The sequence below is a fragment of the Gardnerella sp. KA01002 genome, from assembly GCF_049244015.1.
Taxonomy (GTDB): domain Bacteria; phylum Actinomycetota; class Actinomycetes; order Actinomycetales; family Bifidobacteriaceae; genus Bifidobacterium; species Bifidobacterium vaginale.
In genome coordinates this window covers 173,014-288,356 of the sequence record NZ_CP058365.1, presented here as the reverse complement: position 1 = coordinate 288,356, position 115,343 = coordinate 173,014, and the positions used below count along the sequence as shown (strand labels likewise).

The 115,343-nt window shown below is 43.1% G+C and carries 91 protein-coding genes and 2 tRNA genes (2 of these 93 only partly in view); 25 read left to right on the top strand and 68 right to left on the bottom strand.

Annotated features, from left to right (window positions below; all coding sequences use genetic code 11):
- Window positions 1-431, bottom strand: the 5' portion of a protein-coding gene (locus tag HXT60_RS01080) for an NAD-dependent epimerase/dehydratase family protein (RefSeq protein WP_004112142.1). Its footprint begins 412 nt before the window's first position; the window shows 431 of its 843 coding nt (coding positions 1-431); its start codon is at window positions 429-431; its stop codon lies beyond the left edge, outside the window.
- Window positions 432-734: 303 nt separating this feature from the next.
- On the opposite strand from HXT60_RS01080, the gene HXT60_RS01075 reads away from it, so the two are divergent.
- The 5 genes from HXT60_RS01075 (at window position 735) to rfbA (ending at window position 5,969) form a co-directional block, all read left to right on the top strand.
- A complete protein-coding gene (locus HXT60_RS01075; protein ID WP_004112141.1) occupies window positions 735-1,598 on the top strand; it encodes an ABC transporter permease in 864 nt (287 codons plus the stop codon).
- A gap of 152 nt (window positions 1,599-1,750) precedes the next feature.
- On the top strand, window positions 1,751-2,422 hold the full coding sequence (locus HXT60_RS01070) for an ABC transporter ATP-binding protein (RefSeq protein ID WP_373271522.1): 672 nt from the start codon (window positions 1,751-1,753) through the stop codon (window positions 2,420-2,422).
- Between the two features lie 57 nt (window positions 2,423-2,479).
- Window positions 2,480-3,514, top strand: a complete 1,035-nt coding sequence (gene rfbB, locus HXT60_RS01065; protein ID WP_004112128.1) for a dTDP-glucose 4,6-dehydratase — start codon at window positions 2,480-2,482, stop codon at window positions 3,512-3,514.
- 98 nt (window positions 3,515-3,612) lie between these two features.
- Window positions 3,613-5,055: a sugar nucleotide-binding protein gene (locus HXT60_RS01060; protein ID WP_421791204.1), complete on the top strand. Its 1,443-nt coding sequence runs from the start codon at window positions 3,613-3,615 to the stop codon at window positions 5,053-5,055.
- Window positions 5,056-5,069: 14 nt separating this feature from the next.
- Entirely contained in the window at window positions 5,070-5,969 is a 900-nt protein-coding gene (rfbA, locus tag HXT60_RS01055; protein ID WP_004112125.1) for a glucose-1-phosphate thymidylyltransferase RfbA, read from the top strand.
- A 57-nt stretch (window positions 5,970-6,026) separates the two neighbouring features.
- On the opposite strand, the gene HXT60_RS01050 is transcribed toward rfbA, so the two are convergent.
- The 3 genes from HXT60_RS01050 to HXT60_RS01040 form a co-directional block, all read right to left on the bottom strand.
- Window positions 6,027-6,719, bottom strand: coding sequence for a non-canonical purine NTP pyrophosphatase (locus HXT60_RS01050; protein ID WP_065189489.1), 693 nt, complete (start codon window positions 6,717-6,719; stop codon window positions 6,027-6,029).
- A gap of 54 nt (window positions 6,720-6,773) precedes the next feature.
- Entirely contained in the window at window positions 6,774-7,538 is a 765-nt protein-coding gene (gene rph, locus HXT60_RS01045) for a ribonuclease PH (RefSeq protein ID WP_065189694.1), read from the bottom strand.
- A gap of 86 nt (window positions 7,539-7,624) precedes the next feature.
- Window positions 7,625-9,658 carry an ABC-F family ATP-binding cassette domain-containing protein gene (locus HXT60_RS01040; protein WP_065189693.1) on the bottom strand — a complete coding sequence of 678 codons (2,034 nt, stop codon included), beginning with the start codon at window positions 9,656-9,658 and terminating at the stop codon, window positions 7,625-7,627.
- 209 nt (window positions 9,659-9,867) lie between these two features.
- Between HXT60_RS01040 and HXT60_RS01035 the strand changes: the two genes are divergently transcribed.
- Window positions 9,868-11,022 carry a quinone-dependent dihydroorotate dehydrogenase gene (locus HXT60_RS01035; RefSeq protein ID WP_004112115.1) on the top strand — a complete coding sequence of 385 codons (1,155 nt, stop codon included), beginning with the start codon at window positions 9,868-9,870 and terminating at the stop codon, window positions 11,020-11,022.
- Between the two features lie 117 nt (window positions 11,023-11,139).
- On the opposite strand, the gene HXT60_RS01030 is transcribed toward HXT60_RS01035, so the two are convergent.
- From HXT60_RS01030 to HXT60_RS01010, 5 genes are all read right to left on the bottom strand, one after another.
- The gene (locus HXT60_RS01030; RefSeq protein WP_116439869.1) at window positions 11,140-13,524 is read right to left on the bottom strand and encodes a transglycosylase domain-containing protein; all 2,385 of its coding nucleotides are present in this window, start codon (window positions 13,522-13,524) and stop codon (window positions 11,140-11,142) included.
- Between the two features lie 52 nt (window positions 13,525-13,576).
- Entirely contained in the window at window positions 13,577-14,296 is a 720-nt protein-coding gene (locus HXT60_RS01025; protein ID WP_004112109.1) for a Crp/Fnr family transcriptional regulator, read from the bottom strand.
- 30 nt (window positions 14,297-14,326) lie between these two features.
- Complete coding sequence (locus HXT60_RS01020) at window positions 14,327-16,828, bottom strand: S9 family peptidase (protein WP_421791200.1); 2,502 nt, start codon at window positions 16,826-16,828, stop codon at window positions 14,327-14,329.
- A gap of 68 nt (window positions 16,829-16,896) precedes the next feature.
- Window positions 16,897-18,216, bottom strand: a complete 1,320-nt coding sequence (locus HXT60_RS01015) for a phosphatase domain-containing protein (RefSeq protein ID WP_421791198.1) — start codon at window positions 18,214-18,216, stop codon at window positions 16,897-16,899.
- 64 nt (window positions 18,217-18,280) lie between these two features.
- Entirely contained in the window at window positions 18,281-19,870 is a 1,590-nt protein-coding gene (locus tag HXT60_RS01010; RefSeq protein WP_032834287.1) for a L,D-transpeptidase, read from the bottom strand.
- A gap of 257 nt (window positions 19,871-20,127) precedes the next feature.
- Between HXT60_RS01010 and HXT60_RS01005 the strand changes: the two genes are divergently transcribed.
- The 4 genes from HXT60_RS01005 to rpiA all read left to right on the top strand — a co-directional run bounded on the left by HXT60_RS01005 (window position 20,128) and on the right by rpiA (window position 24,876).
- Window positions 20,128-21,261, top strand: coding sequence for a diacylglycerol/lipid kinase family protein (locus HXT60_RS01005; RefSeq protein ID WP_421791196.1), 1,134 nt, complete (start codon window positions 20,128-20,130; stop codon window positions 21,259-21,261).
- A 30-nt stretch (window positions 21,262-21,291) separates the two neighbouring features.
- A complete protein-coding gene (gene pgm, locus HXT60_RS01000) occupies window positions 21,292-22,965 on the top strand; it encodes a phosphoglucomutase (alpha-D-glucose-1,6-bisphosphate-dependent) (RefSeq protein ID WP_004112076.1) in 1,674 nt (557 codons plus the stop codon).
- Between the two features lie 34 nt (window positions 22,966-22,999).
- Window positions 23,000-24,061 carry a ribonuclease H family protein gene (locus HXT60_RS00995; RefSeq protein ID WP_102720594.1) on the top strand — a complete coding sequence of 354 codons (1,062 nt, stop codon included), beginning with the start codon at window positions 23,000-23,002 and terminating at the stop codon, window positions 24,059-24,061.
- Between the two features lie 116 nt (window positions 24,062-24,177).
- Entirely contained in the window at window positions 24,178-24,876 is a 699-nt protein-coding gene (rpiA, locus tag HXT60_RS00990; RefSeq protein ID WP_004112071.1) for a ribose-5-phosphate isomerase RpiA, read from the top strand.
- A 194-nt stretch (window positions 24,877-25,070) separates the two neighbouring features.
- On the opposite strand, the gene HXT60_RS00985 is transcribed toward rpiA, so the two are convergent.
- Together HXT60_RS00985 and HXT60_RS00980 are read right to left on the bottom strand one after the other, a co-directional pair.
- Window positions 25,071-25,160 (bottom strand): 30S ribosomal protein bS22, encoded by a 90-nt coding sequence (locus HXT60_RS00985; RefSeq protein ID WP_004268639.1) that lies wholly within the window; start codon window positions 25,158-25,160, stop codon window positions 25,071-25,073.
- Between the two features lie 126 nt (window positions 25,161-25,286).
- Window positions 25,287-25,916, bottom strand: coding sequence for a hypothetical protein (locus tag HXT60_RS00980; RefSeq protein ID WP_004112066.1), 630 nt, complete (start codon window positions 25,914-25,916; stop codon window positions 25,287-25,289).
- Window positions 25,917-26,009: 93 nt separating this feature from the next.
- On the opposite strand from HXT60_RS00980, the gene radA reads away from it, so the two are divergent.
- The 4 genes from radA (at window position 26,010) to HXT60_RS00960 (ending at window position 31,144) form a co-directional block, all read left to right on the top strand.
- Window positions 26,010-27,455 (top strand): DNA repair protein RadA, encoded by a 1,446-nt coding sequence (gene radA / locus HXT60_RS00975; RefSeq protein ID WP_119675386.1) that lies wholly within the window; start codon window positions 26,010-26,012, stop codon window positions 27,453-27,455.
- A gap of 34 nt (window positions 27,456-27,489) precedes the next feature.
- A complete protein-coding gene (locus HXT60_RS00970) occupies window positions 27,490-29,004 on the top strand; it encodes an adenosylhomocysteinase (protein ID WP_285059352.1) in 1,515 nt (504 codons plus the stop codon).
- Window positions 29,005-29,096: 92 nt separating this feature from the next.
- Window positions 29,097-30,518 (top strand): amidohydrolase family protein, encoded by a 1,422-nt coding sequence (locus tag HXT60_RS00965; RefSeq protein WP_004116990.1) that lies wholly within the window; start codon window positions 29,097-29,099, stop codon window positions 30,516-30,518.
- A 77-nt stretch (window positions 30,519-30,595) separates the two neighbouring features.
- A complete protein-coding gene (locus tag HXT60_RS00960; protein WP_004575034.1) occupies window positions 30,596-31,144 on the top strand; it encodes a cupin domain-containing protein in 549 nt (182 codons plus the stop codon).
- A 12-nt stretch (window positions 31,145-31,156) separates the two neighbouring features.
- On the opposite strand, the gene HXT60_RS00955 is transcribed toward HXT60_RS00960, so the two are convergent.
- On the bottom strand, window positions 31,157-32,047 hold the full coding sequence (locus HXT60_RS00955) for a 5'-methylthioadenosine/S-adenosylhomocysteine nucleosidase (protein WP_004575065.1): 891 nt from the start codon (window positions 32,045-32,047) through the stop codon (window positions 31,157-31,159).
- A gap of 266 nt (window positions 32,048-32,313) precedes the next feature.
- Between HXT60_RS00955 and HXT60_RS00950 the strand changes: the two genes are divergently transcribed.
- From HXT60_RS00950 to HXT60_RS00940, 3 genes are all read left to right on the top strand, one after another.
- On the top strand, window positions 32,314-33,183 hold the full coding sequence (locus tag HXT60_RS00950; RefSeq protein WP_048730885.1) for an ABC transporter substrate-binding protein: 870 nt from the start codon (window positions 32,314-32,316) through the stop codon (window positions 33,181-33,183).
- A gap of 153 nt (window positions 33,184-33,336) precedes the next feature.
- The gene (locus HXT60_RS00945) at window positions 33,337-34,230 is read left to right on the top strand and encodes an amino acid ABC transporter permease (protein ID WP_421791191.1); all 894 of its coding nucleotides are present in this window, start codon (window positions 33,337-33,339) and stop codon (window positions 34,228-34,230) included.
- Window positions 34,230-35,054: an amino acid ABC transporter ATP-binding protein gene (locus tag HXT60_RS00940; protein WP_004117001.1), complete on the top strand. Its 825-nt coding sequence runs from the start codon at window positions 34,230-34,232 to the stop codon at window positions 35,052-35,054. Before HXT60_RS00945 ends, HXT60_RS00940 begins: the two co-directional genes overlap by 1 nt.
- A gap of 451 nt (window positions 35,055-35,505) precedes the next feature.
- Here the strand turns inward: HXT60_RS00940 and HXT60_RS00935 are convergent, their stop codons facing one another.
- The 8 genes from HXT60_RS00935 to HXT60_RS00900 all read right to left on the bottom strand — a co-directional run bounded on the left by HXT60_RS00935 (window position 35,506) and on the right by HXT60_RS00900 (window position 44,890).
- Window positions 35,506-36,366, bottom strand: coding sequence for an aldo/keto reductase (locus HXT60_RS00935; RefSeq protein ID WP_048730883.1), 861 nt, complete (start codon window positions 36,364-36,366; stop codon window positions 35,506-35,508).
- Between the two features lie 93 nt (window positions 36,367-36,459).
- The gene (gene araA / locus HXT60_RS00930) at window positions 36,460-37,974 is read right to left on the bottom strand and encodes an L-arabinose isomerase (protein ID WP_020760665.1); all 1,515 of its coding nucleotides are present in this window, start codon (window positions 37,972-37,974) and stop codon (window positions 36,460-36,462) included.
- 51 nt (window positions 37,975-38,025) lie between these two features.
- The gene (locus HXT60_RS00925; protein WP_020760664.1) at window positions 38,026-38,718 is read right to left on the bottom strand and encodes an L-ribulose-5-phosphate 4-epimerase; all 693 of its coding nucleotides are present in this window, start codon (window positions 38,716-38,718) and stop codon (window positions 38,026-38,028) included.
- Between the two features lie 90 nt (window positions 38,719-38,808).
- The gene (locus HXT60_RS00920; RefSeq protein WP_048730880.1) at window positions 38,809-40,422 is read right to left on the bottom strand and encodes a xylulokinase; all 1,614 of its coding nucleotides are present in this window, start codon (window positions 40,420-40,422) and stop codon (window positions 38,809-38,811) included.
- A 73-nt stretch (window positions 40,423-40,495) separates the two neighbouring features.
- Window positions 40,496-40,726, bottom strand: a complete 231-nt coding sequence (locus HXT60_RS00915; RefSeq protein WP_004115879.1) for a CDP-diacylglycerol--glycerol-3-phosphate 3-phosphatidyltransferase — start codon at window positions 40,724-40,726, stop codon at window positions 40,496-40,498.
- Between the two features lie 137 nt (window positions 40,727-40,863).
- Window positions 40,864-42,084 carry a multiple monosaccharide ABC transporter permease gene (gene mmsB, locus HXT60_RS00910; RefSeq protein ID WP_004112039.1) on the bottom strand — a complete coding sequence of 407 codons (1,221 nt, stop codon included), beginning with the start codon at window positions 42,082-42,084 and terminating at the stop codon, window positions 40,864-40,866.
- 7 nt (window positions 42,085-42,091) lie between these two features.
- Entirely contained in the window at window positions 42,092-43,636 is a 1,545-nt protein-coding gene (locus tag HXT60_RS00905; RefSeq protein ID WP_004112038.1) for a sugar ABC transporter ATP-binding protein, read from the bottom strand.
- Between the two features lie 99 nt (window positions 43,637-43,735).
- Window positions 43,736-44,890, bottom strand: coding sequence for a sugar-binding protein (locus HXT60_RS00900; protein ID WP_004115883.1), 1,155 nt, complete (start codon window positions 44,888-44,890; stop codon window positions 43,736-43,738).
- A gap of 271 nt (window positions 44,891-45,161) precedes the next feature.
- Between HXT60_RS00900 and HXT60_RS00895 the strand changes: the two genes are divergently transcribed.
- Window positions 45,162-46,340 carry an ROK family protein gene (locus HXT60_RS00895; protein ID WP_421791188.1) on the top strand — a complete coding sequence of 393 codons (1,179 nt, stop codon included), beginning with the start codon at window positions 45,162-45,164 and terminating at the stop codon, window positions 46,338-46,340.
- A gap of 55 nt (window positions 46,341-46,395) precedes the next feature.
- Window positions 46,396-47,235, top strand: a complete 840-nt coding sequence (locus HXT60_RS00890) for an ATP-binding cassette domain-containing protein (protein ID WP_004112032.1) — start codon at window positions 46,396-46,398, stop codon at window positions 47,233-47,235.
- Between the two features lie 342 nt (window positions 47,236-47,577).
- Here the strand turns inward: HXT60_RS00890 and HXT60_RS00885 are convergent, their stop codons facing one another.
- On the bottom strand, window positions 47,578-48,789 hold the full coding sequence (locus HXT60_RS00885) for a hypothetical protein (RefSeq protein WP_421791186.1): 1,212 nt from the start codon (window positions 48,787-48,789) through the stop codon (window positions 47,578-47,580).
- 668 nt (window positions 48,790-49,457) lie between these two features.
- Complete coding sequence (locus HXT60_RS00880; protein ID WP_174190529.1) at window positions 49,458-50,462, bottom strand: biotin--[acetyl-CoA-carboxylase] ligase; 1,005 nt, start codon at window positions 50,460-50,462, stop codon at window positions 49,458-49,460.
- Window positions 50,463-50,572: 110 nt separating this feature from the next.
- Here HXT60_RS00880 and HXT60_RS00875 point away from each other — a divergent pair, with 110 nt between their 5' ends.
- A complete protein-coding gene (locus HXT60_RS00875; RefSeq protein ID WP_248898629.1) occupies window positions 50,573-52,711 on the top strand; it encodes a DUF6020 family protein in 2,139 nt (712 codons plus the stop codon).
- Window positions 52,708-53,997: a helix-turn-helix domain-containing protein gene (locus HXT60_RS00870; RefSeq protein ID WP_421791184.1), complete on the top strand. Its 1,290-nt coding sequence runs from the start codon at window positions 52,708-52,710 to the stop codon at window positions 53,995-53,997. The genes HXT60_RS00875 and HXT60_RS00870 overlap by 4 nt, the downstream gene beginning before the upstream one ends.
- A gap of 87 nt (window positions 53,998-54,084) precedes the next feature.
- Here HXT60_RS00870 and rplA read toward each other — a convergent pair whose 3' ends face one another.
- The 17 genes from rplA to nusA all read right to left on the bottom strand — a co-directional run bounded on the left by rplA (window position 54,085) and on the right by nusA (window position 73,697).
- Entirely contained in the window at window positions 54,085-54,780 is a 696-nt protein-coding gene (gene rplA / locus HXT60_RS00865; protein ID WP_421791182.1) for a 50S ribosomal protein L1, read from the bottom strand.
- A 15-nt stretch (window positions 54,781-54,795) separates the two neighbouring features.
- The gene (gene rplK / locus HXT60_RS00860) at window positions 54,796-55,227 is read right to left on the bottom strand and encodes a 50S ribosomal protein L11 (protein WP_004112010.1); all 432 of its coding nucleotides are present in this window, start codon (window positions 55,225-55,227) and stop codon (window positions 54,796-54,798) included.
- Window positions 55,228-55,523: 296 nt separating this feature from the next.
- On the bottom strand, window positions 55,524-55,907 hold the full coding sequence (rplL, locus tag HXT60_RS00855; RefSeq protein ID WP_004112006.1) for a 50S ribosomal protein L7/L12: 384 nt from the start codon (window positions 55,905-55,907) through the stop codon (window positions 55,524-55,526).
- A gap of 95 nt (window positions 55,908-56,002) precedes the next feature.
- A complete protein-coding gene (gene rplJ, locus HXT60_RS00850; RefSeq protein ID WP_421791180.1) occupies window positions 56,003-56,524 on the bottom strand; it encodes a 50S ribosomal protein L10 in 522 nt (173 codons plus the stop codon).
- Window positions 56,525-56,960: 436 nt separating this feature from the next.
- The gene (locus HXT60_RS00845; protein ID WP_421791178.1) at window positions 56,961-58,355 is read right to left on the bottom strand and encodes an NCS2 family permease; all 1,395 of its coding nucleotides are present in this window, start codon (window positions 58,353-58,355) and stop codon (window positions 56,961-56,963) included.
- A gap of 292 nt (window positions 58,356-58,647) precedes the next feature.
- A complete protein-coding gene (pstB, locus tag HXT60_RS00840) occupies window positions 58,648-59,427 on the bottom strand; it encodes a phosphate ABC transporter ATP-binding protein PstB (protein WP_004111995.1) in 780 nt (259 codons plus the stop codon).
- 29 nt (window positions 59,428-59,456) lie between these two features.
- Window positions 59,457-60,464: a phosphate ABC transporter permease PstA gene (gene pstA / locus HXT60_RS00835; protein WP_004111993.1), complete on the bottom strand. Its 1,008-nt coding sequence runs from the start codon at window positions 60,462-60,464 to the stop codon at window positions 59,457-59,459.
- The gene (gene pstC, locus HXT60_RS00830; protein ID WP_004111991.1) at window positions 60,461-61,447 is read right to left on the bottom strand and encodes a phosphate ABC transporter permease subunit PstC; all 987 of its coding nucleotides are present in this window, start codon (window positions 61,445-61,447) and stop codon (window positions 60,461-60,463) included. Before pstC ends, pstA begins: the two co-directional genes overlap by 4 nt.
- Before the next feature lie 82 nt (window positions 61,448-61,529).
- A complete protein-coding gene (gene pstS, locus HXT60_RS00825) occupies window positions 61,530-62,711 on the bottom strand; it encodes a phosphate ABC transporter substrate-binding protein PstS (RefSeq protein ID WP_004111989.1) in 1,182 nt (393 codons plus the stop codon).
- Window positions 62,712-62,993: 282 nt separating this feature from the next.
- On the bottom strand, window positions 62,994-63,695 hold the full coding sequence (gene mtnN, locus HXT60_RS00820; protein WP_004111987.1) for a 5'-methylthioadenosine/S-adenosylhomocysteine nucleosidase: 702 nt from the start codon (window positions 63,693-63,695) through the stop codon (window positions 62,994-62,996).
- Between the two features lie 8 nt (window positions 63,696-63,703).
- A complete protein-coding gene (locus HXT60_RS00815; RefSeq protein WP_421791175.1) occupies window positions 63,704-64,180 on the bottom strand; it encodes a hypothetical protein in 477 nt (158 codons plus the stop codon).
- 641 nt (window positions 64,181-64,821) lie between these two features.
- Window positions 64,822-66,081 (bottom strand): 3-deoxy-7-phosphoheptulonate synthase, encoded by a 1,260-nt coding sequence (locus HXT60_RS00810; protein ID WP_421791173.1) that lies wholly within the window; start codon window positions 66,079-66,081, stop codon window positions 64,822-64,824.
- 113 nt (window positions 66,082-66,194) lie between these two features.
- Window positions 66,195-67,532 (bottom strand): riboflavin kinase, encoded by a 1,338-nt coding sequence (locus HXT60_RS00805; protein ID WP_014554782.1) that lies wholly within the window; start codon window positions 67,530-67,532, stop codon window positions 66,195-66,197.
- A gap of 89 nt (window positions 67,533-67,621) precedes the next feature.
- On the bottom strand, window positions 67,622-68,824 hold the full coding sequence (gene truB / locus HXT60_RS00800; RefSeq protein ID WP_421791171.1) for a tRNA pseudouridine(55) synthase TruB: 1,203 nt from the start codon (window positions 68,822-68,824) through the stop codon (window positions 67,622-67,624).
- 36 nt (window positions 68,825-68,860) lie between these two features.
- A complete protein-coding gene (gene rbfA / locus HXT60_RS00795) occupies window positions 68,861-69,442 on the bottom strand; it encodes a 30S ribosome-binding factor RbfA (RefSeq protein WP_004111977.1) in 582 nt (193 codons plus the stop codon).
- A 2-nt stretch (window positions 69,443-69,444) separates the two neighbouring features.
- Entirely contained in the window at window positions 69,445-72,393 is a 2,949-nt protein-coding gene (infB, locus tag HXT60_RS00790) for a translation initiation factor IF-2 (protein ID WP_421791169.1), read from the bottom strand.
- A 254-nt stretch (window positions 72,394-72,647) separates the two neighbouring features.
- Complete coding sequence (gene nusA / locus HXT60_RS00785) at window positions 72,648-73,697, bottom strand: transcription termination factor NusA (protein ID WP_004111973.1); 1,050 nt, start codon at window positions 73,695-73,697, stop codon at window positions 72,648-72,650.
- A 221-nt stretch (window positions 73,698-73,918) separates the two neighbouring features.
- On the opposite strand from nusA, the gene HXT60_RS00780 reads away from it, so the two are divergent.
- A complete protein-coding gene (locus HXT60_RS00780; protein ID WP_032836366.1) occupies window positions 73,919-74,884 on the top strand; it encodes a hypothetical protein in 966 nt (321 codons plus the stop codon).
- Window positions 74,885-75,184: 300 nt separating this feature from the next.
- Here the strand turns inward: HXT60_RS00780 and HXT60_RS00775 are convergent, their stop codons facing one another.
- The 8 genes from HXT60_RS00775 to HXT60_RS00740 all read right to left on the bottom strand — a co-directional run bounded on the left by HXT60_RS00775 (window position 75,185) and on the right by HXT60_RS00740 (window position 85,168).
- Entirely contained in the window at window positions 75,185-76,519 is a 1,335-nt protein-coding gene (locus HXT60_RS00775; RefSeq protein WP_004118354.1) for a C1 family peptidase, read from the bottom strand.
- A 175-nt stretch (window positions 76,520-76,694) separates the two neighbouring features.
- Window positions 76,695-78,086 carry a cell division protein gene (locus HXT60_RS00770; protein WP_004111967.1) on the bottom strand — a complete coding sequence of 464 codons (1,392 nt, stop codon included), beginning with the start codon at window positions 78,084-78,086 and terminating at the stop codon, window positions 76,695-76,697.
- Between the two features lie 109 nt (window positions 78,087-78,195).
- Window positions 78,196-78,867: a pyroglutamyl-peptidase I gene (locus HXT60_RS00765; protein ID WP_004121367.1), complete on the bottom strand. Its 672-nt coding sequence runs from the start codon at window positions 78,865-78,867 to the stop codon at window positions 78,196-78,198.
- A gap of 31 nt (window positions 78,868-78,898) precedes the next feature.
- Complete coding sequence (locus tag HXT60_RS00760) at window positions 78,899-79,864, bottom strand: polyphenol oxidase family protein (protein ID WP_410311505.1); 966 nt, start codon at window positions 79,862-79,864, stop codon at window positions 78,899-78,901.
- A 54-nt stretch (window positions 79,865-79,918) separates the two neighbouring features.
- A complete protein-coding gene (locus HXT60_RS00755) occupies window positions 79,919-80,776 on the bottom strand; it encodes an aldo/keto reductase (RefSeq protein ID WP_004111961.1) in 858 nt (285 codons plus the stop codon).
- Window positions 80,777-80,905: 129 nt separating this feature from the next.
- Window positions 80,906-83,638, bottom strand: a complete 2,733-nt coding sequence (locus tag HXT60_RS00750) for a polyribonucleotide nucleotidyltransferase (protein WP_421791166.1) — start codon at window positions 83,636-83,638, stop codon at window positions 80,906-80,908.
- A gap of 434 nt (window positions 83,639-84,072) precedes the next feature.
- Window positions 84,073-84,342, bottom strand: a complete 270-nt coding sequence (gene rpsO / locus HXT60_RS00745) for a 30S ribosomal protein S15 (protein ID WP_004111957.1) — start codon at window positions 84,340-84,342, stop codon at window positions 84,073-84,075.
- A 145-nt stretch (window positions 84,343-84,487) separates the two neighbouring features.
- Window positions 84,488-85,168 (bottom strand): DedA family protein, encoded by a 681-nt coding sequence (locus tag HXT60_RS00740; protein ID WP_421791164.1) that lies wholly within the window; start codon window positions 85,166-85,168, stop codon window positions 84,488-84,490.
- Window positions 85,169-85,544: 376 nt separating this feature from the next.
- Here HXT60_RS00740 and HXT60_RS00735 point away from each other — a divergent pair, with 376 nt between their 5' ends.
- Together HXT60_RS00735 and HXT60_RS00730 are read left to right on the top strand one after the other, a co-directional pair.
- Window positions 85,545-86,192, top strand: a complete 648-nt coding sequence (locus HXT60_RS00735) for a hypothetical protein (protein ID WP_019261886.1) — start codon at window positions 85,545-85,547, stop codon at window positions 86,190-86,192.
- Between the two features lie 163 nt (window positions 86,193-86,355).
- Window positions 86,356-86,428: transfer RNA gene (locus HXT60_RS00730), tRNA-Ala, on the top strand.
- 50 nt (window positions 86,429-86,478) lie between these two features.
- Here the strand turns inward: HXT60_RS00730 and HXT60_RS00725 are convergent.
- The 12 genes from HXT60_RS00725 to HXT60_RS00670 form a co-directional block, all read right to left on the bottom strand.
- On the bottom strand, window positions 86,479-88,467 hold the full coding sequence (locus tag HXT60_RS00725) for a serine/threonine protein kinase (protein WP_421791162.1): 1,989 nt from the start codon (window positions 88,465-88,467) through the stop codon (window positions 86,479-86,481).
- Between the two features lie 166 nt (window positions 88,468-88,633).
- Entirely contained in the window at window positions 88,634-89,992 is a 1,359-nt protein-coding gene (gene murA / locus HXT60_RS00720; RefSeq protein WP_004124216.1) for a UDP-N-acetylglucosamine 1-carboxyvinyltransferase, read from the bottom strand.
- A gap of 88 nt (window positions 89,993-90,080) precedes the next feature.
- Window positions 90,081-91,490: a metallophosphoesterase gene (locus HXT60_RS00715; protein ID WP_009994437.1), complete on the bottom strand. Its 1,410-nt coding sequence runs from the start codon at window positions 91,488-91,490 to the stop codon at window positions 90,081-90,083.
- A 479-nt stretch (window positions 91,491-91,969) separates the two neighbouring features.
- Window positions 91,970-92,824, bottom strand: coding sequence for a transcription termination/antitermination protein NusG (gene nusG / locus HXT60_RS00710; protein WP_421791160.1), 855 nt, complete (start codon window positions 92,822-92,824; stop codon window positions 91,970-91,972).
- A 28-nt stretch (window positions 92,825-92,852) separates the two neighbouring features.
- Complete coding sequence (gene secE, locus HXT60_RS00705; RefSeq protein ID WP_004111941.1) at window positions 92,853-93,068, bottom strand: preprotein translocase subunit SecE; 216 nt, start codon at window positions 93,066-93,068, stop codon at window positions 92,853-92,855.
- Between the two features lie 38 nt (window positions 93,069-93,106).
- Window positions 93,107-93,182: transfer RNA gene (locus HXT60_RS00700), tRNA-Trp, on the bottom strand.
- A gap of 164 nt (window positions 93,183-93,346) precedes the next feature.
- Complete coding sequence (locus HXT60_RS00695; RefSeq protein ID WP_421791401.1) at window positions 93,347-94,606, bottom strand: pyridoxal phosphate-dependent aminotransferase; 1,260 nt, start codon at window positions 94,604-94,606, stop codon at window positions 93,347-93,349.
- 424 nt (window positions 94,607-95,030) lie between these two features.
- Complete coding sequence (gene proB / locus HXT60_RS00690) at window positions 95,031-96,176, bottom strand: glutamate 5-kinase (RefSeq protein ID WP_415699157.1); 1,146 nt, start codon at window positions 96,174-96,176, stop codon at window positions 95,031-95,033.
- Window positions 96,177-97,841, bottom strand: coding sequence for a GTPase ObgE (obgE, locus tag HXT60_RS00685; protein ID WP_004115954.1), 1,665 nt, complete (start codon window positions 97,839-97,841; stop codon window positions 96,177-96,179).
- A 94-nt stretch (window positions 97,842-97,935) separates the two neighbouring features.
- Window positions 97,936-98,187, bottom strand: coding sequence for a 50S ribosomal protein L27 (gene rpmA / locus HXT60_RS00680; RefSeq protein ID WP_004106248.1), 252 nt, complete (start codon window positions 98,185-98,187; stop codon window positions 97,936-97,938).
- A gap of 33 nt (window positions 98,188-98,220) precedes the next feature.
- Window positions 98,221-98,529 (bottom strand): 50S ribosomal protein L21, encoded by a 309-nt coding sequence (gene rplU, locus HXT60_RS00675; protein ID WP_004111933.1) that lies wholly within the window; start codon window positions 98,527-98,529, stop codon window positions 98,221-98,223.
- Between the two features lie 181 nt (window positions 98,530-98,710).
- A complete protein-coding gene (locus HXT60_RS00670; RefSeq protein ID WP_421791399.1) occupies window positions 98,711-102,154 on the bottom strand; it encodes an Rne/Rng family ribonuclease in 3,444 nt (1,147 codons plus the stop codon).
- 343 nt (window positions 102,155-102,497) lie between these two features.
- On the opposite strand from HXT60_RS00670, the gene HXT60_RS00665 reads away from it, so the two are divergent.
- Complete coding sequence (locus tag HXT60_RS00665; RefSeq protein WP_009993877.1) at window positions 102,498-103,439, top strand: AEC family transporter; 942 nt, start codon at window positions 102,498-102,500, stop codon at window positions 103,437-103,439.
- Window positions 103,440-103,748: 309 nt separating this feature from the next.
- On the opposite strand, the gene HXT60_RS00660 is transcribed toward HXT60_RS00665, so the two are convergent.
- The 9 genes from HXT60_RS00660 to HXT60_RS00620 form a co-directional block, all read right to left on the bottom strand.
- The gene (locus tag HXT60_RS00660) at window positions 103,749-105,047 is read right to left on the bottom strand and encodes a hypothetical protein (RefSeq protein WP_421791157.1); all 1,299 of its coding nucleotides are present in this window, start codon (window positions 105,045-105,047) and stop codon (window positions 103,749-103,751) included.
- Window positions 105,048-105,936: 889 nt separating this feature from the next.
- Window positions 105,937-106,797, bottom strand: coding sequence for a KilA-N domain-containing protein (locus HXT60_RS00655; RefSeq protein ID WP_014554791.1), 861 nt, complete (start codon window positions 106,795-106,797; stop codon window positions 105,937-105,939).
- Between the two features lie 376 nt (window positions 106,798-107,173).
- Window positions 107,174-108,622 carry a Maf family nucleotide pyrophosphatase gene (locus tag HXT60_RS00650; RefSeq protein ID WP_421791154.1) on the bottom strand — a complete coding sequence of 483 codons (1,449 nt, stop codon included), beginning with the start codon at window positions 108,620-108,622 and terminating at the stop codon, window positions 107,174-107,176.
- A gap of 33 nt (window positions 108,623-108,655) precedes the next feature.
- Entirely contained in the window at window positions 108,656-109,687 is a 1,032-nt protein-coding gene (gene thrB, locus HXT60_RS00645; protein ID WP_101890060.1) for a homoserine kinase, read from the bottom strand.
- A 76-nt stretch (window positions 109,688-109,763) separates the two neighbouring features.
- Window positions 109,764-111,152 carry a homoserine dehydrogenase gene (locus HXT60_RS00640; protein WP_421791152.1) on the bottom strand — a complete coding sequence of 463 codons (1,389 nt, stop codon included), beginning with the start codon at window positions 111,150-111,152 and terminating at the stop codon, window positions 109,764-109,766.
- Window positions 111,153-111,224: 72 nt separating this feature from the next.
- Window positions 111,225-112,217: a CPBP family intramembrane glutamic endopeptidase gene (locus HXT60_RS00635; protein ID WP_421786073.1), complete on the bottom strand. Its 993-nt coding sequence runs from the start codon at window positions 112,215-112,217 to the stop codon at window positions 111,225-111,227.
- A 143-nt stretch (window positions 112,218-112,360) separates the two neighbouring features.
- Window positions 112,361-113,506, bottom strand: coding sequence for a D-alanine--D-alanine ligase family protein (locus HXT60_RS00630; protein WP_004113708.1), 1,146 nt, complete (start codon window positions 113,504-113,506; stop codon window positions 112,361-112,363).
- 85 nt (window positions 113,507-113,591) lie between these two features.
- On the bottom strand, window positions 113,592-114,587 hold the full coding sequence (locus tag HXT60_RS00625) for an NAD(P)H-dependent glycerol-3-phosphate dehydrogenase (RefSeq protein ID WP_248911919.1): 996 nt from the start codon (window positions 114,585-114,587) through the stop codon (window positions 113,592-113,594).
- Window positions 114,588-114,753: 166 nt separating this feature from the next.
- Window positions 114,754-115,343: the 3' portion of a lysophospholipid acyltransferase family protein gene (locus tag HXT60_RS00620; protein WP_004113711.1), read on the bottom strand. It continues 292 nt past the right edge of the window; 590 of the gene's 882 nt are visible here — the last part of the coding sequence; its start codon lies off the right edge, out of view; its stop codon occupies window positions 114,754-114,756.

Here is a 115,343-nt window from a genome sequence, read left to right as displayed (position 1 = left end):
GTAGCTTCACGCAAAGCATTCTTAGAAATGCCATACATAGAAGCTGGCTTGCAAGGCGTGTTCTCGTCAATAGCACCCTCCCAGTAGCCAACTTCGTGCATAGAACCCATAACAGCAATCTGCTTTAAGCCACCTTGAAGCATAATACGAATAAAGCGGTAATGGTTCGATAAATCTTCCATATGCGTGTCTGCAGCATGCTTAAAACCGTTGCGCCAAGCCATGTGCAAGCAAACGTCTGGAGACCCAAGCTTTGCAAACAAATCAGCATCATCGCTAAAAATATTCGCTTCAATACGCGTTGCGCGCTCATCAACACCATCTAAACGCAAGTCGGAAGCAATTACGCTAGCACCTGCATCTAAAAGAGCTTTAACAACGTGACGACCAATATACCCACCAGCACCAGTAACAAGAATTCGCTTACTCATAATTTTTCAGTTTAGCAGCGTATAAAAACTTTCAAACATGCCAAAATAAATAGAACAAAATAATCACAACATAATCACATTAAAATCACAAAATAATCACAAAATAATCACATTAACAACTAATCTAAAAGCTAAAATTATTACATATAATGATGAACATAATATCTCGCATAATACTGCTCACAATACTGCGCATAATTTAACCAAATATTTAGCCAAATATTGAATCAAATCAATCCCCAAATGTAAACTTAACAAAGTTATATGTGCATACACACTGCAAATTTTGCAAGAAAGGCAGCGATGACAACAAAGTCTGACGCCATCTATCACCCTGGTAGAAGCAAAGGTTTGATAGACATTCCAAGGTACCTTTATTTGCTTGACTTACTTGTAAAAAAAGAAGTACGAATAAGATATCGCGGTTCGTGGCTCGGTATGGCTTGGACGTACGTAAAGCCAATAACGCAATTTGTAGTGTTCTACGTTGCAATGGGAATTTTCTTAGGACTTGGCCGCGGAGGCGGAATTCAAGCCTACCCACTGTACCTTTTTAGTGGAATTATAGTAACAAACTTTTTTGTAGAAGCATTCTCTAATTGCACAAGATCAATACTTTCTAACGCTGGCTTAATACAAAAAATCTATCTTCCTAGAGAACTATTCCCACTTGCATCGCTACGAGTTGCTTTTGTGCACTTTTTCCCACAAGTAATCGTGCTTATAATCGGAGCTTTATGCATGGGGTGGATTCCAGATTTTGCAGGCGTAATAGTGGCAATAATCGGATTTATTAGCGTGTGTACGTTTGCGTTTGGTCTTGGATTATTCTTTGGAGCAATAAACGTTTTTTACAGAGATGCAGAAAATATTACAGACTTAGTAGCAATGGTTGCCGTATGGCTTGCGCCGTGCTTCTACACATGGCAAATGGTTGCAGCCCACGCACCACGATGGGTTTTAGAGATGTATTATGCAAATCCTATTGCAATAAGCGTTGAAGCATTCCACCGCGGATTCTGGCTAAATGCCACGGATCGCACTTTCCAATTTGCAGGAGCTTGGTCTTTAAGACTTTGCGAAAGCCTTGTAGTCGCATTTGCTGTACTACTTATTGGCGAAGTTACATTTAGACATCTTGAAGGCAAGTTTGCTCAAGAAATTTAAGCTTACTAAGATTTTGTGGATTTTACTTTTAAGAGCAGCAGGAGTTATATATGAATAAGCCTTATAACACACTTCCAGAAGACGTTGTGTTAAGCGTTTCCAACGTTACTAAACGATTCTCGCTGCGAGCAAATCATTCGATTAAAGAGTCGATTGTAAACTTGCTAACACCGCCGTCTAAAAAGCACGAGACACAAAACTTTACAGCTTTAAGCAATGTTAGTTTTACTATTAAACGCGGCGAAACTGTTGGACTAATAGGCATGAATGGATCTGGAAAATCTACTATGCTTAAAATGCTTTCTGGAGTTATGCAACCAGACGAAGGCGAAGTTTGTGCGCGCGGAAGAATCGCAGGACTAATCGAAGTTGGAGCAGGATTTGCTGCCGACTTAACTGGTCGCGAAAACGTGTATCTTAACGGCGCAATTCTTGGAATGACAAAAGAAGAAATAGACGATAAATACCAATCAATAGTAGACTTTAGCGAAATAGAGCCTTTTATGGATACAGAAGTTAAGTTCTACTCTTCTGGAATGTTCTTACGATTGGCGTTTTCTGTAGCAGCGCACAGCGATCCAGACATATTCTTAATCGACGAAATTCTTGCAGTTGGAGATGAAGCTTTCCAACACAAGTGCATTACTAGGCTTAAAGAGCAGCAAAAACGAGGGCAAACAATGGTAATTGTTTCGCACAGCGAAGATCAAATTAAGCAACTTTGTTCTCGCTGCATAGTGCTGTCTCATTCACACATGATTTACGACGGTCAAGCCGAGCCAGCATTTAACGCAATGCGAGAAAGCTTAAACAATAAAGCATAAACAACAATCTTAAACAATAATCAAAACTAAAAAGCAAAAGGCATATAAGAGGATATTATGGAAAACATGAGTAACACAACAAACTTTGAGCCAAAAAACATAATTGTAACTGGCGGATGCGGCTTTATTGGGTCTAATTTTGTGCACTACGTAGTGAACAATCACCCAGAAACGCACGTAACGGTACTAGACGCGTTAACGTACGCCGGAAATATTGAAAACATTGCAGGATTGCCAGAAGATAGAGTTGACTTTGTTCACGGCAATATTTGCGATGCAGAGCTTTTAGATAAGCTCGTTCCAGGGCACGACGCAATTGTGCACTACGCTGCAGAATCTCATAACGACAACAGCATTGCAAACCCAGAACCATTTCTTAAAACCAATGTTGAAGGAACTTTTAGACTACTCGAAGCAGTTAGAAAATACGGGATTCGATACCACCACATCTCTACCGATGAAGTGTACGGAGATTTGGCATTAGACGACCCAGCTAAATTTACAGAAGAGACGCCATACCACCCATCCAGCCCATACAGCTCCACAAAAGCAGCAAGCGATATGTTGGTACGCGCATGGACTCGCACATACGGTTTGCACACAACAATCAGCAATTGCTCAAACAACTATGGACCATATCAGCATGTTGAAAAGTTTATTCCGCGCCAAATCACAAATATTTTAGAAGGCATTAAGCCAAAGTTGTATGGTCAAGGCTTAAACGTTCGAGATTGGATTCACACAGAAGACCACAGCAGTGCTGTTTGGACAATCCTCACAAAGGGAGAGCTTGGAAACACGTACTTGATTGGCGCAAATGGCGAGAAAAACAATATAACAGTTTTGCGCATGATTCTTGAAATGATGGGCAAAGATGCAGACGACTTTGACCTTGTAAAAGATCGCCCAGGCCACGACCGCCGCTACGCGATTGACAGCACAAAGCTACAAACACAGCTTGGATGGAAACCAAAGCACACAGACTTTACAACAGGCTTAGAGCAAACAATCAAATGGTACACGGAAAATCGCGCATGGTGGGAAGGCGCTAAAAGCGCGACTGAAGCAAAGTACAAAGCTCAAGGGCAGTGAATCGCCTAAAAGTCAAGTCTGCTTGTATACAAATTGTATGCAAATCTAGCCAAAAATAGTCATAAATCTAATCAAAAATAAAGAATTTGTAGGATGCTATGGAATTTGAAAAAGAACTAAGCGTTACAAAAACCAATATTCCAGGTTTAATCGTGTTTGATCTTCCAGTACACGGAGATAACCGCGGATGGTTCAAAGAAAACTGGCAGCGCGCAAAAATGACGGCTCTAGGTCTCCCCGACTTTGGACCCGTACAAAACAACATTTCGTTCAACGAAAAACGCGGAGTAACCAGAGGCATCCACGCAGAGCCATGGGATAAATACATAAGCATTGCTACTGGCGAAGTATTTGGCGCATGGGTGGATTTAAGACCAGGGCAGAGCTTCGGTCAAGTGTACACAACCACACTAAACCCTAGCAAAGCAATCTACGTTCCTAGAGGCGTAGGAAACAGCTTCCAAGCTTTGCAAGATGGCACGGCATACACTTATTTAGTAAACGCACATTGGTCACTAGAGCAAAAGAAAACATACACTTTTGTAAACCTTGCAGACCCAGATTTACACATTAATTGGCCAATACCTTTAGAAGAATCCGAGCGCAGCGAAGCTGACTTACACCACCCAATGCTAAAAAACGCAAAGCCAATGGCACCAAAACGCACTCTTGTAACTGGATGCAACGGTCAACTTGGTCGCGCAATACAAAATTATGCTCAAGAGCATGATTTAGAAGGATTTGAGTACGTAGACTTAGATAGCTTCGATATAGCAAATAAAGACGATTACAGCCGCTACGACTGGGATTTGTACGGAACGATTATTAACACAGCAGCATACACGTCTGTAGATGGCGCGCAAACGCCACAAGGGCGAAGAGCCGCGTGGAATAGCAACGTTAAAGGAGTAGCAAATCTTGCAAAAATAGCGCAAGAACACCACATTACTCTTGTGCATATTTCAAGCGATTATGTTTTTGACGGTACTCAAGAAAATCACAAAGAAAACGAAGATTTTGCGCCACTAGGCGTGTACGGCGAAACAAAAGCTGCAGCAGATTCTCTAGTAGCCAACGTTCCACAGCATTATATTATTCGCTCAAGCTGGATTGTCGGAGAAGGACGAAACTTTGTAACGCGCATGATTGACTTTGCAAACCGTTTAAAAAATGGCGAATCTGTTAGTGTTCAAGCGCCGATAGATCAAACTGGCAGACTCACTTTTGCAAGCGACTTAGTAAAAGGCATGTTCCATCTTCTAAACACTCAAGCACAATACGGAACATACAATCTTACAGGTTCAGGAAAAATCGCGTCTTGGCACGATATTGCTCAAAAAGTGTTTACACAACTTAATGTAGACACAAGCAAAATCGAAGCAAATCGCGTAGACGATTACACGCGCATATCTAATGGCTCTCCTAGACCACACAAGTGCGCACTTGACTTACAAAAAATCGAATCCGCTGGATTTACGCCATGCGATTGGGAAGATTTGCTTGAATCTTACGTAAATAGAATTGAACAAAACAACAAGTAAAGGATGTTTCAAAGATGAAAGGCATTATTCTTGCTGGCGGTTCTGGCACACGCCTATACCCACTTACTACAGTAACGTCTAAGCAGCTTTTGCCAGTTTACGATAAGCCAATGGTGTATTACCCTCTTAGCGTGCTTATGATGGCTGGAATCCGAGATATTCTTGTGATTTCTACTCCTCAAGACTTGCCGAATTTTGAAAGGCTACTTGGAAGCGGAGAACAATTTGGAATCAACTTATCTTACAAAGTTCAGCCATCGCCAGACGGTCTTGCTCAAGCATTTATACTCGGAGAAGAGTTTATAAATGGCGATTCTTGCGCGCTCGTGCTTGGAGACAATATATTCTACGGAAATGGCCTGGGAGCTATTTTAAAGCACGCTGCACGCGTAGAACACGGTGCTACAGTATTCGGCTACTACGTAGACGACCCAGAAAGATACGGCGTTGTGGAATTTGATGAAAATCACAAAGCCGTTAGCATAGTAGAAAAACCAGAACACCCAGCATCGAACTATGCTGTTACAGGATTATACTTCTACGATTCCAGAGTTACAGAGTTTGCAAAACAAGTTAAGCCGAGCGCACGCGGCGAGCTTGAGATTACGGACCTTAACAAAATGTACTTAGAAAATGGCTCACTAAACGTTATGACTCTTGGTCGCGGATACGCGTGGCTAGACACTGGCACAATGGACTCGCTTTACGAAGCTGGCGAATTTGTGCGCACAATAGAGCGAGCGCAAGGGCTGCCAATCGCAGTTCTTGAGGAGATTGCGTACGAAAACCAGTGGATTAGTCGCGAGCGTTTGCTTGAGTCGGCAGAAAAATATGGTAAAAGCAATTATGGCAAGCACTTAAAGCAGGTTGCTGAAAATCGCATTATCATATCTAAAGATTTGTTCACGGATTAAAAATCGCAAATCCAATTTTACAAATCAACTAGTTTACTTCTGGTTTGCTTAGTTTATTTACTTAGTTTGCCCAAGGAACATAGCTTTTAACTCTGGCAAAAGCGCTCGTAACGCACTGCCCCTGTGTGAAATGGCGTTCTTCTCTTCTTGACTAAGCTGAGCACTTGTCAAATCCTGCATTTGAATGCCATTTCTAACAGGCTGATTATCTGGTACAAAAAGCGGATCGTAACCAAAACCATTCTCTCCGCGTGAAACTCTAATCAGTCTACCAACCATTTCTCCAACGCGAACAGTTTCAAAACCATTTGTTTTCCACATACTGTTTTCAAGTTCTGTTTCACCACAACCCTTAGGAATAGATAAAGCTGCAGCACAGCGGAATCGTGCTGTTCTACACTGATCTGGAATGTCTTCAAGCTGTTTAAGCAAAAGCTCATTATTCGCCTTATCATCTCCATGAACACCGCTCCAACGCGCAGACAATATTCCTGGGGCAGCTCCGAGAACATCTACAATCAAACCTGAATCATCTGCTATTGCAGGCAAACCAGTTCTTAGAGAAACATCTCTAGCTTTGATTAACGCATTTTGCTCAAAAGTCACGCCTGTTTCTACTGGATCTGGAAGCCCCAAAGAGCCAGCAGTAACAAGCTCAATATGCTCCGACATTTCCACAAACTCTTCGTTAAGAATCCGCTTAATTTCAACGAGTTTACCCTCATTATGCGTTGCCACAACAAGTTTCACGCTCGCCACTCCTTAGTAATTTATCGAATAAACAGATATAGATATAAACTTTATTTAATTTTGACTTAAAGCAGCGCGCTGAGCAGCCTGAAGCTCACGATTACCTTTAGCTGCCAAATCAAGCAAAACATTAAGCTCATCGCGATTAAACGGGCGATGTTCCGCAGTGCCTTGAATCTCAATAAAATTGCCAGAACCAGTCATAGCAACATTCATATCTGTCATTGCTTGACTATCTTCTACATACGGCAAATCAAGCATTGGAGTGCCATTAATCACGCCTACAGAAACAGCAGAAACAGAGTCTTTAAGAACGTTTTTAGCACTACGAATATGCTTGTGCTTTTCTGCCCAATTTAGCGCATCTACAAGAGCAACATATGCGCCCGTAATCGAAGCTGTACGCGTGCCGCCATCTGCTTGAAGAACATCGCAATCAATTTGAATCAAACACTCGCCCATTGCCTTCATATCTATAACACCTCTAAGGCAGCGACCAATAAGGCGACTAATCTCGTGCGTGCGGCCGCCGATTTTGCCCTTAACAGACTCGCGATCAGTGCGCTCGTCAGTGGCTCTTGGAAGCATTGAGTATTCGGCTGTAACCCAACCTAAACCAGTGTCTCGTCTCCAACGCGGAACTCCAATAGTAAAAGTGGCAGTGCACATAACGCGCGTGTTACCACACTCGATTAAAACGGAGCCTTCTGGCACGTTTGTAAAATTGCGCGTGATTTTTACTGGTCGCAACTCGTCTACATCTCTGCCATCAAAGCGAATAGTTTTTACAGATTCCAACATATCCTTAATTTGAGCCATAATTCAACAATCTAGCACGCGGCATTAACTAGCATGCAGCATTAATCTTGAGCAAAATCGCAATGCAAAAACTGTAGACTTTTGCATCAAATTTGCTCACTAAGCGCAAGCCACTCTTCTTCTAACGCGCTCGACTCACTTTGATTCGCCTGTAACTTCTCGTTAAGCTCTTGCAAGCCAACAAAATCGCTAGGATCATGGCTAGCCATTTTTTGCTCAATCTCGCTTTTTTCTTCCTCAAGCTTTTCTAGTTTTCGCTCTATTGCTGAAACTCTTCTAGTAGCATCGTAGTAAGCTTTTCCGCTTAATTTTGCTTCATATTTTTGATTGGATTTTTCCGCAGAATCCGCATCTGACGAATCGCCAGCAACCGCCCTAGAACTCGCCTCAAAATCTGCCTTAGATTCTTGCATATTTGCGCGCTCATAGTCTTCCATAATCTTTAAATACTCGTCAACTCCGCCTGGAAGATGGCGAATCTTGCCGTCAATCAATGCAAATTGCTGATCAGTCACTCGCTCAAGCAAGTATCTGTCGTGAGATACAACAATCAAAGTGCCTGGCCATGTGTCTAGTAAATCTTCCATAACTGCAAGCATGTCGGTGTCTAGATCGTTTCCAGGCTCGTCCATTATCAACACATTTGGCTCGTTTAGAAGAATCAAAAGCAATTGCATGCGGCGTTTCTGGCCGCCTGAAAGATCTGCAATTGGTGTCATAAGCTGCTCTGGCTTAAAACCAAGCCTCTCCATAAGTTGACCAGGAGTTACTTCTTTGCCGTCGATTATGTAACTTGGCTTATATCTACTCAAAACCTCTTTGACTTTATATTTTCCAAGCTTTTCCAGCTCTTCTAATCGTTGAGAAAGCACAGCAAATTTTACAGTTTTACCAATGTTTACGTGCCCTTTAGTTGGACGCAAAGAGCCGTCGATTATGCTTAAAAGTGTTGATTTTCCAGCGCCATTAGCTCCTACTATGCCGAATCGGTCTCCAGGTCCTATTAGCCACGTTTGATTGTCTAAAATCATGCGGCCGCTAATCGTTTTTTGTAATGCTGCACACGTTTCTTTTAATGACGATTCTTCTTGCGATAGTTGCGATTCTTGCGACTGTGCGGCTGCTTGCGATTCGTCTACAGAAATCGTAACGCTACCATCATGTGTAGGCTGGGAAAATGGCGATTTTACAATATCTGCATCGGCTCCAGCAGGATTTGACGAATCTTCAAAAATTTGCGTAACGTCAATCAAATCAACAACTTGCTTGCCGAGTCGAGAAGTTGCCATTCTCTTCAACTCAAGAGTATCTCGCATTGGCGGAACGTCTGCTATAAGCTCGCGAGCCTGCTTAACGTGGAATTTTTGCTTTGTAGAACGAGCGCGAGCACCCCTAGAAAGCCACGCAAGTTCCTTGCGAGCCAAATTCCGCCTGCGCTCCTCGCGAACATCCGCCTGACGTTCGCGCTCAACACGCTGCATCATGTACGCACTGTATCCGCCTTCAAACGGGTCGATTGCTCCATCGTGAACTTCCCACATAGAAGAGCAAACTTCGTCTAAAAACCACCTGTCGTGCGTAACGAGCAAAAGCGCGCCCTGCCCGTCTTGCCACCTGTGCAAAAGATGCTCTGCGAGCCAATGAATTGTAAGCACATCAAGATGATTCGTAGGCTCATCCAAAGCCAAAATATCCCAATCATGCAACAGCAACCTAGCCAAATCCGCACGCCTACGCTGACCTCCAGAAAGCGTACCAACTTTAGCTTCAAGATTGATTCCGCCAAGAAGAGCCTCAACAATTTCGCGAGACTTTGAATCAGCAGCCCACTCATAATCCTGGCGATTCTCCAATGCAGCTTGGCGAACTGTAACATTATCGTCCAGTGGATCTCGCTGGCTTAAAATGCCAAATGTCAATCCGCTTCTACGCGTAACTCTGCCAGAATCTGGGTCCATACTACCCTCAAGAAGCTTAAGAAGCGTGGATTTTCCGTCTCCGTTTTTTCCAACAATTCCTATACGGTCTCCCTCAAAAACGCCTTGAGTCACATTTCTAAAAATAGTTTTTGTTGCAAATTCAAGCGATACGCGTTCTAGTCCCAAATCATAAGTAGGCATAACTCACAAATATAGCTGTGCTACTATACTACGCGCGGTAAAGCGCTTAGACCGCGCGAACGACAGGACCTGCCCGAGATTGTACGTGATTTAGATCAAATTTGGTACAAACTCGGAAAAACAACTCCGCATTTTGTAGCTCAACACACCAAAATCAACAACAAAAAGCGGAAAGTCGCATAATATTGAATGTCGTATAATATTGAGTTATGGGTTATGTATCTGAAAATTCTTTACACAATGCTGTGAACAAAGCTGCAACAGACTTATTCACCTTTAGCTATAAGCATGTAATTAAGCCGCACTTAGTGTTTAACATTCCACCAGACGAAGCTCACGATCGCATGATTGCTTTCTGCAAGACGAGTGAGCGCATTCCTGGATTAATGTGGCTTTTGCGGCAAATGCTCAATTACACGGATCCAGTTTTAGAAACGCGAGTTATGGGAGTGGATTTTGCGAATCCATTTGGATTAAGCGCAGGACTCGATAAAAACTGCGATTTGTGCACAGTTCTAGACAACGCTGGCTTTGGTTTTGAAACAGTTGGCTCCACAACTGCCCGCCCATGCGAAGGAAACGCTAAACCTTGGTATCATAGGCTTCCGCAATATGATTCTCTTCTTGTTCATGCGGGTCTTGCTAACGATGGCAGCGAGTTTGTGATTCCTAGAGTGGAAAAAGCGTGGACTAATGCTAAAAGCATGCGCGTTTCTGTGAGCATTGCGCGCACCAATGATAATCTTGTTGGTGACTTAGACGAAGGTATTGAAGATTATCGCATATCTATGGAGCGAGCAAGTGGCAAAAGCTCCATGATTGAGGTTAACATTTCTTGTCCAAACACTATGGCTGGCGAGCCTTTTAGCAAGCCAGAAGCTTTAGATAAGCTTTTTAATGTTTTAGATAAAGTTGATCATCCTCAGCCAACTCTTGTAAAAATGCCTTTGAATCTAGAAGGCGGATGGCCTCAATTTAAGTCTTTGTTAGACGTTTTAAGCGCACATAAGGTTGATGGCGTGAGCATTGCAAATCTGCGAAAGAACCGCGAAGGATTGAATATTCCAGAAGATTGGAAGGGTGGAATTTCTGGTGCGCCTACATTCGCCGCGAGTAATGATCTTATTAAAAATACTCGTAAAGAGTTTGGCAACAGGTTTGCTATTGCTGGAATAGGTGGCGTATTTACTGCAAAACAAGCTTATGAAAAGATTAGAAGTGGAGCTGACCTAGTTATGTTCGTTTCTTCTCTTATGTATAGAGGTCCTCAACAAATAACTGTTCTAAAGCGCGGACTTGCTGATTTACTCAGAAAAGATGGGTTTGAAACAGTTAAAGATGCAGTTTCAGCTGATGTAGATTAAAAAAAAACCAGAATAGATAACAATAAATTACAATAAATCAGCTGGTATCGAAGTATTCGCACAATACCTCAATGCCAGCTGATTTTTTAATAATATTTTCAACTAACCAGATGAAGCTTAATTATCGTCAGAAGATGCGTCTCCTGTTCCATCTGTATTACCGTACGTAGAACCAGAAGATGTACTCGTTCTTCCATCGCCAGTAACCGACGATCCACCAGTCGCAGGATCTGTCGAAGCAGCACCCTGATTTGCCTGAGCCTGATCTTGAGCTGCCTGTCTACGAGCATCCTCATCGCGCTTACGCTGTTGCTCTGCATAATCTTCCTGACGCATTTGCGGAGTTAATGACGGCATCTTTCCACCAGCCATATACTTTGAATCTGGCTTACCATATTCATTGTCGATAGGAACGTTTGCCGCTTTTAGATAATCGTCCATAAACTTTTTCCAAGCTGGAGTTGCAATGTAAACACCGTACCAAGCGCTTCGATAAACACCATTAATTCTCATGTTGTTGAAGCTCTTTTGCACTTCAGCGTTTCCAATTGCAACAAAAGCACTAATCTTATTTGGCACGAATCCTGCAGTAGTCATGTAATACTGTTCGTTAGTACCAGTTTTTGCAAAAGTTTTACGACCACCAGCTAATTGAGCAGCATGCGCAACACCACTAGGTTGAGCAACACCCTGATTTATAGCATAGGCTACAGTTTGAGCAATTTTTTTCGGTATAGCCTGATGACAATTAGCGCTTGGTACTCGCAAACGTCTACCGTTTTTATCAATAACACGCTTGATTGCAATAGGGTCACATTGAACACCATTAGCACCCAATGTTGCGTAAATATTTGCCATTGTTAGCGGAGAAGCCTGAACTGCACCAATCACCATAGGAGGATTTAGAGAATTCTTAGAAAATACGTCTTCCTGGCCTATTGGAGAATTGTGATATCCAAGTGTTTTCGCAGCCTCTGCCACTGCACACAGCTTAAGCTGAGCACCCATAGCAGCCTGAATCGTGTTGTGAGAATGCACCAAACCCATTAACGGTGTTTCTGGATTAACAGTTCCACCATCTGAATTTCTCACAGACCAACGCCCTATACCTTTATATCTTGCGCACGAAAATTCAGTATTGTTATAGAACGTGTTTGTTCGTACAGGCTGATTAATTGATTTTCCAGCAAGCATCCATGCAACAAGATTGATTGGCTTCCAAGTAGAACCAATCTGCCAGCCTAAGCCACCACCGTCTTGTTCATCTACAGCGTAGTTAATAGCTGTGTGAGTAGGGTCAGACCTCGCCGCATCGGTCGCGTCATAAATACGATTGCTTCCAAAACCAAGAACTTCACCAGTACCAGGCTTTATAGCAGCTATAGAGACTTCAAAACCACTAGGATCATTAACAGGGATAGTGGCCCTAGCTGTATTCATGGCGGTTGTGTTAGCTGTTATATCCATTGTGGTGTAAATATCCAAGCCACCTTCATTAAGCAGCTTCTGCCTTGCTACAGTTGTTTTGCCAAATTCTCTAGAATTCAAGATTTTCTTAGTAACATAATCACAGAAGAATGCTGCATCTCCAGCAGCCTGGCAACCGACGTTAGCAACTTCATGCTGAATATTAAGAGTGCTTTTAATTGGTGTTGTAACCGCATCATCATGTTCTTTTTGACTTATAAAGTTTTGTCGAAGCATTAAATCAAGAACTATATTTCTTTGCTTCTGCGATTCAGGCTGATTTTCTTCAATAGAAGGATCGTACCTAGAAGGATTCTTTGTGATTGATGCAATAGTCGCAGCTTGAACAAGATTAAGATTGGCTGCAGTGGTATTAAAATAGCGTTTTGCAGCAGTTTCTACACCGTAAAGATTATTACTACCAAACTGTGCAACGTTTAAATATCCCTGTAAAATCTCTAGCTTAGAGTATTTTTTCTCCATTTGGATTGCGATTAACATTTCTCGCAATTTTCTAGCAACAGTACTTTCTGCAGCATGATATTCCGAAATAGGATCATTGTCTTCTCTAGCTTTGATCATAAGAACATTCTTAACGTATTGCTGTGTTAAAGACGATCCACCTTGCATATCAGACTTTTTAATAAACGTTTGCACAAACGCACGCATAACGCCTTGCACATCAACGCCTGAATGTTCAAAGAACCTACGATCCTCACGCGCAACCATTGCCTGCTGCATGTATTGCGATATGCGTCTTAATGGCACAACAGTACGATTTTGAGCATAAAATGTTGCTATAACTGTTTTGCCATCAGAAGCGTATAAACGCGACTTTTGAGGTAAAGCCGTAACGTCAAAATCAATGCCATCAACTCTAAGAGAAGGCACAACAGACTTGACCACGCTGTTTACGCTCATCACTCCTGGCACAAATAAAATACTTGATACTACACCACCTGCAACACACAATGTGATGTACGTAAGGAACAGTGCTAACACGCGACGAGTTGTGAGGGATTTCTTCTTAGGCATGCGAACTATTCTAGAGGTTTGCCTCTACGTTGCGGCACGCAAAAATCGCGATTTATCTTTCTGCTCTGCGAATCAACATTCCAGGTTGGTAAATAATAATTGACCTACCGTGCCTTTTAATCCAACCCCTCTGAGCAAAATCCATCAACGCTTTATTAACTGTTTCTCTAGAAGACCCAACAAGTTGAGCAAGTTCTTCTTGTGTTAAATCGTGAGGAACAAGCACACCTTCCCTAACAGGTTCTCCAAACCTAGAAGCAAGGTTTAAAAGCGTTTTAGCCAATCTAGCTGGAACGTCCATAAAAACAAGATCAGAAATATGTTCATTATTTGCTCTTAAACGTGCAGCTAAAACCTGAAGCATGTCTACAGCAACCCTAGGATGATGGCCAAGCCACTTAAAAAGAACTTCGTTTTCTAGCCATAATACGCGAGTTCTATCTGTAATTGCTATTGCAGAAGCTGTACGCGGACCGCCGAACGGGTCAAAAACAGGAATCTCTCCAAGAATCTCACCGTGCGTGTGGATACTAAGCAATTGCACACGATTATCCCTTGAATGGCGTACAAGCTTAACCCGTCCACGCTCAAGCAGATACATGCGGCGATCAGTATCTCCTTCGTTAAAAATCGCCTGCCCCTTAGAAAAAACCGACTCATGCAAATGCTCGAGAAGCTCCCTCGCTTGATCGAGTGGCACTTGCTTAAATAACGCTGTATGCGTTAAAGGAAGGTCTTCCGTGTAGGGCTTATCTGGCTTAATTCTTACCACAATCAGCCTCCAATGTGTTTTAAAAATATTCTACGAAATACCCATGGCATCTAAACACCATGCGTTTTCATAGCAAACTTCCTCCCACTTTTTATACCTGCCAGAGCTTCCACCGTGACCGCCATCTGTTTCAATGCGCGCAATCGCGTCCGCGCCTGCAGCCTGCAAGCGAGCAAGCCACTTAAGAGGCTCCGTAACAAGAACGCGAGTGTCGTTAATCGAAGAAGTTATAAGAATCTTTGGAAACTCACCTGGCTCAACATGTTCAGGCACATTCTCGTAAGGCGTGTACGACTTTAGATACGCGTAATCTTGCGCATTATGCAATGGGTCTCCCCATTCGTCCCACTCTGTAACAGTAAGCGGCAGCGAGTCGTCTAGCATAGACGTAAGCGCATCAACAAACGGAACATCCGCTTCGATTCCCGCGTAGTATTGCGGAGCCATATTTGCTACAGCTCCCATAAGAAGACCGCCTGCAGAACCGCCATTTGCAACAGTCTGATTTGCCGAAGCATAACCCGCTTGTTGCAAAGCGCGCGTAACGTCTACAAAATCTTCAAACGTGTGTTTTTTGTTGCGACGCCTACCATTCTCATACCACGCACGACCCATTTCTCCACCGCCTCGCACATGCACTTGTACGAACAGCACTCCTCTATCCAGCATGCTTAGGCGCGCCACAGAAAAATACGGATCGCTGCTTATTTCATAAGCTCCGTAAGCGGTGATGAACATTGCTTGTGATTTAGCCACAGTGTTTTTACGCCACACTAGGGATACGGGTACGCGCTCTCCATCTCGGACAGTAATCCACACTCGTTTTTCTGCGTAGTCATTTTCGTTAAAATCGCCTAGAATTTTCCCACGCTTAAGCAAAACGTCTTTGCCTGTAATAGGATCTATTTCACGCAAAGACCCTAGTGTCGCATAGCTTGAACAAGAATAACGCATTCTTGGAGCTTCGTAAGAAGGATTACCAGTTGCTCCAATAAGGTAAACACGACTATTTTTAGCTTGTTCATTGGTTATTTTAGATAGTTCAATTCGAACGGTGTTTTGATTTTGATTTTGGATAGATAAATTAGACAAATCAGACAAATTATCTTTTACAACATCGGTTGGTTGCCACTCTTCCGCTGTTTCCTTTATAAAACCTTCTGCCCCAACCCTAATAAAACGCCAAGGTCGTCCAGCATTAAAATCTTCAACAGCATTGCTTTTAGGCATAACAGCAAGCTGAGGCAAGCCATTCGCTCGGAAAGAAAGAGCCACATAATTCTTATAAACGCTTAAACCATCAATGCTCAATCCGCAAGTTCCCTGTAAAATCTTAGGATTTTTGCTGTTGTAATACGGTTCACTAACTGCTTTTTTGCTGGCTCCTGGTTCTAATAAATCACCATTTTTGCAGCCGTAAGGAGATCCCTGAACAACACAATCGCCTTCGCCAATGTTAAATGGCATTGATTCCATAGATCGCTTTCGCAAATCTATAACGTCAATCTGAAAATTAGGATTTTTAAGATTGTGGCTTACAAACATGAGTGGAATATCTTTACCATCATCTCCAGCATTTTCAAAGCATGCGAAAGAAACATCGTATTCCACGTTTCTTATAGGCTTTAACACCATCTTAAAATCTGCTTCTGGAGTGCTTAATGGAAGCATTAATACGCGCGAAGTCGTTTTGGAGCTGCTGTTTATCATAATGCTACGTTCGTCGAAACTTTCGTAAACGCTAACAAAAAATCTCGCATCCAATTCTTCAAAAACTTTTACATCATCTTCTACAGAAGTTCCAATTTTATGTCTAAACACTTGGTATGGTCGCCATGCGCCGTCTAAAGTCACATAAAAAACCCATTTCCCGTCTGGTGTTAAAAGCGCAGAAGATATGCCTTTTATGCAATCTCGAAGCGTTATAAAATCATTGCTACTTTTGCAAAAATCACGAATATAAAAATCGAATCTTTCATCACCCTTAGTATCGACACCAAACAACATTCTCGTGCCGTCTAAACTAATATCCATTCCTCCGAGTTGGAAGAAATCTCCACCAAATTCCGATGCCTCTTTGTTGGCGTCAAAAATAACTTCTTCGCCTTCTGTTTCTCCAGGATTTGCGCGTTCATCTATAACTGGCGGATCCCAATCATTCTCATTTTTAACAGGCATTCGGCATTGAATCCCGTACTGTTTACCTTCTACGGTACGCACATAATACCAATATCCGTCCATTCTTGTTGGAACAGACATATCCGTTTCTTGAATACGCGATTTCATCTCATTAAACAGTTGTTTACGTAAAGAATCTAACCTAGAAACGCGTTGTTCAGTGTACTTGTTTTGAGAATCAATATATTCACGAAGTCTTTTGCTCTCTTTGTCTTTCATCCAAGCATATTCATCTACAAACACATCATTGTGAAACTCACGAACATAATCAATTTTTGTAGCGGTCATAGGCTTACAACCAGCAGCCTTATTTAAAGAATCAAACTCACCGACTTTTAGCGAACTATCTTGCATTTATAACCTTTACAACACATAGAAAACATAAAAATTCTGCACAATTACACAATATCAACTACACAACATTAAACAGCATCCATAATAAATGGAATCATAATATCTTTCAAAGATTCACCATCTGGAGCTGCAAAAAATGGGACACCTTCAAAAGTTCCAGCAGCACCTTTAGCATTAACAAAATTACCATCACCAACGCTTGCAATTCTAGAAGACGCAAGAGTAACCCCAAAATCCTTAGACATTGCTCTCCTAAAATCGGTCATAGTTGAATTGACCTTAAGCTGTCTTATGCCTACCGCTAAAACTCGATTAGGGAATTTTTTTATAATACTCGCATAAGTAGCTGGATCCTTCTGACCATCATCACCAATAAGCACAAATCTCATACCTGGAAAATCATCCATAAGCTGCTGAGCAAACTCAAGCTTATGCTGAGGACCAGTCGGCACAAAAGTCTTAGGTCTAGGATCTAAATCTCTAAGAAGAAGCGGTCCAGATGGAAAACCTTCACGCAAAATGAAGTGTCGTATAGAAGCTTCCACATTCCAAGGAGAAGTTGAAAGATAGAAAAACGGGGCGTTAGGAACAAAATCACGAATCTTATTAAAGAAATGATTCATACCCTTAACAGCATGCCTGTGCTCTGGATTCATAATAAGCAGATTGTAAGCTGCTCTTAGCGGAGAAGGAGCCTGAGTGACCATAATAGTGTCATCAACGTCGGAAATTATTCCTAAAGTAGATTTTTCAGAAATAACAAACATGCTTGCATCAACAGGCTCACGATTATCTACTTTGTAAGACACTTTATGTTCACCAACATTAAGTGATCTTTCGGTAATCAAATCAAGATAACCAGAACAGTCTGAAACACAATATTCAGCACCACTGTTGAAACTAGCATCTGGCTTATCGTACACAGACGAATCACCAACTTGCGCAGATTCAACAGGAACACCATCAATGCTTAAAGAAACACGAATCCTAACAGCAGGGACAACAAGCATCGCATATATTCCGCGCTTCAAAACAGAATGATGCCCAGCTTTAGGAGCAAGAACCGTACGGCAAATCAGACGAGCATAATTATCAGTTCCATAACCAATATAAGGCTCAACGCTTGGGAACCAACCCAAACGGCGCATAATCTTACCGCTTACACACATCCAAAATCCAACGCTTGATGTAACAAGTTTTCTGACCAATCGAATAAAAGGCGGCTTTTTATCTATACGCTCTTCATCCGAAGGAGCATCAAAAAGCGTGGCTGTAACTCGCACTTGAATAGGCGTACTGCTTATTCTTCTAGCTACAGCTGGAGAATCACATTCTTGCTTGGCTTGTTCGCCGCCTTTTGCAGCGTTATTGTCATCCAATTTAGCCAAATTGTTACTCGCTTTTATGAATTTTATAACTTTTATAAAGCCTATAACTCACTATTACAATGAATTATTGACGAACTGGACCATCTGGCTGCTCGCCAACCACTTGTACGATTGTTCCACGCGGGCAATTGTCGTACACCCACTTAGAATCCTGCTCGTACATATTAATGCAGCCGTGAGAACCATGCTTTGCTGGGTATCCTTGTGCTATACCAACATCATTCCACCTTGCTGTATGGAATGAAATTCCACCGTTAAAGTAGCTAACCCAAGTAATTCCAGGCAAATAGTATCTAGAACCGTCTCTATTAAATCCTTGCATAGCTTGAACGTCATAACGTAAGTAAATGTGGAATGTTCCATTTGGCGTCTCGTAATATCCATTGGAGCCCGTGCAAACTGGCATTGTTCGTATTAATTGATCATCTTTGTAAACGCTTACTGTCTGCGTGGTTTTATCAACCACAATACGCATTTCAACAATCTTCTTTTCAACAGCAAACTTTACTACATTTGTTGGAACCGTAATCTTTGCGTCTGTACCCTTTTCGATAGCATCCACAACCTTGTTTGCTACATCCTTTGAATAGCGAACCTCTACGCCATTAACACCTTTAAGAGTGGTCATTATGAACTGACCCTTCTTACTATAAGTGTCTTCCTGATCTATTTTCTGCTGGTTCAGATTCTTAGCAAGCTCTTTTGAAAGCCAAGTATTTACTGCTTCCCTATCTACAGTAAACGAAATCTGCTTTCTCTGTTCATCAGCATTAACCTTAATCCAAGAAGCGATTGCAGATTTAGGTATCGTAAAATCTTTTGAATCGCCATTACTTAAAGTGATTTTCTTAGTAAGAATATTATTAAGCTGATCCACAGTTTTCTTAGCAACATCACGCTTAATCGGTGCTTCAATCCTACGAGACTCAATAGTAACTTTTACTGTTTTACCAGGATTTTCAAGCGATTTTTTAACAGCCTCACGAACAGGCAATGTTATTACTGTACGACCTGGAACACCATCTTCCACCACATAAGATTCAGAACCAGAATCGTATTTTGCCGTATAAGGCATTGCACGATCTTTATCGTTAACAAATTTCTTGATGATATACGCATCCATATCCATGTCGTTTCGAGTTGCTTGCAAAGCGACAGTCTTCTGAACCCAAGGCATAAGCATTGTAAACGCGTTATCATGCTTAGATCGCATTATATTTTTAACCGTTGCGCTCTTATCTACTTTGACGTACAAGTCTTCAAAATTCGCGTTGATTGTTTTACCACGATCATCTTTAATTTCTATTTTGGTGCTATCAACAGCATTATCTACATTTTTAGAAACCGCTGCCAACTGAGCGCCAACAATTTGACTACTTCCAGCAAAATGTACACCAGGGGCAACACGATCATGGAAATACGCTTGTGTGCCAAGAAAAGCGCAGACTAAGAGTATAACGAATATGACCAAAGAATATAAAAGAACCAGTGCAGACTTGTTCGACTTATGGCGATTCTTTAAAACAGCAGTCTGATTTATATCGTTATTGTCAATATTGTAATTATCTACACTGTTTACGTCTATATTATTAGCAATATTATCAATATTTTCAGACTCAAAAGCGTCTGGATTATTATGTTCTAACTCGGACATACTCTTAAACCCCTGCTCGATTAATGGCACAAAAATCGCATGTGGCAAGTTTAGCACTTGCTTAGCATATAACTCACATAAGGAATGTAAAACATATAAATAGAAATAATAGAAATAATAGAAATAAATAATAGAAATGCGAGCCAAAAATAAAAAATATGCTCAATACGTGATGAAAATGTGAAAAGTAATCAAATATTCGCAAATATTCTAAAAATAATCACCATATATTAAAGATATGTGCAAGAATAATAAATATGCCAGATATGCCAATTCAAGCGACGATTGCGTTAATGGTGATTGTTTTTGCGCTAGTACTTGCGCCATTCATCATTATGATAGTTACGCGCGCCTTGAAAAAGCATCATTTAGCAGAAAAACTCGCAGAGCGACACGGAGATAGTGTACATTACGCTTTCATACTAAACCCGTCTAAACCTCAAGCAGAACAATATAGACTTGACATTAAAGAATATTGCAAATCACACAATTTCACATACGAAATAATAGACACTCAATTAAATAAAGACGGGCGAGAATGCGCACTCGAAGCCTTAGAAAACGGGGCAAATGTTGTTGTGGCAGTTGGTGGAGATGGCACTGTTAGAACGGTTGCAAGCGCGGTTTCTGGCACGAACCACGCGATGGGAATAATTCCAATTGGCACAGGGAACTTGTTTGCGCGCAACATGGGCATTCCAGTAGATGATGTTCAAGCAGCACTAAGAGTTGCAACAAGCCACGGATCTAAAAAAGTTGACGTTGGGCGTGTTTTTATACTCGACAAGCCGTATGAAGACCATGGTCACGCATTTTTGATTATTGCAGGAATTGGATTCGACGCTCTTATGATAGACGACACTAATCCTGCGCTTAAAAAGAACATAAGCTGGCTTGCATACTTTGTTGCTGGCGTTAAACACTTATTTGCGCCAAAATATCGCGGAGACGTTACTTTTATTAGAGAAAACGGTACAAATCACACAGCAAGAGGAATATCATTCCGCACACTTATGGCTGGTAATTGTGGACAAATACCAATGCTTTCTTTAATGCCAGAAGCCGTTTACGATGATGGCATATTAGACTTCGAAATTATTGACACATCTGGCGGATTAATTGGATGGGCTAACCTATTTGGAGACGTTGTACACCAAACCGTTACAGGAAAAGCAAAGCAAAGTCCGATTTCTACAAACTCTAAAATCGACCAATCGCAAGGTGTTGAAGCAGAAGTCAAGATAGAACGACCTGCTCCTGTGCAAGTTGATGGAGATATTTTAGGCTACACAAAACACTTGCGTTTTAGCGTAGACAAACAGGCTTTATGCGTGCGCATACCAGAGAGTTTACAATCTTCTTTGACTCAAAATAATGCTAACTTACGTTAAAATACCGTCGCCGTGGCAAAATAAAAAATTATGGTAGCAAAAAATGCGGGAATGCCCGCCACCCCAGAAGATCTAGTAGATGTCGACGCTTTGGTTGGCGCTTACTATGATGAAGTTCCAAATTCCAATATTCCAGAACAGCGCGTGATTTTCGGTACGTCCGGTCACCGTGGTTCTGCTTTAAAAACTTCGTTTAACGAAGCTCATATTGTGGCTATTACTCAAGCTATTGCTGAATATCGCAAGAAGGCTGGCGTAACTGGTCCTCTTTATATTGGTCGCGATACGCATGCTCTTTCTGAGCCTGCTCAAAAAACCGCTATCGAGGTTTTGGTTGCTAACGGAGTTCACGTTCGCGTGGATTCTCGCGGCGATTTCGTGCCAACTCCTGTTGTTTCTCAGGCTATTTTGACGCATAATCGCGCAGCAGACGGCACTCAACGCTTTAGCGGAGACGGCTTGGCAGATGGCATTGTCGTCACTCCTTCGCACAATCCTCCAACCGACGGAGGTTTTAAGTACGACCCTGTAACAGGCGGTCCTGCACCTGCAGAAGTGACTAACGCAATTGCAGCTCGCGCAAACGAATTGCTCGACAACTACAAGTCCGTTAAGCGCGTGCCTTTCGAGGAAGCAATCAAGTCTGATTTGGTTGAAGGCTTCGATTACCGCGAGCACTACGTTAGCGATTTGGCTAACGTAATCGATTTCGATGTGATTCGCTCTAGCGGCGTGCGTTTGGGAATTGACCCACTCGGCGGCGCAAGCGTAAACTACTGGCCACTTATGAACGAAAAGTACGGTTTAAACATTGGCGTTGTGCGTCCAGAAGTTGACCCAACTTGGCGATTCATGACTATTGACCACGATGGCAAGATTCGTATGGATCCAAGCTCCCCTTACGCAATGAAGGGCTTAGTTGATCAGCTTAACGCTGGCGCTTGGGATAAGTACGATTTGGTTGGAGGCACTGATCCAGATGCCGATCGCCATGGTATCGTGTGCCCGAATTGGGGCGTTATGAACCCGAACCACTACATTGCAGTGTGCGTGGAGTACTTGTTCGGCGGCGCTCGTCCGGATTGGCCAAAGAATACTGCTATCGGCAAGACGCTTGTGTCTTCTTCCTTGATTGACCGCGTAGCTGCTTCGATTAACGCTAAGCTTGTGGAAGTTCCTGTTGGCTTCAAGTGGTTCGTTGACCCACTCTTTAGCGGCGAAGTTGCTTTCGGCGGTGAGGAAAGCTCTGGCATGAGCTTCTTGCGCAAAGACGGACGCGTGTGGACCACCGATAAGGATGGTTTGATTCCTGATTTGCTCGCTGCAGAAATTACTGCAAAGACTGGTAAGAACCCTGCTCAGCTTCACCAAGATCAGGTTGCTCGCTTTGGAGAAAGCTGGTACAAGCGCGTAGATACTCCAACAACTCTTGAACAGAAGCAGAAGTTTGCTGCTCTAAGTGGCAACGATGTTGAAGCAACTAAGCTCGCTGGCGAAGATATTACCGCAAAGCTTACGGAAGCTCCTGGAAACGGCGCAAAGATTGGCGGCTTGAAGGTTACGACCAAGAACAATTGGTTCGCTGCTCGCCCATCTGGTACCGAGAACATTTACAAGGTTTATGCTGAGTCCTTCGTTTCTCCAGAGGCACTTGACAAGGTGCTTGAGGAAGCTACTGCTGTAGTAGACAAGGCTTTAGCGTAACGTAATAATCTTTCGTAAGTAAAGAATCTACTAATTGCGCTGGTTGCAATCTGCAACCGGCGCATTTTTGAAAGGTTTTGTGATGATTGTTGTTTCTACCGATGGTTCAGCACTTGGAAATCCAAATGGATCAATGGGTTGGGCTTGGGCAGACCACACTGATGAAGCAGGAAGCACGCACGAGCATCAACATGCAGGAAACGCGGATGCAGGCGGAGCCACAAATGGCACGAATCAAATTGGTGAGTTATGCGCAGTACTAGAAGCGTTGAGAGCACACCCTGGAAGCGAGGATCTTACAATCGAAACTGATTCGCAATACGCTATAAACTGCTCAACCACGTGGATTCACGGGTGGAAGAAGAACGGTTGGAAGAACTCCAAAAAAGAGCCTGTAAAAAACGCAGATTTGATTCGCGCAATCGATTCGGAGATTACTAAACGCGAAGGCTCCGTTAAGTTCGTCTGGGTTAAGGGACACGCTGGAAACGCTGGAAACGAAAAAGTTGATGAGCTGGCTAGAACTTATGCTGAAGATTGCCGCAGCAGATTGAAGGATGGATACCTGCCACTAGAAGGATGGAAATCGTTGATTTCTTCTACATATGCAGACGGTGTTGATGTACCAGAAGACGCAAAAATGCTGTTAGACGGCAAGATTTCTAATGAAGAATATCACATAGGAAGATGCGTTGGTAAGGATATTAATCCTGATTTTAAAGGCGATTTTCATCGTGAAACAAAACGTGAAACATCCGATGATGATGCCATTAAATACGCCGATAACAGCGTTGCTAACGATTCAACTACGCGTAACAGTAATACACAGGATGAATCGAAAGCATCCGACGAGTCGCGTAAAAATAAACAATCTCAAAATAAATCAGAACAAAAATATCAAGTAGTGCCAGGATTATGTGTATCTGGAACATTACAATTCACACCTGCTCCAAATACGAGCCAAAGCTTTAATGGTCAACCACGATACGTATTAGGAAACATACAAGTAAGCGGATATGTTCAGCCAGACGGCACTCTTAAACTAGATCCAACCGAGTTTTATATTCAAACAAAAGCTGCAAACCAAACAGAATAAAATCTGAACGCAGACTAATATGTAGTATGTATGAAATAAGTGGCGGTTGGTAAAAACGCTATAAACGCGCTGTTATTTTAGCCACGCCAACAAGAAAGATAAGAAAGTAGGCACAAATGGATAAAGCACAGCAAGATGCTCTTAAGAAGGCAGCTGGCATTGAGGCCGCAAAGATTGTACAAAATGGCATGATGGTTGGACTTGGAACCGGCTCTACTGTTCGTTTTCTTGTAGACGAACTCGGTCGCAGAGTAAAAGAAGAAGGCTTGAGCTTCACTGGTGTCACAACTTCTCGACGCACGCAAGAGCAGGCAGAGGGCTACGGCATTAAGATTCTTGACATTAACGATGTTGACCATATTGACGTTACTATTGATGGTTCAGATGAAGTCGATAAGAACTTTAACGGTATTAAGGGCGGCGGTGCAGCATTGCTCTGGGAGAAGATTGTTGCAATTAACTCCGACCGCATTGTGTGGATTGTGGACGCCAGCAAGGTAGTTGATACAATCGGCAAGTTCCCACTTCCTGTTGAGGTAATTCCATTCGGATCTGCACAAGTGATTCGCAAGTTTGAAAAGCGCGGATACAAGCCAGTTTTGCGTCTTGATGCAGATGGCAAGGAAGTGCGTACAGACGAAAATAACTTTGTTGTTGACTTGCACTTGGAGCGCATTGAGCATCCGCAAGAGCTTGCTAAGGATTTGATTGAGACTGTTGGCGTTGTAGAACACGGATTGTTCTTGAATATGGTTGACACTGTGATTGTTGGTGATCCAAACGGTCCGCGCACTCTTACAAACCCAAATAAGTAGACTGCATATCTAAATTTAACCAATCATTTCCCGAGAATGTACGTAAAATCCACTGTTTTACGTACATTTTCGGGAAATTTTTTACATTCTTCAATCATTGCAGTCTTCAATCGCAATAAAAAAAAAAGCGCTGGAAAAATCCAACGCTTTCAAAAGTGTTACGTGCCCAAACGGGCAGGCGCGCCAAACAGCTACTACTTACGCTGATGACGAGTCTTACGCAGCAGTTTGCGGTGCTTCTTCTTGCTCATCCGCTTGCGGCGCTTCTTGATGACAGAACCCATCTGAAGCCTCCATTCATATGTAAAGTGTGCAACTTGCCTAATGTTACACCGTTTTGACGACTTTGGAAAATTTTAAAACAAAATTTTACAAAAACACGTACAAAACAGCCTATATCACTACGAAAGTTACATTGGGAATTGCTTATAGAATCTTTCAACAGACTGTTTTAAACCAGTCACTTCAAATACAACAGTGTCATTTTGCCAGATGGCACTAGCTTTAGTCTTACTATTATCATCTGCCTTCAAAACATAGCTTCCAGTAGCCTTACCAGCAACCTGAATCTTTCCAGAAGCAATATCACTTCCAGCTAATGCATCAGTCAAAAGCTCATATTGCTTATTTGCTAAATCACGACTACTCCATTGAGCAACAACGACTGAAACATCACTGCCAGATTCTCCCGTAGAATATCTAACAGTGTATTCTTCCAAAGGAGATGCGGAAGACCATTTAGCACTAGGAGAAGCATCAACACGCGCAAAATCAAGAACACTATCTGGCATAGATCTTAACAGTGCAGTAGATGTACTAGGCAAATCTTTAGACTTAATTGACGGAGTTTTTGCAGAAGACACCTGAGTTTTAGCAGACTGCGGTTGCTGGCGATTTAACGCCCAGCCAGGCCATATGAATGCGGAAACTATAGCTAAAACGACCACTATTACGGCAACTATAAGAACTTTTCGTAAGTTGTTATGAGAAGCAGATACAGATGAAGTCGAGTTAGAAGGATTATTCGCATAAGAATTCATATTTTTTACCCCACATAACACTGTTCAACATACTTGGATTATCTCACAAAAGTATGACGGTAAAATGTCTACAAATGCAGCTAGCGTCAAATCATGGCTGCAAAATCTACTACTTACTACTTATGCTCCGAATGCGGTTGGAGTGGTTCAAAATGGTATGGTCGCTGTCCAGAATGCGGCGAATGGGGAACATTAAACGAGTTTCACGAGTCTAAAGCTACAAGCGGAGTTTCACGAGCCTCCACAAGATCTAGAAATGCAAAAAATAACATTTCTACAATAACAAATCTTGATTCTAGCGTAGATGCTCAGCCAATCAGTGAAATTACAGCAGATAATGGCATGCGAATCCACACAGGATTTAGCGAATTTGACCGCGTTTTAGGAGGAGGGCTTGTTCCAGGATCAGTCACGCTTATAGCAGGCGAACCAGGAATCGGAAAATCTACTCTACTTTTAGAAACAGCAGGAAAAATTGCCAAGAATTGCAACGGATCTGCGAAAAACACTGCCGAATACACAAAAAATTTAGTCCTGTACATTTCTGGCGAAGAATCAAAGTCGCAAGTAAAATTGCGCGCATCACGCATAAATGCCATAAGTCAAAATCTTCTTCTTGCGTCTACAACAGACTTAAACACAGCTTTAGCGCTAATCGAAAAATATAAGCCAACTCTTGCAATTGTAGATTCGGCACAAACTATTGTTTCTAGCGATGTTGAAGGAATTACAGGAGGCTCCACTCAAGTTCGAGAAGTAGCTAGCGCGCTTATAGACGTTGCTAAAACTTGCGATATTCCAATTCTTCTTGTTGGACACGTTACAAAAGACGGCTCGATTGCAGGTCCTCGCACGCTTGAACATCTTGTAGACACTGTTTGCCAATTTGAAGGAGATAGTCAAACCGCATTACGCATGCTTCGCGTTGTTAAAAATCGTTTTGGACCTACAGACGAAGTTGGCTGCTTCGACATGAGTGGCGATGGTATTGAAGAGGTTCCAGATCCTTCTGGGCTTTTCCTGTCTTCTAATGGAGATTGTAAAAATGAAGGAACGTGCGTAACTTTTACTTTAGAAGGACACAGAAGCATACCTATTGAAATTCAGGCTCTTGTTACAGATTCGGTTCTGCCAGCCCCTAGACGCGCAGTTTCTGGAGTAGACACAAACAGAATTGCCATGCTTACCGCTGTTTTATATAGACATGGTGGATTAAATCTTTTATCTAAAGACATTTACGTTTCTACGATTGCTGGAGCTAATGCGAAAGAACCTGCTTGCGATTTAGCAATAGTGGCAAGTTTGGCGAGCGCAGCCAAAAATAAGGCAGTCTTACCTTTAACTTGCGCAATTGGTGAGATTAGTCTTACTGGTCAAATTCGTCCAGCTTCTAGAATGGAACCTAGAATTAGAGAAGCAGCTAGGATCGGCTATAAGCGTGCGATCGTGTGTAATATGCGAAAGAAAATTAGCATTCCCGGTATTGACATAATCGAAGTAGAGAATTTAAAAGAAGCTTTGAACGCACTTGGATTATAGGGATAATAAATATAAGAGCTTTTAGGAGTTTAATATGATTGATTTTAGCGAATGGGTTGCTATTACTTCGCAGAGAACTAACCAATCTCTTGCTGGGGCACGCGTGTTTATTGGAGATAACAATATTCAAAATGAGAATGCTAAAAATAGTGACCAAAATAGTGATGTGGAAAAATTCTTACGGAACGCGCAATCTTGGGGAATAATTCCTACGACTTGTAAACAATACGCAGATTTTGATGCCACTAAATCTTACGAAAATATAGAAAACACTATGGTTAACGCGCCTAATTTAAGCGGAAAAGACGCAATAGATTACGCGCAAAAACATATGCAAGTAATGCGCACTCTACTTAACAATTTACAAGAAAGTGGTCTTAATTTAGAAGGCGTTAGAATAGCTGTTTGTCTTGTGTTGGAACCAAAAACAGCTGTATTGCTTAGAGAATTGCACGCGCACGGAGCGATTGTTGGCGTTTTTTGTGGTCCAGACGAAACTGACCAGAGAGTAGCAGATCAGCTTAAAAAAGAAGGCATTTTAGTACAAGCAAACCGAGATTGGACACCTGAACAAACTCATGAAGGTGCGCTAAAACTCTTAGACGAAATACAGCCAGACATAATAATCGACGATGGTGCAAGTTTTGCGCGCCTAGCAAGCCTGGAACGCCCGCAAATCGCAGCTAATCTAATAGGAGTTGCAGAAGAAACAACTAGTGGAGTGCGCGCTTTTGAAGCAATGCAAAAAGCTGGACACTTGCACTACCCTGTGATTGCAGTAAATAACAGCGCTCTAAAAACCGATTTTGACAATCGTCATGGAACTGGCGAAACATGCGTTACTACTATGCAGCAAATTCTTGGAAGCGAATGCTTTAAAAACGCTAAAGTAACTGTTGTTGGATACGGTCCAGTTGGTCGCGGATTCGCATTAAGAATACGCGCATTGGGTGCAAAAGTTACGATTTGCGATACAAATCCTGTCCAATCCTTACGCGCAGTTTTCGATGGATTTGAAGCTCATAATCTTGAATGCGTTGTTAAAAAAAGCAATATGATTGTTTCTGCAACAGGCGTTAGACACACGATTACATTGCAACACATGCAAAACATGCAAGAAAACGCGATTTTGGCTGTTATTGGCGGAATTGCAAACGAGATTGCACTAGACGAGATCCCTGATTTTAAGCCAGTTGTTGGAACTTCACAAAGAAAAATCCAAGTTCCGTGCGGTCCGCAAATCACACTAATAAGTGAAGGAGACGGCACAAATTACACTACTGGCGGTGGAAATCCTATTGAGATTATGGACTTTAGTTTTGCTGTTCAAGTAAGCGCAGTAGCGTATTTGCTAGAGCACAATGGGAAAAACAAGAAAAATAGCGACAAAAATCGGCTTGATTCTGGAATTTACCAATTGCCAGAAAGCTCCGATAATCAAATAGCAAGTATTGCATTAGCAGAACGCGGATATAGTGCTAGCGAATCCAATAAAGATAATGGTTATAGATGGGATTTAACAAGATTTGCCGAAGACGAAAATATTTAGATGAAATCCAATTAACCAAATCATAACAAATCTAAGCAATAATAGAGTAACAGAAGCAAAATTAGTTAAACGATAATTCCATAAGGAAAGCAATGTTTACAGATCCAATACGCGCACTTGCACACCCAACGCCGCTTAGCGAAGTCACCTTATACAGTGCAGCAATGGTTATTCCAGTAACAGGTCCTATTATTCCCGAAGGAGCCGTAGCAGTATCAAATAGACGCGTTGTACACGTTGGAACAAGACAGTGGGTACTAGACATTCTAAAAGATGAAATGTCAAACGATTCCTATAGGAAAATGTTTAACAACGAACGACATTGGCATGGTCTTATGACACCAGGTCTTATAAACGCACACACGCATTTGCAATACACTAATATGGCAAGCGTAGGCCGCGGCGAATACCGCAATTTTAGAGACTGGGAAGAAGGATTCAATGTTGTTTATGACAAATTACAAGAAGAAAAACAGCATAACCCATCATTGATGACTTGGAAAACTTCTGCATACGAAGGCGCAAGAATGATGGTGGAAGCTGGCACTACTGCAGCTGCCGACATTGTAACTGATATCGAAGCAGTTGGAGCGCTTGCAAGCCAAGGCATGCACGGGATAGCCTATTGGGAGGTAATGGGCTGGAAAAACGTTGACTGGAAGGAAGAAGGCTACGCTAAGCTGCTCGAGATGCTTGGGCACATGATGGACAACGGCAGAGTGCCGAGTATAGGAATTAGCCCACACGCACCTTACAGTCTAGAAACCGAACCTTTTGTGGATTTGCCAGACATTGCAAGACAGCTAAACATGCGCTTGCACATACACTTAGCAGAAACACCTATGGAGGCTGGAAATCACGCCGATACACTCACCACGTATTCCGCACCAGATTGGAATGCTAACGTTTGGGCGAGCTACAGCGAACTTAAAGCACATGGAATGACAGCTTCCGCAATTCAGTTTTTGGATCAGCTCGGATCCCTTGGACCAGACGTACATATTGCGCACGGAGTTTGGGCAGATGGCGAAGACCGAAGAATTTTGCGTCAACGCGGAGTGGGAGTGGCAGTGTGCCCAAGATCCAACCGCATTACTGTTACGGAAAGAGACGCGCCAATTCGCGACTACATGGAAGAAGGAAACTTGCTTGCGATTGGTACGGATTCACTATCTTCTTCCCCATCTTTAGACGTTTTAGACGACGCTGCAAAAGTCTATGATTTAGCAACAGCGCAAGGGTATAGAAAAGATGATTTAACACATCGAATTATTCGCATGCTTACTTTAGGCGGCGCAAGCGTTATGGGCTTACACGTAGGACCGCACAGAATTGGTCAAATTAATGCTGGAGCAACAGCCGACCTTGCATTCTTTGATATTCCAACAGACACAAGCTCGCCACAAGGAGTTGAAGAGACTTTGCACAATTTTGTGCGTCACGGTGCAGGTAGTGCAAAAGCAACAGTTATTTCTGGAAATCTTGTATACAATAATGGTGCTTTTGCTCAATAATCTGATGCAAGCACAGATAAGAACACGTTTAACGAACACATTTAACGCAAATATGAAAAATAAAAGGAGCATGCATTATGAGTGTCAGTTTAGAAAATATGAGTGATTACGCCAAAAATCTTGTTAAAGAATTACAGCTAGAAGCCCATCCAGAAGGCGGATGGTACACCCGCGACTGGCAAGCAGCGCAACTATATAGCGCAACCAACAATGAAAATACTTCAAACGCGAGCACAAACAATACGAAAATTGACGAAAACGCTGGCGCAGACGCACCAAGACCATTGGCCTCTCTTATTTACTTCCTTTTGCCTTCTGGCGATTCAAGCGCATGGCATAAAGTTGATGCAGACGAGATTTGGCTATGGCATGGACCGTCAAATCTTACGATTGAACTTGGTGGATGTGGTCAAACCCCTTGTGATGAGGCAGATTTGCAGCGTTTTACTCTTGGAAACACTAAGGAATGCAATGGCTTATCCACGCGCGGACATCTTGTAATTCCTGCTGGGACATGGCAGAGAACAATACCAAGCGATGGCGATGTTCTTGTTTCTTGCGTAGTAAGCCCTGGGTTTACTTTCAGCGGATTTGATTTAGCAGAACAAAACGATTCAAATAAGTAAACTAGTCTGCAGTTATTTAACAAGCGCCTTCAAAACACGCAAAGTTAACGATCCTGCTTGATTAGCTGCAAGAACTAAATCATCCTTATGCGAGTCCACAGATTCGTATGATTCTCCACAACGGTTGCTCATTGAGCGAATCGCAAGGAATGGAACACCGTTTTTAGCCGCAATATGTGCAGCAGCAGCGCCTTCCATCTCTTCGCAATCACCAAAAACCGTTGCTCGCACAGCGTCTAAAATATTAGGATCTGTGTTAAATTGGTCGCTTGTTGCTATGTTTCCACACAAATAAGCAACGTTGTTTGAATTTTCGTTAGACACGCTATTTTCATTAGACGCGCTTTGCTTAAAGTCCGAGGATAAGTCGCCAGCAACCGAAGAGGATTCCTCCAAAGACTTCTCAAGCCTAAATCCTAATAATTGCGCCTCTTTAGCAGCTAAATCGCATAATTTTGGATCTGATTCAAAAACAGATTTGTACGGAGCACACTCTGCAATAATTTGCGTATTTGTTTCTAAATAGTGAAGTTTCTTGCCTATAACAATATCTCCAACATTAAGACGCGGATTTAAAGCACCTGCGATTCCGCTAAAAATCAACACTTGTGGATTGGATTCGATTATCAACGCTTGAGCTGCAGCTGCGGCAGCGCACTTTCCCATTCCAGCAACACATATTGTAAGAGTAGGATTTTCGCCTTTGCTATTAGAAGCGATTTTGCCCTGAATAAAAGTAACCCCATACGAATCCCAAGTTTTATAATCCCCACAAAATGCTTGAAGAATAGGCTGAGCTTCTTTTTGAAGTGCAACTATAACAGCAAGTTTTGAAAGATGACTAAAATCTTTAGAACTTTCAGAAAAATCGTCAGCCGCGCTATGTTCAAAATTATTTAACATGAAATACTCCTCAAAAAATCAACACACCGTATGTAACTGACACTTCACATACTACGACTTAAGTCTAATCACCACAAAACTACGTATTAAATCAACAAAATATAGCGCGTTATAAACAATCGCGATAACAATTCTGTAACAATTAAGCCTTAAATGCGTCTATCGTCTTATAAACTATCAAATGTACGGCCGCAAAACCTACTTAAATCGCTTAAAAAACGAATAAGCGAAAAATCTTAAGGTTTTAGCAAAAACAAGGAGAAAAAATGGCTATTTTCGTACACAACAACTTGCACACCAACCGCGTAGCAGTCGCTGCTGCAAAAATTGCAGCAGCAGCATTAGCAATGGCAGCAATGGTTAGCACAGCAGCATGCGGCAGCCAAAACGCACAAGATACAAACCAAAAGACGATTACTCCAGGCGTTTTGACAATCGGCACAGCTCAGCCAACTTACACACCTTGGATGTACGATAACAAGCCAGAAAACGGCAAGGGTTACGAATCTGCAGTAGCATACGCTGTTGCAAAGAAACTCGGATACGATAAAGACAAAGTAAAGTGGGTTCGCACAACCTTCGACTCCGCAGTAACCCCAGGACCAAAAGACTTTGATTTTAACCTTCAACAGTTCTCTATTACGGAGGAACGCAAGAAGGCAGTAGACTTTTCGCCAAGTTACTACAACGCAACTCAGGGTGTTGTGGTCAAAAAAGATAGCAAGTTTGCTAACGCAAAGACCTTAGCAGACCTTAAAACCGCTACAATTGGCGCAATGGTTGGAACAACAAGCTACAGCTTTGCTAAAGACAAGATTAAGAGCGATATTCAAACCTTTAACGATAATGACGCTTTGGTTCAGGCTCTTGATTCTAAGCAGATTGACGCACTTGTTATAGATACTCCATCTTCCGTAAACATTGTGCGCAGCAAGCAGGTTAAAGAAGGTGTTGTTCTTGGACAGATTGCAGGATCGGAAGATAAGGAAGGAACTGGATTGGTACTTCCAAAAGGCTCTAAGCTTACTGCAGACGTCACTAAGGCTGTGAATGCGCTAGAAAAAGATGGTACTTTGAAGAAGCTCCAAGAAAAGTGGCTTGCAGAGTACACGACTAATCTGCCAGTTCTTAAGTAAAAACTAAACCAAAAATAAATAAAAATAAATAAAAATCGTACTAACGTCATTACCAATACGCATTATTGTAAGCAACTTGTAACCCAATCGTCACATAAAAGTGCTTACAATAGTGCGTATCATTCATTATGTCGAAAGGCTTGAGTGCCGCCAATGACAGTACTTAACGGCAATGCATTAAACAGTGAATCAAACAACGCTGGAGAATACGCTTTAAGCAATATCGAGCTTGAGCGTAGGTCAATCCGCAAAAAGCAAAATCTTAAATCAGTTTTAACAAGCATAATAAGCACTTTAGTATTACTTGGCGTGTGCGTTGCGGCACTTGCAATGAGCCCTGGTTGGCCAAGAGTGCGCGAAACGTTCTTTTCTGGCAAGTACTTTATGTTATCTTTGCCATCCGTTTTGCAAGGCTTAATGCTTAATCTGCAGGTGCTTGTTTTCGCTGTTATTGGAGTAGCAATACTTGGAACTTTAATCGCAGTTATTCGTACAAGCGTAAGCCCAATGCTTTTCCCTTTGCGAGCTATAGCGCAATTCTACACAACTATTATGCGCGGCATACCAATGCTTGTTGTGCTTTACTTAATCGGCTTTGGCATACCAGGATTACAGCTTTTTGGGCGAATCCCACCAGCAATACTCGGTACAATCGCCATTGTTATGAGCTACTCCGCATACGTTGGAGAGGTATTGCGCGCAGGATTTGAAGACGTGCATCCGTCTATGCGAGCGTCCGCAAGATCACTTGGCTTAACATCTGGTCAAACTGTGCAATTAGTGGTAATTCCTCTTGGCTTAAGAAAAGTGGCTCCTGCTTTAATGAACGACTTTATATCTATGCAAAAAGATGCAGGACTTATATCGGTTTTGGGCGCTGTAGACGCTGTTCGAGCCGCGCAAATATCTGTTGCAACTTCTTATAACTTCACTCCATACGTTGTAGCAAGCGTTGTGTTTATAGCGCTGAGCATTCCGTTTATTGTTCTAAACGATTGGTATACGGCAAGGCTGCGCAAACGCGAGCTAAACGGAGGAACCGTGTGATGAATAACTTAACAAACCAGAAGGTAAGTCAGCAAATGAGCGATTACACAAACACAAGTGATCAAACGAATACAAGTGATTACACGGATTCAACCCCAGTTTTGCGTTTAAGCAATATTCGCAAATCGTATAACTCAACACCTGTTCTTAAAGGCATTTCTTTTGATATTGCGCCTCACGAAGTGGTGGCTCTTTTAGGACCTTCTGGAAGCGGAAAATCCACTCTTATGAAGTGCATTAATCTGCTTGAGCGAGTAGACGACGGTCAAGTTTGGCTTGGAAACACAGATATTACAGATCCTCGTATAAATCAGGATCAAATTAGATCTCAAATCGGAGTTGTGTTCCAGCAATTCAATCTTTTTACGCATATGAGCGTTTTAGATAATGTGACTCTTGCTGCGCGAAAAGTTCATCATTGGAGCAAAGACCGTGCAGAAAGCCGCGCAATGGAGCTTCTATCTAGGATTAAGCTAGAAAATAAAGCAAAGTCTTATCCGGATCAGCTTTCGGGCGGACAGCAACAACGAGTGGCTATTGCACGCGCGCTTATGACAAGCCCACAACTTTTGCTTTTAGACGAGATTACTTCCGCGCTAGACCCAATGCTTGTTGGCGAAGTTCTAGACATGGTTGCGGAACTAAAAGAGCAAGGAACCACGATTCTAATGGCCACTCACGAGATGCATTTTGCGCACGAAGCTGCCGATAGAGTGGTTTTGCTGCGAAACGGCGTTGTTGCAGAAAATGGCACACCATACGAAGTTATGGATGCTTGCAGTGACCCAGAAACGCAAAACTTCTTTAAGTCTTTCCGACATTGATTTTTTGTGAACTACGCAGTAATTGCGCTCACATAAGCGTAACCCCATTCCCGCGTTTGTTCCCTTTTTAAGCAAATCTGACTACAAACACGGGCGTGAGACCTGCCTTCGCGCTCAAAGCATAGCGCGCGAAGGCAATTCGGAGCGCTGAGCCGCTCAAACGTAAAGTCCAGTGGACTTTACGTGCGGCGAAGACGTGAGTGCGCTGTAACGCGCGAGCGATTTTCCCGAGATTGTTTACGTATTTGGCGATTTTGGAAACAAACACGGGCAAAGCGGCATGAAGATCATGTAAAACACAAACTTCATGCCGCTCTATAGGAGAAAGCTACGAAAATTTTTTGTTCACTTATACTGTCCACCATTAATCACTCGTAGCCTCGATGACAAGGAATCAATAAGTCACATATATAACCCCTTCACAAATACAAATAAAACAAACGCCACACAATCATGCATAACTAAACGTTGCAGGGTCATGCCCCATTCGCTCATTAGTGTTCAAATCATCTATTGCACGTATTTCATCATCCTTAAGACTAAATCCAAAAACATTAATATTTTCACGTTGCCTATTTTCTGAAACAGATTTAGGTATGATAATGTATCCATGCTCAATATGCCAGCGCAAAATCACCTGAGCACAAGTAACATCATGATTCTTAGCAATAGTTTCCAAAACACCATCGCCGATATTCAAATCACGTCCGCGCGCCAATGGAGAATACGCTTCAATAGCAATATTATGCTTCTTGCAAAAATCAACTACATTAGACTGCTGCCAGCTCGGATGCAATTCAATCTGATTTACTTGAGGCCACTGACCAACTTCATCATATAAACGCTGCAAATCAGAAGGCATAAAGTTACACACACCAAGCGAACGTACCCTACCTTCCTCTTTCAACTTAACAAATGCTTTCCATGTTTCTGCAGAACGCCAATTAAATGGTGTAGGCCAATGAATCATATACATATCCACATAGTTCAAGCAAAGATCCGCAAGTTGAGAATCAAAAGCCTTCAAAGTACTGTCATACCCCTGCTGTGAATCTCTAACTTTTGTAGTCACCCATAGGTTTTCTCGCAATTCGCCAGTATTAAAACCAGTTTCGCGCAATACTTCACCTAGCTCATTCTCATTGTTATATCCAGCTGCAGCATCAATATGTCTGTATCCTAACGAAAGAGCGCTTTCTACAACATCATGCATACTTACTTTATCAACTCGAAGTACACCTAAACCAACTTGTGGTATAGAATTGCCATCCGATAATAAAATGTTAGGCACAATGTGCATATTTTCATTCATTAAAGCACCCCTTCGCTATAAAATTGACCATTATTTTCAAAGGAAATAATAACACAACAAACACTCATCACTAGAGACGTAATAATGCCAATATTACTTAACATTAAGCTTGTAATACATTTGAGAAATCTGTAGATTGCGCTCAAAATCTTGGGTATTAGTGTTTTTATCAATCACAGCTAGTTCGACACCAGAGATACGCGCAAAATCTTCCCAAACTTCTCTACCAATTGACGTTGTCATACAAGTATGATGGGATCCACCAGCTAATAACCAGCATTGCGCAGACAAAGATAGACTTGGCTGCGGTTTCCACATGGCGCGAGCGCAAGGCAAATTCTTTAGGCTTCCAGACGGCTCTACAACATCGACAATATTCATTAAAAGTCTAAATCTACTGCACATATCCGCAAGAGAAACCACAACAGCATCCTTTTTAGGAGCAGCAGTAAACACGAGTCTAACAGGATCTGATTTTCCTCCAATACCCAATGGATATATAGCAAGACGAGGTTTTTGAATACTTCCAATAGAAGGCGAAACTTCTAACATATGTGATCCTAATATCATTTCGTTATCTGGCTCAAAATGATACGAGTAATCTTCCATAAGAGAAGCTCCACCTTCAAGACCATACCCCATAACTAATCCCAAACGAACCAATATTGCGGTTTTCCAATCCCCTTCTGCCGAGAAACCCCATCCATATTCGGAAGGAAAACGTTGAGCAGCAACTCCTGGAAGTTGGGAAAGACCACCAAGATCTTCAAAATTATCTACTGCAGCAGTAGCATCATAATCACGCATCATGGATACCATTCCAACTTCCTGCTTAGCTGCAATTAACAGAGAATCATATTTTTGATTTAATAATTCTGGATCAATATTGTATTTATTTTTATAATCTTCTATCAAATCTTTAGCTTGCTTATCTGTAGCACGATTAACATATGAATTTAATTCGTTTACAGACCAAGTATTAATAGATGCACCAAAGATTTTCTCAGCTTCAGTTTTATCTCCTTCAGTAACAGCAACGTTACGCATATTATCTCCCCAACGCATAACGTTCATATTGTTAGACGCCCACCAGCCTAAACACGCACGAACCCAAGTATTTATGCGATCCGAAACTTCTGGATTCGTATAATGACCAACAACTATTTTTCTTCTAATACCAAGTCTAGAAACAATATAACCGAATTCTCTATCTCCATGAGCAGCTTGATTTAAATTCATAAAATCCATATCAATACTTTCCCAAGGTATTTCACGATGATACTGGGTATTCAACTGAAGCAAAGGTTTACGCAATAGTTCTAATCCGCGAATCCACATTTTTGCTGGCGAGAACGTGTGCATCCAAGCGATCACGCCTATACAAGATTCTTTTGAAGACGCATCAACCATAAAATTACGCACAGCGTCAGATGATTTTAAGGTTGGTTTCAAAATAATTTTCACAGGTATCGAATGTTGATTATTTAAATAATCTACGATTTCGCCAGCTTGTTTTGCCACTTGTTCTAGTGTTTCTGGACCATATAGTTCTTGCGAACCTACAGCAAACCACACTTCTTTGTTCTCAAAAGGATTTTCCATAGCCATTATTTACTCCTATAAGACTTATATATGTAATTGTTTTTAGATTATTTTTTATTAGTTTTGTCCATAAACATTTTGATATCGTTTATTAAGAGAATTGATATCTTCTTTCTTTATATCGATTATTTTCCCTATTTGCCTAGCAGCCCACATTGTTTTGGCTACTTCTTCTGTCATAGCAGCAGCTTTCACAGCACTTTCTGCATCTTTTCCAATTACGAAAGGACCGTGATTTTGCATCAAAACCGCTGGCGACTTAGGATATTTGCGTAATGTTTCAACAACGCCTTGCCCAATGGCCTCACTGCCAATCAACCTGAATGGTCCAACTGGAACAGGACCGCCAAACTCATCTCCCATCATTGTTAATCCACACGGTATATTTTCTCCAATAGCAGCCCAAGCAGTAGCATAAGTCGAATGAGTGTGTACTACTCCAAATACTTCAGGCATATTTCTATAAATATAAGCATGCGAAGCTGTGTCAGAACTTGGAGAATAGGATCCATCAACAACATTCCCATCTAGATCACAAACAATCATTGATTCAGGAGTTAGTCTTTCGTATCGTACTCCAGAAGGCTTAATAACCATTAAATCAGCAGTATGCAAACGTTGAGAAACATTTCCCGCAGTCCACACAACTAAATTCCATTTAATAAGTTGATCATGCAAATTGGATACTAATTCGCGTACCTGTTTTACCTCAGATTGAGTTTCTTGTGAATAATCTTTTAAAGTTTTCATAATTACTATTTCTTTCTAATAAATTTTTTAAAAATATGATGAGAAAACACTATTTTTAGTCTTGCTTAAGCAATCTTTTGCACAATATTTTTACGGCATCGTAGTTATTGCTGCATGTTCTATTGGCAATGACCTCATAAATTGCTCAAAATATCTCTGGAATCCTTCCACGTCATCCTTACGAGGGAAAACGGTAACTGAATTCACATGAGCAAATACTTCATTTTGCAAAAAGTCTATTAATGTTATATTTTTTCGCCTAATATATGATGCTAAAATCGCCATTCCCCACGATCCGCCTTCAGAAGCCGTAGGCATAGTGGTTACTGGAACACCAAACGCCGCCGAAGCAATACGCTGAGAAACTTCAGGGGTGGCAAAAATACCACCATGACCAAGCAATGAATCAATTTCAACATGCTCTTCTTTTGTTAAAACATTCATTCCAATAGTCACTGGACAAAATGCTCCATATAGTTGAGCACGCATAAAGTTTCCGAGTGAAAGTTTTGCTTGCGGACCGCGAGCAAATACAAATCGTCCTTCTTCCAAACCTGCTTGAAACTCTCCAGAAGAAAAACAGTAGTTAATATTTCCTCCAGCATCAAATTCAGTTCCATTATCAACAGCAGAATTAAACAGGCTTGTATATAACAAATCCATTGATATTGGTTTTCTTATTGCATCTGCAAATTGAGCAAATAAATTAACCCAAGCATTTAAATCTGTAGTGAAATTATTAGCATGACTCATTGCAGATAAATGACCATCTGGAGTCATAACTATATCTAACTCTTTATGAGCTTTTGACAAAGGGCGCTTTAAAACAACAGTTGCAAAAATAGATGTCCCAGCCGAAACATTACCAGTACCAGGCTTTAATGTATTGGTTGCAACCATACCGGTTGCCGCATCTCCTTCAGGAGGAACAAATGGTATTCCTGGATTCAAAATGCCACTAGGGTCAAGAAGAGAAGCACCATCAACTGTCAATCGACCAGCAAATTCTCCAGCGGAAAGCGGTGTAGGTAAAATATCCTTCAAATTCCAAGGCTGATTAGATATTTCAGGAAGATTCTCAATTTTATTTAGCGCATTCTCATCCCAGCTTAAACTGTTTGAATCCATAGGAAACATTCCAGAAGCATCCGACAATCCTAATACTTTTTTGCCAGTAAGCTTCCAATGAATATAGCCAGATAGCGTAGTAAAGAATGCTACATTATGTACGTGCTCTTCTTTGTCAAGCGCACATTGATACAAGTGAGCTATCGACCAGCGTTCTGGTATATTAAGACTTAATTCGTTAGAAAGAATTCTGTGAGCATCATGCGTATTGGTATTTCTCCAAGTCCTAAATGGCACAAGCAACTTATTTCTATTATCAAAGGCTAAATAACCATGCATCATTGCTGAAATACCAATGCCGCCAATATTATTTAAACGCAATTGGTAATCTTTATTAATTTGATTACTTATCTGAGAAAAAACAGATTGTATTCCATGCCAAGCATCAGATAGATCATAGGTCCACAAACCATTTTCTAGTTTGTTTTCCCACTTATAAGATCCTTCTGCAATAACTTGATATTGTCCATTAATTAAAGCACCTTTAATTCTAGTTGAACCCAACTCAATACCAAGATATGTGTTTGCATTAATAATATCTTTTTTATTAGATGATACGCTCGAAATATCACACATGATGCTCCTTTGCATGCTTTTATAAGATTCATTTATTCAAATATGTAGAAAATCTTGAATACCCAATCATTTATTACTTTTTAGAATCCTCGCTCTTATCTTTACGCTCTTGACTGAATCCTTTAAAAGCGTTGTAACCGCAATAGCCGATTACAATTAATAAGCACAATGAAAAAATAAGAGTGTACCAAGCGAATAAATCACCAGATTTATAAGAACCATATAAAGACTGGAATAACCAAATCGACATAAAAAAGGTAGTTAGCGCGTACATTCTAGTCTTTTGAATATATTTTTTTGGCATATATTCCTCCTTATTGTTCTTTTATTCTGATTAACACCTGTTAATATCTGTTAATAACTAACAAAACTGGGCGTACACTTTTTCGTTCACAACGCTTGTGTAATATCTGAAGCGCACGCCCAATATATACGGCATTTTTAGCGCTTACGACGCTTGCTCATTATGTCAACAGCCACTGCAGCGAGTAACACAAGACCCTTAATTGTCTTCACAATTGCAGTGTCAACGCCCATGATAGACAAGCCTTGATTGATTACTCCCATAACAAAAGCACCAACAACGGCTCCAGGTATAGTTCCAACACCACCAGTTACAGCAGTGCCACCGATGAAGCAGGATGCAATTGCATCCATTTCAAATTCCATACCAGCTTGTGCAGTAGCAGATGCCAGACGAGAAAGCATAGCCACAGCAGCAATAGCAGACAAGAATCCCATATGAACAAACAAGCAGAAATCTACACGCTTAACATCAATACCAGAAAGTATTGCAGCTTTACGGTTACCTCCAACAGCATATATGTGACGTCCAAAAACTGTCTTTGTAAGAATAAAGTTGTATGCAACTACCAAAATCGCAACAATCACCAACATAATTGGAGTTCCACCCATCTCGGAATTGCCAGAGGATGCTAACAAATATGTTACAAATATGATTGCAAGAGCAGCAAATACGATCTTGCATACAGTAATCGATAGTGGTTCTGGGACTAATCCAACTTTTTCTACATGCTTACGCTTATTAATTTGGCTCCAAGCAAACAAAGCGATGCACATAAGACCAAGAACAATCGTAAGACCATCAAACGGACCCCACCAACCGAGAATATTAGGAAGATAGTTACGAGCAATTCCACGGAACGCGTCTGAAGTGATAGGCACAGATTCGCCAACTATAACCGTAGATAAACCGCGGAAGATCAGCATACCTGCAAGAGTGGTGATGAATCCAGGAATCTCCATTCGAGCCACCCAGAAACCGTGCCAGCAACCAATAAGTAAACCAACAACAATTGATATAGCAATCGCTAATACCCAATTAACACCATAACGTTCCATCAACAGTGCACAAACACCACCAATAAATGCAACTAAAGATCCTACAGAAAGATCAATGTGTGTAGCAATAATCACCATCACCATGCCTATTGCCAAGATAATCACATATGCATTCTGCTGAATTAAAGAAACAAAACTGTTAGGAGTTAAAAGAACACCTTTTGTAAGTATTTGGAACACAACGACAATAACGATTAAAGCTCCAACGATTCCATATTGTCTTGCATTATCGGTAATTGTCGAAAGAATACTTGATTTTTGTTCACCCTTCGTATCTTGGGCTAATCTGTTTTTGCTCATGATAACGCTAATTCCTTTCCTTAGTCATGCATTTCATCAGATATTCTTGGGTAAACCCATTCTTATTAACATCATCAGTAATAATGCCTTGACTTACGGTATAAATACGATCGCATATACCAATTAATTCTGGTAGTTCAGAAGAAATAACTACAACAGCTTTACCTTGATCGGCAAGCTTATCGATGATTTCATAAATTTCATACTTTGCACCAACATCTATACCACGAGTTGGCTCATCGAGAATGAGTATGTCTGGATCAGAAAGAACCCATTTTGCCAATACAACCTTTTGCTGATTTCCGCCAGAAAGCGTAGAAACTTGCACATCAATGTTTTGACATTTTATATTAAAGTTCTCTCGATATGCATCAACTTCTTTTCGCTCAATGTTTCCATCAACAACACCTAATTTGCTCATTTTTGACAATGAAGCAATAGATGAATTTTCGCGAATATTCTGCAAAAGATTTAAACCATAACCTTTACGATCTTCTGTAGCATAAGCCAAACCAGCATTAATTGCTTCTTGCACATTGCGCAATTCGACTTTTTTACCTTTAATATAAAGATCACCAGTTATATTGGAGCCATATGAGCGTCCAAAAACACTCATGGCCAATTCGGTTCTTCCAGCACCCATCAATCCAGCCAATCCAATAATTTCGCCAGAACGAACATACAAATTAGCATTATCGACTATTATTCGGCTATTATCCATTGGATGATGAACTGTCCAATTGGTTATACGAAGATATTCTTCACCAGATTGATTTGTTTCGTGCTTAGGATACAGATTGGTTAATTCTCTACCTACCATTTTACGAATTAATTCATCGTAATCTAATGGCGTTTCTGGTGTAATATACATTTCACCAACTGTCGATCCGTCACGAATGATAGTAACGTTATCTGCTATTACAGCAACTTCATTAAGCTTGTGCGTAATTATAATGCTTGTAACGCCATGTTCATCTCTTAATTGACGAACAAGCTGTAGTAAATGCGCAGAGTCCTCATCATTTAATGCTGCAGTTGGTTCATCAAGAATCAGCAACTTTACATTTTTAGACAAAGCCTTAGCAATCTCTACAAGCTGCTGTTTACCAACACCAATATCCATAATCTTTGTATCTGGATCTTCTGGCAAACCAACACGTTCAAGAAGTTCTGCAGCTTTAGCGCGAGTTTCACTCCAATCAATTACTCCATTTTTGGAGCATTCATTTCCCATGAAAATATTTTCAGAAATTGAAAGAAATGGATTTAAAGTCAGCTCCTGATGAATAATAACAATTCCATCACGTTCTGAATTTTTAATATTACTATATTTACACTCTTTTCCGTTAAATATAATCTTTCCCGTGTAAGATCCGTAAGGATAAACACCTGATAGCACATTCATTAACGTAGATTTACCAGCACCATTTTCGCCGCAAATTGCATGAATTTCACCGCGATCAACCGAAAGATTAACATCAGTAAGAGCTTTTAGTGAACCAAACGTTTTTGTGATGTGCTGCATACTCAATATCGTGTCTTTATGCGACATCATCTACTTCCAATCATTACAACGCACAGTTTCAACTAATGGAGGCACAACTATGGCACTAATCGTGCCCCCATATTAGTTCAAATTGATAGTTAATTTTTAATGTACTAACTTATCAAAGCGTTCTTGTGTTATATAACCATCTTTCACTAAGTCAGTAAGATTATCCTTAGTAATATTTTGTGGATTTAGCAATTTAGAAGGAACGTCTATCTTGTTGTTATTGAACTTTCCGTTAATACCAGACACCTTCTTGCCTTTAGCAATTTCCAATACCATCTGATAAACGGCTTCAGCAAGCTTATTGACATTCTTAAATACTGTCTGACTCTGCTTTCCACGTGCAATTGAAGATACAGCTGACTCCATAGCATCCTGTCCAGTTATAATTGGCCAATTATCTGTACCTGGCTTTAAATCTGGACGCTTAGATTCAATTGCGTTAATAACACCAGTCGAAATACCATCATAAGGGCTTAATATTGCATGTAGTGGCTGACCTTTAGCATATGCAGAATCAATAATTGATTCCATATCCTTTTGAGCCTGTTCAGCTTTCCACCCTTGAACAGAAATCTTCTGCCAATCTTGAACCTTAAAGTCTTTATTCACGCCACCACCATGATTAGATGGGGAAACTAAGGCACCAGATTTAAAGTATGGTTGCAGCAAATCCCATGCACCCTTAAAGAAGTACTTAGCATTGTTATCATCTGGAGAACCAGTGAAAAGCTCAATATTGAATGGTCCCTTTGCACCATTCTTAAGACCCAACTTATCAATAATATAATTTGCTTCAAGAATACCAGTCTGCTCAAGCTGGAATGTTGCATAATAGTCAACAGCCTTTGTATTCATAATCAATCTATCGTAGGCAATTACTTTAGCTCCAGCATCATGAGCCTTCTCTACTGCAGGTCCTACAGCACTACCATCCTTTGCAGCAACAACAACAACCTTAGCGCCGTTGTTAATCATATTTTCAATATCTGCATTTTGCTGAGCTGGTTTATCGTCTGCAAAGTTCAATATAACTTTATATCCAGCATCTTCTAGCTTCTTCTTTAGGTTATTACCGTCTTTATTCCAACGTTCCTCTGACTTTGTTGGCATAGAGACACCGATGGTGGCACCTTTTTCAATTCCTTGACTTACGTTTTTGGATGCACCACCTCTTGAACCTGAACAGGCTGATAAACCAGCAACTACAGCAATACCTACAAATAAAGCGATTGCTTTTTTACCTATGTTCATCGACGCTCCTTTGCATCAAAAGGTTATTTGATATAGACAGCTACAACGCTATCTAGTTTTTTATTATAAACTATTGTGTTAAGTTGTCAAACACATAAATCAAATTTTTCTATTTTTTTGTTTAATATATAAATTTAACACAATTCTTAACGTACATGAATCAACTACTTGTACCAATTATTTAATATAAATTCAGTTAATTTAACCAATAAAGAACAAAAGTATCAAATCAACGAATGACAATTCTTTAAAATACAGATATGCTTATATTATGTCGCATTTATTCGAATCCCAAACTTCATTGCGAGAAGCTAATCGATCTGCATTACTTTCTTACATACGCAGATTTGGTGCAATTACGCAAATAGAGCTTGCTGAAGCGACAGGATTATCAACTGCAACCGTATCAACTCTTGTAAGACAACTTGTAAAAGAAGGGCGGTTGTACACAGAAAACACAATACATAACGGAAGAAGAGCAACACTCGTAGCTTTAGCTCGTAGAAAAGGAATAAGCGCAGGACTAAAAATTAGTAGACACTCTCTAGATCTAATTTTTATTGACTACGAACTTAACATAATCGCGGAACGAACATTACTATTACCAAAACAACATATTCCAGATGTAACTCTCGAGCGAGCAACATTACTCATAAATGAAACTTTATCCAACATAAACGCATCTGCAAAAGAACTAATAGCAATAGGCGTATCTATAACAGCACCAATAGATAAACGTACAAAAACAATAGCAATACCTGGCATTATGCCACATTGGAACAATTTCGACATTATTTCGTATTTACAATCAATTTTTAATATTCCAGTTACTTTAGATAACGATGCAAACTGTTGCGCAGTATGGGAATCAAGAGCAGGATCTGTTACAAAAACCACAGATTTCATATACATAAATACCGATGACGGAGCTGGTGCCTCCATAATGGCAGATGGGAAAATATGGCGCGGCGTAACTGGAATGGCAGGCGAAATAGGGCATATTCAAGTTGATCCACTCGGAAGCATTTGCGCATGCGGAAACCGTGGATGCCTTAATACTTTTATAAATGAAGAACGAATCACATCGTTATTAAGAGTTACCCATGGAGATCTAACTGTAGAAGATCTTGTACGTTTAGCAAACGAAGGAGACCCAGGATGCAGACGTATCATAGCTGATACTGCAATACGAATAGGAACAGTAGCAGCAGAACTATGTACATCAGTAGACCCTGAGATTGTAGTTATAGGAGGACTCCTAGTGCAAAGTGGATCAGTTTTCGTCGATGCTTTTAGAGAGTCATTGCACCGCTTACTATTCCCTGATGTTTTAACTCCTATACAAGTTGTGGTTGCATCAAATCTTACTAATTGTTCTGCACTAGGAGCAGCACTAGAAGGAATTGATGCTGCAGAAAAAATACATCACAAAACATCTCAACACCTATAGAAATAGGTTGTAATATCGATTGCAATATGATTAGCAATATCAACAAGGAGACGTAATGTACGGACAAAATCCACTCCTACAGCTAAAAGATATTAGCGTAAACTTTGGCTTTACCGAAGCGCTTAAATCAATAACACTCGATATTTATAGCAAAGAAATAGTGGCAATTGTTGGAGACAATGGCGTCGGAAAATCCACTCTTATTAAAACAATATCTGGTTTGATCCAACCAACAAAAGGAAGAATGATCTTTGAAGATAAAGAAGTGAATTTGCACTCCATACGAGAAGCAAATGATCTTGGAATAGCAACAGTTTTTCAAGGACAAGAATTTTGCGATAATTTGGACGTTACATCAAATCTATTCTTAGGCAAAGAGATGCGAAATAAATCATGTCATACACTCAATAAAGATGCAATGGCGTGTGAAGCCCGAAAAGCATTACAAGAACTAACATGTGCCATAAGAATACATACTCCAATACGATTACTATCAAGTGGACAACGTCAAACTGTCGCATTGGCACGAATGCTACTATCGGATCCGAAACTCATACTATTAGACGAACCTACAGCTTCATTATCTTTAACACAAACAGCTGAAACCCTATCTTATATGAAACGCCTACGATCACAGGGTCGCACAATTATATTGGTATGCCATAATCTTCCAGACGTATTTGCAGTGGCAACTAGGATAGTTGTACTAAGACAAGGAAAAATCGTTGGAAATCATGATGTTAGTGAAACAAATTATGTCCAAATAATCAGAGAAATGACGGGAATAGAGGATGAGGAAGACGATACAATATCTTCATCAATAATAGACAATATAAACGAGAATCAGAAACTAAGTCATAAAAGAAATGCGCTTATTAGTAGAAGTGCAAAATAAGCTATCAAGGTCAAAACATAAGAGCCTATTCACGCGTTTGTTTACCAAAACACCAAATCTGACTACAAAACACGCACAAACACGAGCGAGAATAAACAAAAACAAAAAAATGCTTCCGGTTTTGAAAGCCCCTAGTAGCAAACAAAACCGAAAGCAACAACACTCAACACCCAAAACCCAACAAGCTAAACGAATCAACACTGGGAAGAAAAGAAAAACAATAGCAAACCAATGTTAAAACAATAAAACAAAGAGAATCGGGAATAAACCAGTGTGATGCTTCCCTACAAAACACCACACCAGTCGTTGAGCGCAAACCCTAAATAAGGTGGTAAATAATGCTTAGTGACGCATCTTGCGAACAGCAGCACCCATACCAGCAAGCATAGAAGCAGCCAAAGCAGTCAAAGCAACACCAACACCAGCATTACCAAGCTTCTCGCCAGACTTACCATGACCACCCTTAGCAGCAAGCTCACCCTTAGCAGCAGCTGGAGCAGTCTTAGCAGCTTCCTTCTGAGCAGCCTTACCAAGCTTGCCACTAGCAGCATCATTCATAGCCTTAGCAGCACCTGGAACATCCTCAAAATTAGGAGCCAAAGGATCAGAAGTCACAACAGCAGGAAGAACAGCAGGATTCACACCCAAACGAACTGCATCATTATAAGCAGCCTTGTACTTAGTCAAAGCAGCATTATACTTAGCAGTAGAAGCAACAGCCTTAGCCTTAGCCTCAGCATAATCCTTAGTAGCCTTAGCAGTCTCAGCAACAGCAAAATCAACCTTAGCCTGAGCACGATCTACAGCATCAGCAAGACGCTGAGCCAAAGCAGAATCATCCTTAGCAGAAACCTTGTAAGCTTCCAAAGCATCCTGAGCAGCCTTCAAAGCCTTCTGAGCAGCTTCCTGAGCAGCTACCTTACCAGCCAAAGTAGCCTTAGCCTTCTCATACTCAGCATAATCCTTAGTATAAGCAGCAAAAGCATCATCAAGATGCAACTTAGCAGTCTTAACAGCCTCAACAGCCTCAGCCTTCTTCTGATCATCAGATGGAGCAGCCTTTGGTTCTGGAGCCTTAGAATAAGCCTGCTCGGCAGCAAGATAAGCAGTAGCCTTAACAGTCTTATCCTGCTCAGCAGCAGTCTTAGCAGTCTTTGCATCAGCATCAGCGTTGAAAGCAGCTACATACTTATTAGCAGCTGTAACCTCATTTTGTGGAGCATCATCGGCAGCAGAAACAACTTTATGACCCTGAACCTTAGTGTCATCCTTAATCTCGACTTTAGCAGTCTTAGCTGGCGCATCACCAACAGCCTTCAAAGCCTCAGCAGCCTTAGTGGCAGCTTCATCAGCAGCCTTCTCAGCTGCAACAGCAGCCTCATATGCAGTACGAGCGGTATCTAAGTCTTTCTTCAAATCAGCCTTAGACTTCTTAACTTCCTGAGACTGAGTATTTGCACCGCCATCAGCAGCGAATGCTGGGGTTGCCATTGCGAAGCCGGCAAGCAAAGTAGCGCCAGCAGCGAAAGCAGCGATAGCCTTCTTATTCATCATTTTAATTTCCTTTCTTCTTCTCCTCCGTGCAGGTACACGAAGAAAAATCTTAAACATCCAACAACATTCAAAACATTGCGGATAACCACCATCTAGAGCATCTAGCTAGCAGCTGTTATTAACATACCCCCCCCCCGTTTAAAAAAGTCAAGAGGCAACCACACAAAACAAACAGAAAAAAATAATGTTACACACAAACTAATCCACAATAAAAACTATTTTCACCATAATATTTGCGGATTAACACTAATAAAACCGTAAAAACACATTATTTCAAGGTTTTTAAAGAATTTTCCCAGACTTTTCTCAGGAAACTACTCAGACAAGAACACTAACACTATAAAACCATTGAAAAATCAACATTCCACACAACCCACACACGCAACACGCCGACACCACACCACTCTTCACTCTGCCTATCTCTTATCCCGAGATTGTTTACGTATTTGGCAATTTTGAAAACAAACGCAAAATCATTTTCCCGAGAATGTTGCTCAAAATGACGTGTCGAACTACAAAGTCGGGAAGATTTTCCCGAAAATGTTGCTTAAAACCACAAAATCAACAACAAAATGCGGAAAGTTTTCCCGAGTTTGTAGCTGATTCACGGCGTGTCAAACTACAAAAAGCGCAAATGTCGTTCGCGCAGTCCAAGCGCGCGAATGCACCTAGATTCGCACAGCACAAACATCGCCAGTGCGAACAGTTATTATCTGCCCAGAATCCTTACGCACTTGAATAGAAGCATCACGCATAAGATTTTGAGCAACTCCTTCTACACTAGTAAAACTTTTTGCACCAACATCATAAGCATCAGCGTGATTAGAATCGTCAACTCCAGCATCAATCCCCAAACCGTCATCATTCGGCGCGCGAACAATCACCTTGCGCCCCAACGTCCAACATGCTTCACTCGCTTCTTTAAGCAGATCCAAAGAGTATTCATTCGTATTCTTTACAAACTTCCCCAACCTAATCCTAAGATTTTCCACCAATCGCGCAGCTATATTATCCCCAAGCTCAGCAAAATCTGGCAGATTATCGTAATGCATTTTAAGCGAAGTTGCTTCCTCGATTGGAAGCGACTGCTTATCCATAAAAAGATTTAAACCAATCCCGAAAATAACTCCAACATTAGGATCGGCAATATCTCCAGCAACCGTTTTTGGAGTCAAAACAATCTCCGTTAAAACTCCACCTTCTTTACAGTCACCAATAAAAATATCATTAGGCCATTTAAGACTGATCTCGCTATAATCTGGCAATTCCCCATTTTCAATCTGCGTAGCACCAAACTCTTTTAGCGCGCCAATAATCGAATCTCGCGCAGCAAGACCAGCAATTATAGGCAGCCAGCCATTGTAACTTGGATTCTTAACAATGCTACTTGGCAAAATCGTGGCAAAAGAAGCTAGTAAACTTTCAAATGGCTTACTAACCCATTTTCTACACAATCTTCCTTTGCCAGCTGTCTGATGGCAAGCAGCAACAACATAAATCGCAGGCATTTCGTCTTGTCTTTTTACAAAACAGATATTGCTGCAATCATCAGCGCACCCATCAGCGCACCCATCAGCGAGAATTTTGCGTGCGTAATTCTGCGTTGAATCAATAACTTCAAAATAAACAAAACCGTCTGCAACATTTTTAGTGCGTTCAAAAAAATTACTCATACAGAAATTATAGAAATTTTAATATAATTTAAAAAGATTGTGCAACAGGTATAATTTACACAAGTACTTTACACAAATTACTTATTAGGATTAAAAATCAGTAGGTCACTATGAAATTCATTAAAAATGACTACGCGAGCGCAAAAACAGTCGCAGAACCTACTGATACTTGCAATGCAAAACCAGATACGAAAAACGATATAAAACTAGATACAAAATCTGAAATGAAAATCGATCCAAAAACAAGCACATCAAAAACAAGCTTGACAAAAACATCAGTATTTAATCTCGTAAGTCAGCTTGCGACTCAAGCACTAATACTATTTACTTGCATCTGGCTCGCTCTTTGCACAAGCTTAGGCGTGATTTACCGCAATCAGGGATCTTTAACCGATTTTAATTGGGTTAACGCACTTATTTTTGCAGCAGTATTCTGCGTTTATTACGCTATTTTAAGATCCATCATTCATTTTGGGAAAAATAACAAAAACGACAAAATACTAAAAATACTAAAAATCACAACTTATAAAATCACAAAACCACTTTTTCACCCATTTAAGAGCATCGCCGCTAAAAAGCCTAAGATAATTTTTTCAATAAAACGTACTCTAGAATGGTGTTTTTACCATTCAACTTGTAGAAAACGAAACATTTTCCTAACACTGATTATCGGCTGGCTGTGGGCACCAATAACACTTCTAGCAGCTTATGGAGCCGATATTTGCTCACAAATCCGAGAATACAGCTGGACATGGAACCAAATAACTGGCATAAAACAACCATACATTGGATTCTTTAGCTTTGTTCCAGCAGACATCTACCCAACAGCACACTATCTTTGGCCGGCAAAACCTACGTATTTAAGTGACCAACACAACATTGTTTTAACATTAATTTACGGTGCTGTAGCAGCAGTATCGCGGTATTTTACCGAATCAAACGATGCTGGAATCATACTACTTGCAATTATGCAATTCATTCTTGCAGCATGGTGTTGTGCCGCCACAGCGAACCGATTCTTAAACACACCGTGGGCTAAATATAAAACAAGCGGAACGCAAGCTGCTTTGCCAACACCAATCTTCTTCCGCGCAGCCGTAATAATCATATTTTTATTCAGTCCACTTGTAGTTTTTTCAACAATCGCACTAACAAAATCACCATTATTCGCATTTGCATTCGTATGGTGGTTTGGAATATCTTACGAACTACACTGCACAATACAAAACACAAAAATTTCACGCAAACATACGATTCTTGAACTGATAATAAGCGTATGCATTATGCTAATCGCAGCAAAATATGCGTGGTATATTCTTGTAATTCAATTTGTACTTCTAATGTTTTACAGCATAAAACGTTGGAAAATATGGGTTTTATGCATTCTGCTCCCAACAATTCTTATACACGGAGCCATAATAATAGCCATATCTAGCGGAGCCATAATAAATGGAGATCCTATTGAAAGCCGCGGAGTACAACTTCAGCAAATAGCCAGAATCGCAAAACTAGATCCAAAAAGCATACCTCATAAAGCAGCACGAGAAATTGCGCCAATTTTTAATCTCAACCAAACCGCTGAAGCATACACACCTCAAGACGCAGATCCTGTAAAATCTTCTGGCTTACAGTCTAAAAAAGTGAGCTACCGTTGGCGTTACATTACAAAAGACGACATGAAAAAGTTTAACCACGCATGGTGGCTTATGGTTAAACACAGTCCAATTGTTGCAACGGACGCATTCTTAGCCAAATCCTACGGTTATTTTGACATTCTAGACATCCCTTATGTCGGACCAGAATACTACATAAATACTGACAACATAAAAAACTCAGAGTGGATACGCTACTGGCTACCGGAATGGCGTGCAGGTGTTTCAAATACTGTTGAATCGTGGAGTAATACGCCGATTTTAGGTTGGCTGATTCACGGAAACCTGTATGTTGTTGGCACACTGCTTATCGGAGTTGCAGAAATCGTTCTTAAACGTTGGAAAACACTCGTTTTGCATATTCCTCTTGCGCTGTTAATGGGAGTAATGGTGCTGGCTCCTGCAAACAATTTTGAACGACATATGCTCCCTATTACGTTCGTATTCTTCTTTACGGCTCTAACATTTTTAAGAGAGTCTAAATTGCTTGGCAGAGATAATATTATAGATATAACGTCAAATACAAAAATAGAAAATACTTCACAGTTGCCAAAATTGCCAAAATTAAATATAGAAACGATTGGAGGTGACAAATGAACAACGAACTTTACGATAGCGCGGTTGCTGGCGACTCTACTGCTGACACAACCAGCAAGCTTTATGACGTAGACTATAGTACTACTAGCAACATCACAGAAGATGTTGATTTTCTAACAATTCTTACAGGAATATTGCCAAACGGAAACAATATTTATAATAGGAACTCAAACGAAGCTAAGGAAAAATCGCAAGCAACCAGCGATGAAAAAGCCAAAGAAACTCAAGACCAAAACCAAACAGAAACACATAAAAAACATCATCTTTTATGGCGCAGAAAACAATCAAACGAAACTACAGAAAAAGCTACTAGCACAACACCACAATTTACGCCACTGCCATGCGCGCCGCAAAACGAAGACACAAGTGGAATATTTGACAATCGAGACGGAAAAATCTTCGACTCAGCAACACGCTTGCGACTACACACAATAATCGGAGCGTGCCTGATGAATGGCATTGCAGACAGCCGCGTAAGCGCACTAATGCACCTCTTACAATGGCAAGAAAATACGCGGCTCCTGGCAATAGCTGGTACATACGAAACACTCGACATAAACGAAGACAGTCCAACACGCAAAACAACAACTCACGCGCCGCAAAACAACACAGACACTTTACGACGAACCATATGGACGCAACTTGGCGCATGTGGAGCATACGATGCGATAGTAGACCGCGTTCAAAAAGACGCAATTACATCTAGAACAAAAACATGGAAAATAGCCGCAAAACCTCAAGCAAAAGAAAACGATGAATTTCCCGCCCCGTCACACATAATCATCCTAGCTTTAAAAGAAAACCCAAGCCAAGACGCGCTAAACAAACTTTGCGAAGTATTTACAAAATCAGGTAAGCCAATTTGCATAAGCGAAATTGCAGTCGGCGCACAAGAAATATGCGAAGAAATCACAGCAACTCTAGCAGCGCTTGCTGTTGCACCGTCTGTAACACATTTGCCACAAATAATACGCTGCGACGACGTGCTGCCAGAGCGCGCGCTTATAGGCGACGAAACCGCCGTAGAAACCTTATATACTAAGGTGTATCAGAGCTTGGCACCATACAACCCAGACGACCCGACTTTGCAAACTGTAGATGCTTTCTTGCGATTTGGCGGCGCACTAGACCAAACTTCACACAACCTTAATGTGCACCCAAACACAATACGATATCGACTGCGCAAAGTTGCACAAACAACAGGCTGGGACGCCACCGACCCTAGAGAAGCATACGTTTTACAAACTGCTATTACGATTGGGCGCATCCGCGATTCTGCGCGCTAAAGCAAAAAGCGCCGAAAACAACGCATTCTATAAAAGAACACACTATTTTCAGCGCTAATAAAATTACTCAGCTATGCTTGGCTAAAATCACGCAGCAATGCTTGCAATATCCACTGGAACACCAGGAGCCATCGTAGAGGTAATCGTTACCTTAGTGATGTAACGACCCTTGATGGTAGTAGGCTTCAAGCGGCGAATCTCATCGGCAACAGCCTTGAAGTTCTCTTCAAGAGCCTTCTCGTCGAAGGAAAGCTTGCCAAAGAGGAAGGAAAGATTGCCCTGACGATCAACGCGGAACTCAATCTTACCACCCTTAATATCGGCAACAGCCTTTGCAACATCCATTGTAACGGTGCCAGTCTTAGGATTTGGCATCAAGCTACGAGGACCAAGCACACGACCAAGGCGACCAACCTTGCCCATCATGTCTGGGGTTGCAACAACGGCATCGAAGTCAAGGAAGCCACCGGCAACCTTATCGATAAGCTCGTCATCACCAACGATGTCTGCGCCAGCTTCTTGAGCCTCAGTAGCCTTTGGACCACGAGCAAACACCAAAACCTTAGCGGTTTTACCAGTGCCATTAGGCAAGTTCACAACGCCACGAACCAACTGATCCGCCTTGCGAGGATCCACATTAAGGCGCATAACAGCCTCAGCAGACTCGTCGAAAGCGTGCTTTGGCATGCTCTTAAGCAAAGCAATAGCTTCAGCTGGGGTGTAGAGGTTGTTGCGGTCAATCTTCTCAGCCGCTTCACGATACTTCTTAGAACGCTTCACCATTTTTTCCACTCACTTTCAGTCGGTAACGGTAATACCCATCGAGCGAGCAGTGCCCGCGATAATCTTCATACCAGCTTCAACATCTCGTGCAGAAAGATCTGGCATCTTGATTTCGGCGATTTCGCGCACCTGAGCCTTAGTCACAGAGCCAACCTTGTGGGTCAATGGGTTCTCGGTGCCCTTAGGAATGCCAGCAGCCTTAAGCAACAAAGCAGCAGCTGGTGGAGTCTTAAGAATAAATGTAAAGGAACGATCTTCGTAAACAGTAATCTCTACTGGGACAATCTGACCCATCTTGTCCTTCGTCTGGTCGTTATAGGCCTTGCAGAAGTCCATGATGTTTACGCCGTGGGAGCCTAAAGCAGGACCCAGTGGTGGGGCTGGATTTGCTTTACCAGCCTGAATCTCGAGCTTAATAAGCGCAGAGACTTTCTTTTTTGGAGCCATAATATGGTTCTTCTTTCTTTTGAAGCGGTTCATTCGGCGCCCTAAAACGTTGATATTAAGCCGTTTTAAGGATCCTCCCGCAACTTATATTGCTGTGCTGTGCTAGCGGATTACTCCTCCAGTCACAAGCTTTCCTATTATGCCACTTTGCCGCGACGATTTTGGAAACAAAAGCAAAAACGGCAAGGAATCCGTGAAACCACGAAAACCTTGCCGCTTTCAAAACGCATCCGCGACTAGTGCACTAGCAAATTGCACCAGCAACCAGCCGCTCGCGTTAACAAAAGAGCCTAGAACTACTTAAGTTCAACAGTTGCGCCGGCTTCTTCGAGAGCAGCCTTAGCCTTGTCGGCATCTTCCTTCTTAGCCTTCTCGAGGACTGGCTTTGGAGCATTGTCAACAATGTCCTTAGCTTCCTTCAAGCCGAGGCCAGTCAAAGCCTTAACAGCCTTGATGACGGCAACCTTCTGAGCACCTGCAGAAGCGAGGACAACGTCAAACTCGTCCTTCTCTTCCTCAGCAGCGCCAGCGGCAGCGGCTGGAGCAGCAGCAACAGCAGCTACAGGAGCAGCAGCCTCAACATCGAACTTCTCTTCAAAGGCCTTGACGAACTCAGAAAGCTCGACGAGGGTCATTTCACCGAAAGCTTCAAGAAGCTCTTCGCTAGTGAGCTTAGCCATAATGGCTTCCTTTCTTACTTGGCCAGACACACCTTGTGCCTTAGAGCCATAACATTTTTATTATTTTTGGTCTCATGCAGCAAGCTGCAAGGGAATCAAGCGGCCTTTTCCTGCTTCTCGCGCAAAGCGTCGATAGTACGCACTGCCTTGGTTGGCAAAGCGTTGAACAGGTAGGCGGCCTTGGACATGGTGCCCTTGAGCGCGCCAGCCATCTCGGAAAGCAATTCTGGGCGAGACTTGAGATCTGCCAGCTGCTTGGCGCCTTCGGCATTGTAAACGGTTCCATCTGCGAAACCGCCCTTGATGACGAGGGTCTTATTCTCTTTGGCAAAATCACGCAAGGTCTTAGCAGCCTCAATGAAATCGCCCTTTACAAAGGTGATTGCAGTTGGGCCAGCAAGAAGCTCATCAAGACCTTCAATGCCCGCTTCCTTAGCGGCAATGCGAGCAAGCGTGTTCTTAGCCACAGAGTAGGAAGTATCGCGGCCTAGCTTTTCGCGCAGAGAAGAAATCTGCGGAACTGTAAGCCCGCGGTACTCGGTAAGGTAGACAGCGTCGGCGTTACGGAACAAATCCGTAAGCTCTGCAACTACCGCTTCCTTTTCGGGCCTCTTCATGGCGTTCCTTCCTAAATTGGCCGTCGGAATGGAAATAACATATCAAAAAAGCCCTGCGCACGGCAGAGCATCCAAAAAACACATAGTGTTAAAAAGTTTGTGAAAAATCGCAAATAAATTGCAACAATCACTGCTCAACCTGTGCTGGCATGACACATCATTTTCAGGAATCTTACGACTCCACCAACGGTCTGTGGTTTACGTTGGGCAAGTTTAATACCCACACGCGACAATGTCAATATTTTTCGCAAACTTTATAATTTATTTTTATTTAAGATTATTTAAGAGCGTACTCAACACGCGCGGTTGCTGGCGACTTATCCCAAACTCACGCGGAAAAGTCGAAAGCAACCGTACGCACCAAATACGCTCTTAAAATAATTAATTAAATTAATATCTAACTAATATCTAACTTAACTAATACAAACTAACAGATTTACAAAACTGCGTTAGCAACAAAATCAAGAATGAACAAAAGCGAAACAATCCAAAGCATTGGATGAACGTCTTTAGCACGCTTCTTGCAAGTCATAACTAAGCAATACATGATAAATCCAGCGGCGATGCCGTAAGAAATCGAGTAAGAGAACGCCATAAACACAGCGGCGAAGAACGCAGGAATAGCTTCAGAAATATCATCCCAAGCAATCTCCTTCAACGAGCTTGCCATCATGCAACCTACAACTACAAGCACGCCAGCCGTAGCAGCAGCAGGAACAGCGCTAGCCAAAGGCGCAAGCACAATCGAAAGTGCAAAGCACACAGAAACAACTACAGAAGTCAAACCAGTGCGACCACCAGCACCAATACCAGCAGCAGACTCAACGTAAGTAGTGGTGTTAGAAGTACCGCAAATTGCGCCAACCGAAGTTGCAATCGAATCAGCAAACAGCGCGCGATCCATCTTGGAGCTAAATCCAGAACCGTTTTCCAAAGCCTTCTCATCCGCCTCAGAGAAAATGCCAGTACGACGACCAGTACCAATAAACGTGCCAAGAGTGTCGAAAGTATCCGACATAGAGAAGGCGAAAATAGTTACCAAAACAAGCGGAATGCGTGCTGTATTAGAGAAGAGAGCAGGGAAACCTTGCGGACCAAAAATAGCACCAAAGGTTGTTGGAAGCTGAGCAAAAGCATCTGTAACAGAAACAGCGTTATTTAACGAAGTCAAGCTAAGCGGAATACCAATCAAAGAGGTTGCAATAATCGTAATAAGCAAGCTTGCGCGAACCTTAAGAACAGTAAGAACAATAGCCAAAACAAGTCCAATAAGGAATAGCCACAAAACAGGATTATTAATAACTGCAAGACCTGGAATAGCAGCGGTTGGCTTACTCTTAGCAGCGGCAGCAGGATCCTTGGAAGTAAAGGTGATTAAGCCAACGCTCATAATTCCAACGTATGCAACGAATAAACCAATGCCACCACCAATCGCATGTTGCAACGAAGTTGGGATGGCACGAATAATCATCTTACGAATCTTGGTAACGGTAATAATAATGTTAATTAAACCGCACAAGAACACCATGCACATGGCTTCTTGCCACGTAAAATGCAAGCCAAAGCAAACTGTGTATGTGAAGAATGCGTTAAGACCCATGCCAGCAGCTTGAGCGTAAGGCACATTAGCGAACAAGCCCATAACAAGCGTGCCAATAATTGCTGCGATGATTGTAGCGAGGAAAACGCCACCCTTAGGCATGCCAGTTTGGCTTAAAATCATTGGGTTTACGACGATAATATACGACATTGCAAAGAATGTAGTGAGACCTGCAGTGATCTCCGTTGATACATTCGTGCCGTTTTCTTTGAGATGGAAGAACTTTTCCATAAACTCTCTGTTCCTTGGTTTACAGCGCAAAAGACCATAAAAAGCGTGGCGATAGCACTTGAGCAATCGCGGACGCAATTACATTTGGGCATTCACGCAGAGGTTACTGCGACTCGCTCGACGCACAAAGCAAAAGCCGAATAAACACGCTAGAAAACTCACGAAATTTGAAACGACTTATAGAACTTTGAACAACCGAACAGGTTCGACCTTACGCGCACGTGCTGACCAAAGAAAATCATGTAAAGAACCATGCAAAGAAAACGTGTAGCGGATCGCACGAATGCAAAAATCACCCAAAGCGGCCAGAAATGTAGCGCTCCGCCTCCGTGTTGCGCGGATTGTTGAACATAGTGGTTGTATCTGCAAAATACTCAAGATGCCCTGGTTTTCCAACCGCCTTAAGGTTAAAGAACGCAGTGTAGTCGGCAACGCGCGCTGCCTGCTGCATGTTGTGCGTTACAATCACAATCGTGTAATCGCGCTTAAGCTCGTTAATCAAATCTTCTACAGCAAGAGTAGAAATCGGGTCAAGAGCAGAGCAAGGCTCGTCCATAAGAAGCACTTGCGGATGCACAGCCACTGCTCGCGCAATACAAAGTCGTTGCTGCTGGCCGCCAGAAAGCCCGATTCCTGGCTTATCTAGTCTATCTTTAACTTCGTTCCACAAATTCGCGCCGCGCAAAGCCCACTCAACTAGGTCGTCGGCATCTTGCTTTGAAATATGGCGATTATTTAAGCGAACTCCTGCAAGAACGTTTTCTCGAATAGACATTGTTGGGAAAGGATTTGGACGCTGAAACACCATTCCAACATCTCGGCGAACTGCCACAGGATCCACATCTTTGCCATACAAATCACGGCCTTCAAGCAACACCTGACCTTCCACGCGAGCGCCTGGAGTAATCTCGTGCATGCGGTCTAAAGTGCGCAAAACCGTTGATTTTCCACACCCCGAAGGCCCTATAAAAGCAGTAACCTTGTTTGGCTCAATGCTTATGTTAACGTCTTCTACTGCTAGAAAATCGCCATAGTAAATGTTCAAATGCTTAACATCAATGCGCTGACCCATTTGCGCCTCACTTTCTAAAATCCTTCGTCTTACTTTGCTTTTACTGAAAACACGCGCGCCACAACTCGCCCAACAATATTCAGCAGCAAAACAATCACAATCAAGGCAAGGGCCGCTGCCCATGCTCGCTCCATTGGAATCGTAGTAACGCACGAAGATGGCGCGTTAGCTGGGCAATTCGCCGAAAGCTTTGAATACTCTTGGTAAACGTACACTGGCAAAGTGGTCATTTGCCCGTCAAAAAGATTGAAATTCGTGGATGCAATAAACCCAGCTGCCATTAAAAGCGGAGCCGTCTCTCCAACCACGCGTGCAACCGCAAGAATGCAGCCAGAAACAATGCCAGGCAAGGCGGTTCGCAACACAATTTTTGTAATCATGCGCTGCTTTGTAACGCCTAGAGCCAGCGCCGCTTCTCTTAAATCGTTCGGCACAATTTTTAGCATTTCTTGACACGACTTAACAACAGTCGGAAGCATAAGCAGCGAAAGCGCAACAGACCCTTCAAAACCGTTGATTGTTCCAGGACCCACAAAAATCGTAAAGCTAGAAAACGCAAACAAGCCAGCCACAATCGAAGGTATTCCGCTCATAACGTCTACAACAAGATTAATCAACGTAGCTAAGCGACTTCCTCGCGCATACTCAATCAAATACACGGAGCACATAATTCCAATCGGAATCGAAATCAGCATTGCGCCAAAAGTAATCTCCAAAGTTCCAATAATGGCGTGCAAAATACCGCCGTAACCACCTGTGCCAGTAGCAGCGCCACCAACCACATACGTCATATTATGCGTTAAAAAGTCAAGGTTTAGTCGCTTAATGCCGTTTACAATAGTCGTAAAAAGCAAAGAAAGAAGCGGAATTAGAGCAACTACAAAAGACAGGAAGATTAGCACGCGCATAAACGCGTCTTTTCGCTTACGACTTGCGATTCTAGAACGCGTTGGACGGAACTTGTTAAAGTCGATTTTTGGAGATTCGCTGCTTGCGCTAACAGAGCCAGCTTGTAACGATTCTGAATTTTGCATCATGCACTCGCCTTTCCCGTGATTTTGCGAGCAATAAGGTTTACAGCGAATGAAATAACAAACAGCACCAAACCTGTAGCAATAAGCGCACTAACACCCAATCCGTTGGCTTCTGGGTATTGCGCTGCTATGTTTGCTGCAATCGTCTGGTTTTGTGAAGCTTGCAAAATGTTGAATTTAAAGGTGAATCCTGGAGACAAAATCATAAGAACTGCCATTGTCTCGCCAAGCGCGCGACCAAGACCAAGCATAGACGCGGAAACAATTCCCGACTTTGCAAACGGCAAAACCGCTAGCTTTATCATCTCCCACTTTGTGGCACCAAGAGCGAGCGCACCTTCTTGCTGCAATCGTGGAGCTTGCTGGAAAATGTCTCGCGCCATAGAAGTTATAATCGGCAAAATCATAACAGCAAGAACAACACTAACGGTTGCAGCACTACGCGAAGGACTTGCCGCAGGACCTGCAAAAAGCGGAATCCAGCCAAAAATGTGCGAGATAAACTTCCAGAATGGGTATATGGATGGAACTAGCACCAATCCGCCCCAAAGACCGTAGATTACGGACGGAATCGCAGCAAGCAAGTCGACTACACCACTTAAAAGCGGCACCATTTTTGGCGGAGCATAGTGGCTTATAAACAGCGCGATTCCAATCGAAACAAAGAATGCAAGGAGCAGAGCGAGCGCAGACATAAGAACAGTTCCAAAAACCATTGGCGCTACGTAGCTTAGGAAATCGTGCGCTTTGCCTCCCGTAAAGTCTAAAAATACTTGACTTACTTGGCTTTTGTTTGCGCCTACAATCGGCAACGCTTGAAACAGCAAGAACAACGCCACAGCTGTAAGCACCATTAAAATCAGCAATCCGCATAAAAGCGCTACGCTTTTGAACAAGCGGTCTGCAAAACCACCTGCAAAACCACCTGCAAAATGGCCACTTTTGCGCACATCTTTACTGATTTCAGTTCTTTGTTTAGAACTCACTCATGCTCCTTTTGTAGTCATTATATAAATGCTATCAGCAGCAATATATTGACTACTCTAAAATCTTGGCAAATTACTATTTTTACTTGCCTATCGACTGAATCGACTTGTTAATCCTGCCCATAAGCTTTTCTGGCAAAGGCGCAGTTCCAGCAGCACCTTGAGCCGCAGCCTGGCCATCTTTGCTGGTAACGTAGCTAAGCCAAGACTTTGCAAATCGTGCTGTTGCAGCATCTTTGTAAGCGCCGCACACAATATCGTAAGAAACTAGCACAATTGGGTAAGCGCCTTTTTCTTCCGTTTTGTGGTTTATTTTAACAACAACGCGGTGCTTTGATTTTGCTGCAGCATCTTCGTCAACCTTTGAATCATTAACGGTTATAGAGCCACCTTCTGGGCTAATCTCGTTGTAAGAATCTCCCACTTTTACTGCCACAGTTCCAAGCTTTCCAACTTGCGAAAAGTCCGCATATCCAATCGCTCCGTCTGCCATGCGGATTGTGGAAACAACGCCAGACGTGCCTTTTGCGCCCTGACCCACGCTATTTGGCCAATTTTCGCTAAGATCGTATGACCAATCGCTTGGCGCAACGTCTTTTATGTAGCTTAAGAAGTTCTGCGTTGTGCCAGACTTATCGGACCTATGAACAACTGTAATCGGCTTATCTGGTAGCTTTAGCTTTGGATTTTGCGATTTAATCGCATCATCATTCCAACGCGTAATCTTGCCGTCGAAGATTTTTGCGATTGTAGAAGCATCCATATTTATGTGTTTTCCAGCATCCGAAATGCCTTTTAGATTAAAGATTACTGCGATTGGAGAAATGTATACTGGAACGTCGAAAGCCGTAGTGCCATTAGCGCAAACCGACTTTGACTTTTCTAACTCGTCGTCGCTTAGCGATTTATCGGATCCAGCCCACGCTGTGGCTCCCGTCATAAACGTTGTAACTCCTGCACCCGAGCCAGTTGGATTATATGCGATTTTTGCGCCAGGATTTTTTGATTGGAATCCTGCAATCCACGCTTCTACAGCAACCTGCTGGGAAGATGCACCCGAACCTTGGAAGTTTCCTACGATTTTTGCGCCAGTATTTGCGGACGATTGCGAATTACTTGCAGGAACATTATCTCCGCAAGCTGCAAGGCTCACTAAAGTTGCGGATGCTAGCAATCCTGCTGCAATCGCGCGAATGTTCAAATTTGTGTTCAACTTGATTGATTTATTTTTTACTGCATTATTTTTTACTGCATTTTTACGCATATTCTTCATTCCTTTCAAGAAGAATTGCCATCATGCCAGTCAATCTGCGTTTCTCGTATAACCTACCGCAAATTTTCCTCTTAAACTATTTAGACTAATGTTTAAAACTGGCATCTTTTATTTCTTATTACCTTTTTCTTCTATTAACGATGCCAATCTTAAGAGGGGGGTAAAAACCTTGCCGCCAAAATCTGATTGCACTCAGAAAATGGCGGCATTTAGCGCTACTCGCCTTTTGTTTGGCGATGCAGCGCGTCGGCGACCACATCGGCGTGTTGAATTCTACAAATTCCTAACAATATTTACCGTCATTTTTGCAGCTGTATCCGCGTATTCGGATATGTCGAAAGTGTGGAACTCCTCGTATTTTGTGTCTGCATTATCGCTCATTGCGCGCACAACTAACGCTGGAACGTCGTTTCTTGCAGCAACGTGAAGAATCGCAGCGCCTTCCATTTCTACAGCATCCGCTTGAGTCGCCTCAATCACTTCCGCCACTTTTTCGGGCGTGTCTACAAAATATCCGCCAGAGGCGATTGTTCCCAAAATGTGGTTAATGCCCATCTTTGTTAAAACGCTGTCTGCAGTTTTAAGAAGATAATCGTCTGAATGATATTCGTTTGTAAACGGCTTCCACTGATTAATCATGCGCATGTCGGTGTCTAAATATTTTAATGTTTTTCCAAGAACAACATCATTCGTATGCAAATTTTTATTGAGATTTCCCGCAATTCCCGAAAAGATTACGGCCTGCGGCTTGTACGTATCAATTAAATACTGTGCAGTTGCAGCGGCATTTACAAGTCCCATTCCGCCAACTGTTGCAGCAACTTCGATTTTTCCGCCATCTTCGCATTCAAGCACGCCACAAGATACATCTAAGCTGGCTGCCTTATTATGCTTAACATTGCTAAGAGAACCGGCAATGTGAGTAACTTCTTCTTCCATAGCGCCAATAATGGCGATTTTTGTAAACTTAGGCATTCGTCAAATCATCCTTTAATCTTGTGCATTGAATTGCGTTTAATCAAAAATACGCTTACACAACACATAATAACAAAAGATGCGGTTGCAATTTTTAGCAAGGCGCTGCACGTAAATTCAAACCAAGGATTTGTGGAGGGAACATTCAAAAAACCCATGATTGAATCGTGGAACGCAATAAACACAAAGAAAGACGCTATTAGCAAAACGCAAATCGTAGAGCCAACAACAAGACGACATCCGCGCACAAAAACGCAAAGTACAATCAATGTAATAAACGGAACAATAACGCTAAGCCATAGTGCGGAACAGGTAACAACAGTGTAGCCTTTGCTGTGAGTGCCGCGATACCACGCAAACGCCAGAAGAAATGCGCCAGCAAGCAGAAGCGCAAAAATCGCGTATCGCGCGATCGTCAGGGCGCGGCTTGAAACGTTTTTATCTTGGTGAAGATTGTTACGATCTATGGCTGGCGATTCGCACATTTTGCACACCTTTGTTCAGAAATGCTGCATATTTGAGGATTTATTGTAATAGTTTGTAACTAAAAAAAACACGGCGTGTCGTGTCGTTCGCGCAAGCTGGGTAGAGATTCGAGATTTTTCGCAGCGAATGAAGCGTATCGCTCGCGCGTTACAGCGCGCTCACGTCTTCGCTTGCGTTGAAAGCACACTGTGCTTTCAACTTTGAGCAAGCTCAGCGAATCGAAGTGCATTCGCGCGCTACGCTTTAAGCGCTCATGTAAGTCGATTCGCAGTCCTCCGATGGTGATTCGCTGAAGCAGCAAGAAAAATCGAGAATCTCAGGCGACTAGCGATACGCAATTGTTCAAGCATGCAAGAGGGCTGGGTGATTCTTGGTCGAACAATATAAGAGCGGCAGCCGATACCAAATAATCCAATGGCACACGCCTACAAACAAACTTAAACGAAAAACAAAATCAAAGCCAAATCGGAACAACCGCAACAACAGACAACACGTAAGAGGCGGAGCGTTGTGAGACAAGAATTAGCTAGCCCTCCTACAACACCAAGCAAGGAAATATAGGAAATCGCACAACATTTTCGGGAAAATCTTCCCGACTTTGTAGCTCGACACGCCGATTAAAGCAACATTTTCGGCAAAATCAAGACTTAATTCGGCGAGAAGAAACAGACTGCGCAAGAGTGTTAAGCAATCGCTCAGTATCTTCCCAAGAAATGCATCGATCTGTAATTGACTTTCCGTACTCAAGCTCACTCAAAGGCGCAGGATCTTGGTTTCCGCCTTGCAAGAAGCTTTCCATCATAACGCCTTTAATGCCTTTTTCGCCATGTGCAAAACGATCCGCAATATCTCGCACAACTTGAATCTGGCGATTCTCATCTTTGCCCGAATTTCCGTGCGAGCAATCGATTACAACGCCATTAGACGCCACGCAATCCGCGCCGAGCCTCAGACGAACCGATGCAACAGCAGCAGCAACAGAAGCCGCATCGTAGTTTGGACCCTTGCTAGATCCGCGCAAAACAACATGACAATCAGGGTTTCCAAGTGTTTGTACAGCACAAGCGCGTCCAAGATGGTCGATGCCAAAGAAAGTGTGATGCTGGCTAGCGGCCAAACATCCATTGACGGCGGCCGTAACAGAGCCATCCGTTGCATTCTTAAATCCGACTGGCATAGAAAGACCGCTAGCAAGCTGGCGATGAATCTGAGATTCCGTGTTTCGCGCGCCAATCGCCCCCCAGCTAACCGCATCCGCAATAAACTGCGGGCTAGTCGGCTCCAAAAACTCGGTTGCTGCAGCCAAACCAGCGTCCAAAACGCCAAGAAGCGTGCGACGCGCCAAAAGCAAACCCTTGTGAATATCGTGCGTGCCGTCAATATCGGGGTCGTTAATCAAGCCCTTCCAGCCAACTGTTGTGCGCGGCTTTTCAAAGTAAACGCGCATAACAATCAAAAGTTCACCTTCGAGCTTTGCGCGCAAATCAGCCAAACGAGACGCGTAGTCAAGAGCTGCCTTAGGATCATGCACAGAACACGGTCCAACAATAACAAGAAGGCGGTCGTCATCTCCATTAAGGCATCTGCGGATTTCATCGCGTGACTCTGCGACAATATCTTGCGCATACGGAGAAAGTGGCAACTCACCAAGCACTTGTGCAGGAGTGGGAAGCGGCTCCAACTCCAACACGCGACGGTTGATTATACGATCTACTCCAACCTGGTCTTCCCAGCGCTCGAATTTAGATGAATCGAGTGGATTTTTCCCTTCTTCAACAGCTTTTTTAACAGCACGAGCATCCGAGTGATTTAAGGCATTGCTGTTAAACGATTTACAATTAAGATCACTTGTACTAGACTCAATACCACTAATATCGCTGATATTAATATCCAACTCCATAATCACCGCCAATCTTAAGCACAAAACACCACAGCTGCAGCCAATAATCTGATTAAATCAGATTCCAATCAAGCTAGATCAAGAAAAATCAGCCTAAACTAATCTAAACCAGCTTATCGGTTTTCAGCATCAGTTATTTCTCGCACTTTCTCAACATCGTGTCTCACAGCATCCTTAAGAGTCTCAACAGAATCGAAGGCATGTTGAGGACGTAAGAATTGCGCAAATTCAATGCAAATGCGATGACCATACAAATCCTGCCACTTATCCGTTAAAGCATAAGCTTCAACCACACGATTTTCACTATCATTAGGATACGTAGAAGAATCTGCGCCAAAATCAGAGATAGAATCAGATTCAAAGATATCGCCAGAATCACCAGAAACTACATTCTTAACAGAAGCACCTTCATTCGACTCAGCAAAAGTTGGCTTAGTTCCAATTGAAATCGCAGCAGCCCAACGCCATGGCGAATGAACTCCAAGATGCAACTCATCCTTACGCAAAACGCCAACACTCGGAATACTAGAAGAATGCAAATTATCGGCACTAGCCTCGTCCGCATCTAAATCAACAATCCAACCAGCGTAAACTCCATCAACAGGCACATACCCATCAATACGCTCGCCCAAATTCACTGTTGGGAAACCGATTTCACGACCGCGCTCGGCACCATGAACCACAATACCCTCAACTCTATGCGGCTGGCCAAGAACATCCCTAGCATCGCGAACCCTACCATTCGCGAGCATCCATCGCACATTCGTAGAGCTCCAAGCACGAACCTTCTTATTCGGCATACCTTTACTCCAAGCGCGATATTCCGCCTTGTTCATACCATCCGCAGGGTCTTTTGGCTCTCCATCTTCAGACGGAACTTCTGGCACAATTGGGTCTGGAACACGAACATCCCCTGGGCCAAAATCGTCTACCACAACCAAATCAAAAACGCCGGTAGCTTGCGCAAGCTCCTTAATCGCATGAACATTCCCAGCTCTACGCGCTCCAAGGGCTGCATCCGACCCGAGTACAAGTGCACGCATACCAAGTTTTCCAACAAGCTGCCCTAGGAAGAATCTGTATGATTTTGCAGCAAAAGCTAAGCTATATCGAACAATAATCACATGATCCACGTCTAGCTGCTGCAAAACCCTAAGACGCTGACGAACACTTGTTAACGCCTGCGAATCCACTGGAATCTGCGCGTTATCTCCAAAATCGTCGAATAAATCTGGGTTTTCATGAACCACGCTTGGTCGCGGATCAAACATTATAACAACAGAAAACGCATTGTTTTTGCGAGCAAGATCAACGGTGCGTTCAATCACTTTTCTATGCCCTAGGTGCATGCCGTCAAACACACCTATAGTAACAATCGCCTTACGCTGAGCACTTAATGTTGGCCAATTAATCATGCCGTTGGCATCTGGTCGAATGTTGATGACCTTCATCATATCCTTACTATTCGCAACTATCCGAAATAAGCAGCATTACTGCCGCGAACCCTTATTTTCACACTATTAACTATTTTACCAGCAAACTAGCTTTGTACAAATACCACAATAGGTTTAGCTTCTATTTGATTTATATTTTTTTCATTTTTTTCTTGTAACTTGGAGAACGCTCTGCTTCCCCCTGCGGTTGCTGGCGACTTTTCAGCGGTTTCCAGAACTGCAACAACATCGTTTTGCTCATCTTTTTCGGCTTTTACGTATGCAATAGTATTTTTTTCGCTAATCGCAGGAATCACTATTTTTCTACCAAAACGCAAGTCTTTAGCCTGATTTTCGCTGATTTCAACTGTTTGCATGGTTAATTTTGCGGATTCAAACATACTTAGAACACGATTTTGTAAATCATAGTTTTTTTGTGCAGATTTTTTGCAAGAAGAATCTTCAGATAAGTCGCAAGCAACCGAACTGTTAGAAACACTGTCAGAAAAATAGTTAGAAACACTATCGTGTCTGTCAGCTATAACAGCCTTTGCGCGGGTCTGAGTCACGCCATTCTTGTCCGTAAATGTACGAATCCTAGTTTCAAGTTTAAGAACCCTATCATCTTCTACCGAAAATTCGCCAATTCGAGTTCTCCTAAGACTTACTAAATGTCCTCCTACACCAAGAACACGTCCTAAGTCGCGAGCAAGTGCGCGAATATACGTGCCGCTAGAACAAGAAACACTCGCACGCACATCAACAACTTTTGCACCGCTTACACCAACATTAAAGCGCGCATCCAGTAGCGAAAAGTCATGAATAACAACTTCTCTCGGCTCTAAATGAACATCTTTACCTTCACGCGCTAAGTCATAAGCACGCACACCGTTTATTTTAATAGCCGAAAAAGCGGTTGGAGTTTGCATAATGTGCCCAGTAAAATTCTTAGCGATTACGCAACGCAATTCTTTAAGAATCTCATCAGTATTTGCAGAGTTTAGAATGCTATTTTCATCATCAACACTTGAAACGACATCACCATCTGCATCATCCGTATTGGTTGATTCGCCAAGACGAATCACAGCCTCATAAGTCTTATCGTGACCAAGCAAATAGTTAAGCAAGCGAGTGGCGTTACCAAAACCAAGAATCAGCAATCCTGTAGCCATTGGGTCAAGCGTTCCCGCATGACCTACGCGTTTAGTGTGCAACAATCCTCTTGCACAAGACACAACGTCATGGCTGGTAACGCCTTTCGGCTTATCTACTAATAAAATGCCTGAAGATGATGTTTGAGAACTACTCATTACTAAATTTTATTTGATTAATTATTTGATTTAAAACTATAATTCCAAATGAGCAGAATCATCTAAATCGTCGGTTGCTGGCGACTTATCTTCTACAAAATCGTTTTCGCTGTTCTCATAATCCTCATACTCGTCGGAGTCATCAAAATCATCAGAATCATCGGAATCGTCAAAATCCTCATCTTCACGAGGCTTTTTATACGGATCCTCTTCACCAGCGTACCGAGCATTTTCTCGCGCTTTAGCTAGCTCCTCATCACGCTTACGCGCGGCGACCAAAATGTCTTCAATCTCATGAGCTTCACTAGGAACCTCATCGTAAACAAATTGGATTTGAGGAGTTAAACGCAATCCAGCCTTAGCTCCAACTAGAGTGCGCAAACGCCCCTTAGCCTGTTGCAAAGCTTGGGCTGCACGCTGACGCTCACCCTGCTCTTTACCAACAGTACCAAGCTGTGTCCAATACACTTTAGCGATCTGCAAGTCGTTAGTAACTCTCACTTCTGTAATAGTCACATTAGCAAGTCGCTTATCGTGTAAATGAGCCTCCATGTTGGACGCAATCACTCTGTGAATCAGAGCCGCAATTCGCGCGGCTCTAGGGTTTGTTCCTGCCATAATTACTTGCGCTCAATCTGCTTCATTTCAAAGGTTTCGATTATATCGCCAAGCTCAATGTCGTTAAAGCTGCCAAGGTTAATGCCTGCCTCGTAGCCTTCGCTAACGGATTGAACATCATCCTTGAATCTACGCAAGCTGGAGATTTCAAGATCGTTAACAGTAGCAACACCGTTACGCAAAATACGGCACTTTGTACCGCGCTTAACTTCGCCGTCTTGAACCATAACACCAGCAATATTGCCAAACTTGGAAGAACGGAAGATTTCACGAATCTCAGAGTGAGAAGTAACAACCTCTTCAAACTCTGGCTTAAGCATACCCTTCAAAGCAGCTTCAATATCTTCGATAGCCTTGTAAATAACCGAGTAGTACTTGACTTCCACGCCCTCGCGGTCTGCCAAATCGGCAACCTGACGGTTTGGACGCACGTTGAAGCCAATAATCACAGCCTTATCAACTGTTGCCAAGTTCACATCATTCTGAGTAATTGCACCAACACCGCGGTGAATAACCTGAATTCCAACTTCGTCGGAAACCTCAATCTTCATCAAGGAATCTTCCAAAGCCTCAACAGAACCAGAAGAATCGCCCTTAATAACAATGTTGAGCATATCAACTTCGGACTTAGCGAACTGTTCCTTAAGGCTTTCAAGAGACACAACCTTGCGACGCTTAGCAAGCTGAGCTGCACGCTCTGTAGCTTGGCGCTTTTCGGCAATCTGACGAGCGGAACGATCGTCGGAAGTAACCAAGAACAAGTCTCCTGCAGTTGGAACAGAAGTCAAACCAAGCACCTGAACTGGCGTAGAAGGACCTGCCTCTTGCAAGTGGTTGCCATTTTCGTCGAGCATTGCGCGAACACGACCATAAGACGTACCTGCAACAATAGAATCTCCGACTTTAAGAGTGCCTTGCTGAACAAGAACAGTAGCAACAGCGCCACGACCCTTATCAAGTCGAGCTTCAACGGTTGCACCACGAGCATCCATGTTCGGATTTGCCTTAGGATCAAGCTCAGCGTCAGTTGTCAAAAGAACAGCCTCAAGAAGCTTATCTACGTTAGTTCCCTGCTTTGCGGAAATATCCACAAACATGGTGTCGCCGCCGTATTCTTCTGGCACAAGACCGTACTCTGTAAGCTGACCGCGCACCTTATCTGGGTTTGCTCCAGCAACATCAATCTTGTTTACAGCCACAACAATAGGCACGTGAGCAGCCTGAGCGTGGTTGATTGCCTCAACAGTTTGAGGCATAACGCCGTCGTCTGCTGCAACAACAAGAATTGCAACGTCTGTAAGCTCTGCACCACGAGCACGCATAGCAGTAAATGCTTCGTGGCCTGGGGTATCCAAGAACGTAATCTTGCGCTTGTCTCCATCTAAAGTAACCGTAACCTGATAAGCGCCAATACGCTGCGTAATACCGCCAGCTTCTCGAGCTACAACATTCGACTTACGAATAGTATCAAGCAAACGAGTTTTACCATGGTCAACGTGACCCATAACAGTAACAACTGGAGGACGAGTTACAAGATTATCGTCTTCTTGAAGTTCCTCTTCATCCAAATCAATGTCGAACTGTTGAAGAAGCTCTTTATCTTCTTCTTCTGCAGAAACGAGATTAATATTCCAACCGATTTCTTCGCCAAGAATCTGGAATGTTGTTTCATCCAACGACTGAGTAGCTGTAGCCATTTCTCCAAGATGGAACAAAACAGTTACCAAAGCAGCTGGATTTACATCAATCTTTTCTGCCAAATCAGAAAGCGTTGCGCCCTGACGAAGTCGAATCGTAGCGCCATTTCCAGAAGGAATACGCACGCCGCCAATCACTGGTGCTTTAAGCTCTTCGTATTCTCTGCGCTTTGCAAGACGATTCTTGCGAGCCTTAGAGGACTTTCCACCCTGACGACCAAATGCGCCTGCAGCACCTGCGCGACCGCGACCACTACCACGAGATGGACCAGCATTTGGAGCGCCAGCAGCCGCAGCTTGGAAGCTTGCAGCCTGATTTGCATTAAAGCGCGATTCTGCAGACGGACGAGAGCTTGCGCCACTACCGCCACCCTGACGATGTGAACCAGACCACTGCGAAGAGCGGTTCGAACCATTACCGCCGCCCTGACGAGCGCCTCCGCGACCACCGCGACCGCGACCACCGCCGTTGCCATTACCGCCGTTGCCATTACCGCCGCCCTGACCAGGCTTTGCTCCACGAGAATTTTCTGCAGCAGCGCCTGGACGTGACATTGGGTGAGGACGAGGAATATCACCAGGTGTAGGAGCGCGCATACCTTGCTTTCGGCTGAACGGATTGTTACCTGGACGAGGAGCAGAACCAGAGCCAGCACCCTGATGCGGACGAGGGCGTGGAGGCATCTGAGAAGAACGATCTGACTTAGAAGAACGATTTTCCCCGCGCTTATCGCCTCGTGCATCGTTACGATTTTCGCCACGCTTATCGCCTCCACGCTTAGAATCAGCATTAGCGATAGCATGTGGTTTTACGTGACCAGCAGAAGGCTTAGGAATTACACCATTTGGAGTGGAAGATGAATGATTTTCTTTATTGTCACTATTATCATGATTATCATGTGACTTTTGCGAAGAATGCTGTTTTTCCGAAGCTTTTTCTGAAGACTTATCCAAATTTCGTTTTTCAGCATTATTCTGAGCCAACGACTCCGATTTATTAGAAGAATGATTAGTCTTATTCGAAGAATTATCAGCATTCTTATTTGCAGCAGGTTTCGCATCATTCTTTGCAGCAGACGATCCAGAAGATGATCCAGCGGACGCAAACTCTGTTTTTAATCTACGTGCAACAGGAGCCTCTACTGTTGAAGACGCGGACTTAACAAATTCGCCCATGCTCTTCAACCGCTCCAACACGGTTTTGCTGTCTACACCAAACTCTTTAGCTAGTTCGTATACGCGCTTTTTTACCACTCAGTGTTCTCCTCAGTCTGTGGCAGCGCAAAACGAACGCAGCCACTTTATATTTTTATAAGATTCTTATTCTTATGCTCTTTAGTGAGATACCTCATAACGCGATATCTCATCGTGCGACCATGATTTCAACCATGATTTTCCGTACCTCGTTCCCACTAGGCAGAAAGCTGCGCATAAGCCCAAATTGCAGCTTTCAGCATACTCGAAACGTTGGATTCTCGGGAGTGTCGCTAATGCTAATCCACGGTATGTTACTCTGCTGAAACCTTAGAATCAGCATTCATTTCTTCCTGCTTCTTAGCATGTTCTTCCGCAGACTCAATACCAATCTTCCAACCAGTAAGTTTTGCTGCAAGCCTTGCGTTTTGACCTTCCTTACCGATAGCAAGAGAAAGCTGAGAATCATGAATAAACGCTACAGCCGTCTGGCTCTTTTCACTAACAACATGAACCTGTGTTGCTGTTGCTGGAGAAAGAGCAGCGGCAACAAACTTCGCTGGATCTTCCGACCAATCAACAATATCTATTTTTTCTGGACCAAGATTCTCCATAACAGCACGAACACGAGAACCACCAGGACCAATCAAAGCACCCTTTGGATTAACACCTTCCGTGTTGGCACGAACAGCAATCTTAGTGCGAGCGCCAGCTTCGCGAGCAATAGCCATAATCGAAACTGCTCCAGAAACAAGTTCTGGAACTTCGCGCTCAAAAAGTCTACGAACAAGATCAGGATGAGACCTAGAAACAACGATTTCTGGACCACGCAAACCACGAGCAACGTTCACAACGTAAACACGAATACGCTCACCATGACGATATCTTTCGCCTGGAACCTGCTCACGACGCGGTAAAATCGCCTCAACATCTCCAACAGCAACATGAATATTAGAAGGATCTTTAGAATCCTGCTGCACAACGCCGTTAATCAACTTTCCTTTTTGTCCAGAAAAAGCACCAAATACACGGTCATCTTCTACTTTACGGAAAAGTTGAGTAATAACCTGACGTGCCGTAGCAGCAGCAAGACGTCCAAAATCACGAGGTGTATCATCGTATTCTTCGCCAAGAGTTGGTGCTGGATGAGGATTATCTTCCGTAGGAACTCCAGGAATCTCGTCTTTTGCCCACACTGTAAAGCTACCAGCACGCTCATCTAATTCAACGCGAGCATGCCTAGCTGGGTGAGAAGTCTTCATGTATGCAAGACGCAAGGCCTCGGCGAGCGCCTCGTCCAGCTCCTCGGCATTAATCCCCTGCTGCGCCGCAAGCTGATGCATTCCCGCCAAATCCAATTCCATCGTGCATGTCCTCCTGTTGAAAATTCATTTATAAATTCACTTATAAAATTAACTTATTTTTCTTTTATCGCGATTAGCACACAACAAACGCGTTAAAATCTAAATCTAACAACGGTTGTAAAGCACAAAATCTTATGACTGCAATTGAAAATGTTAAGCATACAATGCCAAACGCAAAACAAGCAAACATTGGTCACAGTCACGGACTATTTTAGTAGATTATGCAGACACAGTTTGTTTTGTTAAGAAGCCTATTAGAGCGCACAAAACACAATCAAAAGCGCAATCAAAAGCGCAATCAAAAGCATACGCAAAATCATCTTTTAATAGTTGCAGCATTAATGGCAATAACGATGCTTTTCAGTGCATGTTCTAGTACAAAAGAATTAAAAAACAACAATCTGCATTCTTTGCAAAACCACGAACCTTGCTACAAAATTATGCAAAAAGCAAAATCAATCCAAGAAAAAGTGGATAAAAAAATAAATAACTTAACATCTAAAGACTTAAAGAATGCTTCTGACACATGGAAAAAAGTCGCAGTTCAATGTAACAGTAGATTCGCTCAAGGCGTTGTGTTCAGTGCCCAAAACATTTGGAAATTAGCCAATTTAAATCAAACTGGAAATGCTGAAACAATTAAGCTAGCTGAGCAACTAGAATTAAACTCTTACAAAAAAATCCAAGACTTTGCAGACAATAACAAAAACCTATACTGGAATCATGATCCGCTAGCAAAAGCAGCTGTAGCACAAGACAAACTCGCATTTCTATTGCAAACACTAGCTGCTAGAGATGCAAAAAACGTTTCACTTCGACAAAGCGACATGACGGCTACAATTTCAAACACACTTATGCACTTTGCTTCAAACGGAAGTGACTTGCGTCAAAAAGTCTATGAGATACCTAAGCAAAACCTGGAATCAGGAATCGCTAAAGACAACGCCACAGGAAAAGAACTACCTATTGTTGCAATAGCCTATATGGATTGTGCAAGAGAAGAACTAGCCGCGTTAAATCAAACGATTTTCCCCATAAACAAAGACGGAAAAATAAATAATGATGCGATTGTAAGTATCGAAAATCAAGATTTTATAGGTGTACTTGCAGATATCGTAGTTTCACACATAATAAGCGCGTATTCAAATGGATATCCAACTGACGATTCTGCAATCTTTGAACAATAAACGCACTAACCTAGCAACTTCGAGCAAGCTAGGCGCACTCGAGTAGGCTAATTTCCTAGTGAAATTAACCTAAGCTACAACATTCGCGCGGTCTAAGCGCGCGAATGTCCTCGCTGCAGCAGAAGCAATGCTTCTGCCCTAAGCAGCTCGGGCGCTTTGGAGTAACGCGAAGCGCAAAAACCACATAAATACACAATGTGACACCTGCTGCGTCTCGATTGACGCAACAGGCCGCGTTCGCACAAAAAGCACACCGTGCTTTTTGCAAATAGCGAACGCGGCGCATTATGCAGCTTCGCGTTAAGCCAAAGCGCCCATTGGGTCCCACGCCGGTAAAACAATTGCTGGCTCTTCAAGCGCCTTACGATACTCCTCTGGCAAAAGCGCCTTAGGCACAGCAACCTCATACACGTACTCAGTAAACCAATCGTCACTCATAGTAAAGTAACCCTTGTCGGCAATATCCGCGCCCCAAGAGTTCTCAACGCGCCAGCGGCGAGTAGTCGTACCATCTTCCGCAACATCAACTCCAGCAAACGCCATCGCATGATTCATCGCCGAATCAGCAAAACGCACACGCTGCTCCTTGTTTAAATCAAAATCAACGCCATAAACGCGATCATACTCAAACAAATCCGTAGCCCAAGCACCGTTTACACGATCCATCATAGGATGGCAATCCGCACCAAACCAAACTGGAATGCCCTGCTCAACGAGGATCTTACGCACACAATCCTTCATAAACTGATTTGGTACGTTCAAATATTCCGTAGCGTCTCCACCAGCAACGTTACCCAAGTGCTCAATCGCAATCTTCTTGCCCTTTGGATGCTCCGCACGCGGGTCGTCTACTAGGCAAACGTAATCTTCCAGCCCAGCCGTAACATACTTCTTCCAAAACTCAACTGGCGTAATCTCGCCATCGCGATGGAACTTTCCGTCCTCGTCCGTCCATTCCCAGTCGAAGCTCTTTGGCGGCTCACCCAAGTGGATTGTAAGAATCCTATGACCTGCAGCAGTAGTTTCCGCAATTATGTCGTCAATATCTGCAGCATTAGCGTACATGTGTGCAACAGCCGTTCGCAACAAACGGCGAAGCTGAGTGTTCATAGCGTCCGTATCTTTAGACGACTCCGTTTCTGGATACAAGTCTTTAGGCACGGCACCATACTTCTTATAGACGTTCATAGCCATTGTCCACTGACCGCCGTCACCCATAACGTCGTGCAACAAATGCTGTACTAGTCTAGAATCAGCTGGTTCCCCAGAGCGAACAAGAGCAGCAACATCCTTTAAGAAATAGTTGATTCGCTCAAGTTTATCGAAATACATTGCGTAATTTTGCGAAAACTCAAAATCCTTAACTTTAAGCGTTTTTTTAGCCACAAATCGCGCAACGTTCAAAGAGCTAAATAGCCAGCAGCGACCAGAATGATCCTGATGCCTTGCGTCACCATTATCCACAACCGTTGAGAATCGGCGCTGCAATAAACGCGCGCGGTCATAGTTGCGCGCTACCTTGTCGATTCCAGCGGCAGTAACACCGTTCATTGCTAAACGATTCAATGGATTTGCGTCAAAATCGTCACGCAAACCTTGCAAAGCCTCGGCACTTAATTCAGAGATCTCAGTCACTGTCTAACCTTTCTTGTTTTTCCTTATTTTATCTTTATTTTTTATAGTTTATTTTAGCTTTTTACGCAAATCTTCGGATGCTTGTGACTTTTCCGTGGAATCTATTTACTACTTTTCTTTATGAGTTTTCTATAAATCCACCACACAGCACAATTCGCTACTAGCAACTCGCCACTCAGGATTCCTGAGCGATAGCTTCTTCAACTTGGGCTTGTGCGTCTTTCCTCGCCTGTTTTTGAGCATCAGCATCGCTATTATCCGAAGCATCCGCATCTGCAGAATCGCCAGAATGCCCCTGTCCAGAAACAGCATCACCAAAATCAAATCCAGAAAAAGCGTTTGCAAACAAAGACCTAAGCTCGGTAACACGTTGCGTAATTTGCGCTTCCCTATGCTGCAGCTGTGTTAGACGCGCCGTCATACCATCCAGCTCCTGCTGAGCTGCTGCCCTACGCTCTTCCACTTGAGCCGTAGCATCTTGCATAGCTTTACGAACGATTTGTGCAGCCTGAGCATCCGCATCCTTATGCGCCTGTGCAGCATAATTATCCGCATCCTGATGAATAGTTTTTGCCCTAGCAACAAGCGCATCAGCCTCTTCTTGAGCAGCGTGTTCTCGCTCTTTCAATCCAGATATAAGTTCGTTCACCTTTTTTGTTGCTTCTTCTTGCTGAGCTGCAATATCGTTTCTAATTTGCTCAACTTCTGCACTAACCTGGCTTAGCGTGCGCGTGCGCTCAACTTGCGCTTCGTCTGCAATCTCCTGGGCTTTTGCCGCAGCAGCATCTGTAATTTCTCCAGCCTTGCGCTGCGCATCCGCCATCATCTTTGTTGCTCGCTCCTGCATGTCTGCAAGTTTCTTGTTTGCTTCTGCCAAAGCCGACTCAATCTGATCATTTGTCTCTGCTTTAGCATGAGCAATTTCCGCGTTTGCCGCAGACCTCTGTTCCGCGATTTTCTGCGCTGCATCCGCTTTTAGCTGTGCAATTGCACGCTCCTGCTCGGATTTTTCGGATGCCATTCGCTTCGTGTGTTCTTCTCTAGCGTTGTTTATTTCCAGCGTTGCAGCATCTCTTTGTGCAGTAACATCTTTGTTTGTTGTTTCACGCAAACGCTGCGAGTCTTCTTTTGCCGCACTCGTCATCTGGCTTGCCTTGTTGCTTGCTGTAGAAAGCAGCGTATCCGCTTTTGTTTGAGCCTCTTGCAGCAAATGCTCTGCGTCTAATTTTGCATTGTTTAGCAAGGTTCCCGCCTGCGCTTGAGCAGTTTTTTTAATCGACGCAGCGTCTTGCTTTGCGCGTTCAATTAGCTGCGAACTCGTCTGTTCTGCCGACGCAAGTAATTGTTGCGCATTTGCGCCCAAAGATGCAAAAGTATTCCCGCTTTTTGCACGTTTAACATTATTTTTTTCTTCTTGCAATTGTGCTTGCAATTGAAGAATAGATTCGTCACTAGATCGCACTTGTTCACGCAGACGCGATATTGTGCGCTCGTAGTTAGAAAAGGCTTCGTTGACTTTATCTTTGTCGTATCCGCGCAAAGCAGTTGGGAAACGATCTGGCACCATAGTTTTTCCTTTCACAAACCCCCGCACGATTCACTAACTTATCGTGCACACTCCATCAGCAATAACGCTATCACTTTAGACGCAAAAACACTCGGGCGTGTCGAGCGAACTACTCGAGCAATATGCTTAAAGATGAAGGTTTCATATAGTATTTTACGGCTTCACGAATTATGTTTTGACCAGCTTTTATTTGCGAATCTAACGGCAGCCCATGCCTAGCGTCATGAGTTGCAACTACTGGAGGAAAACTTACAAATCCTGCGATTATCTGCTTTTTAGAATTATTGGACGCCCAATTTAATAGCCTATAAAACAGTGAGTTGCAAACGTATGTTCCTGCATCCGAGCTTAGTGTTGACGCTATTGCATCGTGAGCAAAATCGTTCAGAATCATTCGCAATGGCAACCTAGTCCAATATGCAGATGGTCCATTTTCAACAATTTGTACACTTTGTGGAGTGTGGTTATCTACGTCTGGTTTAGTTGCGTCCATAATATTTGTGGCGCACCGTTCTAATTGCACTCCGCGAGCAGTATGTTTTACCCCTGTTGCTATTACAATATCCGCATCTTGCGCATTAATCATTTCTAAAAGCTGAGGCCATGCGTTTGCAAAGCTAATCGGCAGCATTACAGACTTGATATTTACTCTAACATCTTCTGGAAGATCAAGCTCCTGACTTGAATATTGTTCTAAAGCCAATGGCACTTCGTAAGACGGGTTTACGCTAAGATCAACATATGGTCCAAATCCTGAAATAACTACGTTAATTTGCTTCATAACAATAGCTTTCTACGAATAGCTTTGCTTTTTACTTATCTTTGACTATAAGCGCAAGCAATCGTCCTTCATGTGATTTTCCAGCAAGACCTGCGCGTCTATGAGAATACCAGAGTGGATTTTCCAACGTGCACATTGGGTTTTGCAACGCCTGAAGGCGACTTTTCAGCGTTCCACCTTCGCAATCAACATCGCAAACTGTACTCAATTCTTCGTCTTCTGCCAAATATTGAGTTGCAGCTGTAACTCGCGGTAAAGCGTCAACAACGTTTGCAACTCCTGCCAGCGCTAAATCAATGCGGGCAGCTTCAGCAATATCAATTCCCACTCCACCAAAACGCGTTTGCGTTGCAGTCTGTGGATATCTGCGTTCAAAGTCGCTAGCTATTTCTTCGCCAACTTCGTAGCAATCGCCACAAATGCAGGGTCCAAGAACGGCTGTTATATTCGAGCGTTCGGCTCCTTTTTCACACATTGCTTCAATAGTAGAATCAAGTACTCCAGCCATTAAGCCTTTTCGTCCGCAATGCGCTGCAGCTATTACTCCAGATTCACTATCGGCAAGTAAAACTGGTAGGCAATCTGCAGCAAACATTCCTAAAGCGAGTGAGCATGCTGTTGAAACTTGCGCATCAGCCTCAATTCGCACTTTTGAATCTGCAAAACCTGTTGCATCGAAACCGTACTGAGTGTTCCACGAATCAACTATTGAATCTGCATCAAATACGCTATTTCCATGCACTTGGCTAACAAGACACAAGTCGGCTTTAAGAGTATTTTGCAAAGCACAACGGTTGCTAAACACAGCTTTAGCATCGTCGCCAGCTTTGCCACCTAGGTTAAGCGACGCAAAATCACCTTCGGAAATGCCACCTAATCGTGTTGTAAAAACGGCGTGAGCGCGCGATCCCAATGGCACTGGAATTGTCACTGGAATTGGCAACCCGTGCGCGTCTTCATGAGCAAGTGGCATTCCTGCTACGCTAGTTTCCTGCATATTATTCGCTTTCGTTTTGTTTTATTTGCTGTAACAAGTTATTTGCAGTAAAAGTTAGCCCAAATAAGCTAATTCTTCATCGCTTAACTGCAAATCCGCAGCTTTTAGACTATCCAATATTGTAGCTGGTCTATGAGCGCCTGGAATAACAAAAACGTTATTTCCCTTAGCAAGCTCCCAAGCCAAAACAACCTGCTGATAGCTAACTTTATGAGCATCTGCCACTTTGCGGAATGGGTCAAAAAGATGCTCGTCATATGGGTGACGGAACCCTCCAAGAGGACTCCAGCAAACAAACGCAATTCCAAGCTGCTTGCAATATTGCAACGTGTCTTCATTCTCTAAATGCACTGGAGAATACTGGTTTTGCACAGCCACAAGCTTTTCTCCAAGAATTCCGCGCGCAATGTCAATCTGCTCAACAGATGCGTTAGAAATGCCAATTTCGCGCGCAACTCCTTCATCGAGCAGCTGTTGCATTGCTTCAATCGACTCATTGTATGGAACCTCTGGATCTGGCCTGTGGAAGTAAAGCAAATCAATCGTATCTACGCCAAGAGCCATTGCTGACTCTTTAGCGTGCGCAATCAAATGCTCTGGCTTACCATCTTTACCCCATGTTGGTCGTCCGTCAGTAAAGTTGCGGAAGTGTCCGACTTTTGTTGCAACTAAAATAGAAGACTTGTCTCCATTCCAACTTTCTAAAGCCTCACGAACAAGCTTTTCTCCAGTTTGTTCCTCGCCGCCAGAACAATAGTATGCCCATGCTGTATCGATATGAGTGCAGCCTGCATCAAGAGCTGCATGAATAGTTTCGATACCCATATCGTGTCCAAGATTGTTTTCAATCGTCAATGGCATTTCACCAAAACCAATAGAAGTGGTTTTAAATGACCCTAAAGTGCGATCCATAATATTAATATTTCCCTTATTTTAAGCCGTTTTAAAATGCCCCCAAGTGCAAAAGCTACTTGAAGGCATTTAGAATTATTTTTATTTTATGCGACTACGCTTTTGTGCGTTCATCTATTTGACTTAAGATTAATCCTCGTCAAACGGGTCAAAATCGCGACGGATCCTACGACGAGGGCGCTCAGAACGCTCTTCGCGAGACGCGCGATACTCATCATAGTGATCGTCATCAGCTGCGTAACGTGGATTACGGTCGTTTCCACGACGATCGGCATTGCGATGAGCAGACCTATCTTCATGGCGATCATCGCGATTATCCCTATCATCATAACGATCTTCACGTGGAGCGCGTCGACGAGGACGATCTTCAAAATCGTTGTTATCGTAACGATTATCCCTGCGATCATCCCTTCTGGAAGAACGATCCTCATAACGGTCAGAACGATCGCTTCTATCGTTTCGATCATTCCTATCGTCATAACGCGAATCACGATCATCACGAACATTACGGCGGCGAGGGCGCTCATCCCTATCGCCCCTATCATCCCTATCGTCACGTGGAGCGCGTCGGCGATCGCTTCTGCGATCATCCCTATCATCACGATCTTCGCGAGGAGCGCGACCACGGTTTTCGCGAGGCGCTGGAGCAGAAGATTCCTGATTCTCAAAACCTGGAATGGCCAAAGAAATCTTACCGCGCTCATCCACGCTTTGTACGATTACTTCTACGTTATCGCCTTCCTTAAGCACATCTTCAACAGTATCAATGCGCTCGCCATTAGCAAGGTTACGAATCTGAGAAATATGCAGCAATCCGTCACTTCCAGGAGTCAAGTTTACGAAAGCACCAAAGCTCGTTGTCTTAACAACCTTGCCAGTAAAAGTTTCACCAGCTTTTGGAATACGAGGATTTGCAATAGAGTCGATGATTTCCTTCGCCTTCTGAGCAGCTTCGCCGCCTTCAGAAGAAATATAAACAGTACCATCATCTTCAATGGCAATCTCGGCACCAGTTTCTTCTTGAATCTGGTTAATCATCTTGCCCTTAGGTCCGATTACTTCACCAATCTTATCTACAGGAATCGTAGTTGTGATAATGCGTGGAGCAAATGGGCTCATCTCAGCTGGGCAATCAATGCACTCGTTGATAACTTCAAGAATCGTTGCACGAGCTTCGTGAGCCTGCTGCAAAGCGGCAGCCAAAATATCAGCTGGAATGCCATCAAGCTTAGTGTCAAGCTGCAAAGCAGTGATGAACTCGGAAGTACCAGCAACCTTAAAGTCCATATCTCCGAAAGCATCTTCTGCACCGAGAATATCGGTCAAAGTCTTGAAGATATGCTTTCCATCAACATCTCCCGAAACCAAGCCCATAGCAATACCAGCAACTGGAGCCTTCAAAGGCACACCAGCGGCGAGCAAAGAAAGCGTAGACGCGCAAACAGATCCCATAGAAGTGGAACCGTTAGAACCAATAGCTTCAGACACCTGACGAATAGCGTATGGGAACTCTTCACGACTTGGCAAAACTGGCACCAAAGCCTTCTCAGCCAAAGCACCATGACCAATCTCGCGACGCTTTGGAGATCCAACGCGACCAGTTTCACCAGTGGAATATGGAGGCATTTCGTAATTGTGCATATAGCGCTTAGTCTGCGGACCAGAAAGCGCATCCACTTGCTGCTCCATCTTAAGCATATTCAAAGTAGTTACGCCCAAAATCTGGGTTTCACCACGCTGGAATAGCGCAGAACCGTGAACGCGAGGAACAATATCAACTTCTGCACTAAGCGTACGAATATCGCGCAAACCGCGACCATCAATTCTGTAATCTTCCGTCAAAATACGACGACGAACAATCTGGCGCTGCAACTCCTTGAAGGCGTTACCAAGTTCCTTTTCCTTCTCCTCATCGTCCATATCAGTAAACTCTTCTGCGATTGCAGCACGCACGCCTTCCTTAATTTCAGCAATGCGATCTTGGCGTGGGAGCTTTTCAGCAATAGAAAGAGCCTCGTTCAAATCAGCATGAGCAATCTCATCGATTCTTGCATAAAGTTCGTCAGTGTATTCTGGGAACAGCTGGAATTCCTTGGTTTCTTTAGCTGCAATACGCTTCAACTCATTCTGAGCGTCGCAAATAACCTTAATAAAAGGCTTTGCAGCTTCCAAACCACCAGCTACAACTTCTTCATCTGGCTTGATTTGACCCTCATTGTAAATCAAATTCCAAGCATTCTTGCCAGCGCCAGCTTCAATCATTGCAATAGCAACATCGCCATTTTCAATAACACGACCAGCCACAACAATCTCAAATACTGCACGCTCGCGCTCACTCCAGCGTGGGAAAGCAACCCACTGACCATCAATCAAAGCCAAACGAACGCCAGAAACTGGGCCTTCAAACGGCAATCCAGAAATCATAGTAGATGCAGATGCAGCATTCAAAGCAATAACATCGTATGCATCATCTGGATTAATTGCCAAAATCGTTTCCACAACTTGCACTTCGTTACGCAAAGTGTGTGGGAACAATGGGCGCAATGGGCGGTCAATAATACGGCACGCAAGTGTTGCCTCATTTGACGGGCGTCCTTCTCTGCGGAAGAAAGATCCTGGAATCTTTCCAGCAGCATACATTTTTTCTTCCACATCAACAGTTAATGGGAAGAAATCGTAATTTTCCTTTGGGCTAGATCCTGCAGTCGTCGTCGACAAAATCATGGAATCATCATCCAAATATGCGGCAACAGCACCGTCTGCTTGCTGAGCAAGGCGACCAGTTTCAAAGCGTAGCGTACGCTTTCCAAATGAACCATTATCAATAACGGCTTCTACAGCCTTAATTTCGGGACCCTCCACGGGTTCCTCCTTTTCTTAACTTACCTAATCAACCAACATGCGTAATAACATTGACAACTTCGCTTTTGTTATTTGTTTACCTCTAACATCCACGCGAATTTGCAAATTTGCATATGCCAATGTTTCTTTTCGTAGTGTTTTTTGTTTCGGCTACTTCAATCATCCATATTCAATTATGCTTCTAAATCTTCAGTTATAAATCTTATGAATCCTAAATTCTAAAATCCAAAAATATAAGTCTCTACAATATTTTCTATAGTTTTTCCATAACTCTACAAATTAGACACTATAAGTCTGTTTAAAACTAATAGATTTAATTCAAGCTTTTCTATTCTACTTCAAACCCACTAAAACCGATAAACCCGATAAATACATAATGAAAATATTCATCATGAAAATATAAAAGCCCGAGCTTATGCCCGGGCAAAAAAGACTTATCGACGCAATCCGAGTCGATCGATCAAAGAACGATAACGGTTGATGTCTACACGCTTCAAATAATCAAGAAGACGACGACGATCACCAATCATGAGCATCATACCACGACGAGAGTGGTGATCATGCTTATGCTCCTTCAAGTGATCAGTAAGGTCAGCAATACGCTTGCTCAACAAAGCAACCTGGACCTCTGGGGAACCCGTGTCACCCTCATGTGTCGCGTATTCGTTGATGATGCTCTTCTTATCTTCAGCCGTCAATGCCACGGCGTCCTCCTTAATATCACTGCGCGGTGCTGCAACCTTATGATGCAGCGCTCTCAATCCGCGGGCGTTACACGCCAAGTGTTAATTCTACAACAACGTGTTAACAAGATTAATTCGATTGAATACTCGTAATTCTACTAATACCCTACTTCTCCAAACATTTCTTAGCTTTGTTAGCATCATGAGCTTTATAAAGTCCAATAAACGTTGGTACAAGAGAAATCAGCAGAATCGCCACTATAACAAGCTCAAAATTCTTCTGAACAAAAGGAATATTGCCGAAGAAATATCCGAGCATTGTAAAAAGCGACGACCATACCACTCCACCAAGAATCGAGAAAGGAGTAAAACGAGTCCAACGCATTCCAGAAATACCCGAAATAAAAGGCATAAAAGTTCGTATAAACGGGAAAAACCTACCTAAAAACACAGCAAGAGGACCCCATTTATCAATCATCTTCTCTGTTTTAGCAACGCGTTCTGGAGTCAATGCCTTAACTTTACCAGATTCAACAATTCTTCTGCCGAAAAAGTGTCCGATGAAATAATTGCACTGGTCGCCAACAATAGGTGCTATCCACACAACCGCGAGCAAAAGCATAAGCGGAAGAGAACTTTTACCAGTTTGCGAATCTGGAGCAGCAAAGAATCCTGCTGCAAAAAGCAAAGAATCTCCAGGCAAAAATGGGAAAAACACAACGCCTGTTTCAATAAAAATGATTAAGAATATCAATCCCAAAGCAGGAGCTGTACCCATAGCAATCCAACCAGCTATAGCTGAACGCGGGTCTTTAAGAAGATTAAGAATAAAATGAATAAATCCCATAAGAATACCTAAAATCCTGTTTTGTAGTGCCGTGTTGCACTTTTTATGCACGCATTTTGCGCGGATTAACAATTATATTGCACGCTTTAGATTATGAGATTATGATTTGAATCCTGAATTTGTTTCCTTAAAACCGATATTTGACTACAAAACCAAGAACGTTAGCGCACTTACCGTGCACACGCAACACAGACTAACGATTAACGAGGCTGATTAACAGACTGATAACCAGCTAACGATTCGAGATTTTTTACAGACAATCAGGCGTTTTTCGCGTATATTTTATTTTGCTGGTAATGTAGTCATTGAGAATTTGATATTACAAATTTGATCTAGCTTTAAAGTGTTTAACGCGTTTAAAGGAGAGTGGCAAAAGATGGATCAGCGTAAAGCAAACACTGATGCTAACGCAGATAAAACACTTGGATCACCTAACGAATTGGAATCTGAGCTATCGATAGCAGATATTTCCAAACGTCACTCTAATCCTAAACGCTGGATACTCTACTTTGCAGTGCTTCTAGCAGCAATAGTCATTCCATATTGGATAGGTAGAACATTAGCAGTACAACACACTTCATGGGTTGTTCAACATTATTCTGGTTTAACACCACAAGGCGTTGTGTTTATAGCATGGGTTACAACCGTTGCAACAGCTACAACACTAGCAATGGCATTAATAGAGTCTAAAAAATGGCTGTGGAGATTCTTATTCGTTATTTTTCTAACGATTGAACAATTTATAAGCGGCTTATGCTTGCTAAGACTAAGCTTTTGGTACTCAACATACGTCGTTTATGGGTCTGCAGCTGGACTGGCTAATGCAGCAAACCTTGGAATAATATCTGCAGGATTTGGCGTTGCTGTATACGCTGTTTTATTCGTAGGACTACTTGTAATAGTGCCTAAAACATCACGCTTAAATGTGCTGACTCGCAGCTGGGCATCATTAATAATGTTCTATACTATTGAAGTCTTAGCGATTCTTGTGGTGATTTTTGGCGGATTTATGACAGCAATGTAGCTTCCACATATGCATACTAAATGTGTGCACTATATGAAAATACAAATAAGCATTAGGCACATTATTATTGACATTTAAACGTTTTTTGCAACACTCCATACTGGTTTAGCATTGTACTTTTACGCACCTTGTAGTACAGTGTGCAGAGTTGTTGTAGAACAATGGGGCTATAGCTCAGTTGGTAGAGCGCTTCGTTCGCATCGAAGAGGTCGTGGTTTCGATTACCATTAGCTCCACTAAGCCCACTGCATTCATTCCACCGCAGTGGGCTTTTTCTTTGCAAATCCTAAGCGCCGCCATTGTCAAATATATTTTCAATTGAATCAATTAACGGATCTGCTTGGCTCATTATCTGCTTAACTCTATTGTCAACGTTTTTATTTTGCGACTTTATAGATCGCGCTAAATCTAACGCGTCGTCAAAAATATTTTCAATACTATCTTGACTAACAGCATAAGACTTAAATAAACTAATCCACGATTTTAGCGAATTAAAAACAAGTTCACACGCATCTATTTTTACAATCTCGTTCTGATTTTTCTTAGCATTTTCAATAAAATTATGCAACTTCGTAATATAATCAACATTTTGCGGCTTGGATTTTCCTTCCGCATAAGATGCAAAGCTTAAATACTCACTTCCAATCGAATAATACATTGATGCCAACTCATAGTCTTTTGATTTAACACCTTTTAACGCTTCTTTAAACCATTCAGATGCTGCTGTTATGCGAGTTTTTCTATTTGAATCACTAACTTCTTCCCCATTTTCAACGCTATAATACCAATATGCTTTACCCACAGATAAGCACAGTTCATACCAATCTTCAGATTTTTTAAGCGTGTTTTTATACTCATTAATCAACGCTGTAAAATCTTCTCTTTCATCAAGAGTCCACCGAAAATCTTCAATTTGATGCACTAAAAGTCTGAGTATTGGTTGAATGGAAAGCGGCTGAATATTGGCATTAAAAAGTTTTATTTGCAATCGCATAGCTTGATTAACATTTTGAATCACCTGCTTAGAATCCACTGATTTTGCCGCTGTTCTCATGTAGTTTTTATATTTTTCAACATCACTTATTTTCTCTATAGCATTCTTGTTTCTTTTTTCATCATTGTTACGAGTCAGTCGCGCATAATCATTTTTTCGACTACTTATTTGACTATTTGATGTTAAAGAATGCAATGATGTTCCTATCAAAAAGCAGCCAACAACAACCATAAGTATGCAGCAAATAATTTTGATTACAATATTTCGATAACTATTCCTACCACTCTTTTTATGAGTATTTTTACGCATACTCCTACGACTACTCTTACGTTTATCACGACGATTATTCTTATAATGATTTACACGCGACCTGATATTTTCTATACCCTCTACGCCAGAATCTAAATTGTCTCCTAAATAATTTTCTAAGCAATCCTCCAACGACTGAGCAAATTCTTTACAATCCGCATAACGCTCCAAAGGATTTTCTAACATAGCACGCATTAAAACAGCTTGAAGATCGTTAGCAAAACCACCATCAGCTAAGTCGAAGTTAGTAAAGTGCTTTGTAGCATCATAATGTTCTGAGTTTATTGAGTTTCCTGAGTCTATAGTCTTATTATCAGAAAAACATTTACCCGTAAGAGCAAACCACAATGTAGCACCAAGAGAATAAACATCAGTAAAAACGCCTATTTTGGATTCAGGCTTAAAAAGTTCTGGAGCAGCAAATCCACGAGTAGCAAAACGCGCATCTTGTTTAAATCTGCTTGGTTGCACCAACACACCATCTTTATTTTTAATTTCTAACGCAGATCCAAAGTCAATTAAATAAACTTTTGAATCCGCACCAAGCATAATGTTAGATGGTTTTAAATCACAATAAACAATAGAAGGATTAAGTGAATGAAGATATTGCAATAAGCCACACAATCGTATACCTAAATTACACACTTCGGCAGGACTCATAACACCTTCTTGTAAAATCATTGATTTTAAAGAAAATCCATCAACATAGTCGCGAACAGCGTATGTTCTGCCATTCTCCTCAAAAAAATCAACAATTCTAGGTATAGAAGGATGATTGCAATGATTTAAAACCTCAACTTCTGCGCGCAAAGACTGTAAAATCAAGGCTTTTTTATCGTCATCAAAATCAGTAGCAGTTTCTTTTATAGCCCATTGCTTATGAAGAACATTATCTACCGCAAGATAAACAGTAGATGTTCCTCCAGCTCCCAGTTTTCCGAGAATCTGATATCTTCCGCCCACACAAACCATATTTGCCGCACTTTCATAAAATCAAAATGACAATAATCCTGTGCTGCAAACTTTATAGACTAATTTGCGTATTGAAAATACTTATAGAACAATGTGTACCAAAGCCATCAAAACCCTAGAAAAATAAGGGAAAATTTATCCACATTACTCACATTGCTCAAATCGCTCAATCAATATCCGCGCCAAGAGCAGTCAACTTACCGCGGAAATCTGCATAACCACGGTCAATAAGCGAAATACCCTTAACGTTAGATGGACCCTTAGCTGCAAGAGCAGCAATAAGATGACTAAAACCACCTCGCAAATCAGGAACATCAATATCTTGACCAGTAAGAGGCGTTGGACCAAAAATCACAGCAGAATGCTTGTAATTGCGCTGCTGGAATCGGCAAGGAAGAGAACCTAAGCACTCGCGATACAACTGAATCATAGCGCCCATTTGAACAAGTGGTTTTGTAAACCCAAAACGATTCTCATAAACAGTTTCGTGAACAATACTCAAACCTTTAGCTTGAGTTAAAGCAACAACAAGAGGCTGCTGCCAATCAGTCATAAAACCAGGATGAACATCGGTTTCAATAGCAACAGGATGCAAATCACCACCCGGATGCCAGAATCGAATACCGTTATCAGTAACGTCAAACTGACCACCAACTTTACGGAACACGTTTAAGAAGGTCATCATCTCTGGCTGAGTAGCACCTTTAATAAACACGTCACCATGAGTTGCGAGCGCCGCCGAAGCCCAAGATGCCGCCTCAATCCTATCTGTTAAAGCCGTATGATTGTAGCCTTGAAGCTTATCAACACCCTCAATCCTAAATGTTCGATCAACGTCAACAGAAATAATAGCGCCCATTTTCTGCAAAACAGCCACCAAATCCATAATTTCTGGCTCAATTGCAGCACCCGAAAGCTCTGTTTTACCTTCTGCAAGCACGGCTGCAAGAAGAGTTTGCTCAGTGGCACCAACCGATGGATAAGGTAGATGAATTTTAGTGCCATGCAAACCGTTAGGAGCAGTAATATGAATACCATCCTCATGATCTTTATCTACATTCGCACCAAGTTTACGCAAAGTTTCAAGATGGAAATCTATTGGACGCCCTCCAATATTGCACCCACCTAAAGCTGGGATAAAAGCCTCACCAAGTCTGTGAAGAAGCGGACCAGAGAAGAGAATAGGTATTCTCGAAGATCCTGATAATGTATCTACGTCTGCAACATCAGCAAGCTGAACCTTGCTTGCGTCAATGCTAACAACGCCTGCAGCACCATCGACATCTACGTTTACTCCATGCAAACGCAGCAAATCAGAAACAACGTGAACATCTCTGATTTCTGGAACATTCTTTAACACGGATTTCCCAGGAGCAAGCAAAGCTGCAACCATTGCTTTACTAACAAAGTTTTTTGCACCACGAACTTTAATAGCTCCGTTAAGCGGCTTGCCACCTTCTACATGCAAAACGTCTGCAGCGTCAATGCCACTTTCGTTCTGTTCAGCCGTATTATGCGCAGACACATTTACCTCTTTCGTTTGCAACTAAAACTAATCACTATAATACCGACATGCGTGCCAATAGCACATACCAATTCGAGCATTAACCAAGCTACTTTGCTGCGCGAGACCGCCATCTTCTCAATAGCCTTGCAAAAAGCGAAGGTTTTTGCAATAAATCTACTTCTGGCAAATCGTGATCGCAATCCGCGTTTAGACCATAAGTATACGCCTTTTTAGACGAAGGTTTTCCAACTAAATCACCAAATTCAAGCATTTGCGTTCTAGGCTCGTATGGGTGACGTATGTCAAATTCGATAAGTCTTGCACCACATTTAGATGCAGCTGGCCCATAAGATCCAAAACCACACGTTGCAGTAGACATAAGTAGCATATCCGAATCTTTACAACGTCCAGCAAACGCGTTTCTGTGATCATGCCCTGCGCAGAAAGCGAAAGTGCCAATCTTTTGCAAAATATCATATTCCCCACTGTCTTTATCTGGGCAACTCACACCTTCTCCAAGATAACCATCTGGCAAAACGCGATTATCGTCTAAAGCATAATATCTCCCAGCAAAACGCCTGTACCCCTCGATCGCATGTTCCTGAGACGCATAATCTTTAGAAACTTCACGCATTAAACCATAGTATTGAGGAAGAGGAAAATGCTGGAAAACACAGAATTTTGGAGGCGATAACTTTGGCAAATTTCTCAAAAAATCAAGTGCCTTATCCGAAGGTTTCCCATAACCTCCACTCTTCTCATAGTCTCCAGAATTAACCAAAACTAATGAAAATACAACATTTTCCTGATTCACATCCATAACTGGAAGCGCAAACGTACCAGCTTCACAAGGAAAAATGATTTGATTTGGCAATATGCATTTAGTGGATTGCAAAGCTGCAACATTGCAACTAGAAGAATCATAATTATTCGACTTGTTTTGCGAAGAACGGTTCATGCAACCCTTAAACTCTTGATACAAAGAATCCAATTCTTCATTGCTTAACCCACATTGAAAATCATGGTTTCCGTAAGTCAGCGCCCATGGAATTGAACGATCTTCCAAAGGCTGCACCATACGCTTAATGTGCTCAATAACTTTTTTTCGCGTTGCATCTAGTTTTTCTGCATACGACTCATCCTTAGGCGAGTAATTATCAGAAAATCGTCCTGAGGAAGAGTCGAAAGCCTCCGAAGACCAGCGTCTGCGTACAAATGTATCCGCAAAATCTTTAACATATCCAGCAATTTGATTACCCGTAAAAATCACAATATCTGGCTTAACAGCATCACAAGCGGACTCTATAAGCCTAATTGTATCTTTGCTAATTTTTGGAGCATCCTGAACATCTGCAAACTGCAAAACACGAAATTTGCCAGAAAGATGGAATTGCAATTTACCTAATCGTGCAGAAATAGACATCGGCAAATTAGCCGATTCAGAAGAATTAGCCGATTCAGAAGTGGGTAAAACTTTAGACTCATCGCTATTCGTAGATTCTGCAATTTCTGACATGATTCAAGCATACGGCACATCAGAGAACAGTATCAACAAAAGATTTAACAAAATTCAAAGAATTTAACGCTAAATTATTAAGACTGCACTCGAACTACAGAAAAATAAAGAAATATACACAAAAATGGCGAAACGTAGGGATTTTTTACAAGATTTTCAGGTAATTCACAGGCAATAACATCTTTGTCTTAAGTAAAGGATGCCTATTATAGAGACATCAAGGAAAAAGCAAATCAACATAACGAATGATTTGCAAGAACTAATAACTGAACCTCTCTTCTTCTCTTCTCTTTCATAACCCCGGGTTAATAGCTCGGGGTTTTTGATTACATTATAAAAAATTACATTACAAAATTACGGATTATTCCCCCCCCCAAAAAAAAAACAAAACAAAAGTCGGGATGCAGCAAACACCACACCCCGACTTATGCACTGATAAAATCAGATACGCGCAACAATCACAAAACGCGCATTAAAAATCAAACAATAGGCTCTACCTGGTTAAATCCAAGCTCCACAGGAGTTTCGCGACCGAAGATAGAAACAAGAACCGTAAGCTTCTGCGTTGTAGGATCCACATCCGACACCACGGCAGCCATAGTCGCAAATGGACCATCGGTAACTGTAACCTGATCGCCAACCTTGTAAGCCACCTCAACGGTACGCTTACGAGCCGCAGCAGGCTTATCTCCAGCCTTCTTCAAAGCCTCAGACGCAATCATAGGAGCCATCATATCGATAACTTCCTTACGGCTAAGAGGAACAGGCTCCTTAGATGGGCCAACAAAACCAGTAACGCCTTCAGTTTCGCGCACAATACGACGAGCATTCTCATCTGGCCACATACGAATAAGCACATATCCCGGGACGCGAACGCGGGTAATAACCTTCTTACCCTTGTCGGTGTGCTTTTCAACCTCTTCCATTGGCACTTCAATCTGGAAAATCTTATCTTCCAAACCAAAGCTTTGTACACGAGATTCAACGTTAGTTTTAACGCGCTTCTCGTAGCCAGAATAGGTGTGGAGAACGTACCACTTGCCTTCAAGAGTGCGCAAAGTCTTAGAGAATTCCGCAACAGCGGCAGCACCAGCATCTGTAGGATCAACTTCTTGCGCAGCGGAAGAATCGCCAGCAACCGTTTCAGCAGGCTCAGCAGGAGACTCGGTCTCACCAGCTACGTTTTCACTATTTTCAGAAGCATCTTCTACGACAACAGTATCTGCAGCATCTGCGTTCTCAACATTTGCAGCATCAACCGAAATATCAGCTGCGTCAAAATCCGCAAAATCATTCACAGAATCAACATTTTCGAGATTCAACTCGTCAGTCATATTCGCACACCCTCAAAATTCGTTGAAATCAGCCAAACAGCCACATAACAGACTTACCCAAACCGAAGTCCATAACAGTGACGAAAACCATCAAGAAAATAACAAAAATAAACACGGAAGCTGACCAAGCAAACAATTCCTTGCCGTGAGGAGCAACGACTTTGCGAGTCTCATCAATAGTTTGCTTAATGAACATGCCAATACGCATGAACAAATTCGGCTTCTTCTCTTTTGCCTTGGCCATGCTTGAATCCTTCGTTTGAAAATTGTTAACAATAAAACTGGCAGGGACGGCGGGACTCGAACCCACAACCTACGGTTTTGGAGACCGTTGCGCTACCAATTGCGCCACATCCCTAGGTGAACTTGCTAATCATACCTTAAAAAGATTGACTTGGCAAAACCGCCAAATAGATATGTTAGCGGAAGGGCAAGATTTAAGGGTTTTATTATGATTAGCGAGTGTCGCTAAACGCGCGGTTGCTGGCGACTTTTGCGCGCGTAAACAACGCGCTGGCGCCTTTAAAACGCGCTGCCGCCTTCAATCCACTGCTTCATACGCCTCATGCCCTCGGCAAGCTGACTATCTGCTAAAGCACACGAGAATCGCAAGTAACCAGGCGCACCAAAAGCCTCTCCAGGAACAGCGGCAACATGCGCTTCATCAAGTAGCATTTGCGCAAGCACAGACGACGTGCCTGGAATCTTAGAATCCTTGCCCATCGGGCACTCAAGCAGTGCCTCAACGTTTGCAAACGCGTAGAAAGCGCCGTGCGAAAGAGGACAAGTCACGCCTTGCATGCTGTTTAACGCTTGCACAATCGCCTTGCGACGAGCATCGAAAGAATCACGCATTTTTGCAACTTCATCTAAGGTCCCACCAACCGCTGCAAGAGCTGCTCGCTGTGAAATATTGGAAACGTTAGACGTCATGTGGCTTTGAAGCTTAATCGCAGCTTTTGCGACATCAAGCGGCGCAACCATCCAGCCAACACGCCAACCTGGCATTGCGTACGTTTTAGCAACACCGTTCAAAACAAGCAGCTGGTCGCGCACTTCTGGCACTTCTACGCCAATATACGACGTTTTTACGCCGTCGTAATGCAAGTGCTCGTAAATCTCGTCGGAAAGCACCCAAATATGGTGTTTTACAGCCCATTCGCCAATCGCGCGAATCGTTTGTGCGCTCCAAATAGCGCCTGTTGGATTAGAAGGCGAAGTTACAATAATCGCACGCGTGCGTGGGGTACGAGCCGCCTCAATCGCCTCAATATCTGGCTCAAAACCGCGATCCGCGCCAGACATAACAGGCACAGGCACGCCACCTGCAAGTTTTACTGCCTCTGGGTAGCTTGTCCAATATGGCGCTGGGATTATAACTTCATCGCCATCGTTTAACAAAATCTGGCATGCTTCGTAAACAGCTTGTTTGCCGCCATTCGTTACAACAACTTGATTTGGGGAAACATCGTAGCCAGAATCGCGCTTGACTTTGCGCGCAATCGCCTCGCGAAGCTCTGGAAGACCAGCTGTAGCCGTGTACTTATAGTTTTTTGGGTCTTTGCATGCGGCGGCTGCGGCTTCAACAATGTAGAGCGGCGTTGGAAAATCAGGTTCGCCTGCGCCGAAGCTAATAACGTCGATTCCTGCGGCTTTCATTGCTTTTGCTTTGCCATCTACAGCAAGCGTTGCACTCGGTGCCACTTTGTTAATGCGATTGCTCATAGAGCGCCATTGAGAGTTTGATGCGTTTGCTGCGATTTGCAACTCGTTTTCTGCCATATTTGCTGCGATATTTTCTGCCATACTTACAGTTTAACCATTACACGTTATTTCCCGAAAATGCACCAAGTGATGTAGAGATTCGAGATTTTTTGCCGCGAGCGAGGTGAGCCTCAGCGCCGAAAGGTGGTGACTCGCCGAGAGAGCAAGAAAAATCGAGAATCTCGGTGATTAAGCTATACACAATTGCTCAAGCATGTAAGAGGGCTGGGTGATTCTTGGTCGAACAGTATAAGAGCGGCAGCCGATACCAAATAATCCAATGATCAACCACTACAAATAAACTTCAACCAAAAAACAAAATCAAAGCCAAAACGGAACAACCGCAACTCTAGACTACACGTAATAGGCGGAGCGTTGTGAGACAAGAATTAGCCAGCCCTCTCGCAACAGTAGGTAAGAAAAACGCAAAAGCAAGCAAATGCTATAAAAGCACAAGATTGTCGCGATGCACCACAGGATGTGCGTATTGCCGCCCCAAAGTCGCCTCTAAATCGTCCGTAGTAAGCCCCATTACCTGCGGTATCTCATCTGAATCAAATGCAACTAGCCCTTTGGCTAAATGATTGCCATGCTCGTCATCAATCCACACTGGATCACTTGCAGAAAAGTCGCCAGCAACCCCTACGATTCCAGCAGCCAGCAGGCTTGCTTTCCCTCCTCGAACAGCTGCAGCTGCACCAGAATCTACAATAATCGAGCCATGCGGATTAGACGCAAAACCAATCCAAAGTCTTCTGGAAGACGCGCGCGAATTTAGTGGCGCGAACACGGTTCCAACTGCTTTCCCCAATAGTGCGTCCTCCGCGTTACTAGCACATGTCAAAAGCGTTGGGATTCCAGAAACAGCAGCAACGTGCGCCGCATCCATTTTGGTTATCATTCCGCCTGTGCCTACACCCGAAATGCTGGAGCCAACTTTAACATCGTCTAGCGCGCGCGTAACATCTGGAACAAAACTAATCCGCTTAGCATCTGGTTCGCTAGGCGGAGCCGTGTAAAGCGCGTCAACATCTGTTAAAAGAACCAGCGCATCTGCTCGCACAATGTTCGCCACAAGCGCCGCAAGCCTATCGTTATCACCAAAACGTATTTCGTTGCTAGACAGAGCGTCGTTTTCGTTTACGATTGGCACAACGCCTAATTCCAGCAGCCTAAGCATTGTGCGTTGGGCATTACGGTAACGCGAAGGACTTATAGTAACGTCTGCCGTTAGTAGCATTTGCCCTACTCTTATGCCGAATTCCGCAAATGCTGACTCATATTGGTACATGAGCAAGCCTTGTCCAACTGATGCTGTTGCTTGCTGAGTAGGCACATCTTTAGGACGTTCATTAAAACCAAGTAGTCCAAATCCCGCTGCGATAGCACCAGAAGATACTAAAACTACATTAGCTCCAGACATTTGAGCACGGCTAATAGCCGTAACAAGAGCACGTAATTTTTGCACGTCTAAATGACCAGATAAGTCTGTAAGCGAGCTAGAGCCAACTTTTACGACTATTGTGTTCGCATTGCTAATTGAACGCCGAATCTCATCTTCGGTAGGCTCAACTGCCTTATTAATCATTTACTCACCACGTCCAAATAAACTCTGCTCATCGTGTTTGTCGTCATCTACCGATGGATCTGCCCAATGACCTTGCTTTCTCTCCGCCATCATCGCATCTCTCACAGCGCTCTTTGCATCCATCATCATGTGATAATCGCGTCTGCGCTCCGCATTCGTGCGTCTTGCACCTCTAGGGTCATTTGCTTCAAGTCGCAAGTCTTTTCCACGCGCGCCCAAGCTAGCGCCGTCCAAACCTTCCGCACCTGCTGCAATGCTTGGATCCCAGTCGAAGCAAACCATGCGGTTTCCGCGACCAATCCTAATCTCGTCTCCTGGACGTGCACCCTTCTTGCGCAACTCGTCTTCTACACCAAGTTTTGCTAAGCGATCCGCCAAATAGCCAACTGCCTCGTCGTTGTCGAAGTTTGTTTGCACAACCCAACGCTCTGGCTTAGCGCCCGTAACAGTAAACCAGAAGTCGCCATTTTTGTCTTCTTCGCGCTCGATTGTAAAGTCGCTAGCACTTCCGCGGCCATCATCTCTGCGTCGTCTCAATGCTGGCTGTTCAAGCGGCTGAATAACAACTCGCTCTTCTTCTCGCGCTGCCTCTTGCTCAGCAAGCTTTTCGCGCATACTAGCCACCATCTTTCCAAGCGCAAAACCAAGCTCTTTCAAGCCTTCGTGAGACGCAGTAGAAATCTCAAAAACTGGAAAGCCCATTTTTTCAAAGTCGCTTCGCACAAATTCTGCCAACTCTTTTGCCTCTGGCACATCAATCTTGTTTAGCACGATAATTCGCGGACGCTCTGGAATCGGAATTGCTCCAAGCGGCAAATCCAACTTGTTTGCGTATTGCGAAAGCTCGTGTTCCAAAGCCTTATAATCGCTGATTGGATCGCGATTGGGTTCAAGCGTTGCGCAGTCGATTACGTGGGCGATTATTTCCGTGCGCTCAATGTGGCGCAAAAATTCTAGACCAAGCCCTTTTCCTTCGGAAGCTCCTGGAATCAATCCTGGCACGTCTGCGATTGTGTAGCGGTATTCACCAAAGCTGACTACACCAAGGTTTGGAACAAGCGTTGTAAACGGATAATCTGCGATTTTTGGTTTTGCAGCGCTGATTGAAGCTACAAGACTTGACTTTCCTGCAGACGGGAAGCCCACTAGCGCGACGTCTGCTATCGACTTTAGTTCTAGGATTACGTCTCGTTCTTCGCCAGGTTCGCCTAGTAGTGCAAAACCTGGAGCGCGGCGAGTTTTATTGGCAAGAGCGGCGTTTCCAAGGCCTCCAGCACCTCCTGCTGCGACTACGAATGTGTCGCCTACATGTTGCAAATCCGCCAAAACATTGCCTGGCTTTTTTTGCGCGCCCGATGCACCCTTCGCCTCAAAAATTACGGTTCCGACTGGCACTGGCAACATAAGGTCTTCTCCTTTGGAGCCGTCCTTTGTATCACCTAAACCCATTGTGCCACTCTGCGCTACGCGATGTGGAATGAATCGGTAGTCGAGTAGGCTGTTAGCGTTGCGATCGGCTACGAATATAACGCTTCCGCCATTTCCGCCATTTCCGCCGTTTGGACCTGCAAGTGGCTTGTATTTTTCTCTGCGCACGCCTGCGGATCCGTTGCCGCCGTCGCCGCCTTTAACGTGTACCGTTACTCGATCTACAAAATCGCTCATAACTTTTACCTTACTTGATGCTCAATACTCGCCAGATTTGCAAAAACAAAAAAGCCGCACCGAACGGGGTGCGGCTAGAAGATTAATGAGTTACTCAGGCGGTAACTACGTCTACAACCTTGCGATCGCGACGAATGCCGAACTTCACATTGCCGTCCACCAAAGCGTACAGCGTGTGATCCTTACCCAAAGCAACGTTCTGTCCTGCATGGAACTTGGTGCCGCGCTGGCGAACAATAATGTTTCCAGCCACAACAGCTTCTCCACCGAACTTCTTAACGCCAAGATATTGCGCCTGTGAGTCGCGACCGTTGCGCGAGCTAGACGCACCCTTCTTATGTGCCATCTTGCTGTCCTTTCAGGTTTATAACACCGTCAATCAGGCGATGGCCGTGATCTTGACGAGAGTCAACTTCTGACGATGACCCTTGCGGCGAGCCACGCCAGTCTTGTTCTTATACTTCATAATGCTAATCTTTGGACCCTTAGCTTCGTCGTTAAGAACTTCTGCCTTAACTGTGATCTTTGCAAGATCCTTAGCGCTTAAGGTCACCTTAGCACCGTCAACAACGAGCGCGACCGGGAATTCCACGGTATCGCCCTTCTTTGCATCGAGACGGTTTACGAGGATGGCGTCTCCAACCTCAACCTTCTCTTGATGGCCACCGGCCTTCACAATCGCGTACATAATTCGTTCCTTAGCTAAATTGAAAGCTTTACTATTGCCTCACGCGCAGCGTTGAACCTGCGGCAAGACACCGACTATCAAAATTACACCGACCCCTGTACTAACGTCAAGTCTTAATTCATAAAGTCGAAATAAGCAATAGACATTATTGTACTCGAGCCGTATACTTTGCGTCTATTTTTTAGTTTTCACTAGATTCTTGAGAGCTTTCTGTGGATTCTTGAGATTCTTGCGAATCCTCAGATTCCTCAATTTTCCCGACTACTTGCGATTCTTCACTGCTTTCTGCAGATTCATTACTCGCATCTACTGCAGAAAAGTCGCCAGCAACCGAAGATTCATCAACACTGTCAACACTGTCAACACTGTCAACACCATCAACACCATCAACGACACTATCACCTGCATCGCCATTATTAGCAACGTAATCTGCAGCTACAGCATTCACATCATTATTGTTATCGTCTTTATTATCGTTACCGTCTTTTTCGTCACTTTTACGCAAAGACTCCTCCAAGAAAGCCGACGACGCTGCAGCGGCAGCAATACGCGCTAATTTGGCGCGAACATCCGCACTGGACTCCTGCTTAACCACAGGCATAGGGTCCGCAATACTTCCATGACCATGCTTATTGGTTTTAATAAACGGATCACCGCCCTTAAGCGCGTAAGGATCCGCATACTCCGAAGACACAGTCGGCTCATCGTGAAGAATAAACCCACGACCCTTGCAAGTCGGGCACTCCTCCGAAAACGCCTCGACCAAACCCTGCCCAACGCGCTTACGAGTCATTTGGACAAGGCCAAGAGATGTAACCTCTGCAACCTGATGCTTTGTGCGGTCGCGCGCAAGACACTCAACAAGACGGCGCAAAACAAGATCGCGGTTCGCTGGCATAACCATGTCAACGTAATCAATCATAACCATGCCGCCAATATCGCGAAGTCGCAGCTGACGCGCAATCTCCTCGGAAGCTTCCAAATTGCAGCGAGTCACAGTCTCTTCCAAAGACTTACCGCGACCAATAAAACGACCCGTATTTACGTCAATCGTTGTCATTGCCTCCGTTCGGTCAATAACAATCGAACCGCCTGCAGGAAGATAAACCTGGCGCTCCATGCCCTTTCTAAGCTGGCTGTCGATTTGCCACTTGTCGAACACGTCTTTGCCTTCATGCTCAGCAGGATCCCAATACTCAATCTTGCTGCGCAAATCAGGAGCCATCATCTCCAAGTATTCACAAATGCGGTCATACGCGCCCTTGCCTTCCACAATCATCTTTTGGAAGTCATCGTTAAATATGTCTCGAACAACACGAATAGCCACATCTGGCTCGCCTTGCAAAAGCTTTGGACGCTTGCCATGCAAGAACTCTTCTCGCTTCGTTTCGATTCGTTCCCACTGTTTTACAAGCGATTCAAGGTCTTTTTCAATCGCATCTTCACTAGCACCATCTGCGGCGGTTCTAATGATTATTCCCATGTCTTTAGGCGCGATTTTGCTTACGATTGCGCGAAGTCGGCTGCGTTCACGGTCGGATAACTTGCGACTTACGCCCGTCATAGCTCCAGACGGAACAAGCACAAGGAACCTACCAGCAAGCGTTACTTGAGATGTTAGTCGCGCACCCTTATGACCTATAGGGTCTTTAGTAACCTGCACTAAAACAGGGTCTCCTGCCTTAAACGCAAGCTCCATTCTTCGCGGCTGTCCTTCTAATCGGGTTGTATCCCAGTTGACTTCGCCAGCGTAAAGCACGCCGTTTCTAGCCTGACCAATGTCTACGAATGCAGCCTCCATGCTTGGCAGCACATTTTGTACACGACCAAGGTAAATATTTCCTACTGTTGCAACTTCTTGAATATCAGAAACATAGTGTTCTACAAGAATATTGTCTTCGATTACAGAAATTTGCGTGTGACGATCGCGTTCACGCACAACCATAAGTCGGTCAACGTTTTCACGCCTTGCCAAAAAGTCTTGCTCCATAAGCAAGTTTTGGCGATTACGCTCCCTGCGATTGTCACGACGACGCTGCTTTTTGGCTTCAAGTCGCGTAGAACCTTCAATATCCGTAATCTCATCAATATACTGCTGTTTTCTAGATCTTCGACTAGACGAATCGGAGTCTATTGACACAAAACGCGATTGTGTGCTTTGTGAATTTTGCGAGCTTTGCGAACTTGAGGAACTTTGAGACGAATCGTCAGAAGATTTCGACCTGCGACGACGGCGACGACGAGTGTACACTTCCTCGTCATCTTGAGATCGCAACTCGTCTGGATCTGGAATTAAATCGCGGTCTTCTCGAGAAACTTCTATTTCGTTTATGTCATAATCGTCAGCGTATGAAGAATCATCCGAAGATAGGTCGGATGTTGTTCTACGGCTTGATCTATCAGACTTATCTGCCCTATCTGTCCTATCTTCCTTATCTGCGCGAGACGGTCTGCGACGACGGCGACGACGGGTTATCATTTCTCCGTCTTCATCATCATTATTTTCTAAATCAGAAGTTTTTGCATACTTGCGGGTTGATTCAGAATCTACATCATTATCTGACTCAACACTATTTTCAATTCTTTCGTCAATTACATCATCGATTGGAGAATAAACTATGTCGTCGTATTCAAGGTCTTCTTCTATTTGCTCGACTTCTGCGGCGGCGCGTCTTTCGGCAGCGTTTAGTCTGCGATTCTTGCGTGACTTTCTATGATTTTGATCATCGTAATTATCCTGATTATCACGATTCTTACGACCATTATTGTTATTATCGCTATATTTGTCACCATTATCTTTGTCAAGGTTAGCTTTATCAAAATTAGACTTATCCAAGCTATCCTTATCCAGATAATCTCTACTATTTCTACTTATTCTGCTATCGCTTCTATTATCAATTTCGTTTAAATCTTCAGAATTTGCACGATTAGATCGATCTGTACGATCTGCACGATTTACTCTGGAACGCACACGAATAACACGTGTATCATCGTCAGATTCAGAATCATAGTTATCGTCAAAATTGTTACGATTATTGCGATTTTTGCGACTACGTACTCTACTTAAATCCTCGTCTTCATTGCGATTCTTCCTGTCATTCCTGCCAGAACGCGTTTTACGCAACTTTCGTGAACTGCGACTATTGTCTTTGTCTAAATCATCTCGACTGTTTTCTCTATCGCTTTCATTTGCATCATCGTCGTAATCTAAATCGCGCATACGACTATTGTTTTCAGGCAAACGATGAGGTAAAACAGGCTCCTGAAAAAGTAGCGATGTTATCGGCCTTACAGGAGTTTGGTGCTCAACAACACTTTCAGATTCAGTTTCCTCAGAGCGTGTATCGTAATCGTTTCCGCCTTGTACGTGTAGTTTCATCGATTCGCCAGCTGCTCCTGCAACTCTTACAACGCGTCTTCCAGCACGCCTGCGTCTTGTGCTTGACGCTGCGTCTTGCGAACCTGAAACCACATTGACAACACCTGCTGTAACGGGTGATGTAACAGTTGAAGCAGCTGCTGATCTTTGATCGTCAGCTGCGTTAGTAGATTCGTTCGCGCTTGAATTTGCTGCTACGAATGAAAGATTTTTATCTTCATTTTTATCATTATTGGCTTCGGGCACGGTGAAGCCTTCTCGTGTTACTCTGGGCACTATGCTCCTAGCGAAACTCTGCAATAGTTTCGCGCTCTTAGCCTGAAGAATGCACACGCTTATGCGAGCCACCCCTAAGGCTATCAATAAAGTCTAGCTGCACGACAGCGGACACCAGCCTCGCCCAAAATCATGCGTGAAAATCACGTGAGGGGATCGACGCCGTCGAATGCTCTGGCGGCTTGCAGCGCCACCGTTTTCTAGTATGCCATATTGCAACGTCAAATAACATGCGCCAATAAAAGTAACATACGCCAATAAAAGTCGATTGCGCATTACCCACAATCCAAAAATCAGCGCTAAAATCGTTTTCATGGGTTTAATCAGTGCTATGCAAGGCTTTTGCGTAATTGGCATCGTCATTGCCGCAGGGTACGTAACCGCGCGTCTTCGCATCGGCGGATCGCAAGCACAAATGGTGCTTAATCGCGTGAGTTTCTTCGTATCTAGTCCTTGTTTAATGTTTGCAATCCTTGCAAAAGAGCCAATTTTTGAGATTTTCCACTCGTCAATTTTTGTTGCGTTTTTCTCCGCAATGATTGTTGGCGTTGCATTTATTCTGCTTAATCGCCTGTTTTTCCACCTTCCTGCTGCGGATTGCACAATTGGCGCGCTTAACTCGCTTTACTTAAACTCAAACAACATTGGCTTGCCTGTTGCAACTTATATTCTTGGAAACCCTGCACTTGTTGCCCCAATTTTAGTTATGCAGCAAGCTGTTTTTACGCCTGTTGGACTAACGGTTTTAGATGTTACAACTACTGGAAAGTGCTCGCTTAAACGCATTGCTCAACAGCCGCTTAAACAACCACTTTTAATTGGTTCACTTGGAGGAATTATTATTTCGGCAATTTCCGCAAAAATTGGCTATTTTCCTGTTCCGAATTTTCTTTATGACCCGATTAAAATGATTGGCGATTCAGCGGTTCCTATGATTTTAATGGCTTTTGGAATGTCACTTTACGGCAGCAAGCCGTTACAAAAAGATTCTAATCGTGCTGCTATTGCGACTGTTGCTATTCTGAAAAACTTGATTATGCCAATTATTGCGTTTTTATTGGCTTATTTTGTTATGGGTTTCCGAGGTGCCACTCTTTACGCGTGTGTTGTGCTGGCGGCTCTTCCGACTGGCCAAAACGTGTACAATTACGCTGCAAGATACAATGTTGGCTTGAGTTTTGCGCGCGATGGAATCCTGTTTTCTACGGTTACGAGTCCGATTTGTATTGCGTTAATCGCAGCAGTTTTAGGGTGACTAATCCTCCCGCATTTGTTCCCTATTTAAGCAAATATAACTACAAACACTGGCAAAAATAAACAAACACAAAAAATGCTTCCGGTTTTGAAAGCCCCTAGTAGCAAACAAAACCGAAAGCAACAACACTCAACACCCAAAACCCAACAAGCTAAACGAATCAACACTGGGAAGAAAAGAAAAACAATAGCAAACCAATGTTAAAACAATAAAACCAAAGAGAATTGGGAATAAACCAGTGTGATGCTTCCCTACAAAACACCACACCAGTCGTTGAGCGCAAACCTTAAATAAGGTGGTAAATAATGCTTAGTGACGCATCTTGCGAACAGCAGCACCCATACCAGCAAGCATAGAAGCAGTCAAAGCAACACCAACACCAGCATTACCAAGCTTCTCGCCAGCCTTACCATGACCCTTAGCACCCTTAGCAGCAAGCTCACCCTTAGCAGCAGCCTTACCAGCAGCAGCCTGAGCCTTAGCAACCTCAGTCTTCTTAGCAGAAGCCTGAGCAGCAGGACCAAACTTACCATTCAAAGCATCAGCATAAATCTGCTTCGTACCAGGAACAGCTGGGAAATCAGCAGCCAAAGGATCAGAAGTCACAACAGGAGGAAGAGCAGCAGGATTCACACCCAAACGAACCGCATCATTATAAGCATCCTTATACTCAGCCAAAGCCTTGTTATAAGCAGCAACAGCAGCGAAAGCAGCATCACGAGCAGCATTAAACTCAGCTTCAGCCTTCTGCTCAGCGTCAAAAGCACGCTGCTCATGAGCATGAGCACGGTTCAAAGCATCACGAAGAGCAGTTTCCTTAGCAGAATTATTCTCACCAGAAGCCAAGAAATCAGTCAAATCCTGGTTAGCCTTCTCAGCAGCGGCCTTACGAGCAGCAAGCTCAGTCATAGTCTCAACAAGAGTCTTCCTCTTAGCAGCATAATCAGCCTTCTTCTCAGCAAGATTATTATCAGCCTCATCCAAAGCAAGCTTAGCCTTATACACGTAATGAACAGCAAGCTTCTTCTTAGCAGCATCAGACAAGTTCAACTTACCAAGATCCTTGATCTTCTGATCAGGAGTGGTAGTATCGTCCTTCTTGTCATCCTTCTTAGGAGTTACTTTCTTGCTCTCAAGCTTAGCTAAAGCAGCTTCATCATCAGCAAGCTTCTTCTTAGCAGCATCAACAGCAGCCTCAGCCTTATTAGCAGCAGCCATAAGAGCATCAACTTGAGCCTGGGTAACTGCGTTTGCCTCAACTACTACGCTCAACTTACCATCATTGCCAAGAACAAGAACATGAGTTGCTTGGCTTGAATCTGCAGGAACAACACCATCAACAGTAACTGTTGCTGTATTAGTGTTAGCATTAGCGTAAGCAGAGCTCACCTTATCATTCCAGTCCTCAGCAGCTTTGATTTCCTGCTTATCCTGCTCGATAGTAGCCTTAAGAACAGAAGCATCAGTACCATCAGAAACCTCAGCAAAACCATTATTCTGGTTATACATTGGTATTAGAGACTCAGCCATTGCTGGGGTTGCCATTGCGAAGCCGGCAAGCAAAGTAGCGCCAGCAGCGAAAGCAGCGATAGCCTTCTTATTCATCATTTTAATTTCCTTTCTTCTTCTCCTCCGTGCAGGTACACGAAGAAAAATCTTAAACATCCAACAACATTCAAAACATTGTGGATAACCACCATCTAGAGCATCTAGCTAGCAGCTGTTATTAACATACCCCCCCCCCGTTTAAAAAAGTCAAGAGGCAACCACACAAAACAAACAGAAAAAAATAATGTTACACACAAACTAATCCACAATAAAAACTATTTTCACCATAATATTTGTGGATTAACACTAATAAAACCGTAAAAACACATTGTTTCAAGGTTTTTAAAGAATTTTCCCAGACTTTTCTCAGGAAACTACTCAAGCAAGAACACTAACACTATAAAACCATTGAAAAATCAACATTCCACACAACCCACACACGCAACACGCCGACACCCCACCAACACCACACCAGCGCCACACCAACACCACACGAAATGCAACACTACAATACAATCGCACACAACTAGATTCCCGCATTTGTTCCCTTTTAAGCAAATCTGACTACAAACACGGGCAAAAAGAAACGAAAGCAAGAACACTTTCCCGAGATTGTTTACGTATTTGGTGATTTTGGAAACAAACGCAAAATCATTTTCCCGAGAATGTTGCTTAAAACCACAAAATCAACAACAAAATGCGGAAAGTTTTCCCGAGTTTGTAGCTGATTCATGGCGTGTCAAACTACAAAAAGCGCAAATGTCGTTCGCGCAGTCCAAGCGCGCGAACGTCTTCGCTTGCGTTGAAAGCACACCGTGCTTTCAACTTTAAGCAAGCTCAGCGCTACGAATTGCCTTTTCGCGCTACGCTCTAAGCGAAAAGGCAGGTCGGAGCGCACGAAAACGAGGTAAATATCAGTATTAAGCGCAGAATTAAAAAGTGATTAAACTCAATTTTTTAGCACGGAATCCAAACTCTTTATTCCAGAATTATTCAAATTCTCAAGAGATAAAATCTGCGTTCGCGCCAAATTTCTAAGTTCCACCATTCGATCTGCCTGTGGCAAACCCTTAGAAATCAAAACAGCGTTATAGCTTTCCATATTCGCCAATACCAGAAGTTCATTAATACTCGCCTCGTCTCGAATGTTGCCTTTTGACTTAGGATTTGCATCTCTCCATTGTTTAGCAGTCTTATTAAACAGTGCAACATTTAACAAATCTGCTTCATTTGCATACTTATACATCAACTGCTCAGGAGTCAAATCCTTCAACAAATATTCTTTAATAGCATCCGTATGAATCTTGTAATTAATCTTCGAAATCTCACGGTTCAAATTCCAATTCAGTGAAAGCCTTGAGTTCTCATCAGATTTAAGTCTTTGATAATCTTTGATAATATATAGTTCAAATTCTGCTGAAATCCAAGCTGCAAACTTAAATGCTATATCTTTATGAGCGTAAGTTCCACCACCTCTACCGGATTTTACAAGTAAACCTATTGCATTCGTGATTTCTGACCATTTTTTAGGAGATAGTGTAAAAGCATTGCTACCAGCTTCTTTCAAAAACCCCTCGAATTCGACGGGTTTAAAATTCGGATTGTTTAGTCTCTCCCATATGCCTAAATACTCTATTGTACTGTAATTTCTCATCCAGTTTGCAACAACCACATTAGGCTCTTCTTTGTTTTTATATCTCGCAATATCGGTTAAACTAACGTAATCATTCCTAAAATCTTCCGTATAAACCTGTATTGTAAAGCCTTTTGCTTCAATAGTTTCTTTTTTAATTTTCGACATATTAGACATAATATTCCCCTAGTTTTTGCGCAAGTTTTTTACGTAATTATTTTATTTACTTGCTTAGTTTGCTTTATTTTTATGCGCTTAGCACAAACCCACAATGAATCACAAACAAAACTACAAAATCTCGCAAAGCCATAAACTTCTAACAACATCTAACAACTAGCAGAAAACTAGCAGAAAACTAGCAGAAAACTAGTATGCATCAGCGCATAAATATAATTCTACAAAGCAAGAGGATTTACCGAAAATGTTGCTCAAAACGGCGTGTTGAACAACAAAAAGCGGAAAACAAAATAAAGAGTTAATTCTAAAAACAAGATTCTAACTAAAAGTATGCAAGCTGGAAGTCTACTTCCAGCTTGCAGATCTCTTTGCACAGCTACCTTTGCGCTGCTAGCGAATCAAGGCGCGCGCGGAAAGACGGCCAATCCGTGCGCATTGCCGTAAGCAGCTTTAGCTTCGGCACATCGTCAATCGGTACCCACTTGATTTCCATACTCTCGTCGTCGTGCGCGCACGGATTCACACTATGCCCCGGCTTTTCAAACGCAAAAACCGTTGTATAACGCCAATTCCCGTGATTTTCGCAATACGCTCCAACAACATCAATGTCTTGAGACGTTATGTTCGCTTCTTCAAACGACTCGCGCAACGCGCCCTCAATCGCAGTTTCACCATCAGATATTGCGCCACCAGGAATCCCCCACGTGCCGCCTTCCGCGCTCCAAAGCGCGCGATGTTGCATAACAACGTGAGTCACGCGCCCAGTGGCATCGTCTCGCCTAGCGAGCAACACGCCAGCCGCGCCATTATGGCCCCAATGCTTGCGCCCACAATCGCACATAACCCATCCGTCTCCAGGCTGGTGCACGTTTTCTTTAGGCACTTGCGCGGAAGCAGGATCGTCCTTAATCGCCTCTCCCTCTAACTTGCGGCTATTCCACAAATCTTGCCAAGCGTACCCAAGATCGCAAACCATCTGCCTTAGCAGCGGCAAGCTAATCCCAAGAACTCCATGCGGATCGCCCTGAATTCCCTCAATAAATGCCCCACCAAAGCCTTCTAGCGTAAAGGATCCTGCCACTTCCAATGGCTCGCCAGTTTCTACGTATGCGCGGATCTCCTCATCGCTCATATGCGCAAAAGTCACGCTTGCGCGGCTCACTTTGCACACTGTTTTGCCACTTTTCGTGTCGATTAAGCAATGGCCAGTAAACAATTCTCCAGTTTTTCCGCTCATTCGCTTAATCCGCTCAAATGCCACTTCAGGAGTATGCGGCTTGCCGTAGCATTCGCCGTCTAGCAAAAACATGGAGTCGCAGCCAACAATAAGCACACTATTGGAATCAGCGGAAGACTTATTCACGTGCGCAAAATCGTGAATATCAAAAGTCTTGGTAGGTACTTTTACGCCAGAAAAATCGCGAGTCTGTGCAGTATCTACGTTATGCGTTATATGCGATTGCGAATCGTTTGCCAAAGCGCTACTAGCAGTTTCAAAAGACTCAGATTTAGAAGATTCAGCCTCAGCTGCATCCACCTCAGCCTCCAGAGGATACCCCACAACCAAATCGCCACTAGCTGAAGCAGCCGTATCTGCCACAAGTTTCCACGCATTGTACACAGCTTGAGCTTTTGCTTGCGCCAAAATCGAAACGCGCTCCTCGGCGCTCATCTGCTCCACGCTAACACCTTGCGCATTTGCAGCATTACGCAACTCCGCTGGCTCATCTACCTCGCTCACGTGAATCACAGGAATCACGCCTGCAGCAGCCAACACCGCTCTTCTTGCAGGAGACTGAGAAGCCAAAATCAATGAAACTGTCATACCTTACTCTTCCTTTTTACAACTTCGCACAGTTTATTCGCGAGTTATTGCAACACCAATAGAATCAACATGCACGTGCAAAACTTTCCAATCGCAGCCGCTTAAAAGCGGTTCTGCAATTTTTTCTATTTTTTCGCTTATATTAGTAGCGTTATTTTCATCTACGGTTGCTGGCGACTTTTCCTCATAGAACACCGCCGCGCAAGATCCAGCTCCCGAGATTGCAGCCGCAAACCCCTTGTCTCGCAAAGCTTTTACTAAATCCCAAGTTGGTTGCATAAGACTTGCTCGGTATGGCTGGTGAATAGCGTCTTGAGTAGCTGTAAAAAGCAAATCGTTTCTAGAAAGAGTGGATTTTACGCAAGAATCGCAAGAGTTGGCAGAATCGCGAGAATCACCAAAATCACCAAAATCACCAAACGCAATCGGCAATAAGCAAGCGCGCGAAACGTTAAATACGGCATCTACATATGGCACTTTTTCTGGAAGCGCTTGGCGAGCCATTTGAGTTGAAAGAGTAAAGTTTGGCACAAAAATCGTTGCACGAATTTGCTTAGAAACGCCGTATCGAACAGTGTGGAACTCATCGCCATTCTTCCAACTGGTTGTCAATCCGCCAAAAACCGCTGGAGCAACATTATCTGGGTGACCTTCAATCGAAGATGCAAGCTCAAAAATCGCCTGCTTATTAAGATTTCCATTATGCGCAAAAGCCCAAGCTGCAGCTACGCCCGAAACAATCGCACTGGCGGAAGACCCCATTCCGCGCGCTTGAGGAATGCGATTATGCGCTTCTAGAGTAAATCGCAAACGCGGCAAGCCAAACGCTTCGCACGCTTTGCGAAACGCGCGAACAACAAGATGCGTCTCGTCTTTTGGCAACGTATCTTCGCCTTCGCCATGAATAATCACGCGAACATCTTGTGAATCGTCAAGCGTATCATTAAGCGTAAAAACTAGCGAATCCGCATAATCAAGCGCAATTCCTGCAACGTCAAATCCCGACCCAAGATTTGCGCTGGTTGCTGGCACGCAAACTGACACACTGTCGCATACTGGTTTCATTTCGCACCTTTTCCGTTCGAGCAGCCTACTTAATTACTTAATTACTCAATAATTACTCAATTACGCGATTACTCAATTACTCAATAATTCGCAAAGCAAGAGGCTTTGCACACACAACATCCACTTTTTGCAAATCAGCAAGAATTGCGCGCAAATCCGCCTCTGTACAATCTTTTACAAGCACACGCAAAGCGTCAGGACCGCCGATTCCGCAAGCTGGGCAATCGCCCTCGCCCTCATATTGAGTTTGGCAAAGCATAGGCAATCGTTCCGCGTTAACTCCATGCGCATCAAACACATCCATCACTTCGCTGCAAAGAGCAAGTGAAGTATCCTCCATGCTGCATCGCACAACAAAATCCGCACGAATCGAGCGCGTGGAAGCCAAAGATTTTGCGTTATACATTGGCACGCTGGCATCGCTGCAACCGCGCGCTATGTTTCTAGCAGCTCCAACAATATCTCCAACAACCGCGCTTGCTGTTGGCGCACCACCAGCGCCGCGGCCGTAGAACATAAGATCATCCGCCGCTTGCGCTTTAACAAAAACGGCGTTAAAGCTGCCATGAACGGAGGCCAGCGGATGCTCTTTGCTAACCAACGCTGGGTAAACGCTTGCGCTCACCAATCCATTCGAATCGCAAGAAACCGCTGCAAGCAGCTTGATCACGCGATCTTCTGCACTTGCCGCAGCAATGTCTTCAGCCGTAATCGCGCTAATTCCTTCAACACTAACGTCATCAATGCTTATTGGCATTTGGAATGCAAGTGTTGCAAGAATAGCAGCCTTGTTTGCTGCATCAAATCCTTCAACGTCTCCTGTAGGATCCGCCTCCGCGTACCCCTTTTCTTGAGCCGCGCGTAAAGCCGAATCAAAATCAAGACCGCGAACCGTCATCTCGTCAAGAATATAGTTTGTAGTTCCGTTTACGATTCCGAAAATTTGCGTGATTTTGTCTCCTACAAGCGACTCTCTAAGCGGACGCAAAATTGGGATTGCGCCTGCAACAGACGCCTCGAAGCTTAAATCCACTCCGTTTTTTTGCGCGCAATCGTAGAGTTCTGGACCAAACTTTGCAAGTAATGCTTTGTTTGCTGTTACAACCGACTTTCCGCATTCTATAGCGGTTTTTACAAATGTGTGCGCTGGTTCCAAACCGCCAATTAGCTCAACGATTATGTCTATATCTTCGCGTTCACATAATGCTAGAGCGTCTGCGCTTAGAAGATTTTTGGCAATCCATGGAGCGTCCACATCTTCTGGATGCAAGCATGCTACTCCTGCAAGCTCTAGCGGGGCGCCGATTCTCGCCGATAGTTCAGAGTTTTCTTCGACTATTAGACGCGCTGTTTGCGATCCTACTGTTCCGGCTCCTAAAAGACCCACGCGGATTGGCTCAGCAGAAAAGTCGCCAGCAACCAATCCATCACTATTTTCTGCATTTTCTGCATTTACCGTAACCATAAAATCGCCTCCAATACACTAATCAATCCCAAATAATCCCGTAATCCGAAATCACACTAAACGCGTTCTCGCTCACACAAAAAGCATTATCATATTCATAAGCACTGAAACCACAAGGAAACCCATAATGCCGACTGTTCCGTAAAGCGCCTTTATTCCAGCACTTCCGCGAATTTCAAGCGGCGAATCGTAGAATTCGAGATATTTTTTACTCCTTGCCAACAGCACAATTCCGAACACAAACATAACAATCATGAACATCGCGTAAAGACCTATAAACATGAATCCAGGAGCCAAATCCGCGATTTCTTGCGTTGTAAGATTCTCAACTTTAATTAAGTTCCCGTTTGAATCCATCATATTGTCGGAAATCCACATCGCTATAACGCTTCCTTGGAAGTTCACAATCATGTGCAAAGCAACGCTGTATCTAAGCTGCGATGTGCGCGCATACATGTAGCCGAACACAAGTCCCAGCCCAAAAGCGTAGAAGAACTGGAACATGTTCATATGGAACAACGCAAACGCCAGAGCCGAGAACACAATCGCGCGCTTTTCGCCATACACTCGCAGCCTGTCTATAATCTGCTTTCTAAACAGCCATTCCTCCACAACTGGAGCAAGGAAAACAACGAAAATCATGGTTTCCCATACGTTTCCGCCTGCCACTATATCTACAATCCTGTTTTCAGCTTTTCCGCCAGATATAAGCGCAGAAATCGCCAAACCTAGGTAGTTTCCTGCATACATTATCGGTACGCTCACTGCGAAAAATCCAGCAAACTGTCTGAATGTCATTGTGAATTTGCGTGTTTCTACCGCTGGCACTCGTCTTAAAACAAGCATCGCTATCGGCAACGCGATTAAGTATTGCGCAATGTCTGACGAAACGAAGGAGCTTAATGAAGGACTTAGAACACCTTTTGGAATGAACAAGCCTATAAGTTCACCTATTAAAATAGTTGCAAGAATCCAAACAAATAGGAATAAGCACAGCGATACACCAACATCTCCTTGACGTTTTCGCGCTAAATGGTACATGTCGTTATGCTGAGTTTTTCGCATTTTTACCTCTTCGTTTGTGTTTTAAGTTTTCTCTTAAACCTGATTTTATACAGACTTTAAGATTTGATATTTGCGCAAATTTGCACAAATTCTTCGGTTGCTGGCGACTAATCCTCAAAAACCATGATTTTTTGAAGTTTGTCTCAGTCTAAAATCACGCCTTCAATAAGTTTTGTGATTAAATCACCGTAGCTTATTCCTGTTGCTTCCCAAGCTTTTGGATACATGGAAATTGGCGTAAATCCAGGCATTGTGTTGATCTCGTTAATCATTACATGTCCTTCTGGAGTAACGAAAGAATCCACGCGACTAAGTCCTCGACCGTCCGCTGCTTTGAACGCTGCGAGCGCAGTATTGCGAACGCGCTGCAAAGTTTCTTCTGGCAGATTTGCTGGCACTTCCACGTGTGAAGCTGCGGAATCCATGTATTTGCTGTCAAAATCGTAGAACTGGTCTTCTCCAGCCTCGCGCTTGTCAAGCACAACTTCTCCAGGCCAGCTCGCTTTAGGCTCTTCGCCGTCGCGAGCGGCAAGAACCGCGCACTCAATTTCTCGCGCGTCAATTCCTTGCTCTATCAATACTCGCCAATCGTGCTTTGAAGCCTCAAAAACAGCATCTGCTAAAGCTTTAGCATCGCGCGATTCAACTTTTGTAACTCCAAAACTAGATCCTGCTCGGCTTGGTTTTACAAAAAGTGGATACTCGAGTTTTGCTTCTTCAACTTGCTCAAGAATTTCGTTTGCGTACGCGTCAAAGTGATTTGCGCAATCATTAGCGAACTTTCGCACATCCAGCGCGATTCCTGGAGCAACATCAATTCCAGCCGCCTTAAAAAGTTGCTTAGCGTAATACTTATCCATGCACGCGGCGGATGCCAAAACTCCGCAACCAACGTATGGAACTTGCATCATTTCTAGCAAACCTTGCAAGGTTCCGTCTTCACCGTTTGGGCCGTGAAGAACCGGAAAAACAGCGTCAATATGACCCAAACTTGTAAGCGTGCCATCTGCCTCTCGCACCAAAAATCCGTCGGCACCTTTAGCTGGGTCTAGCACAACATCGCGCGTCTGCTCGGTTTTTGTGATTACTGGCAACTCGCCTTGCTCCATGCGAAAGTTTCGCGGATCTTCGCCGCCAACAATCCACTCGCCTTGCTTTGTGATTGCAATACGTACGATTTCAAATCGACTTTCGTCTACAGCACTGAGTACTCCAGCAGCCGATATGCAAGAAATCGAATGTTCGTCTGCTTTACCGCCATACAAGAACACTACACGCTTTTTAGTCATTTTTTTCCTTTGAAAATTATTTTAATTATCTTAATCATTTTAATTATTTTGAATTATCTACGCGCACGGCTTATAAGGAATTTCACTACTCTTCGCAAACATCGTTATCGAAAAGCATTGCAAGCATCTCTTGGCACGATATTCCTTCTTCTAGCACACGAGCCATCGCACTTGCAAGCGGAGTAGCAACTCCCAAACGCTTACCCATTGAAACAACCGCGCTAGTAGTTGGAACGCCTTCAGCCACACCATTGCTTACGGCAGTTGCTTCTTCAACGCTCATGCCTTTCCCAAGATTTGATCCAAAAGTGTAGTTGCGGCTTAGCGGAGACCCGCAAGTTGCAACTAAATCACCAAAGCCTGCAAGTCCTGCGAATGTGCGCGAATCTGCGCCTTCTGCAACGCCCAATGCCGTCAACTCTGCAAGTCCACGCGTTTCAATCATAGCTGCTGTATTTTCTCCATATCCTGCGCCTCGAGCCATGCCAACTGCGAGCGCAACCACGTTTTTAAGCGATCCGCACATTTCTACGCCGATTACGTCGGTTGATACAAACGCCTTAAAGTAGCTGTTTGAGCAAGCTTTTGCCACCACTTCGGCATTTGTACGATTCTCGCACGCCACAACCGCTGCCGCATGCTGCCTTAATGCCACTTCTTTGCTTAAGTTTGGCCCCGATAATGCTGCAAAACGGTTGCGCGGTAAGCTTAAAGCTTCGCACACAACTTCGTCCATACGCTTGCCTGTCGTGCGCTCAATGCCCTTCATAAGCGAAACAACAATCGCATGTTGCGGAATTTTGCCAGCAAATTCTTCAAGTGCAACGCGCGCAAATTGTGCTGCAATCGCAACTACTACAATGTCTGCGTTTGCTACAGCTTCTTCGCGATCCCCAGTAGCAGTCATGTTTTCTGGCAAACGCTCTACGCTTGGCAGCCTCACTTCGTTGCGGTGATTATCTCGAATGCCTTCCACAATTTGCGGCTCTATTGCCCACATTGTCACTTGATTTCCCGCGTCTGCAAGCACTTGCCCAAACGCCGTACCCCAAGCTCCAGCACCCAACACCGTAACGTTCATGTTTACGCCTAGCCTTTCGGTTTTAATCTATATACTTTTGTGATTTAAGTATTTACGATTTTATGTTTGCATACTTTTAATCAAACTATTGCATAATTCTACACAGCCCGCTTTACGGATGATTCACAAAAGTTTTACGGCTTAGTGAACCGCAAATTTACAGTCACTATTCTTTGACTCTCTTCATAAGTCTATAGTCAAAGTATCCTTCTGGTGCTTTTTCTCCGCGGATCTCTTCCATAATTTCCGTCATGCGTACGCGTACGCGACGAGCCAATTCGGCAGCAGACTCCATAGGCGGCAAATCACCCCAATTTTCCATATCTTTTAGAAGATCCGAATAATCAAGACGCGCATCGTAGCACATTACAACGTTCTTCTTTGGCCACGGCCACCAATGATTGATGCTTGCAGCACCCCATGTAACAGCGCAAAATAGCGGAATTTGATGCCCCAGCCTGCGCGATGCTTCGAGCGCAATAACTCCGATTCCTGGCTTCATGCTCATAGGCCATTTTTGAGGGTCGCGCGTAACTGTTCCTTCTGGCCATACGCTAAGCGGCCTACCGTTTGTTAGGATTTTAATCGATTCTTCTTCGATTTCACGTGCTTTTCCGCTTCTGCGTGGAACTGGTTGCATGCCAACAAGCTGGAACCATTTTCCTAAGATTGGCCAATGCGCAAGCTCTGCTTTTGCCATGTATCGCGGACGTCGGCCTTGGTGGAATAGAGACGTCATTGGCACGAAAACGTCGA

Bases quoted from the DNA above. Each gene is read 5' to 3' on its own strand.
- HXT60_RS00875 (WP_248898629.1), top strand. From the start codon at position 50,573: ATGAAATTCATTAAAAATGACTACGCGAGCGCAAAAACAGTCGCAGAA.
- HXT60_RS00945 (WP_421791191.1), top strand. From the start codon at position 33,337: ATGACAGTACTTAACGGCAATGCATTAAACAGTGAATCAAACAACGCT.
- HXT60_RS00890 (WP_004112032.1), top strand. From the start codon at position 46,396: ATGTACGGACAAAATCCACTCCTACAGCTAAAAGATATTAGCGTAAAC.
- HXT60_RS00740 (WP_421791164.1), bottom strand. From the start codon at position 85,168: ATGGGATTTATTCATTTTATTCTTAATCTTCTTAAAGACCCGCGTTCA.
- truB (WP_421791171.1), bottom strand. From the start codon at position 68,824: ATGAGTAGTTCTCAAACATCATCTTCAGGCATTTTATTAGTAGATAAG.
- secE (WP_004111941.1), bottom strand. From the start codon at position 93,068: ATGGCCAAGGCAAAAGAGAAGAAGCCGAATTTGTTCATGCGTATTGGC.
- HXT60_RS00630 (WP_004113708.1), bottom strand. From the start codon at position 113,506: ATGACTAAAAAGCGTGTAGTGTTCTTGTATGGCGGTAAAGCAGACGAA.
- pstS (WP_004111989.1), bottom strand. From the start codon at position 62,711: ATGCGTAAAAATGCAGTAAAAAATAATGCAGTAAAAAATAAATCAATC.
- HXT60_RS01005 (WP_421791196.1), top strand. From the start codon at position 20,128: ATGCCAGATATGCCAATTCAAGCGACGATTGCGTTAATGGTGATTGTT.
- HXT60_RS01040 (WP_065189693.1), bottom strand. From the start codon at position 9,658: ATGCCTACTTATGATTTGGGACTAGAACGCGTATCGCTTGAATTTGCA.
- HXT60_RS00735 (WP_019261886.1), top strand. From the start codon at position 85,545: ATGGATCAGCGTAAAGCAAACACTGATGCTAACGCAGATAAAACACTT.
- HXT60_RS00965 (WP_004116990.1), top strand. From the start codon at position 29,097: ATGTTTACAGATCCAATACGCGCACTTGCACACCCAACGCCGCTTAGC.
- HXT60_RS00770 (WP_004111967.1), bottom strand. From the start codon at position 78,086: ATGGTGCCAGATCGTTTCCCAACTGCTTTGCGCGGATACGACAAAGAT.
- proB (WP_415699157.1), bottom strand. From the start codon at position 96,176: ATGATTAATAAGGCAGTTGAGCCTACCGAAGATGAGATTCGGCGTTCA.
- HXT60_RS00815 (WP_421791175.1), bottom strand. From the start codon at position 64,180: ATGTGCGAATCGCCAGCCATAGATCGTAACAATCTTCACCAAGATAAA.
- HXT60_RS01030 (WP_116439869.1), bottom strand. From the start codon at position 13,524: ATGCCTAAGAAGAAATCCCTCACAACTCGTCGCGTGTTAGCACTGTTC.
- HXT60_RS00650 (WP_421791154.1), bottom strand. From the start codon at position 108,622: ATGACAGTTTCATTGATTTTGGCTTCTCAGTCTCCTGCAAGAAGAGCG.
- HXT60_RS00900 (WP_004115883.1), bottom strand. From the start codon at position 44,890: ATGAACATAGGTAAAAAAGCAATCGCTTTATTTGTAGGTATTGCTGTA.
- obgE (WP_004115954.1), bottom strand. From the start codon at position 97,841: ATGAGCGATTTTGTAGATCGAGTAACGGTACACGTTAAAGGCGGCGAC.
- HXT60_RS00760 (WP_410311505.1), bottom strand. From the start codon at position 79,864: ATGCAGGAAACTAGCGTAGCAGGAATGCCACTTGCTCATGAAGACGCG.
- rfbB (WP_004112128.1), top strand. From the start codon at position 2,480: ATGGAAAACATGAGTAACACAACAAACTTTGAGCCAAAAAACATAATT.
- mtnN (WP_004111987.1), bottom strand. From the start codon at position 63,695: ATGCCTAAGTTTACAAAAATCGCCATTATTGGCGCTATGGAAGAAGAA.
- rplK (WP_004112010.1), bottom strand. From the start codon at position 55,227: ATGGCTCCAAAAAAGAAAGTCTCTGCGCTTATTAAGCTCGAGATTCAG.
- thrB (WP_101890060.1), bottom strand. From the start codon at position 109,687: ATGAAACCAGTATGCGACAGTGTGTCAGTTTGCGTGCCAGCAACCAGC.
- rpiA (WP_004112071.1), top strand. From the start codon at position 24,178: ATGGATAAAGCACAGCAAGATGCTCTTAAGAAGGCAGCTGGCATTGAG.
- HXT60_RS00970 (WP_285059352.1), top strand. From the start codon at position 27,490: ATGATTGATTTTAGCGAATGGGTTGCTATTACTTCGCAGAGAACTAAC.
- HXT60_RS00870 (WP_421791184.1), top strand. From the start codon at position 52,708: ATGAACAACGAACTTTACGATAGCGCGGTTGCTGGCGACTCTACTGCT.
- nusA (WP_004111973.1), bottom strand. From the start codon at position 73,697: ATGGAATTGGATTTGGCGGGAATGCATCAGCTTGCGGCGCAGCAGGGG.
- HXT60_RS01020 (WP_421791200.1), bottom strand. From the start codon at position 16,828: ATGCAAGATAGTTCGCTAAAAGTCGGTGAGTTTGATTCTTTAAATAAG.
- rfbA (WP_004112125.1), top strand. From the start codon at position 5,070: ATGAAAGGCATTATTCTTGCTGGCGGTTCTGGCACACGCCTATACCCA.
- HXT60_RS00950 (WP_048730885.1), top strand. From the start codon at position 32,314: ATGGCTATTTTCGTACACAACAACTTGCACACCAACCGCGTAGCAGTC.
- HXT60_RS00765 (WP_004121367.1), bottom strand. From the start codon at position 78,867: ATGAAGCAAATTAACGTAGTTATTTCAGGATTTGGACCATATGTTGAT.
- HXT60_RS00810 (WP_421791173.1), bottom strand. From the start codon at position 66,081: ATGGAGTTGGATATTAATATCAGCGATATTAGTGGTATTGAGTCTAGT.
- HXT60_RS01060 (WP_421791204.1), top strand. From the start codon at position 3,613: ATGGAATTTGAAAAAGAACTAAGCGTTACAAAAACCAATATTCCAGGT.
- HXT60_RS00660 (WP_421791157.1), bottom strand. From the start codon at position 105,047: ATGATGAATAAGAAGGCTATCGCTGCTTTCGCTGCTGGCGCTACTTTG.
- HXT60_RS01035 (WP_004112115.1), top strand. From the start codon at position 9,868: ATGGGTTATGTATCTGAAAATTCTTTACACAATGCTGTGAACAAAGCT.
- rplU (WP_004111933.1), bottom strand. From the start codon at position 98,529: ATGTACGCGATTGTGAAGGCCGGTGGCCATCAAGAGAAGGTTGAGGTT.
- HXT60_RS00880 (WP_174190529.1), bottom strand. From the start codon at position 50,462: ATGAGTAATTTTTTTGAACGCACTAAAAATGTTGCAGACGGTTTTGTT.
- HXT60_RS00905 (WP_004112038.1), bottom strand. From the start codon at position 43,636: ATGTCGCATAAAGACACGATATTGAGTATGCAGCACATCACAAAAACG.
- HXT60_RS01075 (WP_004112141.1), top strand. From the start codon at position 735: ATGACAACAAAGTCTGACGCCATCTATCACCCTGGTAGAAGCAAAGGT.
- HXT60_RS00640 (WP_421791152.1), bottom strand. From the start codon at position 111,152: ATGGTTACGGTAAATGCAGAAAATGCAGAAAATAGTGATGGATTGGTT.
- pstA (WP_004111993.1), bottom strand. From the start codon at position 60,464: ATGATGCAAAATTCAGAATCGTTACAAGCTGGCTCTGTTAGCGCAAGC.
- HXT60_RS00845 (WP_421791178.1), bottom strand. From the start codon at position 58,355: ATGGAAAAGTTCTTCCATCTCAAAGAAAACGGCACGAATGTATCAACG.
- HXT60_RS00955 (WP_004575065.1), bottom strand. From the start codon at position 32,047: ATGTTAAATAATTTTGAACATAGCGCGGCTGACGATTTTTCTGAAAGT.
- HXT60_RS00985 (WP_004268639.1), bottom strand. From the start codon at position 25,160: ATGGGTTCTGTCATCAAGAAGCGCCGCAAGCGGATGAGCAAGAAGAAG.
- HXT60_RS00780 (WP_032836366.1), top strand. From the start codon at position 73,919: ATGCAGACACAGTTTGTTTTGTTAAGAAGCCTATTAGAGCGCACAAAA.
- HXT60_RS00665 (WP_009993877.1), top strand. From the start codon at position 102,498: ATGGGTTTAATCAGTGCTATGCAAGGCTTTTGCGTAATTGGCATCGTC.
- pstB (WP_004111995.1), bottom strand. From the start codon at position 59,427: ATGGGTCAGCGCATTGATGTTAAGCATTTGAACATTTACTATGGCGAT.
- HXT60_RS00715 (WP_009994437.1), bottom strand. From the start codon at position 91,490: ATGTCAGAAATTGCAGAATCTACGAATAGCGATGAGTCTAAAGTTTTA.
- HXT60_RS00895 (WP_421791188.1), top strand. From the start codon at position 45,162: ATGTCGCATTTATTCGAATCCCAAACTTCATTGCGAGAAGCTAATCGA.
- HXT60_RS00755 (WP_004111961.1), bottom strand. From the start codon at position 80,776: ATGGATCGCACTTTAGGGTCATTTAAAACCACTTCTATTGGTTTTGGT.
- HXT60_RS00885 (WP_421791186.1), bottom strand. From the start codon at position 48,789: ATGATGAATAAGAAGGCTATCGCTGCTTTCGCTGCTGGCGCTACTTTG.
- HXT60_RS00655 (WP_014554791.1), bottom strand. From the start codon at position 106,797: ATGTCTAATATGTCGAAAATTAAAAAAGAAACTATTGAAGCAAAAGGC.
- mmsB (WP_004112039.1), bottom strand. From the start codon at position 42,084: ATGAGCAAAAACAGATTAGCCCAAGATACGAAGGGTGAACAAAAATCA.
- HXT60_RS00695 (WP_421791401.1), bottom strand. From the start codon at position 94,606: ATGGCAGAAAACGAGTTGCAAATCGCAGCAAACGCATCAAACTCTCAA.
- rplA (WP_421791182.1), bottom strand. From the start codon at position 54,780: ATGGTGAAGCGTTCTAAGAAGTATCGTGAAGCGGCTGAGAAGATTGAC.
- rplL (WP_004112006.1), bottom strand. From the start codon at position 55,907: ATGGCTAAGCTCACTAGCGAAGAGCTTCTTGAAGCTTTCGGTGAAATG.
- HXT60_RS00635 (WP_421786073.1), bottom strand. From the start codon at position 112,217: ATGCGAAAAACTCAGCATAACGACATGTACCATTTAGCGCGAAAACGT.
- HXT60_RS00960 (WP_004575034.1), top strand. From the start codon at position 30,596: ATGAGTGTCAGTTTAGAAAATATGAGTGATTACGCCAAAAATCTTGTT.
- HXT60_RS00940 (WP_004117001.1), top strand. From the start codon at position 34,230: ATGAATAACTTAACAAACCAGAAGGTAAGTCAGCAAATGAGCGATTAC.
- rplJ (WP_421791180.1), bottom strand. From the start codon at position 56,524: ATGAAGAGGCCCGAAAAGGAAGCGGTAGTTGCAGAGCTTACGGATTTG.
- HXT60_RS00725 (WP_421791162.1), bottom strand. From the start codon at position 88,467: ATGGTTTGTGTGGGCGGAAGATATCAGATTCTCGGAAAACTGGGAGCT.
- HXT60_RS00935 (WP_048730883.1), bottom strand. From the start codon at position 36,366: ATGAATGAAAATATGCACATTGTGCCTAACATTTTATTATCGGATGGC.
- radA (WP_119675386.1), top strand. From the start codon at position 26,010: ATGGCTGCAAAATCTACTACTTACTACTTATGCTCCGAATGCGGTTGG.
- HXT60_RS00625 (WP_248911919.1), bottom strand. From the start codon at position 114,587: ATGAACGTTACGGTGTTGGGTGCTGGAGCTTGGGGTACGGCGTTTGGG.
- nusG (WP_421791160.1), bottom strand. From the start codon at position 92,824: ATGACTGACGAGTTGAATCTCGAAAATGTTGATTCTGTGAATGATTTT.
- araA (WP_020760665.1), bottom strand. From the start codon at position 37,974: ATGGCTATGGAAAATCCTTTTGAGAACAAAGAAGTGTGGTTTGCTGTA.
- HXT60_RS00980 (WP_004112066.1), bottom strand. From the start codon at position 25,916: ATGAATTCTTATGCGAATAATCCTTCTAACTCGACTTCATCTGTATCT.
- pgm (WP_004112076.1), top strand. From the start codon at position 21,292: ATGGTAGCAAAAAATGCGGGAATGCCCGCCACCCCAGAAGATCTAGTA.
- HXT60_RS00925 (WP_020760664.1), bottom strand. From the start codon at position 38,718: ATGAAAACTTTAAAAGATTATTCACAAGAAACTCAATCTGAGGTAAAA.
- HXT60_RS00920 (WP_048730880.1), bottom strand. From the start codon at position 40,422: ATGTGTGATATTTCGAGCGTATCATCTAATAAAAAAGATATTATTAAT.
- HXT60_RS01010 (WP_032834287.1), bottom strand. From the start codon at position 19,870: ATGTCCGAGTTAGAACATAATAATCCAGACGCTTTTGAGTCTGAAAAT.
- HXT60_RS00915 (WP_004115879.1), bottom strand. From the start codon at position 40,726: ATGCCAAAAAAATATATTCAAAAGACTAGAATGTACGCGCTAACTACC.
- rbfA (WP_004111977.1), bottom strand. From the start codon at position 69,442: ATGGCAGGAACAAACCCTAGAGCCGCGCGAATTGCGGCTCTGATTCAC.
- rph (WP_065189694.1), bottom strand. From the start codon at position 7,538: ATGGCTCAAATTAAGGATATGTTGGAATCTGTAAAAACTATTCGCTTT.
- HXT60_RS00805 (WP_014554782.1), bottom strand. From the start codon at position 67,532: ATGAAGGTCATCAACATTCGACCAGATGCCAACGGCATGATTAATTGG.
- rpmA (WP_004106248.1), bottom strand. From the start codon at position 98,187: ATGGCACATAAGAAGGGTGCGTCTAGCTCGCGCAACGGTCGCGACTCA.